Below are 86,058 nucleotides of genomic sequence, written 5' to 3' on the forward strand. Positions count from 1 at the left end.
ACGGATGAGACGGCCGATTGCAGAGATCGTTCGAGGGCCCAATCGAGTGACATGTTGGAGTATCAGCGAACCACCCGTCCGGCGAGGGAGAGGACGGGCGGTTCGCCAAACGTTGTCGTTTCACGAATCCGCCGGGCTCACGATGGGTGTTGTGTCGCCAACCCGGTCAAATTCGGTGACCGAGCTGCCGGTGTTCCCGTCGATCTCGATCCCGTACGACGCTTGCACCAGGAGTCCATCCTCGATGACGAGGGTCACCTCGATTGGATCCCCAACGAGGCCCAGTTCCGCGGCCGGGTAGGTTGCTGAAAGACGTACTGTGCTTGCGTCCGAGGATGACACTTCGAGTGAAGCGGGTGACGAGAGTGCGGCGAGAGGATTCTCGGACGGCGGTAGTCCGTCGAGCTCTTCCCATTCGCCGTCGGGCAGTCGCGCCCACTGACCGTTTGCAGTCGTTATGTACTCGACCTCTCCCGATCCTGAACGGATCGAGACTTGGGATGAGCCATCGAACCATCGGCCAGCGATCACGGTGGCTTGCTCGCTGTTGATCGTCACAGTTCCTGTGAATTCGTATCCCTCGGCGAAGCTGGCCAGCGCGTCAGCAAGAAGCCTTTGGGCATCGATTGCCGTGGTTGGTGCCTGCGATTCGGCGGGGTCAACCGCGGCCGTCGTAGCGGTAGCAGCGTTGGAGGTGGTGGTCGCTGTTGTGGAAGTGCTCGATAGTTCGCCAATCGTCGAACTGCAGCCCGCAAGTGCCAGCAACAAGATGGTGGCGGCCCCGAGGGGCCGCCACCATGGCTTCATTGAACGACTATTCGTCGTCATCTCGTCGTCGTCGTGGTCCTTCTTGTCGCGATCGTCGTCGTCGTCGTCGTGGTCCTTCTTGTCGCGATCGTCGTCGTCGTGGTCGCGGTCCTTCTTGTCGCGATCGTCGTCGTCGTGGTCGCACTTCTGCGTGGTCTGCGATTTAACCTTGAGGTCCCAGGTGCCGTCGTCGCTTTCCTTGAGTTCGACGCGAACTCGTGCATCGGAGTCGGCGAACCGCACCTCGAAACCGTGACCCTTGTCCTTGATGTCGTATGTGTCGGGATCGGCGTCAGCGCTGTCAACGGTGGTGCCAGTGAACGTGAGGTCGCCGGTATCGGAGATTGCATAGGTGATGCCGATTGGTGTGCCGTCGCAGTAGCGCCCGACCCAGTTGTGGTCGCCGACGAGGTCGGCTAGCTGCTGGTCCTTGAGCTTCTGTATGTCCTTGCCTTTGAGTTCGATCGAAAGCTTTACCGAAGTGTTGTCATCGTCATCATCGTCCTCGAACTCCATCTCAACCTTGATCTTCAAGGTCATGGTGTAGCCGTTCGAGGTGAATGTGATCTTCACCCACGACTCGGCCTCGTCATCGTCGAGTTCCATCCTGATGTCGCTGATTTCGGAGGCACCGTCCTCAGGGAACATTGCTGTGACAAACACGTTTGCCAGCTCTGGATAGCCGTCGGCGTTCTCAATAACGTCAAAAGCCACGGAAGTTTTGTCGTCGGCACCGAAGAGGACAGCCGACCAGGCGTGGCTGCCAACAATGGCGGATAGATCAGCTGCCTTTATGGTTGCGCGCAACCTGTCTTTCTTGGCCGACACATCGATGCGGGTCGAACCATCTTCGTCGGTGAATCGCACCTTGTTCTCACCGGTATGCGTCTCGGTGAACGCCGTGTCGCTAATCTCGACCTCGGTGATGTTGCCGATTTCGTCCACGGTAACCGCTACGTTCAGCGGGGAACCGAGGATCCCAAGCGTAAGAGTCATTCCTCCGGTGTCCGCAATCGCTTGCGTCGTACTGGCGGATGCTGCCGCTGGGGCGATCAGCGAACTCGCAGCGACGGACAACGTCAGCAGACTTATCCAGCGTTTCTTCATGTGGTTTCGATCCTCTCGGTTGCTTCGGCCGGTAAACCAGGGCCGTTTGCGTTGTACAGGTGTGTCATCACCTTCTCTAACTATCGGCGATCGATGGTTAAGCCAGGGTTAGGCGACCACTAACAGTGGCAGAGGAGAGTTTTTCTTTGCCGACATGAAAACCCGGATCTCAGGTGGTTACACCATCGGTTTGTCGGTGAGTCCCATGAATTTCACAATGCGTGCGGAGATTTCCTCAATCGATACAGCCGTGGTATCGGTCGGGCGTAACCCCATCGATCGATAGATGCGAGCTGCGCGGTTGACATCAGCAGTACACCGGTCTTGGGACGCGTACGGCGAGTTGGGCCGCCGGTGCTGCCGAATCTTGTGGAGGCGGACCGGGTCGATCGTCAGTGCGTAAAGCTTGTCAACGTGGTGGATCAACGCTTCCGGCAGTCCGGGAGAGTCAAGGTCCTCGTCAATGAGCGGATAGTTCGCTGCCGCGACGCCGTAGTGCATTGCCAGGTACAGACATGTTGGTGTCTTGCCGCATCTCGATACGCCGATGACGATGACGTCCGCTCGATCGTAGTGTTGGAGCCCAACGCCGTCGTCTGTGCTCAGCGTGAAATCGACGGCGTCGAGGCGCTTCTGGTACCCCTTGCTGTCCGAGATGTCGTGAAATGTTCCGATATCGCGGCTCGGCTGTGCGTGCAGTTCCTCAGATAGGGCAGGCACAAACGCACTGAACGTATTGAGAACAAGCGCATCGGCAGCGTCAACGTGCTGTTCAAGGCTCTTGTTGATAAGGGTTGTGAAAACGATGGGGCGTGATCCGATGCGTTCGCCGACTTTCACGATTTCAGCGGCGATCGCCTTTGCCTTGGCGTCCGTGTCCACGAAGGATCGTACGAGATACACCCACTCGATCGACTCGTAGCGCGCAAGGATCGACCGTGCCAACGCCTCAACGGTTACACCTGTGTGGTCCGACACGCAAAAAACTGCCCGGCGATGCATCGCTAGACCTCGACTCGTGCGAGGTGAAGCCAGGTCGCAACAACGCTATCGGGGTTCAAAGAGATACTTGAGATGCCCTGGTCTGCCAGCCACTCCGCGAAGTCGGGGTGGTCAGACGGCCCCTGACCGCAGATGCCGATGTATTTGTCGGCACGCTTGCAGGCATCGAGCGCCATCGTGATCAGGGCCTTCACCGCATCATTTCGCTCATCGAACAGATGCGCGATGAGCCCGGAGTCGCGGTCGAGCGCAAGGGCGAATTGGGTGAGGTCGTTCGAACCGATCGAGAACCCGTCGAACATCTCAAGAAATTGGTCAGCCAGCAGGGCGTTCGACGGAATTTCGCACATCATGATGAGGCGCAGACCGTTTTCACCGCGACGGATACCGTTGGTCGCGAGGACGTCCACGACGTTGCTGGCCTCTTCGACGGTGCGGACGAACGGCACCATGACCTCGACGTTCGTGAGCCCCATGTCGTCGCGGACCGATCGGATCGCCTCGCACTCAAGGGCGAACGCCTTCTTGAAAGAGGCCGCTGTGTATCGCGATGCTCCTCGAAAACCAATCATCGGGTTCTCTTCGACGGGTTCGTACAGGGGTCCACCGATGAGGTGCGCGTACTCGTTGGACTTGAAATCCGACAACCGCACGATCACCGGCTTTGGCGCAAACGCCGCCGCGATGGTCGCAACACCCTCGCGCAACTTCTCCACAAAGAACGTTGTGGCGTCGGTGTAACCGGCGATCCGTTCGTCCACCTGTGTGAGTACCTCTGGAGGGAGGTCGGGGTGGTCAACGAGCGCTTGAGGATGTACGCCGATGACGTTATTGATAATGAACTCAAGACGAGCAAGCCCGACACCGGAGTTCGGTAAGCGCGAGAATGAGAACGCCCGATCGGGGCTCGCCACATTCATCATGATCTTGGTTGCCAGCTCGGGCATCGAGTCGAGCTCGATTCGTAACACCTCGTGGTCAAGGATGCCTTCGTAGACGTACCCGGTGTCTCCCTCAGCACACGAAACGGTGGCCCCAAGACCGTCCGTGAGCAACGTCGTGGCTTCGCCGGTGCCAACCACCGCGGGAATTCCGAGTTCGCGCGCGATGATTGCGGCGTGGCAGGTGCGACCGCCACGGTTCGTCACGATCGCGCTTGCACGCTTCATCACAGGTTCCCAGTCTGGGTCCGTCATATCAGCAACGAGGATGTCACCTTCTTGCACTCGGTCCATCTCATGGGGTGAGGCGATGACGCGAATCGTGCCGGATCCGATTCGTTGCCCGACGGACCGGCCTTCGATGATGACCGGGCCGCGCTCGTTGAGCTGAAATCGCTCAAGCACGTTTGCCGACGTCTGCGACTGCACCGTCTCAGGACGAGCTTGGAGGATGTAAAGCTTGTTGTCGTTGCCGTCTTTGCCCCATTCAATGTCCATTGGGCGGTCGTAGTGTTTCTCGATGATCACTGCGAGTCGTGCGAGTTCCTCTACCTCGTCGTTCGACAAGGAAAACTGCGTTTGGCGTTCGGGTGGTACGTCCTGTTCTGTGACACCTGGTCCGGTGAGCACCATCTCACGATGTTTCGAACCCATGCGGCGCTGGATGACCGCTGGGCGCCCCTCCGCTAGCGCCTTCTTGTAGACGTAGAACTCGTCGGGTACCACGGCGCCCTGCACAACGAGTTCCCCAAGGCCGTACGCTGATGTTATGAGCACCACACCTTCATGACCAGACTCGGTGTCCATGGTGAACATGACTCCGCTCGAACCGCAGTCGGAGCGAACCATCTGTTGAATGCCGGCTGAGATCGCAACCTGGCTGTGCGCAAAACCTTTATGGACCCGGTACGCGATTGCTCGGTCGTTGTACAGGGACGCAAACACCTCACGGACCGCTGCGAGCACCGCGTCAATTCCGGTCACGTTGAGGAAAGTTTCCTGCTGACCGGCGAAGGATGCGTCTGGAAGGTCTTCGGCGGTAGCCGAAGAACGTACCGCGACAGCCATGTCACCATCCGATGAGAGGTCGCGGTAATGACTGCTGATCTGGCCGGTGAGTTCTGACCCGAGGGGTGCGTCGACTATCCACTGGCGGATCGTTTTACCCGCGAGGGCCAGCGCGTCGAGGTCGTTGATGTCCAGGGAATCCAAGAGCGTTCTGGCACGCGTATCGATGTCGTTGGTTCGAACGAAGTCGCGAAACGCGTCTGCGGTTGTGGCAAAACCGCCAGGCACGCGGACACCAGCGTCGGCGAGGTGTGAAATCATCTCCCCAAGGGAGGCGTTCTTGCCTCCGACGAGGTCGACGTCGGCCATCCCCACGTCGCTCAGTTGGCGAATCAAAGATCCCATGCAGTGCCCTTCCCGGTCTGTCTTGTGCGCATCTCCAAAGCTGCGCGTATCTCCAAGGGTAACGGCAAAACCGCTGCGTCAGAGATCCGCCTGCCATGGCGCGACTGCTTCAGTGTCAACCGAGTAGTGGCCGACAGCCTGTTGCACCAACTCTCGATCGATGGTGCCCTGTGATGCGAGTTCCCCGAGCACGGTGACCACGATGTGACCGGTATCCACCTCAAAGAACGACCTGAGTGACTCCCGAATATCCGAGCGACCAAAGCCGTCCGTTCCGAGAGACGTGTACGTGCCTGGCACCCAGCGCGAAATCTGATCAGGAACGGCTCGCATGTAGTCGGTCACTGCCACAACCGGTCCAGACGCCAACAGAAGCTGTTGCGTAACGAGCGGCACGTGGTTGTCCTGGAGCGGATGGAGCCTGTTCCACCGTTCCGCACCGAGAGCCTGTTCACGGAGCTTCTTGTACGACGTGACGCTCCATAGCTCAGTGCCAACGCCGTAGATGCTTGCTAGATCTTGTTGGGCTTCGCGTGCAGCACCCTGGGACGCCCCTGAAAACAGAATGGTCGCCTGCGATGTCGTGCCTTCGGGTGCCTGTGAGAATCGGTACATTCCTTCGATGATCCCGTCGTCGATACCCTCGGGTTTCTCAGGTTGCAAATAATTCTCGTTGTACAACGTGAGGTAGTAGTAGACGTCTTCATCTTCGACATACATGCGGTGCATACCGTGTTTGATTATGGCGGCCGTCTCGTACGCAAATGCGGGGTCATATACCTCGCATGTTGGAATGCTTGAGGCGAGCAGCGGCGAGTGCCCATCCTGGTGTTGCAGCCCTTCGCCAAGCAGCGTGGTGCGGCCAGCTGTTGCGCCGATGAGAAAACCGCGGGCCCGCATATCGGCCGCTAGCCAAGTGAGGTCACCGATACGCTGAAAACCGAACATGGAGTAGAACATGAAGAAAGGAACCATCGGAACGCCTCGCGTGGCGTACGACGTCGCTGCGGCGATCCAACTCGCCATCGAACCAGCCTCAGTAATTCCTTCTTCGAGAATCTGGCCATCGCTGCGTTCCTCATAGGAGAGCAGCATCGCATGATCGACAGGTTCGTAAAGCTGCCCTTTTGGCGCGTAGATTGCCAACTCCTTGAAGAGGGCATCCATGCCGAACGTGCGACCCTCGTCGGGGATTATCGGTACAACTCGACTGCCCATGTTTTCGTCTCGACATAAACTCCGCAGCAGTCGTATGTATGCCATCGTCGTGGAGACAGCGTTGTCCCCAGAGCCGGCGTCGAACTCTTCAAACACCTCGTCAGCCGGCATCTGCAGAGGTTTGCGTACGGCGGTCGTGCGTCGCGGCACGGACCCGCCGAGTTCGGCCCTGCGTTCCTTGTTGTAGCGAACCTCTGGTGAGTCAGGTGCCGGGCGGATATAGGGCGGATCCTGGTCGTCAGAGAGCGATTCGAGAGGAACGTCTTCCTCGAGTCCGAGTTTTATGCGGAGCCCCTTGAGTTGCTCTGTCGAGAGCTTCTTGAAGCTGTGGGTGCTCATTCCCCCCTGGACACCCTTGCCGAGCTCCCACCCCTTGATGGTTTTTGCAAGGATCACCGTCGGTGCACCCTTGAGCTCGGTCGCCGCTTTGTACGCGGTGTAGACCTTGCGGTAGTCGAGTCCGCCCCTGCGCAATGCCCACACCTCTTCGTCGGTCATGTGGGACACGAGTTCTGCGAGTTCCGGTTCTGGTCCGAAGAAATGCTCGCGTACATAAGCACCGTTCTCGGCCTTGTAGCGCTGATACTCACCGTCCACGGTTGTGTTCATTCTGTGAACGAGCGCACCAGTCGTGTCGCGAGCGATGAGATCGTCCCAGTTTGTTCCCCAGATGACCTTGAGGACGTTCCAGCCGGCACCCCGAAAGACCGCCTCGAGTTCCTGGATGATTTTCCCGTTTCCCCGGACAGGGCCGTCGAGACGCTGGAGGTTGCAGTTGATCACCCACGTCAGATTATCGAGGTGTTCTCTTCCGGCAAGGGTGATGGCCCCAAGGCTCTCTGGTTCGTCTGTCTCGCCGTCCCCGAGAAATCCCCACACCCGTGTGTCAGTGGTGTCGTCGTGGCCACGACTTTCAAGGTACTTGTTGAATCGGGCCTGATATATGGAGTTGATGGGACCGAGTCCCATTGACACGGTCGGGTATTCCCAGAAGTCGGGCATGAGGCGTGGGTGTGGGTATGAAGAGAGGCCGCCACCGGCAACTTCGCGTCTGAAATTGTCGAGCTGGTTTTCGTCGATGCGCCCTTCGAGGAATGCCCGGGCATAGATGCCAGGCGACGCGTGTCCCTGGAAATACACCGCATCGCCGGGACGGTCGGATGTGTGGCCTCTAAAGAAGTGGTTGAAACCAACTTCATGGAGAAGCGCTGAGCTTGCAAACGACGAGAGGTGGCCTCCGATACCGTCCGCTGTCTTATTCGCCTTTGTCACCATCACTGCGGCATTCCACCGGATGATGTGGCGGATGCGACGTTCGAGCTTCTCGTCGCCGGGGTACGGAGCTTCGTTTGCTGCCGGGATCGTGTTTATGTACGGGGTCGACACCGAAGCGGGGACGCCGATGTTGCGTTGTCGCGCACGCTCGATCAGACGGGCCATGAGGATCTGAGCCCGGCGGGTGCCGTCGCTCTCGATGACGCTGTCCAACGCCTCGAGCCATTCACGGGTCTCTTCGGGGTCCATGTCGGGTAACTGATGTGTGAACCCGTCAATGATCATGCCGTCTCCGTCGTTCCTGCTACGCGAGTCGGAAGGATAACGCGTGCCAGCGGTGTCTCCTGCGTGCCTACCCGGTGCGTTCACTTCGTAGCCGCTCAACAAATGGCAGCGAGTCTCCGAGTGCGACCTGGGGTCGTCGCCTCCCGTCACCCCCTCGCGATGTGTTCAGAACCGCCGCTGAAGACACATAGTGAACTTTGATGCCTGGTCTCCGACCTACCCGTGGACAACGTGCTTTGTTGTCCGGGTGCTGCTTTCGGGAACCCGTCTCGATCCGGTTATTATGCGCGCCAAGCGCCCGTTGGAGAGGACAAAGATGAGCGAAGGATTGCTGCTACTACACATTCTGGGGGTGGCGACATGGTTCGGCGCGAATGTCACGCAGTTTGCCGTCAACCGGTCGATGATGGAGGATCGCGGACCGGTCGCGGCGCGATGGTTACGAACCACGGCGGGGATGAGCAAGACGCTGTACATGCCCGCCGCCATTCTGATCCTGGTCACCGGCATCGCGCTCGTTGTGACGTCGGACGGCGTGTTCGAGTTCAGTGACGTCTTTGTTTCGATCGGAATCGTGGCCATCATCGTGGGCGTCGTCCTGGGTATCAAGGTGTTCGAGCCTGAAGCGATCAAGGCGGCGGATGCTTTTGACGCGGGCGATGGTGACATTGCAGACACCGCGCGGGCAAGAATCCGTCAGTTCGGCGTGATTGACACGTTGTTGATGGTGGTCACGGTGTGGGCGATGGTTTCCCGCCTCGGTGCGTAGCCTGTCGACCGTGGTTACCAACCTATCGTGAGGATTTCGCCGCCGAGGTCCGTGAGTAGCTCACCGTTGATATACACCCGTCCAAACGTCGTAAACACAACGTCGTCGCCGTTGGCTGAACCGATGATCCAACTGTCCGTCGTAATGTCGGTCGGTGTTTTGTCCCCGGTTATGACGTTTCTGCGGTACAGCCGTGAGATCCCCGGGCCCGTGAGATTTACATCAGAGAAGTAGACGTCGAAACCTACGATGGCGGTCGGAAATACGAAGTCTTCCGATTGGGCAATGGCCAGTCCGTCGGTGACGACGGTTTGGCTGTCTAGCTCGACCCGCAGCACGGTAGCGCTCGCTTGGAACACGAGAAGTGTGTCATTGTCAAGCCAGTGGACGTCGGCGATTGTCCGGCCAAGGTCGTTCGGGTCGATGGGTCCTTCGATTTCGAATGTCGTGACCGGGATGGCAACACCCTGGGACAGGTCGTAGATCTGCACTTGATCGGCCAGGGTGAGCACGAACTGCGACTCGGCAGGGTCGGGTATGCACTCGGAGGCATCTATGACCGCGATACGGGTGCCGTCTGGGGAGATCTGCGGGTACCGGCCGGGGTAAACCTGGTCTGTCTTACCCGTAATGAGATCCACTCGTTCCACAGTGCCGCGCGACGATTCACAATCAAACCAAAAGTCCTCTTCACCAAGTCCGTAGAACGCAGCGGAACCGTCATTTGTGACGGTGAATCGGTCGTACCGGCTTGCCTCAAGTGAAAATGGAAGCAAGTTGCCGACGAACTCTCCGGTAGTCGGATCAATCTGACGAATCCCTTCAGGGAGCTGCACCACAATGTTGCCTGCCGCGTTTGCAGTTTCTCCGATGAACCGCGGGTAGCAGGTAAACGCCGCCGGGAGATCGGCTGGGCACGCAGACACCGTTGGGTCCACATCGTATGGCCCCGCGTACACCACCCAGTAGCCCGCGTTGAGTGATGGGTAGTCGTCAGACAACAAGACGTTTGACCCTTCGATGTCCCGTGTCCGTGCAGCAGCATCTGCTTGATCGAACTCGTCGGTGGCGAGCGACGCGAGCACCAAAATCCACTGACCAAAGTCGAGCACGTCATCCACGGGCTCGACTGTCGTTGAAGTTGCCGGGACCGAGGTTGCTGTATCATCCGCGACCGGCTGTGTCGTTGGCGCAACCGTCGTTTCGGGTACTGAGGTCGTCGATGTTGTTGTTACGGTCGGCGTGGTGGTTGTGGTTCCTACAGTCGCTCCGCACGCTGCGGTGAACACTGTCAGCGCAATCAGAATGCCTATGAGTTGTCGGCTCACAGGCAGGAAGCCGCCTTTGACATGTCGGCTCACAATCTCTTCTCGTTTGATAGCTCAGTTGCCTGCGCGAGGCTACCGCCGGCGTCCGCTATCGCGTGGCATTGTCGCCAGGAACTGTTCCGACCCAGGGCTAGCCTCTGTGCAATGGCACGATCTTTACCGCATACTGGGCTGCCGATCGAGGATGTCCTCCCGCAGATCAAAGGGGCCCTCGTCGGTGCCGGGAGCGTCGTGGTTGTTGCCCCTCCGGGGTCGGGTAAAACAACGATCGTCCCGCTGCACCTACTTGATGAGGCCTGGGTCGGGGACCGCAAGATCGTCGTGCTTGAACCGCGGCGGCTTGCCACGAGGGCCGCAGCCCGAAGAATGGCCCAGCTTCTCGGCGAACGTGTTGGCGCAACGGTCGGTTACGTCACCCGAGGTGACCGGCAGGTGTCGCGTAATACCCGGATCGAGGTTGTCACGGAGGGTGTCCTCACCAGACGATTACAACACAACCCAGAGCTTGACGACACGGCGGCCGTCATCTTTGACGAAGTACACGAACGAAACCTTCAAACCGATCTCGGCTTGGCGCTGACACTCGACGTACGAGATACGATCCGTCCCGATCTGCGGATTGTCGTCATGTCCGCAACGGTGAGTGCAACCGACATTGCTGGGCACATCGGCATCGGTGGTCCGTCGCCAATAGTGGAATCGGACGCCCGCGCGTACCCTATCGACGTGTTTTGGGCGCCTTTGCGGCGCCAGACCCGCATCGAGTCGCACACCGCCCACATTGTCCAGCGGGCGCTTCGTTCGCACGACGGCGACGTGTTGGTGTTCCTCTCAGGAATGGCAGAGATCAGGCGTGTCGAACAGTTGTTACGAGAGGCCGAAATTGACGCGCACGTTCGACTGCTGCACGGGTCACTGTCCGTCGACCAGCAGGATCTTGCGCTGGCCGCTAGCTTTCCCGGCGAGCGCAAGGTTGTCTTGTCCACTGATGTCGCTGAGACCAGTCTCACGGTCGAGGGGGTGCGAATTGTGATCGACACCGGGCGGACCAAATCGCCCCGATTCGATCCCCGCACTGGTATGACTCGTCTCCTTACGCACGCAATCTCGAAGGCGTCGGCTGATCAGAGATCGGGTCGGGCTGGACGGACCGAACCCGGTGTTGCGTATCGCCTGTGGTCAAAAGTAGAGCACGGTTCTCGGCAGCCCTACATCGAACCAGAGATCGCATCTGTTGATCTCACCGGACTTGTGCTCGAGCTGGCGGCATGGGGTGTCAACGATGTCACAAAACTCCGCTGGCTCGATACTCCACCCGTACCGGCATGGAACGAGGCTGTTGAGCTACTCCGACTTCTCGGTGGAGTCGACGACGCCGGAATGATTACCGACAAGGGGCGCACAATGGTCGGTCTGCCGCTGCATCCACGCCTCGCTCGAATGGTGGCGGACGCTGGCAGCCAAGCCTGGTTGGCCTGCATCCTGGCTGCGTTGATCGACGAGCGTGACGTGCTCGGCGGGCGTCCCGACGAGGTCCCAGTCGATCTCGCTTTGCGGGTCCGCATTGTTGACGGTCTTCGTAAACATCCGCTAGAGCGCACTCGGACGATCGACACCGTTCGGCGTACCGCTAGCGACATAGCGAGGAGGGCAGGCATAACCGAGGCAGGCGCCGACCCGGAGAGGGCAGGGTTTGTTCTCGCCCATGCCTTCCCCGACCGCCTTGCGGTCCTGCGGGGTTCACCAGGGCGGTACCAGTTAAGGACAGGAAACCGGGCATGGATCAACGAGGCCGACGAGCTTGCCCCCGAGCGGTTCCTCATCCCTGCTGACCTTGATGGAAAACGCAACGAGACGCGTATCCGTCTTGCGGCTGCCATCGATGCTGAGGACGTGTCTAGCCTGTTTAGCGACGACGTCGTCGAGCAAAAACACCTTCGGTGGCTCGGGAATCGGTTGGTCGAGCGAAGGGAGCGCAAGCTCGGTGGTGTCGCCCTCAACGTGATCGACGTCAGACCGGAACCGAGCGAGGGAACAACGGCGGCCTTGATGAAGAGGGTGGGGGAGCGGGGCCTCAACACGCTCCCGTGGCACGATTCCACGACATCTTTGTGCGAGCGTGTGACGTTCTTGCACCGTCACGTTGGTGATCCATGGCCAGACTGGTCCCAAGATCAGCTGCTTACAACACTTGCCGAGTGGCTGGTCCCGTACATTGGTCACCCAAGCGGCCTAGACGATCTTGAGTCACTCGATCTCACCTCGATACTACGCGGGCGGCTCGGCCATCGGCTGTCTGGGGAACTCGCTCGCCTGACTCCGCTGCGGTTGGAGTTGCCAAGCGGCCGCAGAGTAAAGCTCGACTACTCAACGGACGTCCCGATCGTCAAAGTGAAGGTGCAGGAGCTGTACGGCACGACCACCACGCCGACCGTCGGAGGGGTACCGGTGGTGTTGCATCTTTTGTCCCCGGCCGACCGTCCGATCCAGATCACCAGCGACCTTGCCGGTTTCTGGGAAGGGAGTTGGAGGGAGGTTCGCAAAGAAATGGCTGCTCGCTACCCAAAGCACAACTGGCCTGCCAACCCCGCGAACGTTCCCGAGCGGCCGCCGCGGTAGTCGCGGGTGTGTGCCACGGAGCGCGCTCTGCTAGTAGGTTGGCGCCATGTCGCAGCTGCCTGATGATTCCGCGTTAAGGGGCGTGATTGCGCGCGTTCCGGTACTCGCCGGAGCGAGCGAACTGATGGTGTCGATGTTGCCGGGAGGTCTTTCGAATACCACGTACCTTGTGGTAGCTGACGGCGTCGAGTGTGTTGTGAGGATCACCGGTCATAACGGCGAGGTGCTCGGGATTGACCGAGAACGCGAAGCGGTGATCGCTCGCCGTGCCGCAGACGCCGGCATCGGGCCAGAGATTCTGGACTTTTTTCTCCCTGAAGGACATTCGGTTACTCGCTATCTGGCTGACGCGCACCCGTTGTCTGAGAGCGAGTTTGCTTCCGCCGACATGATTCCGCGTGTCGCGGCGCGACTGAAGCAGGTTCATCAACTCGACCCGGTTGACAGCGTGTTCAATCCATACGAGAACATTGCTCGGTGGCTCGTGGTGGCCGATGAAGTCGGTACACCCCGTCCGCAACGGCTCGGTGCGCTGTTGGGGCAGGTTGCGCAGATTGAGCGGTCGCACGTTGCGAACCGCGTCATTACCAACGTGCTGTGTCACAACGACACTTTCTACCGCAACTATCTCGACGACGGAACCCTCTGGCTGATCGACTGGGAGTTCGCCGCGATGGGCGACCCCCTCTATGACCTTGCCGGTGTTTCGTACCGTATCGATTCCGCAAGCCGGGACCTGCTGTTGCGAGAGTACTTCGGCCATGTCGACCCAACGGTTCGAAAGCACCTCGATGACCTCGTTGCCGTATACCTGTGCCGGTGCGTCGCGTGGTCGCTGGTCCAGATCGGCGAAACAGTCATAGACGTCAATTTCCAAGACCTCGCGCAAGAATACCTCGACATGGCAGAGCGCAGCACCTAACCCCAACGCTGGTCGACTTGGCAGTGGATCTTCAACCTGCTGCCCTGGAATGGTCGTGTTTCCGGTGAATGTGCGCTCAGAGGTCCAGGATATCGCCGAGCGTGGGTCACCGAAATCGTTGTCTCCTCACCAGGAATCAGCGTTCAGTTAGGTCTCGTGGTCGCCCCACACACCTGTCATGTGGTTCGCCGTTTGACGCAGCCGACCTGATATGCAATTATTTCATCCAATGAATGAAATAATTGTCGACCGCTTCCTAGGGAAGGCGGTTAACAGAAATCTCGTGTTGAACCTCGTTAAGAGTCAGGGTCCGATTTCTCGCGCGGCGATCGCCGAGCAGTCCGGTCTGAGCGCTGCAACGATCTCCAACCTCAGTTCTGAGCTCATTGAAAGCGGTCTGATTCACGAGACCGGAGTCGTCGAGACCTCTCGAGGGCGGCCGCCGGTGATGCTGAGTCTCAACAGCGCCGCTAGGTACGTTGTGGGAGTGAAGGTGATGCCCGGGTCGCTGGTGGCAGTGGTAACCGATCTCGACGCGCAGGTCGTTGCTCACAGAGATTTCCTGGATACCAGCGGCCAGGTTCCTTCTGCGCGGAATGGGCTTGGGGAAGGAGCGGACGTCGCTTCCGTGATTGGGCAGATTGCGATGCTTGTCGAGGGGGTAATTTCGGATTCTGGTATCAATCCTTCGGACGTTCTCGGTGTCGGTCTTGGTCTCGCCGGCATCGTCGACAGCACGACGGGTCTTCTTAGATACTCGCCCTTTTTTGGGTGGCGCGATGTCGATCTCGCCGGTCCGTTGGCGTCGGTGCTGGGTCTTGACGTGTATCTGGAGAACGACGTCAACTCCCTCACTATCGCCGAACAATGGTTCGGACACGGTCGCGGACTCGATCACTTTGTGGTCGTTACCGTCGGCCTCGGCGTCGGTGCAGGGTTCGTTCTTAATGGGGAGTTTTATGGGGGTGATGGCCGCGGCGTCGGCGAACTCGGGCACATCACCGTTCTTCCCAACGGTCCAGTGTGTAGATGTGGGAGGCGGGGATGTCTCGAGGTGATGGCGAGCGATGGGGCAGTGACGAGCGCCGCCGTCGCAGCAGTCGAAAGCGGGGCGGCCACGGCCCTTAGGAGTATTGACAACATCAGTTTCGACTCAGTCGTCGAGGCGGCAGAGGGGGGTGACAACGTAGCTCGGGAGCTGCTTGCTGAGTCAGGCCGGTGGTTGGGAATCGGTCTCGCCCTCATCGTCAACCTTCTCAATCCCGAACTGCTCATTGTTGCCGGCGAGGGTGTCGCGGCCGGCAGTTTCCGGCTCGGGCCCATGAGAACCGCGCTGGAGGAAAGTCGGTTCGATTCACTTGGATCCGGGACGCGACTCGTCGTCGAATCTGCAGGAGACGTTACGTGGGCCCGAGGAGCGGCGTGCGTCGTTCTCAGTGAATTTTTTAGGTCGCCGTTGCGCCGCGGAAGACCCGTCGCTTCCGCGCGCGCGGCGGGTTTTGATCCTCGCGGGCCGGGCGCGGAGTCCGACTCTCTCGGGGGGGTGAACGTTTCTCGATGATTTGGCTTGGATCAGCTCGCCGATGGTGGGTGGTATTCCTGGCGCCGAGTCTGGTGCTGCTGCTCACCTTTACGGTGGCGCCGATTCTTGCTGCCGGGCTGCTCAGCTTTTTTGACTGGGACCTGGTGACCGATCCAGAGTTTGTTGGTGTAGGAAACTTCGTCGAACTGGCTGGCGACGGACAGTTCCGGTCTGCGCTCGTTCACACCTTGATCTTCATTGCGGGGTATCTACCTGTTGTGATGTTCGTGGGACTCGGTCTAGCCCTTCTTATGAACCGTCGCAGCCAGCTCGCTAGCGTCTCTCGCGTTGTCTTCTTCATGCCGGTCGTTTCTGCGTGGGTTGCAGTTGCCCTGATGTGGAAGTGGATGCTCAATTCTCGCTTTGGTGTCATCAACTGGTTGCTCGGCCTCGTCGGTATTGACGGACCACAGTGGCTGTTCGAAAGAGGGTGGGCAATGGTGTCGGTCATTGCGGTCAGTGTTTGGAAGGACGCTGGTTTCGTGATGATTCTGTTCTTGGCGGGTTTGCAAGCAGTTCCGGCCGACTGCCGCGAGGCAGCCTTCGTAGACGGCGCTACGAGGTGGCAGACCTTCTGGCGCATCACGTTTCCTCTGCTCACGCCGACCGTCTTTTTGGTCTCGATTATCTTGCTCATCAACTCATTCCAGGTGTTCGAGCAAGTATGGATCCTTACCGGTGGTGGGCCTCTCGATTCGACGACGGTTGTGGTCCAACAGATCGTCAAGAACGCTTTCAGTTTTGGCCGTATGGGTTATGCCGCTGCGATGTCATGGATTCTATTTGTCTTTATCTTTGCGGTGACCATCTTGCAGACGCGCCTTCAACGACGGTGGGTGCACTATGACAGGTAACGTTGGAGGAGCGACAGAGACGCGTGTGCGGCGGATGGCCGGTAACCGAGACAGGCGGCGGGTCAAAGTCGGGCGGTTTGTCGGCTGGTCGATGCTCGCCTTGGTCGCTGCCACCATGCTCTTTCCGTTCGTTTGGAGCTTCTCGACCTCGCTGCAGACCAGGGATTCACTTCTCCAGATTCCTCCGCGGTTGATACCTGAGTCGCCGACACTCGATAGCTACCGGCGTGTCATGGAGGTCACCCCGTTCTTCCGCATGCTGATCAATTCCACAATTGTGACGTTGTCGGTCACCACGCTCCAAGTTCTGACGAGCGCGCTCGCGGGCTACGGCCTTGCGCGGTTCAGGTTCAGAGGTAGGCACATGCTATTTCTCTTGTATCTCGGAACACTGATGGTTCCGGCTCAGGTAACAATCGTCCCGCTGTTCATAGGGATGAGTCGCCTTGGGTGGCTGAACACACTCCAGGCGCTAATCGTGCCAATGATTGCAAGCGCGTTTGGTGTGTTCCTTTTTCGGCAGTATTTCTTACAAATGCCCAACGAACTCGAGGAGGCGGCTGCGATCGACGGCGCAGGTCCGTGGCGCACGTTCTGGAGAATCGCTTTTCCCTACGCCAGGCCGGTTGCCGCGACTCACGGAATCTTGGCCTTTATGGCGTCGTGGAACTCGTTCCTCTGGCCGCTGTTCGTGGCCCGCAACGAGCAGTCGATGACTCTCCCGGTCGGCCTCGCATCGCTCCATGGTCGTTACCAAACGGATTGGAACCTCGTCATGGCCGGTTCGATCATTGCGGTGGTACCCGTGATCATCGTTTTCGCGGTTATGCAGCGACACATCGCAGCGGGCCTTCTCCTGGGAGGCGTCAACCGATGATGCCTGTCGAGCACACTACCGCCAAGTTCACGTACTCGGGGTGTCGAACACTGTCGTGAGACACCCGTAGCTAACCAAACGGAAAGAAGGAAGAGAACATGAAAACACGAATATGGATTCTGTTTAGCGTCTTCGCTTTGATCGCCGCTGCATGCGGTGGCGGCTCAACGGCGACGACGGCGGGGGCAACCGAATCACCAACTACTACAGCAACCGAATCACCAACTCCTACAAAGGCGTCTGAAAGCTCTGGTACTGACACGACGTCAAGCGCGGCTCCGGCCGAACCGACGACCATCAGATACTTTACGTTTTCTGCGGCGCCCGACAATCTCACGGTTCTCGATGAGATGATCGCAGCCTTCGAAGCGCAAAACCCTGATGTCAAGGTCGAGGTGGAGACGGCACCCTTCGACGACTACTTCACTCTGTTGCAAACTCAGATCGCGGGAGGGGATGCTCCCGACACTTTTGAGCTCAACTTTGAGAACTTCGTGTCGTTTGCATCGAAGGGCACCCTTGCTGACCTCGGTCCTCTAACCGCAGCCGACTCGGGCTTCGATGGCGGAGCTTACTACCAACCGGCGTTTGACGCCTTTTCGGTGGGTGGCACGCAGTACGGGCTGCCGGCGAGCTACTCGACTGTCATGCTGTTCTACAACAAGGACCTATTCGACGCCGCAGGTGTCGCGTACCCGACCGACACTTGGACATGGTCTGACGAACGTGCGGCGGCGGAGGCCATTGGTGCCACCGACGAGAACGTTTGGGGATCCTTTGCGGGTGTCCAGTTCTGGGAGTTCTACAAGACCGCGGCTCAGAACGGTTGCTCGTTCTTCTCCGGTGATCAGGTAACGCTCAACGATGCCGGTTGTGTAGATGCGCTCCAGTTCATGATCGACAATGTCAACAGCGGTCTGCAGCCGACCTCGGCAGACATGGGCGGAGTTTCCGATGGTGACATGTTCATCAACGGAGAACTCGGCATGATCACGACCGGGATCTGGATGTTCTCAGCATTCGAAGACAACGACTTTGGTTGGGATGTCGTCGTTGAGCCTGGGAACACCCAAGGCGGAAGCCACTTCTTCGCTAATGGCGTTGCGGTTTCTGCAGCCTCCGACAAGCAGGAAGCTGCCTACCGGTGGTTGCGGTTCTTCACGTCGAGTGATGAATCAGCTCGGCTTCGGGTCGGTGCGTCCTGGGAACTCCCAACGTTGACCGATTCGTCGCTGTACGACGAGTACCTAGCAGCGGAGTCGCCGGCGAACCGCGCTGCGGTGCTTGCGTCGCTTGCGAACGTTGTCGTTCCTCCGGTAATCGAGCGTCAGGCAGAGATGCAGGACTCGCTGAACAGCCTCATCGAGAGGGCGTTGGCTGGCGAAATGACCGTGCAGGAGGCACTCGACCAGGCGAAAGCAGAGGTTGAGGCCCTTCTCAACTAACAACTCCGTGAGGGCGGAGCGTCTCTTGTGCGCTCCGCCCTCACGTCTACCGAAACTCGGAGACAACTTTGGTTGATGTGTTGGATCATGACCCCGCGGGCGATCGAAATCCGTACGAGTCGGTGCCTTGGTCGCGCAACCCTCTGCTACCTACATCGCTCGACGAGGTAGCGATTGGTGTGCGGACCCACGAGGATTTTGACTCTGTTGCCATCGAATGGCGATCAGAGCATCAGGCGACTCGCGTTGCTCTTGGCAAAACGGGCGATGTGTGGTCAGCAACGTTCGGTCCGTTCGATGTCAGTGGTGAGTATCGATTTGTCGCGTCTCGTTCTTCATCCGAGCCGAACACTGTGTCAGAGTGGTTTCTCTTGCCCGTTTCTCGTTGGGAGTCGGTGGCGCTTTCGTCCGTGGTCGGCGACTCAGACCGCCTTTACGTTGTAGGCGACGGTGCCGTTCTCACCCTCAGTTCGCTCGGAGCCGATGTCGTCGACTGGAATCTGACGGTACGCTCGGTTGATACCGATTCCGGCACGTCGGCTAAATGCGGGGAGTGGACCGCAACTGTTGACAATGGTCGACTCACGATGTCTCGCGAAGGCATGTCTCTCATAATTTCGGTAGAGATCCTTCGCGCTGACGGATTGCTGACCGGATGGCGGCTGTCCTGGGAACTTGACCCTTCGGAGCGAATCTTTGGCACGGGGGAGCGTTTCGACAGCTTTGACCAACGAGGCAGAACGCCCGATGTCAGGGTGTACGAGCAGTACAAGCAGCAAGGGGATCGAACCTATTTTCCTCTCCCTTGGCTGTGGTCAACCCGTGGGTACGGCCTTGCCATTCACGGCCAATCCCGAATTGCGTACGACCTGGGTTCGGCGAACCCGAATCTGGCGTCCGTAACCATTCCCGGTACCTCCGAAGCTTCGGGACGCTGGTACTTTGGCGAACCGAAATCCATGTTGCGGGCGTATGCGAAGGATGTCGGTGCGCCGACTCCGTTGCCGCTGTGGGCCTATGGGCCGTGGATGTCTGGGAACGAATGGGACAGTGATCGCAGCGTACGCGAAGTTGTAGACCGGACTAGGGCCGAGGGCATCCCGTCAACTGTGATTGTGATCGAGGCTTGGTCCGATGAGGTCACCTTTTACCTTTTCAACGGAACGGAGTACGACCCGGTTGATGGCGGTGACGCTGTCTCGACCGACAACATGAGACACGGAGAGCAATGGCCCGATCCAAAGGGTCTTGTTGACTGGTTGCACCAACAGGGGATTCGGGTTCTGTTGTGGCAGATTCCTCTTCTGAAGAACGTCCAAGGTCATGTACAACACGACGCCGACATGCGGCATGTGGACCAAGCTCAGCTATCCGTACGCACTACGGGAGGGGACCCCTACTTCAACCGAGGCTGGTGGTTCCCCGGTTCTCAGGTGATCGACTTCACGAATCCGGAGGCGCGCACGTGGTGGTTCAACAAACGATCGTATCTACTCGACGAGGTTGGGATTGATGGGTTCAAGACCGACGGCGGTGAGCACCTGTGGGGCGACGATGTAATCACGTATGCCGGTGAGGTTGGGGACGAAGCTGCAAATGCGTACCCGGCGCACTACATCGAGGCATATCACGCGTTCCTCCGCGGCCACGGCCATAGCCAACCGGTTACGTTTAGCCGCGCCGGATTCACTGGCGCCCAGACGTATCCAGCTCACTGGGCGGGGGATGAGGACTCCACATGGGACGCTTTTCGAGCATCTCTGACCGCCGGACTGTCGGCTGCCGCGTCGGGCATTGCTTTTTGGGGATGGGATCTTGCAGGCTTCTCCGGCGAGTTGCCCACGGCGGAGCTGTATATGAGGTCGACAGCGATGGCCGCTTTCTGCCCGATCATGCAGTACCACTCTGAGCACAACGAACATCGTCTGCCGTCTGCCGACCGCACTCCTTGGAACGTTGCGTCGGTCACCGAGGCCCCAGAGGTGGTTGAGGTGTACAGGTTCTACGCGAGGTTGCGGATGAACCTCGTTCCGTATCTATTCGGTCTTGGAATCGAGGCGGCCAGGGATTGCCTTCCCATCATTCGTCCGTTGGCCGTTGAATTTCCCGACGACGCGCAAGCCGGTGGCATCGACGACCAATTCCTCCTGGGTCCTAACGTCCTCGTTGCGCCGGTGGTGACGCCCGGAGCGACCGAGCGGCGCGTCTATTTGCCGGCTGGTACTTGGTTCAATTTTTGGAACGGTGAGCGGGTTGGCGATGGATGGGTCGACGTCTCGGTCGAAACACACCTTCTCCCAGTGTTCGTCAGGGCCGGATCGTGCATACCGCTCTGGATGCCCGAGTCGATCGAACTGGGGACCGATGTCGCCCTACCGGACAGGGATTCGGGTCGCCTTGTGCTGATGGCTTTTCCCGGTTCAGCTCGGACCACCGGTGTCGATCCTGTGACGTCATCCGAATGGACCGTTGAGCTCTTGGCGGAGGGGCAGACGCTCAAGGTGTCGGCCGAGGGCATGCCTTCGAACACCGTTCTGTGGATCCGAGAGCAGGGATCCTCGGAGGGTCGCCGGCGTGATTACGAATTGGGTCTCGCTGCTGGAACATCCAACATCACCATCGACTTGACCTTCGATGTCTCTTAGTTCTTCAAGACGCCCCCTCATCCAGTCGAGTATTGATCTGATCGGGCACTATCAAGCATCTACCGGTGCGTATCTGGCGGCTCCGGGGTACAGAACGTACGAGTACAGCTGGTTGCGCGATGGAGCCTTTATCGCCGCCGCCATGGATGCGCACGGCGAACCCGCTAGTGCTCGCGCGTTTCACACATGGGTAGCCGGCACCGTTGAACGCTACGCCTCGAAGGTTTTGGATCTGGAGGCGAATGTTGAGCTTGCCGTCAGCCGGACCCCGGATCCGTTGGTTCCGCTCGACGGGAGGTACGTACTGCACACGCGGTTCACCGTTGATGGTGACGAGGCTGTCGGAGCATGGGGAAATTTCCAGCTCGATGGTTACGGATTTTGGCTGACCAGCGTTGTTCGCCATCTCGAAAAGACTGGGGCCGATCCGGCGCCCTTCATCAATGCGATCGACCTTGTATGTCGGTATCTCTCGATCACGTGGAAGCTTTCGTGTTACGACTGCTGGGAAGAGTTTCCGACACGCCACCACACGACGACGCTCGCGGCGGTTGCCGGAGGTTTACAGCGGAGCGCAGGGTTGTTGCAAAACGATTCGGTGAACGCAGTAGCCGGTCTCATCACCGATCGACTGCGTGAGCGCGCCGGCGCAAGCGGTGTACTTCGGAAATTTGTCCATGATCGGGTTCCCGAGATTGCGAAAGTAGAAACGCCGGCGCCAGGTGCCGTTGCGGGGCACGAACGAGTCGGTAGGGTCCTTGGCGAAGGGGCGATCGATGGGAGCATCCTTCTCGTGCTCGGGGATTTTGGTCTAGACGGATCTGAGGTGGATATCAGGCGGCGCACTCTGGCGGCAGTCGAAGCGACGTTGGTAGTGGAAAGTGGTGTCCATAGGTACCTTGAGGATGAGTACTACGGGGGAGGTCTGTGGATTGTCCTGGCCGGTGCCCTTGCGTGTGTGCAAGCAGAGCACCGCGTTGAACGAGCCAACGACATTCTGGACTGGATCGAGCATCAAGCCGACGGCGATGGTCACCTCAGTGAGCAGACGGACTCTCATCTTCGCCACCCAGATCAGCTTCCACCGTGGGTCGACCGGTGGGGTCCTCCGGCAACACCCCTGCTGTGGTCGCACGCCATGTACCTCTTGGGAGTCGCCAGCACACAGTGACAATCCAGCTGCGTTCTCCAGATTGTACATTTGCACCGACCGAAAGCTACGCCAACAATCTGTGGCGTTGGCTCGTCCGTCGGACTTGGTGGGAGAGCGAACAATGATATACCCCTTCAGTTTCACATTCTTCTTGACCGGTAGCACTGGCCTCCGTATCGGTGCGAACCGCCTGGAGGAGGCTTCCACCCAATTGATGGACGCCATGCTTGTGCGCGAAACCGATGTCGTGTTCGACTCATCGGTGGGTGCGGTCCTCTCAACAGGCGAGGTCGATGTCGATGCGACGGTCAAGGCGCCGAACGAGGCTGTCGCCGCCACGATCGCCTGAGATTTCCTCATCGAGGCGATCAAGGCTGCCGGCGGTGTCGCTATGGGTATCTTCGTCTTCCCCGTAACTCACCCGCGCAAGACTCCAAGACAGGAGTGGCATGAGCGCCGGGCGGAGCTTACGACGGTCTAGAGCGAAGCGAGTCAGCCGGTTCTTGTGCGTCAGCGCCAGTTGTATGCGAATCGATCTCCGTGCCAGTGACCGCCGTTGTTAGTGTGAGCGGCGTGAGTGTTCACTACGACTGGCGCGGGGATTTCACTAACAAAGAGCTGAATGCGCTGCACGCCGAGGCGTTTGAAACTCGGGTGTTCGCAGATGATGAGTAGGACTGGCGGAGTCAAGTCGACCGGCACAGCCTTGGCTGGGTGGTCGCACGCGACGGGGACGCGCTGATCGGCTTTGTCAATGTTGTTTGGGACGGCCTCGTTCACGCCTGGATCCAGGACGTCATGGTTGCCGCCGATGTCCGCCACCGCGGCGTCGGAGTCCTGATGGTCCGTGGCGCTGTCGCAGGGGCGAAGGACGCAGGGTGTGAGTGGCTGCACGTCGACTTCGACGACGATCTCAAGACGTTCTACCTCGACGCGTGCGGGTTTACACCAACGAACGCTGGACTCATTGAGCTATAAGATTGCACGGAACGCTCTGGTTGGAAGATCCAAAAGAGATGCCGGGGAGTAAGCGCACTCCCCGGCACCGGATCACGACTGCTACTGGGCTGCTAGCTGCAACCCTTGGAGTCTCCACAGTTGAGACAGCGGTAACACGAGCCGTTGCGGATGGTGATGTGTCCGCAGGTGTCACACAACGGGGCATCGCCCATCTTGTCTGCGAGCATTGCCTGCACCGCGGCGGTTTGCACATCCGCCGCGGACAAGATCGGTTGGGCCTGCCTCAGGTCCACAGACTCGGTTATCACTGTTGATGTCGCCACCGAACCCGCTGGTGACATCGCTACTGCTGACGTCGCTACGGCGGGAGCCGGCCCTCGGGACGAAGGCGGCGGTGCGGCATCCACAAACCTTGCGGCGGATACTTGCACTGCGATGTCGGCTTCCATCGCTGCGTCGTTGAGATCGAGTTGTGTGCCGGCTTCTACTGCGAGTCCCTTTGGTAGTTCCGCCAGGTCTCTTTCTGGCGGGACCTGGGCGAGATCGTCACGGTGCAGGTAGTCGATGCCGAGTGACCGGAACACATAGTCGATAATCGAGTTCGACATCTTGATATGTGGATGCCCTTCGACCATGCCCCGGGGTTCAAACGTCTGGAACGTGAACGTGTCGACAAACTCTTCGAGTGGGACTCCGTACTGAAGTCCCTTGCTCACCGCAATCGCAAAACACGACAGAATGCCGCGTAGCGTGGCACCTTCCTTTGCGAGATCGATAAAGATTTCACCAAGAGTTCCGTCCTCGTACTCGCCGGTGCGGACGAACAACTTGTGGCCACCGACACGTGCCTCTTGAGTGAAGCCGACACGGCGTCCAGGCAACAGGAATCGAGGCCGTGGCATGTTGGCGTACGCTTCGGTGGGGGACATTCCGTACGGCAGCGAACCGGTGACGGCGAAGGTTGCCACAACATCGATCTCTGCTTCGAGGGCGTCGGTGAGTTCCTCGTCCTCCTCATCGGACATGCCCCCGTCGGATTTCGCCGAGAGTGGCTGCGACGCCTTTGACCCATCGCGGTACAACGCCATCGCCTTAAGACCAAGCTCCCACGACATCCGGTACGACTCCTGGATGTCTTCAAGTGTTGCTTCGTTTGGCAGGTTGATCGTCTTGGATATGGCACCTGAGATGAACGGTTGCGCGGCAGCCATCATCTTGATGTGACCCGAATGGTGGATAAACCGTTCGCCGTACTTGCCGTTTCGGTTAGCGCAGTCGAACACCGCGAGATGCTCAGCAAGCAGGTGCGGCGCCCCTTCAATGGTTTGGCGTCCGCAGATGTAGTCGTTTGCTTCGATGATCTCAGCCTGTGTAAAGCCGAGCGCTTTGAGCATGTCGAAGCCGGCGCCGTTGTATTCCTCGGGCGTGAAACCAAGACGCTGCATCGTCTCATCACCAAGTGACCACTGGTTAAACGCAAAACCGAGCTCAAACACACCGGGCAGCAACGCCTCGATCGTGTCGAGGTCCTTTGCAGTGAAACCTTTGGCTCGCAGAGTGGCAGTGTTGATATGCGGCGTGCCGTGCAGGCTCATCATGCCGATCACATAGTTGATGATCTCCTCATTGTGGCTTTCCGAATATCCGAGGGTCCGCAACGCTGGGGCAACGGACTGGTTCACGATCTTGAAGTAACCACCACCAGCCAGCTTCTTGAACTTCACAAGTGCAAAATCAGGTTCGATACCGGTTGTGTCGCAATCCATCAGCAACCCAATGGTGCCCGTCGGTGCGAGGACCGTTGCCTGGGCGTTGCGGTAGCCAAACTGTTCGCCAAGTTTTACCGCAATGTTCCACGCATTGTGGGCTTCGGCGAGGAGGTCATCCGGGCAGATGTCTTGGTCGATGGAAAGTACCTGATGGCTAATGCCTTCGTACTCTTCGATCGCTACACCGTACGCAGCGCGGCGATGATTGCGCATCACACGAAGCATCGCATCACGGTTCTCGTCATATTTCGGGAACGGCCCGACTACAGATGCCATCTCGGCGGATGTTGCGTAGGAATAACCGGTGAGGATTGCAGTGAGTGCGCCGGCAATGGAGCGGCCCTTTTCGGAATCGTACGGAATGCCCGAGCGCATCAGTATTGAACCGAGGTTTGCGTACCCGAGTCCGAGTGTGCGGTAATCGTACGATCCCTGGGCGATTTCCTTGGAAGGAAACTGCGCCATGGTGACCGAGATCTCGAGGACGATTGTCCAGATGCGGATCGCGTGCCGGTAACCCTCAAGGTCAAACGTTGCAGTGGCGGAGTCGTAGAAGCTGACAAGGTTGAGCGATGCGAGGTTGCATGCTGTGTTGTCGAGAAACATGTACTCGGCACACGGGTTCGACGCCCTAATCTCGCCGCCGGCGGGGGAGGTGTGCCACTCGTTGATGGTGGTGTGGAACTGCACACCGGGGTCGGCGCACGCCCACGCCGCTTCGGCGATCCTGTCCCAGAGTCCACGTGCGCTCACGGTCCGCATCACAGAACCATCGGTGCGTGCGGTGAGGTCCCAGTCGCTATCGCTGAGAACCGCCTCAACAAACTCATTTGAAAGGCGGACTGAGTTGTTGGAGTTCTGACCCGAGACGGTGAGATAAGCCTCGCCGTTGAAGTCTGCCGGGTAACCGGCAGCGATCAATGCACGGACCTTGTCTTCTTCTTTGGCTTTCCAATCAATGAAAGTCTCGATATCGGGGTGGTCGATGTCGAGGATCACCATTTTGGCTGCGCGACGGGTCGTTCCACCGGATTTGATAGCCCCGGCGGCGCGGTCGCCAACCTTGAGGAAAGACATCAGACCGGACGATTTTCCACCGCCGGAGAGCCGTTCGCCTTCGCCGCGAATACTTGAAAAGTTGGTACCGGTGCCTGATCCAAACTTGAAGAGTCGAGCTTCACGGACCCACAGGTCCATGATCCCGCCCTCGTTGATGAGGTCGTCTTTCACAGCTTGGATGAAACAGGCGTGTGGCGATGGACGGCTGTAGGAGTCTGGCGATTTTTCGAGTTGTTCGGTGACGGGGTCGACAAACCAGAAACCTTGTGCAGGTCCCGAGATGCCGTAGTTGTGGTGCAGCCCGGTGTTGAACCATTGCGGCGAGTTTGGTGCAGCCATCTGGTTGACAAGCATGTAGACGAGTTCGTCTTCAAAGGCCTGGGCGTCGTGTTCGGATGCGAAGTAGCCATGGTTCTCGCCCCACCAACGCCACGTCGAAGCGAGTCTCTCGATGACCTGGCGGGCGGAACGTTCGGGTCCGAGAATCGGATTGCCATCATCGTCGGTGATAGCCTCGCCGTTGTTGTCGAGCTGGGGAACTCCCGCCTTGCGGAAGTACTTAGAAACCATGATGTCGGCAGCTATTTGGGACCACTGTTTGGGAATCTCAGCATCGGTCATCTCGAACACTATCGAACCGTCGGGGTTGGTAATGCGCGAGTCTCGGCGGGACCATGCAACGGTTTCGTACGGGTTTTCGCCCTCATTGGTGAACCGTCGTTCGATGCTCAGACCTTGGGTCATCTGGACTCTCCCTCAGTGACGTGTTCCTCGCGGCCGCCACAAGCTTGTTGTTTGCATATCCACAAAATTATCCACATCCACAACATGTAGTAGAAGGTTTTGCGTTGGCCTACTAGATATTGCGCAAGGGGGTTTGCAGCATAGTTACAAGGATGTAACTACGTCAAGGGCATTCCCCAAATGGATGGTTCTTGCAGCATATGGCGAGGCAGTGACATTTGTACCGCGCCACGCCACAAAAGAGCAAGTCGAAACCGTAGTTTTGTTTCGCGATGTGGGGAGGTTTTTCGCGTACTTGACCGAATCCGGAGCCGTTGCTGTATTCTGGCTTGCGGAGACGGGCTGGTTCTGGAGGACCTATGAAAAAGATTGTTCTTGCGGTACTGGTAGGCGTCCTTGCCACCGTCCTAGTCGGTCCGGCGAGTGCTTCGGTCACTCAAGGGGACTGCGCCGGCAGCGCGACCATCCTTGGTGTCACCTACACACCAGACAACGACACCCCTGGCAACCCAATTTTGTTGCCGAATCGGGACGGTGTTGTCATTCCCTACGAAGGCGGAGTGGGGTTTGTAAACACCAACCACTCAGGTGAGATCGGTGTAACCGTTGCCGGTATCAACATCAAGGTCGACGATTGGGCGGGGACCAACGAGGACGACGATCGACAGACGATGTCCGAGTACCGACTCGACGAGTTCTACCAACTGCTCGACGACCGGGTTCCGGGTGGACGGGTTCCCGGATTATGGCGTCTCTGGGTGACTCACAATGCCGACGGTGGCAACTGTACAGCGTTTGCGCTCGTGAAAATCGAAGGCAACCCACTGGCAACACCGCTCGGTGCCGCAGTGCTGATCATGACCGTCATCGCTCTCGGTCTCATGTTTCGTAGTCTCTACGTCAAAGTGATCAGCAAAACGGTCAAACATCGGATCGCTCTTGGAGTCATTGCAGGGCTGTTCCTCGGACTCGGCATCGGGATTCTCACGTTTATGTATGGATTCCGAACGCTTGACACCACAGTTGTCTTCATCTTTCCGCTCATCGCGGCGATTGTCGGATTCCTGCTCGCAAAGTGGGGTCCCATGGGGCGACCGGTCAACTTGTAACGGACTCTGGCGCTGCTCACGACCGTATACGGTCGTGGCTAGCGCCAGAGTCCGAGAACCGGCCGGCTACTGGTACCAGCGGACGAAAGACTTCCGTTCCAAGGTATCAAGAGAGGACTGCAGTAGGCCGCCTTCAGAGATGGTGTACACCACCTCACCGATAACGACGCTACGCCGGACTTGTGACTCCCAATCCCACGGGTTGTGGTGATCGTTCGTGTTCGAGATGCGCTTCACTTCACGGATCCCATCCTTGGTGATCTCGAGCCCGATAGCGCCAACAAAACCTTGTTCAGTGCCGGTTTCGTCATTCCACGAGTATGTTGTGATGGGGAGGACAACAAGGCCAGTCGGTTCCCAGTACAAGAAGGCACGGTGGTCCCACTCAGCCTCAGAGTTGCCGTTCTCGATCGTGTACTTGTCGATACGCTTTGGATTGGCAGGGTCAGAGACATCGAACAACGACACCTGAGTCCCAAGCACTCTGCCGTTGTCCGTCGCTGCCTGGCCGACACCGATCAAGAGATCGTCCGAGATGGGGTGCAGATAGGCTGAGTAGCCGGGGATCTTTAGCTCCCCTACGACTTTCGGGTCGGTGGGGTCTGACAGGTCGAGTGTGTACAGCGGGTCGGTCTGGCGGAAGGTGACGACATAACCGACGTCACCGATGAATCGGACTGCGAAGATGCGCTCAGACTTGCCGATTCCGCCAACCTGGCCGATTGTCTCTAGGGTGCCGTCCTTCTCCGTGAGAACGGTGATGAAGCTCTCGGACTCTTGATCGCCACGCCAGTCGGGCTGTGAAGTCGAAGCGACTCGCAGATCGCCGTTGTACTCGGACATTGACCATTGCGACAACATGTAACCCTTGACAGATCCGCTGCCGCGGTACGTGACGCTGTCGGGGTCTGAGATGTCGAATTTGTGAATGTCGGTTGTGGCCTCGTTGACCACGGTGGCAATCGCGTTCGAATCTTCAATGGCCTGCCAGTCGACCCAACGGTTGGTGGCGATGTAGAGAGCATCGGTCGACGCGTACACCGTTTCACCGCTGGAAAGCACGCCCGTGGCGGCCTTCACGTCGAGTCCTTTGGATATGTCGATCGTGACTATCGAGATCATGTCGAGACCGGCGAAGTCTGCGGGTGCGTTGGCCTCGTTGCAGGACAGCAGAGCTCCTTGCTTTTTGACGGTGACCCGTCCGTTGTCTGAGACGGTTTCGAGCACGTAGTACGGGACCCAGTTTTCGATCGTCGAATCTTCAATGATCTGCTTGTTGGCTTCCGTTGCTTGACGTTCGGCGCGCAGACCAGAACCTTCCGGCTGGACAAACTGGAGGCCGACGGGGGACGAGTTGACGACAAGTCGGACCGTGTCACCGATCATGCGGGCGCTGACATAGCGGCCGTCCATCTCGAGCTGCCTTGTCACTCGCATGTTGTCTCCGTCTGAGATATCGACCTCGACGATCGAGAGGGTGCTTGAGAAGCCGCCCCCGTACCCCTGGCCCGACCGCGATGCGAAGTTGCTTGTGTAGACGTCTCCATAACCCTGTGCGATGAGCAACACCGTGTCGCCCGAAAGCAGCATGTCCTGGATGTACAGGTCGCCGAGCCTCAGCGTGCCCCGCAGTTGCGGGCTAGCACCGGTTACGTCGACGTATCGCAGCTCGCCGTTGGTGAGGACCAGCAACCGCCTGCCGTCGGTCTTTACGATGTCGGGTTCGTCGACACCCTTCTCCTGTACGTTGGTCGTCGAAAAGGCTGGTGTCGATTTCGCACCGCTCTCGTACGCTATCGACGCTGCCGCGGTGGTTGGCACGACGCGCTGAGCGGAAGAGTCCAATTCGGCGGCCAAGATTCCGTCTTCCAAGATGGCCGGGAAGCCCCACCCGTATCCGAAACCGTACGGACCCACGATGTCTTTGGCGTGAGATTTCACGTACGACAAGAAATCGTCGCATGCGTTGAAGCTTTGCAGCGAGAATTCATGGATTGCGGGGTCGATCCTGGGGAACTCGCGTTGGCCGACCGTTGGTTCGGATGAGGTCTGAGTGCAGGTAGCGGCGATCAAACTGAGTGCCGTGGCTGCAAGAAGGATTCTGGTTGTTTTCATGTGCGACTCCTAGCCTGTGTCGCCGCTATGACGCACGGAACCGTCACGCAGGTTCCCAAGATCTCGTCCGTCGGCGTGCCCTCGTACGGCGTACCGCGGTGGAATGGCCGTCAGACAGGGGAGGTAGGAGGCGGGGAGCTATGGTGACGCGCTACATTGGCTGGCCGACGTGGAGCAACGGTGACCGACTACCCGATCTGGCAACCCGACCCTGACGACTACGCCGCGACGAACGTTGCGGCCCTGGCAGCGCGGGTGAGGGTCGACTCGTACGAAGCGCTGCACACCTGGTCAGTCGACAACCGTGCCGAGTACTGGGCCGAAGCAATCAACGATCTCGGGATTGTTTTCGAGACGCCGCCATCGCAAGTCCTGGATCTGACCGACGGTGTCGAACAACCCGTGTGGCTTCCAGGAGCCCGGCTGAACATCGTCGCCTCATGTTTCACTACGGATCCGAAAGCCACCGCCGTCGTTCACCGTCGCAATGGCGTCCTCCATTCAGTGACGTACGCGGATCTGCTGTCCCAAGTGCAAGCTTTCGCCGCGGGTTTCGCCGCGGCTGGTTTGCGCCCCGGCGACGCGGTTGCGATTGCAATGCCGATGCTGCTCGAGGCGGTAGTTGCGTACCTTGGCATCATCTACGCCGGTGGTATTGCGGTGTCCATTGCTGACAGCTTTGCACCGGACGAGATTGCAACCCGATTACGAATTTCGGATACCAAGGCCATTGTCACGCAGGACGCAACGGTGCGGTCCGGCCGTACACTTCCGATGTTTGACAAGGTCGTTGCCGCGGGTGCGCCGATGGCGATCGTCGTGTCGACGGGCGCAGATGCGGCGCTACGGGGCGAGGACGTTTTCTGGGACGACTTCGTAGGCGAAGGGTCCGTAGAGCCTGTCATCGGAACGTCCAAGACCCACATCACGATCCTGTTCTCTTCCGGCACGACGGGTGATCCGAAGGCGATCCCGTGGACGCACATCAATCCGATCAAGGCCGCCGCGGACGCTTATTACCACCACGACATTCAGCCCAACGACGTGCTCGGGTGGCCAACAAACATGGGGTGGGTCATGGGACCGTGGCTGGTGTTCGCAGCTCTTGTGAACGGTGCCTCGATGGTGTTGTTTGACGATGCCCCGACCGGTGAAGATTTTGGACGGTTTGTGCAGGACACCGGCGTGACGATGTTGGGTGTAGTCCCATCGCTGGTAGCCGCGTGGGTGGAGTCTGGCTGCATGGAGGATCTCGATTGGTCGACTATTCGGCGGTTTTCGTCAACGGGAGAATCCTCGAACCCCGACCACATGGTGTACCTCATGGCGCTGGCGGGCAACGTCCCTGTCATTGAGTACTGCGGAGGGACCGAGATTGGCGGCGCATACATCACGTCCACGATGGTGCAGCCGTCCGCACCATCGATGTTTACGACGCCAACCCTAGGACTTGACGTTGTGATTCTTGATGACGAAGGGAGGGAGGCTGAGTTGGGAGACCTGTATCTGGTTCCGCCGTCGATTGGGTTGAGTCAAGAGTTGCTGATCCGCGATCACCACGAGGTGTATTACGCGGACTTGCCGAAGTTTGGTCGACCTCTGCGCAGGCATGGCGACTATTTCCGTTACGTCCGTGGTGTCGGGTACCGCGCAATGGGGCGAACCGACGACACCATGAACCTAGGTGGTATCAAGGTGTCGTCCGCCGAGATTGAGCGTGTTGTCGACGATGCCGGTGTCGTTGGTGAGGTCGCCGCAGTTGCGGTGTCTCCGCCTGGGGGAGGACCGTCAGACCTTGTGTTGTTCGTAACGGGCGCAACGGTGTCGGGCGCTGAGTTGCTCTCGGTTTTGCAGGAGGCGATCCGTTCGCATCTCAACCCGCTGTTCAAGATCTACGACGTGGTCGAGGTTGAAGAGCTACCGCGGACGGCGTCACAGAAGGTTATGCGTAGATCGTTGCGCGCCGACTACAAAGCATCTCACTAGCCCTCCCCTGCGCGCACACCACTTGAAACCACCGCACATTGATGCACAAATGGACGCCAGAACGCGGTCGGGTGCTCTGGGTGTCCATGCTGGGTGGCAGTTAGGACACCGTCGGAGCGTTTCTGTCCCAGCTCTCTGAACCCGCCCGAGGAACACCACTGTTTTGTTTGAGTCCGGCTGTGTCGCCGGGACTGTTGTCACGGTAGTAGTTGGCTTCGTGTTCGGCTGGCGAGATGTCTCCTATCGGCTGAAGGATGCGTTTGTGGTTGAACCAGTCGACCCATTCCAACGTGGTGCCCTCGACGCTGTCGCTCTCGCCCTCAACACCCGCCCCCGCAAGACCCTCGGCTGGAGAACACCCACCGAGGCCCTCAACGATCATCTACTCTCACTCCAACAAGGCGGTGTTGCAACGACCCCTTGAACCTGAGGTTGTATCGATATCAAACCCGGACCCACCCGATTTGGTAGCGGTGTTCGCGATAGTGTTTCCGACGGTTCCAGCGTCGACCGTTGCAACGATTGTGAGCGTCTCGGTGACCCCGTTCGCAAGCGTACCGACATCCCAGATGCCCGTGCCAGACGAATACGTGCCCTGCGTGGTCGATGCCGAGACGAATGTCAGGCCGCCAGGAAGTGCGTCAGTCACTTGGACGCTTGTCGATGTGTTGGCTCCGTTGTTTGAAGCCGTCACGGTGAACGTGACCGTGTCACCAGGGTCCGGCGTGGCGTTGTCGACGTCCTTGGTGATTCCAATGTCCGCTGACTGGATTGCGGAGGTGAGAACAAACGAGGACAAAAGTATAAAGTCGTTGCCGGACGACATGCGGAGCTGCGTCGACGTGGTGCCGGCGGAAAGGGCGCCGGACGGTACCGCCATGAGGTCCATGTCGACCGCCACTGCAGTCGATAAGTTCCATTGGTTGTCTCCCGAGCTGACGACCGTGCCGTTCACACGGAACCGCTCAAGAAATCCGTTGCGGGAACCGCTTAGGCCCGAGTCGCCCTCGAACAAGAGTACCTCTATGGCCCCGATTGCAGAGGCCGCCAATGGAGGGTGAGAGACGTTGACCGTAATCTCGCTGCCGTACACGATCTCAAGTCCCGAGTAGAAGTTGAGCTGCACAACGGGCAATGTTGCGTCCTCGTAGAACACGTAGATTGTTGCACTCTTCATCACGGTCGCGAAGGTGCACCACGGTGCTCCAGTGGACGAGGTGATATCCGCAATCGTGTATGAACCGCCTGCGGCTGACACTAACGAGGTGATGTCGGCGCGAGTCTGGTAGTAACCCTCGGTGGGGTCGAAAAAGTCCTGTACTGCGACACCGGTTACAGATGTTCCGTTCACCGTTGCTGTCGTGTCCGTGGTGTTACCGGACGCAGCCCACACCAGGTATGCGGTGTTGATCGTCGCCCCAGCCGGTGCTGCGGGGAGAACGATCGTCGAACTCGCCGACAGCGAGCAGGCGGCGGTCATGAATGATGCACTTGCGTTGTACGTCCCGAATCGTCCCTGGAATGTCTGGACCGACGTCGGAATTACGGCCTGAGCTACCGGAGCATTTGCTACCAAGCCAAGGCGACGATGAGGAATGCGAGACTCAGAACATGAGCCCTCCTCAGAAAAGAATGTACGACGTGGCCACCCACCATTGTCATCTCGCTTTCGCGGGTCGTTGTACGACCAAGAAGCGAGCCTGCCGATAAGGGTGCGAACGATTTCGGGGGGTGCTGTCTTGGCATCACCAGTTGTGTCGTAGAATCGGGCTAGTCACATATGACCTTGAGATATTTCGGCCAAGGCGACCGAACATCCCGGCCTAGTCGAACCGCCACCCCGATCCCGATCCGAACCGGAGTCCTCGATGACCGCCAATCGACATGACGCAGAGGAAGTCACAGCGCACCTGACGCTGTCGTCCGAGATCTACATAAAGTCCGATTCGGTGAGCCGCAAGTTCGCGAAGCGGCTTCGTAAGAACATCCGTGCAGCACTCAGGCCGATCGATGTGCAAATGCGATCTCTTGGCAAGGCGCGCATCGAGATCAAAACCACGGAGTACAAGACACTTGCGGATCGTCTTGCAACCGTGTTTGGCATACAGTCGATCGCTCGGGTTGAGACATTCGAGTTCTCCACGCTCGACGAACTCATCGAGCTACTCACGCCACGCACGCAGCCGCTCGTTGTAGGAAAACGTTTCGCGGTGCGGGTGAAGCGCAGAGGTGCACACGACTGGCGGGCTGCCGATCTCGAGGCTGCGCTTGGCGCTGCTCTCTATGACTCTTCGGCGGGTGTTGACCTCACAAATCCGGAGGCGACCGTTCGAGTGAGGATTGAGGGCCACCGCGCCCACGTCACGCTTGATCGCATCGAAGGTGCGGGCGGGATGCCGCTCGGCAGCCAGGGGCGCGCACTCGTGTTGCTATCCGGCGGATTCGATTCTCCAGTGGCTGCGTGGTCTCTGATGAGTCGTGGTGTTGCCGTGGAGTTCGTCCACTTCAGACTTGAATGCTCGCAAGCCGATCATGCCATTGCTGTTGCCCAGCAACTGTGGGAGAAGTGGGGGACCGGCAGTGGAGGCCGTGTGCACGTCATCGAGTTCCAGCCCATCAAGGACGCGTTGCGCGACCAGCTCGATGCGCGACTTCGCCAAATTGTCCTCAAACGTTTGATGATGGTCGCGGGTGACGGGGTCGCCGGGCGCCTGGGGATTCCTGTACTTGCGACTGGCGAAGCCATTGGTCAGGTTTCGTCGCAAACGTTCCCGCACCTTGTCGAGCTTGATCAAACGATCCAGCGACCGATCTTTCGACCGTTGCTGACCGCGGACAAAAACTCGATCATCGAGACCTCCCGACGTATCGGGACCTTCGACCTCTCGTCGAGGGCGATAGAAGTGTGCGACCTGTCCGACGGGAGGCCGGTAGCCACTCAGGCTAAACGTCGAGACATCGTCGCGGCTGAAGCAACGCTGGGGAGTGACATCGTTGCGGATGCTCTTGCTGACTGGGAGATAGTTGACCTGGCAACCTGGCTTCCCGGCGAACCGTTGCGGCGCTTCGACCCGGTAAAAGATGTGCCAGCCTTTCTCAGGCCGGACTCGTTGCCGGCATGACCGAGGTGGTTACCGGCACCCTGCTCAACCCGTCACTGCATATCGCGTTTAGCCTTTCGCTCGCCGTGGCCGGTGCGTTTCTCATTCTCGGCACAATGCTGTCGGCGGTACGCACTGTGATCTTGCCGCGTGGCACATCCTCACTCATGAACTGGATTGTGTTCCGACTCTCACATGCTTCGTTCTCAGGATTTTCGCGTCGACGGAAAACGTACGAGCAACGTGACCATGTGATGGCGCACTTTGCGCCTGTGAGTCTTGTCCTGCTGGGGATGTTCTGGCTGGCAGCGGTGGCGAGTGGGTACTCGCTGTTGTACTGGGCGACCGGCGCCGACTCACTGGCGTCGGGGCTGGTGCTGAGCGGCTCTTCGCTGACGACCCTGGGATTCATTGCGCCAGCGTTTGGGGTCCATCAGGCGCTGGGATACTCCGAGGCGATCCTGGGGCTATTCCTTGGCGCCCTCATGATCACCTACTTCCCGTCCCTGTACGGAGTGTTTGCTCGGCGGGAGGTGCAGGTTGCGTCGCTCGAGGTACGTGCCGGGACGCCCCCGTCCGCGGGCGCGTTCATCATACGATTTCATCAGATCGGCTGGCTCGATCGTTTGGACGAAACGTTCCTCGCGTGGGAACGCTGGTTTGCAGAGTTGGAGGAATCACACACGTCGTATCCGGCACTCATCTTTTTCAGATCTCCGGTTGCTGACCGTTCGTGGATCACCGCTGCTGGGACGGTTCTCGATGCGGCAGCTCTTTCGCACTCTTGCGTTGACGTGAAGTATCCCCGGGGTTCGGCGGCGGTGTGCATCCGTTCGGGTTTCCTGGCTCTGCGGCGTCTGGCCGATTTCTTCGGGCTTGCTTATAACAAAAACCCGGAGCCGAGCGACCCAATAACGATCATGCGTTCCGAATTCGATGCCGTGTGGGACGACATGGAGCGAGCTGGTGTTCCGCTTGTCGACGACAAAGATCAGGCCTGGTTGGACTACTCGGGCTGGCGGGTGAACTACGACTCGCTGGTCCTGGATTTCGCTGAGATCACAATGGCACCGTACGCACCCTGGACTTCGGATCGGTCCTCGCTCAGCCATCAGCGGCCCCGCATCGCTCGTTTCGGCAACGCAGCCGTAGATTCGTTCCCTGTCCAGTGACCTTAGAATCATCGATCATCGAGGAGCCGGTTATACAAGAGCAGAGATTCGCGTCGATCCGAGAGCGTATGGCTGGCGAGAGCGGTGTTGTGATGTTGATTGGACCTCGCGGCACCGGAAAGACGACCCTCGGTCGGCTGCTCATAGATGATGCTCTTGAGGCCGGTATGCGTTGTGCAATGGTGGACGCCGACATAGCCCGATCTTCCATCGGTCCGCCGGCGTGTGTCGGGATGAGAATCATCGACTCGCCCGGTGCCTTTGGCGGTCGCAACGGTGCCGACGCACTGCGGTTCGTCGGATCGACGTCGCCAAACGGTGTCGTGCTTCCCCACGTCGTTGGTGCGACCGCGCTCATCGACGAGGCCAGACCTGACGCCGACTTCATTGTTTTGGACACAACTAGCGTGGTCGCGGGGGTTGTAGGCCAGACTTTGAAATATCACCTGGCCGAGTTGGCGAAACCCACGATCGTTATCGCCCTGCAGCGAGGCAACGAGATGGATCCGATCATCGGGATGTTGCGTCGGTTTCTTTCGGCAAGGGTTGCCGTCCTTCAGCCCGAGTCTGACGCGCTGCCTGCGGGGCCGGTAGAAGCCGCACAGGAACTCGCCGCGGCGTTCCGCGCGGAGCTGGAAGCGCCGCTGCCAAGGTGGCGGGTCCAGTCAACAGTGTTTGCACCAACTCTTCCTGATGGTTTCGAACTCGGTCCGCTTGACGGCATGATCGTCGGCATCCAGGATGCGCGCGGAGCGTGTCTTGGGCTTGGTGTGCTCGATCACGACGGCGACACTTTGCGTGTCGCGACGCGGCACGGAGACGCGATGAGTGGTTTACGGCTCGGTTCGTTGAAGATTGATCTTGAGACCTTCGCAACCACCCGCATACGGCTGCGGGAGTTTTTCTTTGGTCTGAAGAAATAACAAGGAAAGGTTTCGGCGCGGTACCGACGGTACGACAATTGTTATGGGTCCGGATTGTTGTTTGTGTTCAACGGGCGCGGTCGGGCGACATCACTGCGAAACCCGCCTCGGTGTCCCGGACGGTAAAGATTCTTCTCCCGGGCTGGATTGCGTGACGGACCGAGGACACATTGAGACCGCGGGCTCGCCAACGCAACGCTATCGCTTCGAGGTGCTCGTCCGCGACAAGTGTCAATCCATACAGCGACGGTCCGCGCACCGGAGACTCGATCACTTCGATAATCGGGCCGGCGCGGAAGAAGGCAGCGGGTCGCCCCTTGACTTTGATTGCAAGTCGGGGAGCAAGATCGAGTTGGGCGAACGTCGTGACCGCCTCCGTGAGGTCGGGCACAAGCAGCACCACATGGTCGACAGCCCAACCCTCGACCCCGGTGGTGGCCGTTGAGGACTCTTCCACCAGCGGAATATCGAAAGCAGGCGGTTCGCCCGACCAGGTCCATGCAGGGTCGCCGGTGGTGAGTCGAACCGAGCGCCCGATCCATTGCGCCGGAAAACCAAACACCTCCCAGGGAAGCGGGAGCTGTAGCTGGACGAGGTGGGAGGCTTGCAAGGTCATCGACTTTGTGGCGGGACCGGGGGAGTGTACAGACGCAAGACCCGACGTGCCGCATCGGATTCCCCGCACTTCCCCGTTTAAGGTTTCTGACTGCCGCACGTCGGGTCTCTACATGGAACATATCGAACCCTCAAATCGAATTCAACCCCCTCTAACTGCGCTTATTCGCTGGAGTTCTCTGCACTGTGTGAATCCGAAGTTACTCACAGTGGTCGAATGCGGCTCGATTCAAGGGTTGTCCACATATCCACAGTCGGTTGTGCACAACCGCTAGGGACAAGTATCTCAGCGCGATGTTTCGCGCCCCGCTTTTATAGCGGCGATGCAATGGGGGAACAGTCTCTCGACCCCCGTGTGGATGCCGGCAACGATGATCCCGAGTGTTTCTTCGTCGATAACTTGTACTGGCAAGCGGCCGGAGAGGAAGATGTCCTCTCCGGAGTCGAATGCGACCAACACGGGCCAACTGCCCGTGTTGAACCGCAAGAACCGGCGCGCCAACTCGTGGTTCGACACCCGCCCGAAGAGATATGCCTCGAAGTGCAAGGTGATGGTCCCAGGGTCAAACCAGATCGTTGTCGCGTCGCGGCATTCTTGTTCTATTCGGATGCCGAGACGGTTTTCAAACTCACCCGCCCACACGACACCCGAATCGTTGTCTTGCACCCACTCGGATGTAATCACCGAGACCTGCTCCCAAAGGTTGCCCTTCACGACGCCGATATGCCGTCGTAAAGTTCCAACAGGCGCTCGACCGTCCTATCCCACGAGAACTGTTCAGCATGCGCAACGGCACCTTCCCTCATCGCGGCATGGTGTTCGGGCGACGACAGGAGTTTGTCGATCGCCGCGGCGAAAGAGCTCGGGTCGTGTCCATCGATGAGGACGCCAGATTCGCCGTCCTCCACTACGTACGAGAGGCCGCCGACCGCGGCTGCGACCACGGGTAGGGCACATGCCTGTGCCTCGGCTGCAACGAGACCGAACGACTCGCTGCGACTTGGCATTAAGAGAAGCTCAGCACCCCGGTAGAACATCGGCAGGGTCCGGTGAGGTTTGGCATCGATGAAATCGACGTTGTGCGCTATGCCGAGGTCGGCTGCCAGGGTCCTGAGCATGGTCAGCTCATCGTTGCCCGTCGGGCCACTCGGTCCTCCGACGATGACAAGCCGGAATGCCCCGAGTCCACGTCCAAGGAGGTCGGCTGTGGTTTTGACAGCGATGTCGAATCCTTTCAACGACTGGATTCGACCGACACACAGCAGCACATGCTCAGCGCCCCACCCGAGCTGTTCGCGAGCGGTTTCTTTGTCGCCGGGCCGAAACAACGAGTGGTCAATGCCGGGTGGGCTTATGCAAAGACGGCCCGGATCTGCGCAATAGTGGTCGAGGAGGTCGTCGAACTCATACGGGGTCGCAGCGATCACGCAGTTTGATTGGGCAATGGTGTCCAACTCGATCTCCATGCGGATCGAAGGAGACGCTGGTTCGTCGGCGCGGCGGTTGACATCCTTGACGCGGCCGAGTGTGTGGAAGGAGTTTGCCAGCGGGATCCCGAGAGCGTGTTTGAGCTTCACTCCGGCCCGACCGCTGAGCCAGTAGTGCGAGTGGATAATGTCAAACGTAAGCCCCGATTCCGTTATCCAGCGCAGCACTCCGTCTGCAAACTCGTCTGCGTAGTTCGCCATGTCGGTCATAGGGATTTCAGATGGGGGACCCGCGTCGATCCGGACAACGGTGTATCGCGGCGATACCGTGACGATCTGCTCGGTCCCCGTTTCGAAACGCCGCGTAAACACAACAACATGGATGCCACGTCGCGCCATCTCGACTGCGAGTTCATCGACATAGACGTTCATCCCGCCGGCGTTGCCGACTCCCGGTTGAAGGCGCGGAGACGTGTGCATGCTCAGCACGGCAATGCGTGAGATCACGTCGCTGCCTCCACTTCGTAGAGATCGCGCGCGGTGGCGCCCATGCGGAATTTGTACGGCTCGTCACCCTTGAGAAAATCGAACCGGTGCACTCCCATTTCGATGACGTGCTCGATCAGGAGATCCAGGAGGACCACTCCGGGCGCACCCTCAGCGAACGACGGCTCGAGCGCAGAGTTGTACAGGTAGTAGGCGTCGGATTCGAAGAAACCAAACGCCATCGCCGCGGGTCTTTCGTCTGCACCCAGCAATGTGGTGATCGTCGCCCCGGAGTCCGCGTGGAGACCGTGAAAGAACGCTGCCATCTGTTCCGTCATGAAGACTCCCTTCTCGCCGATGGTGTTTCTGTGCATCTTCGCAAATGTTGCCACAGCATCTGCTCCGGATACCGTCACAAGTCTCGGTTCACCAAACGCTTCCGCAAAGCGGCGTCGTTTGCGACGGACCTCGTGACGTTGTTTCTTGGACAGCGTGGCAAGCCACTCGTCCCGGCTGTCGCCCAGCGTCATCACCGCGGCGACTTCGTGGATTCTCTTGGTTGGTGTGAGCCCGGTCGCTTCGATCGCTTTCATCACAACCGCCGCAGCTTCGTCCGGCAGCGAATCGAAAACCAACGAGGTGCCTCTTGGCAGCGCACCGATCCAGTCGGCGAGGAGATCTACCGCGGTCGGACCGAGCGGCGAGTGATAGTCAGTGACATCGCGGTGGCCGGCAAATGACACCCTGCCGTCCTCAAACACAAGAGGGACGAGCGAATCGTTGTTTGCGAGCACGACAAGGTCACCGGCAGGAAAGTGTTCTCTCCACGCCCGTAAGAACGGTGCATGGGGGAACGGGCCGAGCAGTTGCGCCGCGGGCTGAGCCGCAAAAACTGGGTTGTCGAATGGTGATTTGCTCACGAACTCAATCCTCGAACGCCGGCTCGGTGGTGCCTTGGGAAACACCACCGCCGATCGTCGTCGGGTGGGCAATGTCATGGACCGCGGTGACCGCTGCATCAGATAGTAGGCCGTACCGGCGCGTCCCTTCGACGAGCAGCATCACAGCGATCCCGGCATCCCCGGACCAGCTTTTGGCGGCGATTCCGACACCGTGGCGGGCGGCGACCAGAAGACCTTCGGCGCCGACTTTCATCGGACCGTCCCACCATTGGCCAAGCTTTGTATCAGACCGTTCGCTACCGCCGATCAGTGCGGTGTATCGGCAATTCGCGGACACGGCTTCGGCGAAACGAGGGTCACATGAGATGCCCACAAAGGTTCGTGCGGCCGCACTGAGCGTTGTGCGCAGGACCGGCGCACCGCACCCGTCGACGCCGACCGGTTCCGGGTCAAACCCCGAGACCTTTCGGGTCAGGTCTATCACCCGTCTCTGGAGCGGGTGATCATCAGCCAGATAGGTGTCAAGAGGCCACCCTTGGGCGACACATGCGCGTAGCCACGCCGCGTGCTTGCCCGAGCAGTTGTGGAACAGACGTTTTGGAGTGCGGTGCCCGGTTGCGATGAGGAGTTGTCTGGCCCGAGAGGCCTGCGGCCAGTCCGGTGGGCAACGCAGCGCGTCCTCGTCGAGATCGACAGATGCGAGACTCTGTCGGATGATTGCAAGGTGTATAGGCCAACCGGAGTGCGAGGAACCGGCGATAGCCATGTGTTGCGGGTTGAGGTTTGCGCCAGCCTCCTGTGACACGGTCGCTTGGACGAGCTTGAGAGATGATCTCCAGTAAAACACCGGATCAGTGTCCCCCCATGACGCGAGAACTCTGCCGGTCGCATCAGCAATAACAACGCCTCCGTTATGCGTCGTTTCGGCGAGACCGTTGCGCACGGTGCGGGCCAGCACGAGCCGGTCTACGACTTCTGGAGGATGTTTTCCGCTTTTGTCAGGCCCTCGCGATATCGGCGGGCGAGTTCGTCGTTGATTTGCTCATGTGCGGCGTACACCGCACGTCTGTCGCGTGACACCAATCGTTCGACATCGGCAAGTGACGTGCGAATCTCTTCAAGTTCGGCGTCTTCGAGGACCGGTAGCCTCGTCAGAAAGTCATCGCCGAGGACGCGGTCAACAATTCGGCGCCCCTCTTCGGGTATGTCCGGCATGTCAACCGATAACGGGCGGGGCATGCCAGATCGACTGCCACCAGACATGTCGCTTGCGAGGATCTCAGGGAGTGCATCGATGAGGCTACGAGTCTCTTCGCCCGAGCGTCGCCGCACTTCGAAGCTGAGAAGGTCGAGTCTGCCATGGAGTAACCGGCGGTAGTACGACAGTTCGGTATCGAGGTCGTTGCAGATGGACCGCTTTTCTCGAAGCTCGTCCATGTCAGCATCGGCGAGTCCTTCGACGAACGCGGACTCTGTCACGATGTCGATACGGCGTTTATGCGTGTCTGTCATCATTGCTCTCCGAGTGGCGGTGTATGCAGGTTAACAATTTGCTCGCAGAGTCGGGTACGGGTTTTTCCACCGGCTTCCGACCGCCTGGATCTGGAAGTGAACGTGGGGTCGCCCGCCGGCGGCGTTGCCGGAAGCACCGTTGTAGGCGATCACTTGGCCAGCCGTCACCCGGTCGCCGGTCTTGAGCCCGGACACATATCCATCGAGGTGTGCGTAGTAGAACCGCATCCCGTAGTCGGTGGTCAAATACACGACGATGCCACCGAGTCCGCCGGTCTTGAGGCGCACGGTGCCGTTGCCCACCGCGACAACCGACTTGCCACGGCCCGCAAATATGTCGGTTCCCTGGTGCGTCCTCCCGCCCGAGCGCGGGAAGCCCCAGTCGTTGATGAATGTTCCACCCGGAAGCGGACAGCGCAACCCCGGCGTTGCGTCGGGGGGAAATCCACCGGAAGCGCCGCGTTTTTTGGCAGCCTCGATCGCTCTGAGTCGGGCCTGCTCACGGTTGTATGCGTTGACGGCGGCCCGCGTCGTTGCGCTTGCAGCGTGGAGCTGTTCGTCGCGTTCGCGCTCGATTTTATCGAGCACGGTGACGAGTTCTTCACTGCGCGCATTGATCTCAGCGACACGAACTCTGTCGGTGTCCAGAATCGTCTTCAGCTTGTTGGCTTCTACCGTGATGGACGTGTAGTTCTGAAGCTGTGCGATTTCTCGTTCGGCCGCCCGTTCGAGTAGAAGCTGGGTTGTCATGAGGTCTTGAATCGATCCGGCAGACAGGGCAAGTCCGATGATCGACGCGCTCGTGTTCGACGTGTACGATTCAAACAGCAGCGTTTCTGCCCGGTTCTTGAGGTCTGTGGCCTCACTTTCGTACGCCCTGATTTGGTCCACCAACCGGGTAGTTTTGTATGTGAGTTGTTCGAGTTCAGCGTTGATCAGCTGATACTCGGTGAGTGCCGCCTCAAGCTTGTCGTTGGCAATCTGGTATGCCGCAACGGCCCTTTCTTCTTCGGCCCGCGCGCGATTGATCTGCTCTTTCGTCTGGGCGAGTGCGCCCGTCGGGATGATGAGGAAAACCGCTAGCGCAGCCCCTACAAGCGCACGGGCGCGTGGTCGTGAGGTCATAACCACAAGCTTAGCGACGCTCGTGTCGAATACATCACTCGGGTGGTGCCGACTGCTGGTACGGTTCGGTGCTGTGTCGATCACGAATTCTCAGCGTGCACTTCAATTCGTGCGGTCGTAGTTGGGTGACACGGACGCGGCCAGCCAGCGGGGTCGGTTTTCCGATTGGGACGTTCGCCGTGAACGTCTTCGGTTCAGCGATGTTGGGACTTCTTGTCGGATACTTTGGGTCGTCTGCCAGCGCCGATCTCCGCCTCGGCCTATTTGTCGGTGTGCTTGGCGGGTTCACGACGTTCAGCACATTTGCGGTCGAGTCGGGGAACCTGGCGAGAGGTGGCTTTGCGAGCACCGCAGCGGTCTATGTTGCGGTATCGGTTCTCGCCGGGCTGGTTTTTGCTTTGGCAGGTCTCCACCTAGGCGAGCTGATCGCCGACTAGAGAAACCAGGTTGTCGCCACCCAGTAGCTAGCTACGCCGAGGGTCATCGAGTCGAGACCTGTGAGACGCCCGGGCGATGTTGTCGTGTGGAGCACCCGGTCTGTGCGGATCAGCGAGCCGACCGACCTGCCGGCGATCATGCCGAGGGCTGTCATGATCGCGATGAGAGCGGCGCTGGGGATCGAGATCCCTTCGGTTAGAAACGTCGACGCGATTCCACCGAGGAGGGCTGCACCAAGAGTTGCGGTGTTTGCGTCGAATGTGGACACGTGGCTTGAGGCGCTGGTTTGACGGGTTGCGATCCAAACGCCGACACCGGTGAGTCCGGCTATGAGAAGCAGCATCCGAGTCTGCTGAATCGACGCCAAGCGCACCAGGACGAGGCTCCCTGACGCCACCGTTCCCACGACCGAGAGAGTGACCGTGTGTGAGAGGTTGGCCACGTTGCGGTGTTCCGCGCCCAGTACGGTCCATGCCATCGGCACGATCGCCGCGATCGCGATCGCGCCCGCCAGCCCCGTGAATCCCCAAGCCCACACCGCGTTGGCGCCCGCAGCCGCGCCGACCATGGCTGCCGGAAAGTTTACGTGCGCACCGCGACCGCGCATTGTCTCGCCGACATCCCAGACCCACCCGAGCACCGCACCGACTGAGAGCACAACCCACACTTCGCTACTCAACGTGAGGCCGAGAGCGAAGACACCGAGGATCGTCGCCGACAATACACTGTCAATCGTTGGGGCATCGACGGTTTCGGCGAGCGCTCCGCCTGACACTGGCGGGATAAGCGCAATCTCGTCCGTTGCAGCAACAGTCGTGTCCCGATCGGTGGGGTCACCGTTTAGCCACACCTGAGCCGTTTCGAGACCTGCAGCAAAGCGGTCGCCAAAGCGGCCTGACGCCTCGTCAAGCACTGCACCAACAGTGGTCGCGTCGATGTCTACTGAAGATGTGCCCGCCGCTTCGCGGAGGGATGCAAAGAGTCGTAGAGTCGCCACACGTGTCCTTAGAGTTCAGAGCACCAGGCTAGCGGCTGAAACGCAAGGCCTCGCGCCAGGAGAACGTGTCGGTAGGGCAGCTGCGCTCAGGCAGGTTTCCATGTGGGTGTGACGAAGCTCGGGGCGCTTGCGTTTAGTCTCGGAGACCGCATCGTACTTGACCGCGTCTCACCGGTGATGAAACGACGTTTGTTCAAACCGGCTTTGGTTCTGGCAGTGATATCGGTGTCCTGTGCAACGGCCGCGCAACTCACTCCCTTGTCAACGCCGGTGTCGACGCGGATCGCTCCGGCGTCTACTTCGACGACATCCCAGACCGCGCCGGTTGCCGCGCAAAGTCCGAAGTCTCCCGATCTGATGCTTGTGTCGAGCGACTTCCCAGTTCGCCTCGGAGGCTTCGACTATTGCTGGCAGGCGGCCGGGGGCGAGTCCGCGGTGTGCGCCGATAGCTTCGGGACGGAGGTGCCGCTCGCCGCGACGGCCAACGACGGCTCCGTGGACCTCGAGTGGATGGTCGGTGGCACGCTCACAGCATGGTTCCGTCGCGATTCCGCCCAGTGTTCTGAGAAGCTTGCGCTCGCCGCACTCGGGTCCGGAAAGTGGCGGCTGTCCTTGCCTGAGGAGCCGGGAACATATCGCATCGATTTCAGCGGAGAGGCCCCGGCTGGAAACACACGGTTCGCCGTGCTCATGACATCCACCGTTGGGGGGCCGGCCAGCAGCATCACTCCGTCGGTCGATTTATCCGTAAGCGTGGCGAAACAATTGCTCACGGTTGAAGCAGAGTTTTCAGATCTCCGTATGGGGCCAGAGGCTGCGGTTGAGTTCCGCTCCGCTGACGCTGTGGTCTCGACGTGGACAATGTCGCTCTCCGAAAGCGGTCCTGGATGTGGTCGCTTTTTCGGCATCGTCGAGATCGAAGATATCACGGTCGTCGGCAAGCTTCCTTTGGACGGACTGCTGGTTGTGGACGACGGACTCTCGCGATTCGAGTTGGCCTTCCGCTGGCCGGACGATTTTGTCGACAGCTACGTCACCGGTGCAATGCAGCGAAGGTCGAGTGAGTAGGAGACCAGTGACGGGGCCCATCGATTAGGTCGCAGCAGAGGACTCCATCGCCGACGATATCAAGCACGCCGTCGGTCCGATCGTCGAACCGGGCGATGGCATCGGGTTTTCGGGTAGATGCACAGGCCCTCGGCCGGATTTTTCTGCGAGTCGGTTGTGCTGCCGCACCCCGCGATCGCGACAGTAATCGGCACTGTTGTTTGGAAAGCTAGGGGCGGATGGTGGTCCGGATCTCTCCGAAACCTATACGGGGGGTGGTGGTGCCGCCAGCGTGGCCGCGGATTATCACCTCGTCACCGTCGAGGAGGAACGTGCGTTGCGTGCCGTCGTCGAGGGTGATCGGTTCAGCGCCGTTGCGGGTGATCTCGAGCAAACAACCAAGCGAATCGGGCGTGGGCCCCGAGATCGTGCCGGAGCCGTAGAGGTCGCCAGGGTTGATCAGTGTGCGATTTGAGGTGAGGTGCGCGAGCTGCTGCGACACGGTCCAATACATGTGACGAAAGTTCGAGTTCGAGACACGGTTCCCGTTCAGATCGACGCTCAGAGCAATGTCGAAACCAGCGCTTTTCGTGGCTGACAGATGAGGGAGCGGTTCGGGTTTTTGTTCGGATGGCGGCACGCGGGTATTGGCGAGTGCTTCGAGTTGCACGATCCAGGGGGCCGTCGTTGTGGCAAACGACTTCGCGTTGAACGGACCGAGCGGGCGGTACTCCCACGCTTGGATATCACGAGCGGACCAGTCGTTGAGAAGCATCAACCCAAAAATGTGGCTCTCAGCCTCGGCGACTTCGATCGGGTCGCCACCGGGATTGGACGGGCCGGTCACAAAGGCCATCTCGAGTTCAAAGTCGAGTTTTTCCGTTGGTCCGAACACCGGGCCCCCTGGCCGCGGGAGTTGGCCGGACGGTCTGCGAAGCGGTGTGCCCGACACGGAGACTGTCGAAGCTCGGCCGTGGTACGCAACGGGCAGATGGCGCCAGTTCGGCAGAAGTGCTTCGTCGTCTGGGCGAAAGAGCCTCCCGACGTTGGTCGCGTGATACGCCGACGAGTAGAAGTCAACAAAGTCGCCAATCCTCACAGGCAGGTGCATCGTTGCGTGGGATTGGGGGATAAGCGCGGATCCAGCGATGGCCGCAAGACCGGCGCCCTCTTCGGCCAGAAGTTGCGACAGACGCCTCCTTACGTTGATCCACGTGTCTTTCCCGAGCGACAGGTAGTCGTTCAACGTCCCGGTCGCGAACACGTCATCGGGTAGGCCGAGCTCGTCGAGAAGGCCGCTGGACTGGAGGACCACCAAGTCAATGACGTCTTGACCAATCGCGACCGCGCACCGACGGTCGCCTCCTGTGCTGAAGACTCCGAACGGAAGGTTCTGGATAGGAAAGTCGCTCTCTTGAGTGACCGGTACCCATGACGTCAACGCCGGGTCGAGTGTTGGGTCTGACGTCACGGCCGCTCCTTCGGGAGTAGGACCAGCGGCCTCGGCAGCAACTCAAGGGATCGGAGGTCTTCGGTCGGTTCCTCGAAGCTGCAGCTTCCGTAGGACGGGAACAGCGCGGTCCTGATCCGCTGTAGTGCTGGGATGTCGAAGGTTGTGTCACCGACCGTCATACCGGCGACACCAATGTGGAACTGGTGGTCCTGCGATCTCGAGAGGGCCGCAACGATGGTCTCCCGCGTCGCCCCGTGGTCCGCGAGCGCAGCGGCGGCGAGCAGGTTGATGAAACCGTGACGTTCCACGCCCAGATCCGCCCACTTGTGTCGATATGGGTGGTGCAGACCGGCAGTTGCCTTGAACGGAACTCCGTGTGTGGCGCATGCGATCACGAAGTCGGCGACCTCGCCGAGGCTTGGGAACGCCGCGGCGGTCGCCCCGCCGGTGCGCAGCTTGGCGCCGAGCGTGCGGTGTCGGTCGGTCGTTTCGTTGGCGATTGCCGGAACCACAATATCTAGGGTGGTCTGCCAGGACTCCGTCCGCGGTATTTCGAAGAAAGGCACAACGGTCGGGGAGATCGAGCACGCTGCGTCGATGTATGGCACGATGTCGGGGCGCCCGGATGTAAGTGCGAACTCAGACGGTAGCGGCACTTCGGTGAATACGATCTGTACCGCCGACCCCATCTCTGCGGCGAATACCTGCGTCGTCGCTGCCGCGCTCGCAACGTCGCCGTCGAGGATCACGGCGAGCGGCCATGGCGCCTCACCGTTCTCCATTGTTGGTATCAGCGAGGCGGCAAGTTCGGCAAGACGGCTTGCCGGGCAGATGAACCTGCCGGCAATCCATGCCTCAGGCGAGCTGCGTGCGTTGCGGTACCCGGCTATCGCGTCGTCCATCGCCAGCGATGCCGGTGGGAACAGTCCGGCGTAGTCGACGAGTCCTTCGAACAGGACGCGCCGTGCGTCTAGGAACATGGCGCTGGGATCCAGGTGTGCAATATCATGTCTGCCAGCTCGAAAGGTATGCGGGATCCTCGCAGTCGAAGCCCGAAGTTCCAATGTCGAGCGGTCGGAAGGTGTCAATCATGACAGCGATTTCCTCAGTTCCCGCCTTACCGATTCCGGCCTCGACAGACCCAGGCTGTGGGCCGTGTGTGTGGCCGGCCGGGTGCAGTGAGAGGGAGCCTTGCGCGATCCCGGACCCTTTTCTCGACATGAAGTCACCGTCCATGTAGAACAGAACCTCGTCCGAATCGACGTTGGCGTGGTGGTACGGGACCGCAATCGCGAGCGGGTGGTAGTCGAACAGCCGCGGCACGAACGAACACACCACCAGGTTCGGCGCCTCGAACGTTTGGTGCACCGTTGGTGGTTGGTGGATGCGGCCGGTGATTGGCTCGAAATCGAATATCGAGAATGTGTGCGGGTAGAGACATCCGTCCCATCCCACGACATCGAACGGGTGGTTCTCAAACACGAACCGTGACGTCCCGCCGCGGTGTTTGACCAGCACGGGCACGTCCGTGCCTTCTTCGAGGAGGGGTTCGGTGGGTCCGTGGAGGTCCCGCTCGCAGTACGGGGCGTGTTCGAGGAACTGACCATGGCGTGACAAGTACCGCTTCGGTGGGGTGATGTGGCCGGTCGTTTCGAGGATCAGCGCCCGCACTGTGTCTGACGTGATTACCCATCGGTGGATCGTTGATGCCGGGATGATGACGTAGTCGCCCCGCTTGAAGGGGAGCCTACCGAACGTCGAGTCGAGGAAACCCTCGCCGTGCTCGATGAAAACCATTTCGTCCCCAATGGCGTTCTTGTACAAACCCGATGTAGTGGACACATGGGCGTACGAGATCCGGCAGTCGTTGTTCCCCATCAGCAGGTTGCGACCCTCGACGAGGTCGTGCGTCACTCCCAACTTATGTGACCGCATGTGGCGCGGCATCAACGGGCGGTTCGGTTCGAGTGTCTCGTGGCTCAGCGATAGCGATTCAATGCTCTTCATCGCGGTTGGGCGGGTCTTGTGATAGAGCAGCGCCGAGTCGAAGGAGAAACCCTCTTCGCCCATGAGTTCTTCGGTGTACAGGGAGCCGTCTTCTTGTCTGAATTGAGTGTGACGTTTTGGTGGAATCTCGCCGACGCTGCGGTAATACGGCATGACTATCTCCTTACGAGTTTCTGTCGGGGTGGTGTTGCTGTTGCTGCGGATGCGACAAGTGCGATCGCGGGGCCAAGTTCTGCAATGGGTGGTAGCCGGTTTGTCGGTGCGACGATGCCGATCGACGCGACGGCCGTTCCCGTGTGATCGAGGACCGGTGCCGCTATACCCGTGACGCCAGGCTCGATTTCGTCGTGGGAGACCGCAAAACCTGCAATGCGGACTTGTTCGACTTGTGCTTCGGTCTCGCTGTTGAGTCGTAGTGTGAGACGATTCGGATGAAACGCGAGAATTGCGCGCCCGTGCGCCCCAACTGTCATGTGGTGAGAGGACCCGACGCGGTAGTCGACCCTAACCATGCGACCAGACGCCACCACTTGGTCGGTGGCGATGGCGAAAGCGCCGTCGGGTATTGCAACGAGCGCGGTCTCGTTCCATATATCCGCCAACCTAACGATGGCAGGTCGGAGGGCGTCGGTTACGTTGCTCGTAGCCCTGCGAGCCAGGTCGAGGATCCCACTGCCGAGGACCCACCCGGTCTCGCTCTGGCGAACCAAGTCTCCGTATTCGAGCGACCGTAGACATCTGAGCACGGCCTGTCGGCTCGCACCGAGATCCTGCGAGATGCCGGTCGCCGTTGCAAGCGCGGCGTCGGGGATGTGGTGGAGCACACGCAACGCAAGATCCACGGTCTTGGATGTCTCTGCCATGTCATCACTCTAGAGACCGCGTCCGTATTATTCAATCGGGCGTCCGTATAACGGACGAATCTCCTCAGTTGGCGCACTAGCCACTTTGACCAACCAAAAACGGGTCTACCGCGGTAGCCCGTGGTGGCCTACGGTGCTAGTGGTGCGGTGAGGAAAAGGGAGTGCTGGTGTGGCAGCGCAAGTGAAGGCCCCGAACGTGGTGATCCCACTGCAGGCCTTGTTTGAGGTGATGAGCGACGGCGTGCTCATTACCGACGTTCATGGGCAGCGGTCGTACTCGAACCGTGCTCTCAACAATCTCGTTGGCGGGGACGCCCGTGACCCGATCGGCTCTAACGAACCACCCAGTTGGCTGCCAACCGACCAGCACGACCGCTACCGGTCCCTGGTCTCCTCGATCCGCAAGGGCGGCCTGTACGATGCGACCTTGTCGCTCGAGTGGACAGTGTTGTCCAAGAGCGGCCCGTCGCGTTCGGTCGCCATCCAGATCATCCCGATGAACGGGTCTGGCAGCGCAGTGAGTGCGTTGCTCTGGCTGATCATTGCGTCCGAGCCGGTACCTGTGGCAACGGGTCCGGCGCGGCTTGCCCAGTTGGAGGAGTCGCTGCGGCGTATCGCCGGGGAGGTAACGCGTGCCGGGCTTGATGTTGCGCGAGTCGTTAACACCCGGTCGCTAGATCACGACGAGCTTGCATCCCTTTCCCGACGCGAGCGCGAGGTGCTTGGGCAACTTCTCGAAGGCCACAGGGTTATCTCGATTGCGCGAGAACTCGGTGTATCGGAGCACACGGTTCGTAACCACATTAAGTCGATGTTCCGCAAGGTGGATGTGCACTCGCAGGCGGAATTGGTGTCCCTCGTCCGTAGGATTCAGAACGCCGGCTGAGGAGCGACCGTTCGGGTCTGGCATACTTGAACCATGGATGTGCAGCTTGTCGAGGTCGGACCGCGAGATGGTCTGCAAAACGAATCCGCGATTCTTGACACCAAAACGAAGGTGGCATTGGTCCGTCGGTTGATGGACGCTGGAGCGACGCGGATCGAGGTTGCATCGTTCGTGCACCCTCGGCTGGTACCGCAAATGGCCGACGCCGAGAATGTGTGTGCCGCTCTCCCTGAGAGCCAATACGTCTCCTACATCGGGGTTGTCCTCAACGGTCGCGGTTTGGACCGAGCGCTGTCCACCAACGTCAACGAAGTCAACTTTGTCGTCGCTGCAAGCGAGGAGTTCTCTGAGCGAAACCAGGGTGCAGCGTTAGAGGAAGCCGTTTCGGAAGTCGAGCGGATGATACCCGTTGCCCGAGGAGCCGACAGGTTTGTGACTGTCACGATAAGCGTTGCTTTCGGGTGCCCGTTCGAAGGCGAGGTCGACCCCGCAACGGTGATCCGCCTTGCTGAGCGGGCGGTGGCTGCCGGTGCACAAGAAGTCGCGCTTGGCGACACCATCGGGGTTGCGGTGCCAAGCGACGTGTCGAGAATCGTGCCGCAGCTCCAGGACGCCATTGGGGACTCGGTGTTGCGTGTGCATTTTCACGACACCCGCCGGACGGGTCTCGGCAACGTAGCGGAAGCGTTGCGTCTGGGTGTCCGCGTCGTCGATGCCTCTGTTGGTGGCGCTGGCGGTTGCCCGTTTGCGCCACAGGCGACAGGGAATGTTGCGACCGAGGACGTGCTCTATTTGTTTGAGCGGGCCGGCTACGAACATGGCATCGACGGAGGTGCCATTGTCGAAACTGGCCGTTGGCTCGGCGATCAACTCGGCGTCAAGCTGCCCGCAGCGATCGCTCGTTCTGGCGGGTTCCCCACTGGGCGTGCGTCGGATGAACAGGAGTAACGTTCACTCATGCCCATGCCCATTTGTTTTCTCTCCGATCTGGGTCACACGCCCGAGCACGTTGGTGTTGCGCACGGCGTCATCGGCCGCATAGATCCATCGCTCACGGTCATAGACATAACGCACGAGATCCCCTCCGGGAACGTGCGAGCAGGAGCGCTCGCCCTGCTGCGCACCGTCCAGTACTTGCCGGAGGGTGTGATTCTCGGTTGTGTGAATCCGCTGGGTTCCCGCCTCATTGCGGCGCGGACTCCCGCTGGCATCTTTGTCGGACCCGATAACGGCCTGCTGGCTCCAGCGGTCGCGATGGTCGGTGGGGCAGACAAAATCGTTTCGATCGAGTCTGACGAGTTTCGAATCCCCTCGTCGGGTGAGACCTTGGTCCTTCGCGACGTTCTTGCTCCGGCCGCTGCAGCGCTGGCATCCGGCCAAGCGGTCATCGATGATCTCGGACCGGTTCGTACACCCGAGTCGGTGACACCGCTCATCCTTCCTCTTGTTGACCACACCGAATCCGGCGTCGTTGGGGAAATACTCTGGGTAGATGGCGATGGCACGGCCCAATCCAACGTGTCACCTGCCGATCTCAACATGATCGACGTTGCTGAGGGTGACGAGGTGGTGGTGCGTGTCGGGGCAATCGAGCATCGGATCACGTGGGTCGACGATCGGCGTTCCGTTGGCGGCGGCGACGGGTATTTGTTTACGGACTCCTTCGGGCAGATCGCCATCGGCGTGACCGGCGGATCAGCGGCTGAGTACTACGCCCTTGAAGAGCGGATTGCAGTGACGTTTCGACGAGCCGAGCGAGGCATTCCGATCTCTGTTGCTCCGAGAAGGGCAGACGGATGAATCGAAGGTTGGCATGCGCTGCCTCCTGATCCCACGCCGTCGGGTTCTCAGACGATCCCGCGTAGGTAGATGTTGATCACGAATGCACCCATAATCAGAGCGAGTAGGACCATGAGGACGAGAGACGTTGCTGGACGCATAGTTGCAAGGTTAGTGGTGCGCTAGTGAACAGATCCGTCGTTATCTTCGTAACCAGAGATGGCTGCGCGTTGTGCGATGAGTTGTTCGAGCGAGTTGTCAACCAGGCCAAACATCTCGGTGTCGAGGTGACTACCGTTGATGTCGACGCCGACCCGGACCTTCTCGCCCGTTTCGGGCACGCGGTGCCTGTGTTGATGCGTGCCGGCGGAAAGGTGCTCGCCTCCGGCCGTGTATCTTCGGTGGATGTGTGGGTTGCACTCATAAGGGCGAAGTTCTCGCCAAAGTAGGCGCTTAGGATTTCAGTGGCGAGGACCAGGGCTATCCTCCGCTTGTGAAAAATATCACAATCCCGTCCGCAACGATTTCACGTCTCCCGGTGTACCTGAGGTCGTTGGGTGACATCGCAACCGCGCAGACCACGATCAGCTCGATCCAGCTTGCGGAGATAGCGGGTGTTAACGCGGCTCAGGTGCGCAAAGACCTCTCGAATCTAGGAGCTACTGGTGTTCGAGGCGTCGGGTACAGCGTCGCGGATCTACGCCTGGACCTTCGCGAGGCTCTCGGCCTCACCCACGGCTACCACGTGGCGATCGTCGGCGCAGGCAACCTTGGAGCTGCCCTTGCCAACTACGGCGGTTTCGCCTCCTGGGGATTCGAGGTCGGCGCGGTATTCGACACCGACCCGCACAAAATCGGCGAGACCATCGGCGACCTCACAATCGACGACCTTGTCCATCTGGGAACCATTGTGAAGCAGCGTGGCATTGAGATTGGCATCGTCGCGACACCCGCTAGTGGAGCGCAAGATGTTGTGAATCGTTTCGTGGACGCGGGTATCCGCTCCATACTCAACTTCGCGCCCGCGGTAGTGCACGTCCCCGCCGACGTCGCGTTGCGCAGAGTCGATCTCTCAACCGAGCTCCAGATCCTCACCTACCACCTACATCATCGCAAGGCCGCCGGGTAGACGCCGCGCAGGCGAACACATCTTCTGAGATCTACCAAAGTCAGAATCCCGGATCGATTTGGCGGCCTGCTGAGTTGCGCCGGACAGCCGCTCAGACCTCCGCTACTCGGGGACCCGACTACAGGTCGGACTCTTTTTCGTACTTGTCTAGTGCAACGATGAACATGACGAACAGGATCAGCGATGCAACGGTGAGTCCGATGGCGGGGATACGAACCTCAATGGCGTTGAGACCCTGGACGCTTGAGGGTCGAATGCCTCGCGGTGCGTAAACGACGAAAAGCGTAGACCCGATGGTCAACCAGCCAAACAATGCTGCGCCAGACACGAGAAGGGCCAGGCGTTTCCCAAGATTGGTGTAGATCAGCGCAACGCCGCTGCCGATGAAGGCGAGCAGTGCCGATCCGGCGATCAACAATCCGCGGGCGGCGACAGAGAATCTGGTGAGCTCCCCGGTTTCGTCGATCTGTTTGAAAATGTTGGTGTATGCGTCTCCGAGAACGCCCCGTGCCGCCGGGATGAAGGCAGTGAACGCGACGACAATCGCAAAGACTCCGAGTTTTTCCAGACCTGATAGTCCGGACTCGTCACGATGGATGCGATGGAGTAGCGTTTTCACATCGAGTCCTCGTAGATGGCGATGAGTTCGATGTCTCGTTGGCTGAGCATCTTTCCGAAGGCTGGCATACGCCCGGTGCCAATTCCGTTGATCCCGTAGGACTGGCCGAATGTGGTGCCTTTGATGATGAGTTTCAGATGATCTTCGAACCGAACAAACTGCGAATCGGCTCTGCCATCGAGCAACGACGGACCCCACGCTCCCGACCCCGCGGGTTGTTCGTATGCAACACCTGCGGAGTATCCACCGGTGTGGCAACGGGCGCAGTATGCGTTGTACAGGCCGACAGCCCGGGTTGCCTCGTCCAATGAAAGCCCGGTGTTCGCGCTGACCTCGCTGAAGTCCGTGAACCACTTTCGATCCTTGGCAGACTGGACGAGGAAGCCCATGGACGTGTTGGCAGTCAGCAGGAACGCTTCATTGCGTTCGGTCATGACCTGAAGGTTGAGGTGGCGTGCGCCGACCAAGGTGAGAAACTCGTCTACCTCGTCAAGGTCGCTCTCGAGCATCCCCGAGGCGTCAGCCATCGAGAATGGGTTGTCGGTTTCGAGGGCGAGCAAGAGGGCTTCGGTCTCGACAAACGAGACGACAAACTCTCCATCGACCTTCTTGACGAGTCGTGTTTGCATCTGCTCGAACGCCAATTCGGACATGTCGTTCAGCGTGGTCTCGGCTGCATCGGTAATGCCGTCGCGATCCGTGTCGACTCCAGACGTCCCACATACTCGGTCGACGAGAGCTGCGGATTTACTCGTGCACGTTCCGTCACCACCGAGCAGGGCGCTGAGCTGCTCCGGGAAGGTTTCGATCGGCTTAAACCGCGACGGAGCGTCGGCGATGTCGTCGATAACCGCTTGCTGGATGAGGATCAATTCGGCGACCTTTTCGTCACCCGTCTCGAGGCGCTTGATAGCGGAGTCAACTGCAGGCTCGATCTTGCGCAACACGTCGCCCTGGGTAACACCAAAGTCCTCAATGTAGGCCATGACTTGAAGAACCTCTTGAAACGTCATGGCGCCACCGCCGGGTATGCCGTTCGCAGGCATCGGTGTTCCCTGGCGCCCGTGGTTGATGATCCCCGAGATTTCTTCCTCGTCGAAAAGGAAAAAGAGGTCGTTTAGCGAGGGGGCGCTCCACGAGGTGCTGAGTCCCGATCGGACCTCGACGAAGCTTGCCCCGCCGCCGACACCATCCGCTCCGTGACAATCGATGCAGGAGAACTGGTTGAACCATCTCTCTCCCTCATCGATGTCTTTTTCGTGGATTGCTTCCGCAGCGCCGATCTGGCGGTCGGCTTCGTTGAGGTAGTAGATGGGTACGACCAGAGCTAACACGGCCGCGGCGACCATTGCCGAGCGCAACACAGTGTTGAGCTGGACGTTCTCGAGATCGCCGTCAGACAGATATGGCTGGAGGTTCTTTGCGGGCTCTTCGCCGCCTGACTGGGGCCGGGCGGCAATCCACAGCCACGCAATCCACATCACGAACACCGCGGTGGCGACGATCAGAACTATCGAACCAATGCCGACGTTTGGTGGTCCCGTGCCGGTTGGACGCGCTTCGACGAAGAAATACAACGTTTGTAAGTCAATCAATTGCAGGCCGGTCCTTGCGGGTAGGCGACGCTCTTGACTTTGGCACGCGAAGTCTCGAACACTGTGCCAGTATGGATGATGAGGTTGTTTTCCTCGTCGACCGTGACCATGAACCGGTCCATGTTGCGAGGCGCCGGACCTTCAATGTATTCGCCGTGCAAGTTGTACTTCGACCCGTGACATGGGCACTCGAATCCCTGCGACGGCAGACACTCAGGTACTCGGCACCCTAGGTGAGGACACCGGTGCCAGATCGCCATGATGCCCGGTTCGGCACCGGCACCAACGATCACGCTGTCCGCGATGTCGGCGAGAATCGACGCGGATACATCTCCACGGAATGGCACAATCCACGCTTGCGCGGCAGGGATAGGCTTCGGCTTGATCGTGCCATCGGCCTGAATGACCTCCGTCCGGAGATCGTCGATGTTGCCGGCTGAGATCGGTGAGCCAAATCCGCCTTTGACTTTTGGCCAAAGAAACGCAAGGTACGCAAGGCCCTGTGTAGCGAGAAATGTGCCGAAGAAACCGAGGATGGCGCGGTTGAAAAACATCCGCCGGGTCGCACCGTAGTCCTCTTCGGATACCACCTCGCGCTCCGTAAGCGGATCGGCGATCGGCCCTGCATCCTCAACAGCTTCGGGGACGAGGACCTCGATCGAATCAGACTCAGCGCTAGGCGCGGAGAGCTTTCGCGCCTCGGCCTTACGAGCCCTGCGGTCCGCTTTTGCAGCGCGCCTGTCGAACGATCCTGTTATCGGTCCTGCGTCGGGGCCGCGTCCGACAGCGATGCTCGCAACAGCAGCGACAACGAGGACAGTTACGAGTCCAATACCGATAATGAAGGCGGTTTGAGCGTCCATCAGAAATCGAAGAATATCCCGTCTACCCAGGGGAATGTGAAGTTAAACCCTGGGCCTCGGAAAAACGAGCCGTACGTCGTGAGCACCGCGGCTCCCATGAAGAAGAATGAAAAGATCATGATTGCTAGCTTGCGGTCAGACGGCCGAACTGATGGATTGCGGTCAATGTAGGGAATGAATGCCAGCGCGGCCAAACCGTATCCAGGCAGGATAATGCCGGCAACCATTGGATCGAAGTAAGACAGCAATTCCTGCAAGCCGAGGAAGTACCACGGCGCCTTGGACGGGTTCGGTTGCTGGTTGAAGTTCGCAAACTCGAGCAGCGGCGCATCGACGTAGATCGAGAAAACGAACAGTCCTGCGGTGACGACCAGCAGTGCTACAAACTCGATGGCGACCAGGTGCGGCCAAGTGTTCACTTTGTCCGTTGGCTCCCGCTTTGTCTGCTGGATTGCGCCAGCCCGGACGACTGTCAGAAGCCGTTGTGTGCGGACACCTTCTGGAATGGTCGGCATGGGTGCAGGAGTGCCGGCAGCGACCGGCGCCGACGCGGTCTGCGCTGCTTGGGGGGCGCCGCTCGTCGTTGCCGCCACTGGGACGCCGGAGATTTTCGCTCTTGCCGTCATTGAGCGTTGGAGGAGATCCTCAGGGACACCGAGTTCCGCTGATTCTGTGGAGATATCGCGTGCCGCGCCCACGGCTTCCGCCGTACTAGCGGAGGACGATGGGGGCGCCTCGCCTTTCATTTCAGCGAGAATCTCATCGACCGGACGGCCTGTTGCTTTGGCTTTTGCCTCGGCCGAGCGACGAAGAAGGTGTTCTGGAAGTCCTGCCATCGTATTCCCTAGAGCGGCCCTGAGATGCCGCCGTCCTTGCGGACTCGCCAGAAGTGCACGGACATGAAGATGACGATGATAAATGGTAAGAACAGGACATGCAGTACATACCACCGCAGCAGTGTGTCTGGTGTGATTTGTGTGCCACCGATCAGCGCAAAGCTCACTTGCTCGCCGATGACGGGAGCATAGCTGCCCATGTTTGAACCGACGGTCACCGCCCACACTGCAAGCTGATCCCACGGCAGCAAGTAGCCCGTGAAGGAGAGCAGCAGTGTAAGAAGCAACAGCACGATACCGACAACCCAGTTGAACTCGCGTGGTGGTTTGTAGGCGCCGTGATAAAACACACGGGCCATGTGGAGGAACACGGTCAGCACCATTGCATGCGCGCCCCACCGGTGCATATTCCTCACAACCTGACCAAACGTAACGTCGGTCGCCAACGCCTGGATGTCGAGATACGCCTGCGGCGACGTTGGTCGGTAATAGAACATCAAGAAGATGCCCGTAATGGTGAGCAGGATAAAGAGGAAGAAACTCAGCCCGCCAAGACACAACGTATACGACAATCGGACGCCGTGGCGCTTCACCTTCACCGGATGCAGGTGATACAAAACGTTGTTCATGATCACGTATGACCGGTTGCGAGGGGTGTCGGCGTAACCATCGCGGAACGGCGAGCCGGGACGAAAAATACTCGACCACGCTGCAGAAGACCTGACGTGTTGTCCGGTCTCGGCAAGTTTCGACATCAACCCGTTTTTGCTTTTGTCGCTCACCTACGCTCCTCGTCTACATTCTTGGTGCGGTGCCGTGGGCTGCCGCCGAGTGCCTTGCGCACTCGCGCACTCGCGTACTTACCAACGGATGCCATACATGTACCCGTTCTTGAAATCGCGCTGCCCAGTGTCGTGCTCCCACGGCGTTGCTTCAAATCCGTCGGTTTTGTCGGCTACGGAACCGCTGAATTTTCCGAGGCTGATAACCCCCGTGGGGCAGCGATCGATGCACAGAGCGCACCGTGTGCAGACATCTTCGTCGACGATAAAGAATCCGCCGTTTTCCTTGTTCTCGTCCGGATGATCCACGTTGACACCTTCTGAAATGGCGTCAAGCGAAAGGAAGTGGATGCACTTCCACGGGCAAATGTCAACGCATCCCTCGCAGATAATGCATTCCGACTCGTCGATGTGGAGAAACGTTTTCGGTTTGACGGCCGCCACCAGGTATGCGCCGTCGACCAACGCGAGCTGGTAGTCGTCTCGGATCGGTGGGAGGTCTTGCCACACGTCATTCGCCACGGGCTACCGCTCCTGCTTGACAGTTGGCCTGCCGAACGCCGAAATCGGCGTTACGGGGTCTGATTCGATGCGGTTCTTTTCGTAGGTTTGCCACTTCACCATGGCGACTGGGATGCCGATCAGAAGGTTTCCCGTCATGCCGGCTACGAGGATCTCTTTGAGGACCTCGTACGAGATCGAAATATCGTTGTTGAGTGCCAGCACGCGTGGAATCGTGAACAAGGTTCTTTGCGATGACCAATCGAGATCGGTTTGGGCAATGGTCAATAGTTGGTTCGGGATTACGCCAAAGAGCAGCATCACCATGGATGTGAATACGAATGCCCCGATGGCTGCTCGCGCCCAAGTCAACTGTCGGCGGTACAAGAATGCCAGTGTTATTCCCCCAAGCAGCATGAATATCCCGGTTAGGGAGATGGTTTGTGCCAGTGTGCGAATGGGCAAACCGCGCGGGATCGAGGGGTACAGCTCGCGACCGACGGAGTCCGTTGCAGGGAGGCCTACGAAATGCGCAAGCACCGCACCGCCGATAGCAGTGAAAACCCCAAGGACCGCGACAGCGATACCGATTCGGTAGAACGTGCGCAGTTGCTTTTCGTCCAGGGCCTTCACCTCGTTGTCCGTCTCGTGCGAGACGCCTCATCCTGTCAGTACCGTCTAGGTCGGTACGCGCATTCTACGCATGTGAAGTCGTCTGTGAAATCCATGCCCTTTTGACCATCGTCTCGAAGGATATGACAATGCACTGGGTGCGAGGTCTACTCAGAGGTCACGCGACTCAGATGCCGCACTCGCAAAGACTAGGCTGGCGTGGCGAAGACCTACCCAGGTTGAGTATGTGCTTTGGCCGAGCATTGAAAGCGATACGAGGCTTTGGCCGAGCATTGAAAGCGATACGAGGAAACGAAAACGGTGACCGCCGATACCAGTCTTACCGATGACGCTTCTGCGTCCTCATCAGACGTACCCGACGCTTTCATAGATCACGCCAACGTGCGCGTGTTTGCAAAGCTTGCGGTGCTGTTTCTCGTCGTCTCCACAGTTCTCGGTTCCATCGCGGCTGTTTCTCTCGTGAATCCCACCGTTGCCGATATCTCTAGGTTTCTCTCGTATGGCCGGTTGTACCCGGTGGCGACAAACTTGTTCATTAACGGTTGGTTGACTCTCGGGTTCCTCGCGGTCGTTATGTATCTCGTGCCCAGACTGCTCAACAGATCTCTTGCAGCCGCTGGTTCCGCGGTAGTCGGCGCCGGACTGTATGCCGCTGGTGTCATCGCTGCGGCTGGGTTCGTCACGGTGCAAGGCGTTGACGGGAACGTCGGTTTTGAGGCGCCCTGGTATATCGACTTTGTCACCTTGATCGGCGTAATCCTGATTTCACGAGCCGTCGCGTTAACCGTCCGCAAGCGTCCGAAATCGGGCGACGGTGGCGCTGCACCTATTCCGCCGGTGGTGCTGTTTCTTACGGCAGGGGTCATTTGGTTGACCCTTGCGTTGGCAGTCGCACTGCCGTTTGGTGGTGGTCCGACGACTGGTCTTGGTGGGGTTCTCCAGAACATATTTGCCCGGGGCGCCATCGTGGGCCTGTGGTTAACGTCGGCGGGTTTTGGTGCCGTCTACTACATATCTCACCGCATCACCGGCGCCCCGAGCCGTGCCACTGACCGAAGCGTCTTGGCTGCCTTCTGGTCTGTCGCTGTCGTCATGCCGTTTTACGGGGCGACGCAATTGGCACACTCGGTCATGCCTGACTGGTTGGAGACGGTGGGGGCCATGTTTGCAATTGGTGCGCTATTGCCCGCGCTCATTCTAGCGAACGACCTCGCCAGGACAGTGCGATCGCGCATCGACAACGTGACCGATGCTGTCACGCTGAAGTGGCTTTCTTTCGGCACCGCTAGCTTCGTTGCTTTCATTGCACTCACGGTTCTCGGAACAATTCGTTCGGTTGCGGCAGTCGCGCAGTTGACGACGTGGACGTCGGGTATCGAGTTCCTCGCACTCGGCGGTGCCTTCACCGCTTGGTTGGTCGCCTTTTACCGGCACGCCGGTGTTGAGTTTTCGGGTAGACATGTCGACCGTGCAACTTCTGAGTGGCATCTCCGCCTTACCGTGCTCGGCGTGGTTGGTTTCGTTCTGGCTTCCATGTCCGCCGGCGTCGTTTCGGGATATGCCTGGATCGGCGCAGCGAATTCGCCCAACGTCGGAGTGACCGGCGTTGACTTTGCGCTGGCTTCGCAGCCGACGTTATTTGCGCTGGCCACCCGTGGCGCCTCCCTGGGCGTTTTCGCGTTAGGCGCTATCGTGTTCGCAGCGTCGCTGCTGGGTTCTGCGTCGCCGACCACTGACACGCCCGAGGTCGACTCCCTCGATGACGGTCGCTCCGTGCTCTCCGGCTCTCCGGTGGGATTCCCCAAGCTTGTCGGCGCCAGTGTCGGTCTGTTCATCGTGGCGATGTCGGTGGTGTGGCTCATTCCGTCGACCGAAGTGAACCCGACCGAAGGGACCATCCTTGGCGACACCACCAGAATGGAATCAGACGATGTGTTTGCGGCGGGTAAGGCCATCTATCTGCAAGAAGGATGTGTCTACTGTCACACGCAGCAGGTCCGTCCAATTGTTACCGACGTCGATCTTGGCGCGGTGAGCGCGTACGGCGATTACGTGAACGAAGATGTTGTGCCCCTCGGTGTCGCCCGCCTCGGTCCCGATTTGATGCACGCCGGCACTGGCGAGGACACCGGGTCCGTTGTTTTCCTGCGTAGTTTTCTTGAAGATCCTCGGGCGGAGCGTTCTTGGTCCACAATGCCGAGCTATGCGCACCTCTCAGACGCTGAGATCGAAGCGCTTGCGATTTATCTGACCGGGCTTAAGTGAGTTAAGAATGGACCAATCGCTCAACAAGATTTCGGACGAGTACGGCTACCCCGCTGACCTGGTTTCAAGAGCCGCCGCCGCGCGAGCCCAGGTGGAGGGAATCAGCCGCGAAGCCGTCGCCGCCCGCTGGGCGGGGGAAGAAGTGCCCGAAGGGGGAGCGGCACCTGCGGCCGCACCCGCAGCCGTCGCAACCACACAGGACGATGCCGCAACTCCGGCCGGTCTTGATGTCGAAGTGCTCGAAGCCGTTGGGCACGATGAACCTGACCTGCCCGACTCGCCGTCTGTAGTAGATGAGCCAAGTCCGGTAGGCGGGTTCGTGAGATGGCTCGCCATTGTTGCGTTCATCATTCCTGTCATTGCTCTCACGTACGCCTTTGTCGCGCCCGATGGTCCGGCCTGCGGAGCAGCCGGTCAACTCGACGTCGATCCTGCGACTGGGAACGCGGTCGGGTGCGACGGCAAGGCCTACGGTGCCGGTGCCGTCAATTTCTTTGCGCTCGGCCAGGACGTGTACACCGCACAGTGCGTTGCGTGTCACGCTGCCGACGGCAGCGGCGGGGTTGGACCTGCATTCTTCGGTGGGTCAATCGTCGAGACGTTCCCGGCGAATATTTGTGCGGACCATCTTGAGTGGATCACGCTCGGGTCCTCTGGGTGGCAGAACGAGCGTGGTAATACGTACGGTGCCTCCGCCAAACCAGTGCTCGGATTTTCCGGTGTGCCGATGCCAGGCTTTAGTAAGCTGACAGCCGACGAGCTTTCCGCGGTAGCTATATATCAACGTGTCGCATTTGGTGGCGAGGAAATCGCTATCGCAGAAGCTTCCTGCCTCGTCTCCGCAGCCAGTTAGCGATCCCAATTCGTACCGAGGTAAGTTCCGGCGTCCGTAACCCGTAGGATCATCGTCATGCCTTCTCTAGATGTTCTCGTAGTCGGTGGTGGACCCGGTGGCTGTGCGGCCGGATACTGGTTAGCCCGCCAGGGTGTTTCCGTAAGCGTCATCGAGAAGAAGACGTATCCGCGAGCAAAGACGTGCGGGGACGGTCTCACCCCGCGGGCGATCAAGCAGCTTATCGACATGGGGTTCGACTTCGACATCCCTGAGATTCATAAGATCAAAGGACTCCGTGCATACGCCGGCGACCTGGTTCTTGAGATGCCGTGGCCTGAACGAACGACGTACCCGAACTGGGGTGCGTCGATACGCCGAGCCGACTTGGACGGTGCGGTTGCCGAGCTTGCTCGTAGTCAGGGCGCCGAGGTCCGAGAAGGCACGGAGGCAGTTGCAGTTATCGAGGACTGGAGACTGATCGCCGTCGACCTCAAAACAGCCGACGGTTCTGTCGAACGAGTTTTTCCCAAGATTGTCATCATTGCTGATGGATCGTTGAGTCGTTTCGGCCGGGCGCTTGCGGTCCAGCGTCGCCGAGACTACCCGTACGCCCTCGCGGTCCGCACGTATTACCGATCGCCGTATTCGACGAATGAGTTCATCGAAAGCCAACTCGATATCCGCGACAAGGATGGTCGCTCTCTGCCCGGTTACGGGTGGGTGTTCCCGCTCGGTGACGGCACGATCAACGTCGGTGTCGGTGTGCTCTCGACGTTCAAGGGATGGAAAGAGGTCAACACTTCGCACATGCTCGAGTCGTATGTTGCTCGCCTGCCCGAGCATTGGCAGGTTTCGGAGAATGATGTCCTCCAGCCGCCGACTGGCGGCAAGCTGCCGATGGCGATGTCGGTCGGTCCGAAGGTTGGTGCCAACTGGCTCGTCATTGGCGATGCTGCCGGCGCGGTCAATCCGTTCAACGGCGAAGGCATCGACTACGCATACGAGACAGGTCGCATGGCTGCTGATGTGATTGTCGAGGCGCTAGCTGCGAACGATCTTGCGTTGTTGCACCGATACTCGCAAGTACTCGACGACGAGTACGCCGCCTACTACAAGGTCGCGCGGATATTTGTCAACGTCATCGGTAATCCATCGGTGATGAAGGCGCTGACCCAGGTCGGGTTGCGGTCGCGCCCGCTCATGGAGTGGACGTTGAAGGTCATGGCGAACCTGCTCGAGCCCGAGGAGTACGGCATGTCAGAGCGCGTGTACAAAGCGATCGAAAAGGTCGTCCGTTTCGTCCCCAAGTAGCCGCCGTTTTCGGATTCTGGCGCTCTTTACGCCCGTATACGGGCGTGGTTAGCGCCAGAATCCATTTGTCGCGCTGGGGCGCCGATAAGCGCTCGGATACCCGGGCCGAGGCCGTCGAACACGGTGATGTCGTTGCGAATCTCAGCGACGAGAAGCATGCCTTCGGTCAGGGCGAGCACGGCGTCTGCTGCTGCTGCTGACGAGTCTTGCTCGGGGATTTCGCCGGCCGCAATAGCGTCGTCGATTGCTCCCTTGAACAGCTCGCTCATGCGAGCGAGCATTTCCGCAGCAGCGTCCTGAAGACCTGGGTGGAGGCCGGTGGCCTCGCTCCCCACGCTGCCGAATGGGCATCCGTACGCCCGGTCCCATCCCTCTTGCATCGTCTTTACCGACTCGGCATATCGGTCGAATCGTTCGAGCGGCGGGAGATCGCTAGAGAAAGCCGACCCATAGATCCGTTTTGAAGACTCTTCCCAGTCATGGTCCAGAACTGCAAGTCCGAGCTCTTCCTTCGTCTTGAACCAGTAGTAGAAGCTGCCCTTGGGTATCCCGACTGCCTCACAAATGTCGCGGATGCTCACGGCCTCGTACGAACGGGCGCGGATTAGACGTGCGGCCGCTGAAACGATCTCTGGTTTTGTGGTCATACCCAGATACTAGTCGGTCGGTCGACTTGCGTCATAGCAAAGTTCCCTGTATTGTCGTCGACCGGTCGACTACCAGGAGATACCGCGTGCAGATTAAGTATGAGACAACGATTGAGGCTCCCCGGGACCACGTGTGGAAGATCCTCAACGACTTTGGAAATATTGAGAATTTCCACCCCTTCGTGCTCGAGTCGCATTCGCTCTCAGACGCCGCCGGTGGGCTCGGCGCGACGAGGAGGTGCGACTTCGGCAAAGGTGTCGCGGTGAGCGAGCGAATCGTTGGTTGGTCGGATGGAGAGTCGATGGACATCGACATTTACAAACGCGAAGGGATGCCGTCCGTCGTAAAGTCGATGACGGCCCGGTTTGAGTTGTCCGACGCTGGCGACGCAACCCGCGTCGTCGGCTCGCTCTCGATCGAAATCGCGCCAAAGGTCGTTGCGGTGCTCATGGGTCCCATCATGAACCGACAAATGACTAAAGCGTTGCGAGGGCTTTTGGCAGGTATGAAACGGCACGCTGAGACGCAAGACCTCGTCAATGTGGAGTCCGACGTTGACATTGATGCTGTTGTCGCCGTCGCTTAGCGCTAGTCCGGTATGCCGTTAGTCACCCAAGTTCGCGATCGGTCGGTCCGTTAAGATTTATGGTCGCGGAGTTGTGAGCGCCGCCAGCGCCGCCCTGCTGCATGTCGGAACGCAACTCTGGAGCAACGAACCATGATCTCTGGTGAATTTCCAGACGAGTCCAAGTACGTCGATGCACTCGGATCGTCGATGCACTACGTCGAAGAGGGCGAAGGGACCCCGATTCTCTTTCTGCACGGCAACCCGACGTCGAGTTATCTGTGGCGCAATGTCATCCCGTATGCGGCACCGCACGGGCGGGCGATCGCTGTTGATCTGATCGGCATGGGAAAGTCCGCAAAACCTGATGTCGCATATCGGTTTGCAGACCACATCCGATACATAGATGGGTTCATCGAAGCGCTCGGACTCACCAACATCACCTTCGTCATTCACGACTGGGGCGCAGCGATCGGCTTCCACTAAGCAGCCCGCCACCCCGACAACGTGCGCGGCATCGCCTTTATGGAGGCGATCATCCGCCCGGCAAAATGGGCCAACGCCACTTTCGCTCAGCGTCTGCTGTTTAAGCGCATGCGCCACCCGGTCAAAGGGGAGCGGATGATTATCAAGAAGAATTTTTTCATCAAGAGGCTTCTCCCGATGATGGTCGTGCGCAAGCTGACTGCTCAAGAGAAAGCAGCCTACAACGCACCGTTTCTGGACCCTGCGACGCGGGCTCCCATCGCTCAGTGGTCACGAGAGATTCCGTTTGACGGCGATCCTGCGGATAACCATGAGATGATCAACGCGTACTGGGCGTGGCTGCAAAGGACTGAGATCCCAAAGCTGCTGCTGTGGGCAAAACCCGGCGCTCTCATGCCGCCTTCGGCCGCAGCCGGGTTAGGCGAGGCGCTGCCAAATCTCGAGAGTGTGTTTATCGGAAGGGCGAGGCACTATGTGCAGGAGGACCAGCCCGATGCGATCGGTGAGGCCCTTTCGAACTGGCTTGCGCGGTTGCCAACTCTCCGTTGACCGTCGCTTCGCTGAGACGCAGCTCGTCATAGTTTTGGTGGAATGCGATCTCGTTTCTAGGCTGCGGACGTGGAAAGAGGAGTGTCACCGTGACTCTTGTTGCGTATTTACCAATCGGCCTCATGATGCTGCTGGGAATCGGCTTTGCCACGACCGCGATGTGGGTGTCGTGGAAGATTGCACCCAACAATCCCTCCCCCGAAAAGCTCGCTCCGTACGAGTGCGGCATCGTTCCCCTCCAAGAACCCGCCGAGCGTTTCCCCATTAAGTTCTACCTCGTTGCCATGTTGTTCGTGATCTTTGACGTCGAACTTGTGTTTCTGTTCGCATGGGCCGTGCGCTTCGAATCATTCGGGTGGACAGGCATCGCCGCGATGGCAGTGTTCGTCGCGCTGCTCGCAGAGACGCTCGTCTATGTGTGGAAGCGTGGCGCTCTCGACTGGAACGTGGCTCACCGGGCCCGATACCGCAGAGTCGTTGCTGAGTACGCCGACGAAGAGGCGGCGTAGTGGCCGGTGAGACGACCCCACCGGGATTCTTGCTCACCACTCTCGACAAGGGTGTCAACTGGGCGCGAACCCGCTCGATGTGGCCGGCGTCTTTTGGTCTCGCGTGTTGCGCCATCGAGATGATGGCGACCGGCGCATCTCACAACGACATTGCGCGTTTCGGCATGGAAGTGTTCCGCGCTTCTCCGCGTCAGGCTGACCTGATGATCGTTGCCGGGCGCGTTTCGCAGAAAATGGCCCCGGTACTGCGCCAGGTGTATGACCAAATGGCCGATCCGAAATGGGTGATCTCGATGGGTGCGTGCGCATCCACCGGGGGAATGTTCAACAACTACGCGCTGGTGCAAGGCGTCGACCAGATCGTTCCGGTCGACATGTACGTCCCGGGTTGCCCGCCAGGTCCGCAGTCGTTGCTGCACGGTATTTTGAGCCTGCAAGAAGAAATCATGGCTGGCACCATCCGCCGGTAATCGAGGAGTAGCAGAACCAGTGTCTGAGGAGAGCAAAACAAAGCCTAAGAGCGCGACGGCTCAGAGTGTGACGCACGGAGGTGACGCTGGCGCGGCGCGCGTCATGCCCGCAGACGCCGTCTTGGCCGCCCTCGCCGAGGAGTTTGCGAGCGCCGAATTCGAGGTGTTTGAAGCTGCCGGCGCATCGTGGGACATCGTTACGGTGTCGGTAGACGACTATCACGGGTTTGTCGCTGCGGCCCATGCCAGCGGGTACACCATGTTTGTTGACCTGTGCGCCGTTGATTATCTGAGAAGAGACCCCCGTTTCGAAGTCGTGGTGCACATTGAGTCGCCCAGTCCCTACACGAGGTTGCGTATCAAGGTCGGGGTTACGATGCCCGACGTTCTCGTTTCGTCGATCTCCGACATCTACGCGGGTGCCAACTTTTTTGAACGCGAGGCGTTCGACCTCATGGGTGTCAACTTCTCGGGTCACCCCGACCTGACGCGTCTGCTGCTTCCTGACGACTGGGAAGGTCATCCGCTGCGCAAGGACGCAGCGACAGGCACGGTGCCCGTCCAGTTCAAGGCGTCGTACAAAGCCACATGAGCGACACGCCAAACATCCTTGCCGACGAGGACGAAACCAACGGTGGCGACCTGTCACCTATGGCCAGTGACGCGGATTCTCGTCGCGAAATTCACGACCTGTGGGTTGCCGGCACCGAAGAGCCCGATTGGCTGAAGTCGGCGACCGACGAAGGTGCCCAGGAGATCCTCCCAGAGTCCCAAGACCCCGCCGCAGCCATTCAGCTCGGCATCACTGTGGACAACGACTACGTCGATAGCAGCGACGTTGTGCAGGAGCAGCGTCAGATTCTCAACATGGGACCGCAACACCCGTCGACACATGGAGTGTTGCGCCTTCACCTCGAGCTCGAGGGCGAGACCATTCGCCGCGTGAAACCGATCATCGGATACCTCCACACAGGGATGGAAAAAACCGCCGAAACCCTCTCGTACATGCAGGGTTCGACCAACGTCACACGCATGGATTACCTCTCACCGTTTCACAACGAGCTAGCTTTTTCGCTCGCCGTTGAACAGCTCCTCGTCGTTGACATCCCTGCGCGTGCACAGGCCATCCGCGTTCTGATGACCGAATTGAATCGCATTTCGAGCCATCTTCTCTGGGTCGCCACCCAGGGTATGGACATCGGCGCTGTGTCGCTGATGTTGTTCGGGTGGCAAGAGCGCGAATACTGTCTGGAGTTTTTCGAAAAAGTCACCGGTCTTCGTATGAACCACAACTTCATCCGTCCCGGTGGAGTCGCGGCCGACATGCACGACGGCTGGGAAGACGACGTCGAGGATCTTCTCGTCAAGATTCCGCTGGGCATCGAACGGTACGAGAACATGCTCAGTGAGAGTCCCATCTTCCTCGACCGCACCCAGGGCGTTGGTGTAATCACTCCCGAAGAATGCCGTCAGTACGGCGTAACCGGCCCTATCGCACGAGCCTCGGGGATCGACCATGACCTCCGCAAGGTGTTCCCGTACAGCGGAATCGAGCAGTACGACTTCGATATCCCGATTGGGAAACACGGCGACGTGTACGACCGCTACGTTGTGCGCATGGAGGAGATGCGTCAGTCTCTACGCATAGTCAGCCAGGTGCTCAACACCATGCCAGCCGGCGACTATCGGACCGAGGACCGCAAAGTGACGCCGCCGCCGCGCAAGCGCATCGATGAGTCGATGGAGGCGCTCATCCACCACTTCAAACTGTTTACCGAGGGGTTCCGTGTTCCTGCCGGCGAGGCGTACCAAAGTGTGGAGTCCCCTCGCGGTCACCTGGGTGTCTACCTCGTCTCCCAGGGCGGTGCGCGTCCGTGGCGACTCCATGTGCGTGCGCCCTCGTTTGCGGCGGTCCAAGCCATGCCCGTGATGATGACCGACACGTTGATCGCTGACCTTGTCGCAACCCTTGCCTCCACCGACCCGGTACTCGGAGATGTCGATCGATGACTGACCTAATGGCTGACCGTGTGATCAATCAATGGAGTCCCGAGCGTCAGGAGCGTGCTCGGGCGGTGTTGGCCGCCTACCCAGAGCGCCGCTCAGCCGTGATGCCACTGCTCTATCTGGCGTCCCGCGAACACGGGCACTGTACGACCCAAGCAATGGTCGAGGTCGGCAAGATCACCGGACTCACGTCTGTTCAGGTCGAATCGGTCGCTTCCTTTTACTCGATGTACAGGCGCGAAAATGTTGGGAAGTACGTCATCTCGGTCTGTACCTCTATCTCTTGTTTTCTCCTCGGTGCCGATGACGTTCTGGCAGCGATTGAAGATGAGACCGATACGCCAGACGGCGAAACCTCGTCTGACAAGCTTTTCTCGGTCGAACATGTTGAGTGCTCAGGGGCGTGCGGCGGTGCTCCCGCCGTGTCAGTGAACTGGGAACTCATCGAAGGAGTACTTCCTGAAAGGGGGCGCGCATTATGCCGGTGGCTCAGGGACGCACGGCCCGTCACGGTGCTTGCGGACGAAATGCAGACACTCTTCGGCGGTCAGCAGTCCTTTGACTGGGGGATTGTGGAACTTCAGGGCGCGACGAGTCACATACCGGCCTTTGAACCCTACGAGTCGGCCGGGGAATCAGCATGACCGTCGACGCTTCTCCGCCTCCGGTGATCCTTACCAAGCACATGGCCGACGATCGGACTGGGTCAAACACACTGGAAAGCTACGAACGTTCTGGCGGTTATGTGGCGCTACGCAAAGCTTTGACGTCGATGACGAAGGAGCAGATCCGCGACGAAGTCAAAGCTTCGAACATTCGCGGCCGAGGCGGGGCTGGCTTCCCTACGGGCGTGAAGTGGGGATTTCTTGCACCCGCGGAACCTCGATATCTCGTCATCAACGCAGACGAGTCAGAGCCCGGGACGTTCAAAGACCGCCAGCTCCTCGAACGCGACCCGCATCAGCTCATCGAGGGCATCATTGTTTCGGCGTACGCCCTTAACTGCGTGCAGGCCTTTGTCTATGTTCGTGGCGAGTATTCGAAGGCGGCGCGTCGGGTGCAGCGAGCGATCGATGAAGCACGCGCTGCCGGTTACGTCGGCAACGACATACTCGGTTCGGGCTTTTCGCTCGACATCACACTCCACCTTGGCGCTGGCGCCTACATCTGCGGCGAAGAGACGGCGCTGCTCAACTCGTTGGAAGGTCGTCGCGGCGAGCCCCGTGTCAAACCGCCGTTCCCCGCGGTGGAGGGCCTCTACGCCAAACCAACCATTGTGAACAACGTCGAAACGATTTCTAACGTGCCGTGGATTGTCAACAACGGTGGCGCAGCCTATGCAGCGATTGGCCCCGAGCGTTCGGCAGGAACCCGTATGTTCTCGCTTTCAGGACACGTCAACAACCCTGGCAACTACGAGATCGTGATGGGTCTGACATGGCGCGAATTCATTTACGGTCTCGGAGGTGGCATCCTCGGCGGCAAGGAAATCAAATGCTGGATCCCGGGCGGCGCATCAGCGCCCTGGTTCACGCCTGAACTTCTTGACACACCGTTGACGATCGACGACGTTGCCCAGCATGGTTCCATGCTTGGATCAGGCGCTGTTGTCGTGATGGACGAAGACACCAATGTTGTCCATGCAGCGCATCGGCTCGTTCGGTTCTTTGCTCATGAATCCTGCGGCCTATGCACCCCTTGTCGTGAGGGCACCTCGTGGCTTGAGCGTGTGTTGTGGCGCGTCGGCAACGGTATGGGCCGACCGCAAGATATCGACCTGTTACTCGACGTGTGCGACAACATCAGTCCCGGGCTGAGGTGGCCGCCGGCAATGACCACGATTTGTCCGCTGGGTCCGTCGGCGACAGCGCCGGTGACCTCGATCATGAAACATTTCCGTGCAGAGGTTGAGGCGATGATCGCCCAGGTCGCACCGGTGGGGGAGGAGACGTTCGTTGGCTGATCACGAAACACAAGAGATGGTGACGATCACACTCGACGGCGTCGACACGCCAGTTCCCAAAGGGAAACTGCTGATCGACGCTGCTGAAGCGGTCGGGACCTACATACCGCGGTTCTGTCACCAGGCTCGGCTCAAGCCTGTCGCCATTTGCCGGATGTGTCTCGTCGAGGTCGAAGGGCCTCGTGGAAAGGCGCTGGTTCCCTCCTGCACGCAACCTTGTAACGAAGGCATGGTTGTTGAGACCACGAGTGCTGTTGTCCAAAAGGTACAGGAGGGCGTACTTGAGTTCTTGCTACTCAACCATCCTCTCGACTGTTCGGTGTGCGACAAGGGTGGCGAATGTCCGCTCCAGGACCACACCATTGCGTACGGCCCGGGGGAGTCTCGGTTTGTCGAGGAGAAGCGCCACTATGAGAAACCCATCGAGATTTCTGAACTCGTCTTGCTTGACCGCGAGCGCTGCATCCTGTGTGCCCGCTGCACGCGTTTTAGCGATGAGATATCCGGTGACCCGCTGATCGAATTCATCGATCGAGGCAACGGAACCCAAATACTCACGTTTTCCGACGAACCGTTTGCGTCTTACTTCTCCGGCAACACCGTGCAGATCTGTCCGGTCGGCGCTCTGACCGCCAAGCCGTTTCGATTCCGTGCTCGGCCGTGGGATCTTGAAGCGATCGAATCCGTTTCGATGGTCGATTCGGTAGGGTCGAAGGTTTCTGTGCAGACGAGCCAGAACAGCGTGCTTCGCATCGACGGCGTGGATTCGGACACCACCAACCACGGTTGGCTGTCCGACAAGGACCGGTTTATCTACCAGGCGATTCAATCCGAGGACCGGCTCACGATGCCGCTCGTCCGCAAAGACGGGAAGCTTGTCGAGGCTGAATGGGGTGAGGCCTTTGATATCGTCGCTGAACGGCTTGGCGCCCTCCTTGGTGGGGAGATCGCCGGTCTTGGTGGCACCCGCTCAACTAACGAAGAGGCATTCGCGTTCGGAAAGTTCTTGCGGTCCGTTGTTGTCACACCGCACATGGATGCCCAGCTCGACGACGCAATTGCTGACGATTTCCTCGCCGCAGTCGTCGACCGCGCCGAAATCAACGACCTCGAAACCGCAAAGACGATTCTGCTGTGGGCGGGTGACCTGAAGGAGGAGCTGCCGGTCCTCTACCTTCGTGTGCGCCGCGCGGCCACCATCCTTGGAGCCGATCTCATCGTGGTCCACCCTCGGTGGACGGGCCTCAGCGACGTTGCAAAGCATGTCATTACCTACCGCCCCGGTGAGGGGGCAGACACACTTCGCCGTCTCAAGGCTGGGACCGATTCGCTTGCAGACGCCCGCGAGACTCTCAACTTCGGTCCGGTTGTTGCACTTATCGGTCGCACCGGGGGCGCAGAAGATCCGCGTCTCGCCGAGTCTGTCGCCGCCTTCGTCCGCGAACTCCCTGACGCAACCATCTTGCCGCTGGCACGCAGACCTAACGTGTACGGGGCCCTTGACATGGGTGTTTCAGCCGAGCTGCTTCCCGGGCGGGTCAGTGTTCACGATGCCGACGGGAGGGCTGCGCTCGAGGACCACTGGGGACCTCTGCCGGAGGGCCGCGGAAAACACGCGACGGAGATACTTGAGAGCCTGCGCGATGGGTCGATAAGGGCACTTATCACGCTCGGCGCCGACCCGATCGGGAACCATCCACAACCCGGTCTCGCCGCCGAGGCAATCGAAGCTGCGGAATTCGTCGTGTCCCTCGACATATTCTTGAACCAGACTTCAAGCAGAGCCGACGTCGTGTTCCCGGTGGCAGGCTATGGCGAATCCGAGGGGACGGTCACAAACCTTGAAGGACGCGTCCAAAAGCTCAACCGCATCGTCGCCGCCCCAGGCCAAGTACGAACCACATGGTCAGTGCTCGATGAACTTGCCCAGCGCATGGGCGGAAACCTGTCCGCGCACAGCGCGGAAGCGTTAATGAAAGAGATATCCACCGTTGCACCCGCATACCGTGGTATCGACTGGACCCTGCTTGACTGGGGCGACGGACGAGACGGTGTCGTAGTACCGATGCCAGAGGCCACCCAGCCGCTTCAGTACATCCCCGTCGAGTCGTCCACAACAGCCACAACCGGTCGGTTCACGCTTCACCTCGGTCGTGTTCTCTTCGACGACTCGACCATGCTGCAAAACAGCCCCTCGCTAGCGGTTCTTGTGCCGCAGGCCGCCGCCGCGTTTCATCCTCGCGACCTCGCCGTCCTTGCTGTGAAACCAGGCGACGTTGTGAAGGTCTCTGGTGAGTACGGCTCGATCGGACTGCCGGTCAAGGCCGACGAGTCGCTTGTTGAGGGCACGGTGTACGTGCAAGCAAACCTGTCCGGATCGCGGGCATTGGGTGCGTCCCTGATCGTTCAGGTCGACGCGTTGAGAGGGGGCGGTTCCTAGGTGGACATCTTCGTCGAGGCCGCCGTCAAGGTCCTTGTCGCGTTTGCGCTGTTACTCAACGTTGTCGTGGTCATCGTGTGGATGGAACGCAAAGTTGTCGCCGCCATGCAAACCCGTATCGGACCGGATAGGGCAGGTCCGTGGGGCATGTTCCAGACCATTGCGGACGGTATCAAGCTGATGATGAAGGAGTCCTTGACGCCACGCAAGGTGCAGTTCGGCCTCTATATTGCAGCACCAGTTATGGCCTTGGTGCCCGCGCTGCTGCTCTTCCTTGTCATTCCAATCGGAGCACCGTTCCAGTTCGGGGACAGGACCATCACTCTTGCCGTTACCGACCTCAACATCGGCATCCTCTATGTGCTTGCGATTTCTTCGATCGGCGTGTACGCGGTGGTCCTGGCGGGCTGGTCGTCGGGTTCGAAATACCCTCTGTTTGGTTCGGTGCGTGCCTCTGCGCAGATGATCTCCTACGAGGCGGCAATGGGACTCTCGCTTATCCCGGTCATTATCTTTGCAAGGTCAGCGTCGCTCACGGGCATTGTCACCGCACAGGGCGGTGACACTTTCGGGTTCCTCGGCACATGGAACATCGTGCTACTCCCCTCGTTCATCATCTTCTTCATATCCGGGGTCGCGGAGACGAACCGCCCTCCCTTCGATATGGTCGAGGCAGAATCCGAGATCGTCGGCGGTTACCACACTGAATACTCTGGATTCCGGTTTGCGCTCTTCTTCCTTGCAGAGTTCATGAACATGTTCACCATGTCAGCACTGACGATCACCCTGTTCTTCGGCGGGTGGATGGGACCGACCTTTGGGCTTCCCGAGCGAATCCATTGGGTCATCTACATTGCATGGTTCTTTGCAAAGACGTTCACCTTTGTATTCATCTTCATCTGGCTGCGCGCGGCACTGCCTCGAATGAGATACGACCAGCTCATGGGCTTCGGGTGGAAGCGGCTGATCCCGGCCGCGCTGATGTGGTTGGCCACGTTCACCGTCGCCATTGGATACCGGACGTTTGGGCTCCCATGGTCTTGAAAGGTGCAACATGAGTCTGTTAGACACACTCGGCCTGGGCGGGTTCAAAGGCTTCCCAGTCACGTTCAAGCAGATGTTCACGAAGAAAGTTACGCGCAAATACCCGCAAGAAAAGCGCGAGAAGCCACCGCGCTTCCACGGGCGGCATGTGCTCAACAGGTACGAAGACGGCATGGAAAAATGCATCGGATGTGAGTTGTGCGCCGGGGTCTGCCCTGCCCGATGCATATACGTGCGTGGTGCTGACAACCCACCGGAGGCACCGATTAGCCCCGGCGAACGGTACGGATTCGTCTACGAGATCAACATGCTCCGCTGTATCTTCTGTGGCCTGTGTGTCGAGGCGTGCCCGACGACCGCGATCACCATGACCCAGCTCTTCGAAATGTCTGTGACCGACCGTGACGATGCGATCTACACAAAGGACATACTCCTCGTCGAGCCGGACGGCACACCAAATCACACCCAACCAGCCGGCCCGCTCATCGATCTGAACGAACTCAAACTTGCTGACGGGTGGATGCGTGCAACGTCGCCATCGGGCCGGGCCGCGTACGAGGGAATCCCGCAGTGGCCGGGCTCTGCCGGCGTCGGCGTACGTGCGCCTGAGCAGGGCCAACACCCACAGGACGGTGATGCGTAGATGGACGTACGCGTCCTGGTCTTTGCAGTGTTCGCTGTCGCCGCGCTCAGCGGTGCAATCAGCATGGTGCTCGCCAAGAACCCCGTGTATTCGGCGTTCGGCCTGTTGTTGACAATGTTCTCGATTGCGGTGTTCTACATCATGAATGACGCACACTTCGTGGCTGCGTTGCAGATTCTGATCTATGCGGGCGCAGTGATGACTCTGTTCCTCTTCGTCATCATGCTTGTCGGGGTCGACACCTCCGACGAAGCCGAGGAACACATCCGTTTCCAGCGGCCCCTCGCAATGATTCTCGGATCAGGACTGGTGATACTCATCGTGTCCTCCGGTGTCCAGACCTGGGTAAATGCGGGCGCCCAAACGGGTCGCGGGTCGCTTGGGACAATCGAAAACGTCTCGGATGAGTTGTTTGGCACATGGTTGCTACCGTTCGAAGCAACCATTTTCTTACTGACGATCGCCGCTGTTGGGACGATCGGACTTGCGCAGTTTGCCTCCAGACTGCGAGGCGTCGACGGAGAAGACAATGAGTGATCTAGCCGTCACTGCGGGTTGGTACATGACGCTTGCCGCGCTCCTGTTTTCCATCGGCGCCGTCGGGTTGCTGACTCGCCGTAACGCCCTGGTGATGTTTATGTCGATAGAACTCATGTTGAACAGCGTGAACCTCACGTTTGTGGCTGTAGGCAAGGAGTTACGAACTCTCGAAGGCCAGATCGCAAGTCTGTTCGTGGTCGTTGTGGCCGCCGCGGAGGTCACCATAGGGCTTGCGATCATCGTTGCGGTGTTTCGTCACCGATCAACGGCGAGCGTCGACGAACTCTCAGAGATGAAGGGCTAGGGAGTGGTCGACTTCCTGTGGCTCGTTATCGCCCTGCCGCTGTTCGGCGCCGTCGTGCTGCTGCTTTTCGGGAAGCGGCTCGGCGAGCCAACCGCCGGCCGCATCGGGACGCTCATGGTCGCGACAAGTTTTCTCATCGCCGTTATCGCCGCACTGCCGGCGTTCGGCGGCGACATGCAAGCAGAGACCGTGTATCTGTTCGAGTGGATCCCGTCCCTCGGCGTGAACTTCTCGTTGTTATGGGACCCGCTCAGCGCAATGATGACTCTCGTGATCACCGGCGTCGGTACCCTGATTCACATCTACGGTGCCGGATACATGCATGGTGACAAGCGGTTCGGACGCTTCTTCACCTACCTGAATCTATTCATTGTATCGATGCTGATCCTGGTGCTCGGGGACTCGTTCGCGACAATGTTTGTTGGGTGGGAACTGGTCGGGCTGAGTTCGTATCTGCTGATCTCCTTCTGGTTCGAGAAGCCGTCGGCGGCAGCTGCCGGCAAGAAAGCGTTCATTGTCAACCGCATTGGTGACTTCGGGTTTCTGATTGCACTCATGATCATCTTTGCGACGTTCGGGTCACTGTCTTACGAGACCGTTTTCGCCAACGCCAATAGCCTTCAAATCGGGGGCGGGACCGTTACCGCAATCACTCTGCTGCTCCTCGTCGGTGCCGCCGGGAAGTCGGCGCAGTTGCCGCTGTATGTATGGCTCCCGGACGCCATGGAGGGTCCGACGCCAGTATCGGCGCTCATCCACGCGGCAACGATGGTCACCGCGGGTGTGTACATGATCGCCAGGTCGGCGTCGTTGTTTTCCATTGCCCCCGTGTCGTCTGGTGTGGTTGCCACCGTTGGGGCCCTTACGGCGTTGTTTGCGGCAACGATCGCGGTTGGCCAACGTGACATCAAACGGGTTTTGGCGTACTCGACGATCAGTCAGCTCGGTTACATGTTCATGGCGGTCGGTGCCGGAGCATACGTTGCCGGAGCATTTCACTTGCTCACACATGCATTCTTCAAGGCGCTTCTGTTCCTCGGTGCCGGCGCTGTGATCCACGGGATGGGAGACGAACAAGACATGCGCAAGATGGGTGGGCTGCGCAAGGCAATGCCGGTGACGTTTGTCACAATGGCTGTCGGTTGGCTGGCCATCTCCGGCATCCCGCCGTTTGCGGGCTTCTGGTCAAAGGACGAAATCCTCGCAATCACCTACGGCAAGGGTGGTGCGTGGATTGCACTGTGGGCGATCGGCATTGTGACTGCGGCCCTCACCGCGTTTTACATGTCGCGTCTCATGTTTCTCACATTTTGGGGCGAACCGCGCTGGGAGGCCGGTGTAGAGCCGCATGAATCCCCTCGGTCGATGACCCTGCCGCTCGTCGTTCTGGCGGCGTTCTCCGCAGGTATTGGTCTGCTCAACACGCCGTTCAAGCCGTCGCTCGAACACTTTCTTGAGCCAGCGTTCGAAACTGTGCGCGCAGCCCATCTGCCCGAAGGCACGACACCGTGGCTGCTCGCCGGCGTATCGGTGTTCGTCGCGATTGTTGGGATCGCGTTCGCCTACCGGCGATACGTCGTGCGTGAGGTGCCGGCCGAGGACGGGCCACGATGGGATTTGCTCGAAGATGGCTATCGCGTCGACGAACTCTACGGTCGAACGATCGTGCTTCCAGGTAAGGCCGTTGCGAACGTCGCAGCGTTTACCGCCGATGTGAAGGGTGTCGACGGGTTTGTCAACGGTGTCGGTGCTGCCGCGAAGAAGGTTGCGGCAGCGGCGACGCGGCTTCAGACAGGACAGGTGCGATCTTACGGATCCGGAATGTTCATCGGCACCATTGCGCTCATCGTATGGTTCTTGGTGCGGGGAGGGGCGTTCTAGATGTTCCCCGTCCTTGCCTTCCTCGTCGGCCTCCCAGTTCTGGCAGCGGTTGCGGTTGCGCTCATACCAAAGTCGCGCAGCGAACTGCTGCTGCCTGTCGCGTTCGGTCTCAGTCTGCTCCCACTCGCAGTCGCCGGGTACATGGTTTGGACGTTTGACCCGGTCGGTGGCTTCCAATGGACCGAATCGATCATTTGGATAGACCGTCTACGGATCGGGTGGACAGTCGGGGTCGATGGCATCTCGCTATTTCTCGTCGCGTTGACGGCGCTCCTCTTTCCGCTGTCGGTCCTCGCATCGGCGAACATCACGGATCGTCTCAAGGGTTACCTAATCTCGCTGTTTGTTCTCGAAACTGGTGTGCTCGGGGTGTTCATCGTCCTCGACCTCGCGCTTTTCTTCGTCTTTTTCGAGATCGTGCTGATTCCGATGTTCTTTATGATTGGAATCTGGGGCAGCTCGAACCGCCGTTACGCGGCGGTGAAGTTTTTCATCTACACCGCTTTCGGCTCCGCATTTCTACTGGCGGCGATCATCGCCCTCGCCAACAATGCCGGACCCACCCTCCAGACGGTCACGTATCAATGGAGCGAGCTGCTCACCGTCCCCATGTCGACCACGATGGAGACGTGGTTGTTCTTCGGCTTTGCGATTGCGTTTGCAATCAAGGTTCCGCTCTTCCCGCTGCACACGTGGCTACCCGATGCGCACACCGAGGCACCGACCGCGGGGTCGGTGCTGCTGGCAGGCGTGATGCTGAAAATGGGGACGTACGGGTTTATCCGGTTCAACCTGACGTTGTTCCCCAACGCAACCGTGAAATACGGGAAGTGGGTGGCGTTGGTTGCGGTGATCGGCATTGTGTACGCAGCGCTCGTTGCCGTCGTCCAACCCGATGTGAAGCGCCTCGTTGCGTACTCGTCGGTCAGCCACCTCGGGTTCATTGTGCTCGGCACATTTGCACTGACACTTTCCAGCGTGCAGGGCGGACTCATCCAAATGGTGAACCACGGGCTGTCTACCGGTGCACTTTTCCTCCTCATCGGGATGATCTACCAGCGCACCCACACACGAAAAATTGCTGACTACGGTGGGCTTGCGAGCACGATGCCGGTGTTCTCCGGCTTCTTCCTGTTCGCCGTTTTCGCCTCGATCGGTCTACCCGGGCTCAACGGTTTCGTCGGCGAATTCAAGATTCTGGTCGGTTCCTGGCAGACCTTCCCGCTGCTGACGGTTGTTGCGACATCAGGTGTTGTGCTTGCAGCTATCTACCTTTTGTGGGCATACGAGCGGATGTTCACAGGCGCGCCCGGCAAGGCCAACAAAGATCTTGAGGACCTCAACGGGCGTGAGATCGCCATCCTTGTTCCGATCGTTGCGCTGATTCTTTTCCTTGGCATCTATCCAAAACCCGTCCTTGATCGGATGGAGAACGATGTGAACGCGGTGATTACCCGGATCGAGCAAGTCACCGGGTACGAACGTCCAACGTTCGACCTCGAGGGTCGCATATTGAGTGGTGTCTCTGAGGATCCAGACAACCCAACCTCGGACGATTCTGAAGAGGTGGGTGAGTAGTGGGAAACATTGCATTCCTCCCCATTGGTCTTGAAGTCGGTCTGCTGGTTGGTGCGGTCACGGTCCTCATGGTGGCTGTGACGATGGATCTTGGCGCCCGCGTATGGGCGTACGTTGCCGCAACTTCAATCGGATTCGGTTTCGCCATTTCCGTCCGCCAGTGGATCGTTGTAGGGGAGAGGGGTCCGTCGCTTGCGTTCGGCACCCAGGGTCCAGACGGGTCGGCCGTCGCGAACCAGATGGTCGCCCTTGATCGGTTCAGCGCACTCGGCGGGATGATCTTGATGGTTGTGGTTGCGCTCGCCCTCGCCGGTGGGTGGGAACTTGTGAAGGAACTCGGCGATAGAGGGGCAGAGTTCGTCGTGCTCGTCCTGTTGTCAGCCGCGGGTATGCACATGATGATCTCCGCGGCCAACCTCGTCATGCTGTTCGTCGGGCTTGAGACGGCCTCGATCGCTCTCTACGTAATCGCCGGCTTCCTCCGTGACCGGCGCGGCTCGGACGAGGCCGCAATGAAGTACTTCTTGATGGGGTCGTTTGCGTCGGCTTTGTTCATCTACGGCGTGGCCCTGGTCTTTGCGGGTACCGGGTCGACATCGCTCTACGGTGCCACGTCCATCGGGATATTCCTCAATGAAAACGTGGTACCTGACCCCGGGATTCTGCTGATAGGCATAGCGCTGATCATTGTTGGGCTTGGGTTCAAGATCTCCGCAGCGCCATTCCACCAGTGGGCGCCGGACGTCTACCAAGGGGCCAGCACGAGCGCGGTTGCGTTCATGTCGACAGGTGTGAAGGTGGCGGCTGTCGCCGCTCTGGTCCGCATCATGTACGTCGGCTTTTTCAGCTTCTACGACACCTGGTCCGGTGCCGTCGCAATCATCGCGGCACTGTCGATAGTCGTCGGCACCTTCACCGCGATCGCCCAGACCGACATCAAACGCATGCTCGCGTACTCGGGCATTGCCCACGCAGGCTTTTTGCTGATTGGGGTGCTGAGCGCCCGCGTCGATCTCGGAGCCATGTGGTTCTACGTCGCAACCTATACAGTGAGCCTGGTGGGTGCTCTAACGATCGTGTCGCTGGTCGCCGGTCCGAGTTCGGGTCCGGTGCCTATCGACACGTTCCGCGGCCTCGGTAAACGGTCGCCGTTTCTTGCAATGTCTCTTGCGGCGTTTATGTTTTCAATGGCCGGTATACCTGCAACCGCGGGCTTCGTCGGGAAGTTCACCATATTCACTGGAGCAGATCTCTTGGGATTCCGTTGGCTTGTAGTGCTTGCGCTAGTGGCTTCGGTGGCGGGTATGTTCTTCTACCTGCGTATCATCGTGGTCGCTTTCTTTGATGATGCCGAAGACGAGGAGATGCTATCAGCACCGAGAGTCCCGAAACTTGCCATCGGATTCTCCGTCTTTGCAACGGTGCTACTTGGTCTTTGGCCTGCTCTGCTGCTGGACTTCGCACGTGAGGCCCTTCCGCATCTCTAGGTCGTCTCGGCACCTCCGCTCCGGAGGCCTTCGTTGGAAGCAGTGGCTCGGGCGCGGTGCCGCGATTGTCGCTGTCGGTGCCATTGTTCTGCCTACGCCGCTCCTCGTCGCCGACCTCATCTCGACGGGTATCTACATCCTCGCCGAGGGCGAAACGCAGGATGAGGATGTCTCGATCGTTGCCGAGACGGTGCTTGTGAACGGCACCGTCGATGGCGATCTCAATGTCGTTGCATCGAACGTGACGATTACCGGCACGGTACGGGGTGATGTGCTCGTTGCATCCAATGGGACGGTGAGTGTCACGGGGACGATTGAGGGGTCCATCCGCGGTTTTGCGTCGAGATTCGTTCTTGATGGTGTTGTGGAGGGCGATGTCACTGTTGCGGCCATGAGCTTCCTGTCTCGGGGTACGATCGAGCGGGATCTCTTGGTGTTCGGCAATAGCATCGAGCTAGCCGGGGAAGTCGGCCGCAACGTCCGTGGTCGCGTGCTGTCTGCAACCGTGAGCGGATCAGTTGGCCGCGACATCGACATTTCAACCGACACGATGGTTGTCGAATCAACCGCAAAAATCGCCGGGGATCTGACCTACCGGTCGCCGCGGGACGCACGGATAAGCGGCGCTGCGACCATTGATGGTCTGGTGACACCGATCCAGGTGGGGCTGAGTTTCCCGCTGTCGATGTACGTCGCCATCGCAACCATGGTGTCCTGGCTCGGGTTCATCGTTGGTGGAATCGTCACTATCTACCTTTTCCGTTCCACGACTGTGCGGGCGACAGTCGCGGCGGAGACGCACCCGTTTCGCTCCCTAGGTTTCGGACTCATCACCGTCCTCGGCGGCGTCTCGGTTGGCGGTGCACTGGCGATCACGCTCGTCGGCATCCCGGTTTCGATAGCGATCTTTGCACTTGGGGTCATTGCCCTCGCCTTTGCTCCGGTGCCCGTGCTTGCCTCAGTGGGGTCCCGTGCGCTGCAGCGTCGTGGGGGAGTCGTTGGCGGCTTCTTGTTCGGTGCCATGGCGTTGCGCCTCGTGCTGGCGTTCGTACCCACGTTGGGTGTTGGCCTGTACATCGCCACGGTGCTCATGGGCATCGGCGCGTGGGTACAAGGCGCCTGGATCCAGCGCTCCTGGGGCTTACCCCGCCCCGGCGGCGAGATCGTAATCCCCCGTAAGACGTCGGGACGAAGTGATGCGTCGCCACCTGATTCCTCCGGTGACAGCAACGATTCAGACCTCCTAGCGGATGACGATGGCGACTCCGCCTTCGACTCTGAAGATGCTCCATCGGATGATGTTGCTTCCGAGGCTCCGGATTCCTGACCTGCACCTCGGCACCCCGCCGCAGGTGTCTATTCCGAGAGCGGGTAGAGGTGCTGGTTCTTCTTCGCCGTGGTTAGATCGACGGCGTCGGTGCATCGTTCGATGGTGACGTCTGGTTGGTTGAGGAATACACGGATTTTGTCTATTTGCGCTTCGACGGAGTCCCACATCGATGTCTTCCAGGTGGTGAGCGGGGCGACGCGAATGTGCAGGGGTTCGTCCTTCTTCCCAAGGTCCCAGATGCCGATGACACGGCCGTTGCGGGTCACTACCGAGGCTGCGTTGCCCTTGGCGTCGTAGGCGAAGCGGACGTGGCGGTCGTCGATGATGTGGGAACGATCTTTGTGTGCCACCATATGGACGTCCCATGTGGGGAGAAGCCGAACGCCGCCGAGCAGATTCGCGGCGTCTCCTGAGACGCTGAGACCGATGCCGTCGGCAGCAGCATTGGCGTCTGCAGTTGTCCACCCCGTCCACCACGCAAGGTCCGGGATCGTCACCGGGCCGTAGGCATTGACGTATCGCGTCACCAGCGCACGGCGCGCATCTGTCTCGCTGAGCGCAAACGGATCGGTGGTTGGCAACCAATTGTGCCACAGTGCGTAGCGCAGCCGGTTGGAACGCACCCGCCGGTCGCCGGGACCCGGACGATTTTGTGTTCGGCTGCAAGCGTCGCAAGGACGAGGGCAAACAGAGGTCCCGTTACATCACCCGGGTCGGCGAAAGCTTGATTTCATTGGCTGTCAGAGGTCCGTCGGCCAACGCGTCGAGCACCCGCGGCGATATCGTCTCAAGTCGATCACCCAGCTTCTTCGCCCGGTTCGCAACTGCGGCATGGTTGTTCTTGCGAGTGGCCGCAGCCATCACCGGGAGCAGTTCGAGCGGGAAAATGTGTACGGAGTACCGCATTGCGCGGATGGAGGCAACGGTGCGCTCCTCATCGAGTGCGCGGTCGAGGCCGCTGGTCGTCGCAATCGCGTCGCGGGCGAGCAGGGATAGGTACGACATCGGGGCGGTCCCATACACGCCAAGCGACGTTGTGAGTACATCGATCGTGTCAAGGCCCATGATCGCATACTGCCACGTTTTGTGTTCGCAACGCACGGGTTCAATGCGTAGCTCCAGTCGGCGTTGGTAGTGTGTTCATCAATTGTTGAGTCGAGGTTGGGCATGCCCGGTCGGCGGGACGGGTTGGCTGGGTAGCCAAGTCTCTGACTGGGGCGGGTGGTGTTCGTCCTCTTGGAGGATTGGATACCCGATGAAGAACATTTTTCGACAGATTGTGGTGTTAACGGCTGCACTCGTTTTAGTAATTCCGGTTGCGGTGTTTGCAGCCGGTGGCGCGTTCACTGATGATGACGAATCCATTTTTGAGGCTGATATTGAGTGGTTGGCTGCCGCGGGTGTGACGTTGGGTTGTAACCCACCGGCAAATGACAACTTTTGTCCTGAGGGTGGTGTGACTCGTGGCCAGATGGCAGCGTTTATGCGCCGCTTCGCCCAGTACATTGATGCTGAGGATGGGACCGTGGCGAACGCTGACAACGCCGCCAACGCTGACAACGCCGCCAACGCTGCCCTGCTTGGTGGTAAGAGCAAGTCCCAGTTCCAACCCGCCCTGTTCGCCTTTGCATCGAACCTGTCGTTCAGTGTGAATAGCTTTGGCATTTTTACGGTTGTGAGTGCGTCGGTGACTCCCACCGACATAGTGTGTGCCGTAGGCTCGCCACAGGCTGACATCCTCATCCGCGCCTCCGGTCTTGTGACGTCACTCAGTACCGGCGAGAGCGCGCTCTTTGACCTCTATGAAAACGGAAATCTGATCGACGGTACTCACCGTTGGGTCACCGACTCGAATGGGTCGTTTGCAATGGAGTGGTTGTTCGCCTCAAGCGGGGGCACCGAAACGTTCTCGTTGCGGGCCACCGAGGGTGGCAGTGACGTCTACTCCGTTGAGGATGCGCAGATCACCTTGGAAGTAGTCCAGGACACCCGCTGCGAGACCTGAGTCGCACCAACCCCTTCGGCGTCAACAGCGCTGATGGATTCTGAGGCGGGTCCGGAGTACGACGGACTATCCATCACACCGTTGATCATGAAGCGGGTCCCGACCGGATGTGTGTCGGGACCCGCTAGGAGCGCCGGTGCTCGCACCACTTGACCTTGGTGCCGGCGCTAACCGCTACAGAGGCTCGAAGCGTGCCGTGAAGTGTCGAAGTTGGGGTGCTTGCTCGACGATGCGATACCCTTGAATCGAATCTGCCCGTTGGGCGACGTCAATGATCACTTCGGCGACGTAGTCAATGTGACTCTGGGTGTATGTCCGGCGGGGGATGGCGAGGCGGACCAGTTCCATCGCGGCCGGCGTTTCGCTACCGTCCGCATGGACCACGCCAAACATCACCGATCCGATCTCCACTCCCCGGACGCCGCCGGTGCGGTAGAGCTCGACCGCAAGCGCCTGTGCCGGATACTCGGAAGCCGGGATATGTGGCAACATCGCGCCAGCATCGATGTAGATCGCATGACCACCCGCTGGACGCACGATCGGTACGCCGGCGTCGTGGGCCTTGTCTGCGAGATACTGGGTTGACCGAATCCGGTAACGGAGGTAGTCCTCGTCCAACACCTCCTCAAGCCCGGTTGCGATCGCTTCGAGATCGTATCCAGCAAGCCCTCCGTAGGTGGGAAACCCCTCGGTCAGGATGAGGAGGTTGCGACATCGCAGGGCAAGGTCGGTGTCGTTCATTGCGAGGAACCCACCGATGTTGGCGAGTCCGTCCTTCTTCGCAGAGAACGTAGCTCCGTCGACCAGCGAGAACATTTCCTGGGCAATTTCTGCCGGTGTACGGTCGGCGTACCCGTCCTCTCGTATCTTGATGAAGTAGGCGTTCTCCGCAAACCGGCAGGCGTCGAGAAAGAAGGGAATGCCAAACCGGTCACACACGGCCCGCACCGCACGCAGGTTCGCCATAGACACGGGCTGCCCCCCGCCGGAGTTGTTGGTGACTGTCACCATCACGAGAGGGACGCGGTCGGCGCCCACGTCATCGATCAGCGCTTCCAACGCGGCGACATCCATGTTGCCTTTGAACGGGTCGAGGGTTCCCGGCTCAAGGCCGACTGGTACTACGAGGTCGCGTGCTTGCGCCTTCTGGTACTCAATGTTGGCCCGGGTAGTGTCGAAGTGCGTGTTGTTTGGTACGACATCCCCCTCGGTGAGAATCTCGGAGAACAGGATGCGCTCGGCAGCCCGTCCTTGGTGAGTTGGCAATACTTCGGCGAGACCGGTGATACGCGTGACGGCCTCATGGAACCGGTAGAACGACCTGCTCCCGGCGTAGGTCTCGTCGCCGTCCATCATCCCGGCCCACTGACGCGACGACATCGTGCCCGTCCCCGAGTCTGTGAGTAGATCGATCGTGACCTCGTCCCCGCGGAGCCCAAACAGGTTGTAACCCGATCGGATCAGTGCCTTTTCCCGCTCCTCTGCGGTCGGGAAGCTGATCGCCTGAACAGCGTGAATCCGG

75 protein-coding genes and 2 pseudogenes are annotated in these 86,058 nt (G+C 59.4%); 45 read left to right on the forward strand and 32 right to left on the reverse strand.

Annotation, left to right across the window (positions count from 1 at the left end; genetic code table 11):
• Nucleotides 1-120 precede the first annotated feature (120 nt).
• The 4 genes from IIC71_04270 to aceE form a co-directional block, all read right to left on the reverse strand.
• Nucleotides 121-1,914, reverse strand: coding sequence for a hypothetical protein (locus IIC71_04270; GenBank protein ID MCH7668408.1), 1,794 nt, complete (start codon nt 1,912-1,914; stop codon nt 121-123).
• Nucleotides 1,915-2,091: 177 nt separating this feature from the next.
• Nucleotides 2,092-2,916, reverse strand: a complete 825-nt coding sequence (gene ppsR / locus IIC71_04275) for a pyruvate, phosphate dikinase/phosphoenolpyruvate synthase regulator (GenBank protein ID MCH7668409.1) — start codon at nt 2,914-2,916, stop codon at nt 2,092-2,094.
• 2 nt (nt 2,917-2,918) lie between these two features.
• Complete coding sequence (gene ppsA / locus IIC71_04280) at nt 2,919-5,270, reverse strand: phosphoenolpyruvate synthase (GenBank protein ID MCH7668410.1); 2,352 nt, start codon at nt 5,268-5,270, stop codon at nt 2,919-2,921.
• A gap of 78 nt (nt 5,271-5,348) precedes the next feature.
• Nucleotides 5,349-8,048 carry a pyruvate dehydrogenase (acetyl-transferring), homodimeric type gene (aceE, locus tag IIC71_04285; protein MCH7668411.1) on the reverse strand — a complete coding sequence of 900 codons (2,700 nt, stop codon included), beginning with the start codon at nt 8,046-8,048 and terminating at the stop codon, nt 5,349-5,351.
• 316 nt (nt 8,049-8,364) lie between these two features.
• Here aceE and IIC71_04290 point away from each other — a divergent pair, with 316 nt between their 5' ends.
• Complete coding sequence (locus tag IIC71_04290; GenBank protein MCH7668412.1) at nt 8,365-8,817, forward strand: DUF2269 family protein; 453 nt, start codon at nt 8,365-8,367, stop codon at nt 8,815-8,817.
• 14 nt (nt 8,818-8,831) lie between these two features.
• On the opposite strand, the gene IIC71_04295 is transcribed toward IIC71_04290, so the two are convergent.
• On the reverse strand, nt 8,832-10,178 hold the full coding sequence (locus IIC71_04295; GenBank protein MCH7668413.1) for a hypothetical protein: 1,347 nt from the start codon (nt 10,176-10,178) through the stop codon (nt 8,832-8,834).
• A gap of 111 nt (nt 10,179-10,289) precedes the next feature.
• Between IIC71_04295 and hrpB the strand changes: the two genes are divergently transcribed.
• The 10 genes and pseudogenes from hrpB (at nt 10,290) to IIC71_04345 (ending at nt 23,220) form a co-directional block, all read left to right on the forward strand.
• Complete coding sequence (hrpB, locus tag IIC71_04300; GenBank protein ID MCH7668414.1) at nt 10,290-12,764, forward strand: ATP-dependent helicase HrpB; 2,475 nt, start codon at nt 10,290-10,292, stop codon at nt 12,762-12,764.
• Nucleotides 12,765-12,810: 46 nt separating this feature from the next.
• Nucleotides 12,811-13,686: a phosphotransferase gene (locus IIC71_04305; GenBank protein MCH7668415.1), complete on the forward strand. Its 876-nt coding sequence runs from the start codon at nt 12,811-12,813 to the stop codon at nt 13,684-13,686.
• A gap of 229 nt (nt 13,687-13,915) precedes the next feature.
• Nucleotides 13,916-15,247: an ROK family transcriptional regulator gene (locus IIC71_04310; protein MCH7668416.1), complete on the forward strand. Its 1,332-nt coding sequence runs from the start codon at nt 13,916-13,918 to the stop codon at nt 15,245-15,247.
• On the forward strand, nt 15,244-16,122 hold the full coding sequence (locus tag IIC71_04315) for a sugar ABC transporter permease (GenBank protein ID MCH7668417.1): 879 nt from the start codon (nt 15,244-15,246) through the stop codon (nt 16,120-16,122). Before IIC71_04310 ends, IIC71_04315 begins: the two co-directional genes overlap by 4 nt.
• A 34-nt stretch (nt 16,123-16,156) precedes the next feature.
• Nucleotides 16,157-16,999: a carbohydrate ABC transporter permease gene (locus IIC71_04320; protein ID MCH7668418.1), complete on the forward strand. Its 843-nt coding sequence runs from the start codon at nt 16,157-16,159 to the stop codon at nt 16,997-16,999.
• Between the two features lie 98 nt (nt 17,000-17,097).
• Nucleotides 17,098-18,444, forward strand: a complete 1,347-nt coding sequence (locus tag IIC71_04325) for a sugar ABC transporter substrate-binding protein (protein MCH7668419.1) — start codon at nt 17,098-17,100, stop codon at nt 18,442-18,444.
• 68 nt (nt 18,445-18,512) lie between these two features.
• Nucleotides 18,513-21,089 carry a glycoside hydrolase family 31 gene (locus tag IIC71_04330; GenBank protein ID MCH7668420.1) on the forward strand — a complete coding sequence of 859 codons (2,577 nt, stop codon included), beginning with the start codon at nt 18,513-18,515 and terminating at the stop codon, nt 21,087-21,089.
• Nucleotides 21,079-22,260, forward strand: a complete 1,182-nt coding sequence (locus IIC71_04335) for a hypothetical protein (protein ID MCH7668421.1) — start codon at nt 21,079-21,081, stop codon at nt 22,258-22,260. Before IIC71_04330 ends, IIC71_04335 begins: the two co-directional genes overlap by 11 nt.
• A gap of 103 nt (nt 22,261-22,363) precedes the next feature.
• Entirely contained in the window at nt 22,364-22,591 is a 228-nt protein-coding gene (locus IIC71_04340; protein ID MCH7668422.1) for a hypothetical protein, read from the forward strand.
• Between the two features lie 224 nt (nt 22,592-22,815).
• Nucleotides 22,816-23,220, forward strand: a pseudogene (locus tag IIC71_04345) (GNAT family N-acetyltransferase).
• A 92-nt stretch (nt 23,221-23,312) separates the two neighbouring features.
• On the opposite strand, the gene IIC71_04350 reads toward IIC71_04345, so the two are convergent.
• Nucleotides 23,313-26,774 (reverse strand): vitamin B12-dependent ribonucleotide reductase, encoded by a 3,462-nt coding sequence (locus tag IIC71_04350; protein ID MCH7668423.1) that lies wholly within the window; start codon nt 26,772-26,774, stop codon nt 23,313-23,315.
• A 359-nt stretch (nt 26,775-27,133) separates the two neighbouring features.
• Here IIC71_04350 and IIC71_04355 point away from each other — a divergent pair, with 359 nt between their 5' ends.
• Nucleotides 27,134-27,883, forward strand: coding sequence for a hypothetical protein (locus tag IIC71_04355; GenBank protein ID MCH7668424.1), 750 nt, complete (start codon nt 27,134-27,136; stop codon nt 27,881-27,883).
• A 66-nt stretch (nt 27,884-27,949) separates the two neighbouring features.
• Here the strand turns inward: IIC71_04355 and IIC71_04360 are convergent, their stop codons facing one another.
• Nucleotides 27,950-29,998 carry a beta-propeller domain-containing protein gene (locus tag IIC71_04360; protein ID MCH7668425.1) on the reverse strand — a complete coding sequence of 683 codons (2,049 nt, stop codon included), beginning with the start codon at nt 29,996-29,998 and terminating at the stop codon, nt 27,950-27,952.
• Between the two features lie 180 nt (nt 29,999-30,178).
• On the opposite strand from IIC71_04360, the gene IIC71_04365 reads away from it, so the two are divergent.
• Nucleotides 30,179-31,984: an AMP-binding protein gene (locus IIC71_04365; protein MCH7668426.1), complete on the forward strand. Its 1,806-nt coding sequence runs from the start codon at nt 30,179-30,181 to the stop codon at nt 31,982-31,984.
• A gap of 100 nt (nt 31,985-32,084) precedes the next feature.
• Here IIC71_04365 and IIC71_04370 read toward each other — a convergent pair whose 3' ends face one another.
• Nucleotides 32,085-32,366: a hypothetical protein gene (locus IIC71_04370; protein ID MCH7668427.1), complete on the reverse strand. Its 282-nt coding sequence runs from the start codon at nt 32,364-32,366 to the stop codon at nt 32,085-32,087.
• Between the two features lie 6 nt (nt 32,367-32,372).
• A complete protein-coding gene (locus IIC71_04375; protein ID MCH7668428.1) occupies nt 32,373-33,335 on the reverse strand; it encodes a DUF11 domain-containing protein in 963 nt (320 codons plus the stop codon).
• 10 nt (nt 33,336-33,345) lie between these two features.
• Here IIC71_04375 and IIC71_04380 point away from each other — a divergent pair, with 10 nt between their 5' ends.
• The 4 genes from IIC71_04380 to IIC71_04395 all read left to right on the forward strand — a co-directional run bounded on the left by IIC71_04380 (nt 33,346) and on the right by IIC71_04395 (nt 37,180).
• A complete protein-coding gene (locus tag IIC71_04380; GenBank protein ID MCH7668429.1) occupies nt 33,346-33,537 on the forward strand; it encodes a hypothetical protein in 192 nt (63 codons plus the stop codon).
• A gap of 315 nt (nt 33,538-33,852) precedes the next feature.
• The gene (locus IIC71_04385; protein ID MCH7668430.1) at nt 33,853-35,106 is read left to right on the forward strand and encodes a tRNA 4-thiouridine(8) synthase ThiI; all 1,254 of its coding nucleotides are present in this window, start codon (nt 33,853-33,855) and stop codon (nt 35,104-35,106) included.
• Complete coding sequence (locus tag IIC71_04390; protein ID MCH7668431.1) at nt 35,103-36,257, forward strand: hypothetical protein; 1,155 nt, start codon at nt 35,103-35,105, stop codon at nt 36,255-36,257. The genes IIC71_04385 and IIC71_04390 overlap by 4 nt, the downstream gene beginning before the upstream one ends.
• Before the next feature lie 68 nt (nt 36,258-36,325).
• Nucleotides 36,326-37,180 (forward strand): hypothetical protein, encoded by an 855-nt coding sequence (locus IIC71_04395; GenBank protein MCH7668432.1) that lies wholly within the window; start codon nt 36,326-36,328, stop codon nt 37,178-37,180.
• A gap of 67 nt (nt 37,181-37,247) precedes the next feature.
• Here IIC71_04395 and IIC71_04400 read toward each other — a convergent pair whose 3' ends face one another.
• The 7 genes from IIC71_04400 to IIC71_04430 all read right to left on the reverse strand — a co-directional run bounded on the left by IIC71_04400 (nt 37,248) and on the right by IIC71_04430 (nt 43,248).
• Nucleotides 37,248-37,796, reverse strand: a complete 549-nt coding sequence (locus tag IIC71_04400; protein ID MCH7668433.1) for a hypothetical protein — start codon at nt 37,794-37,796, stop codon at nt 37,248-37,250.
• 285 nt (nt 37,797-38,081) lie between these two features.
• On the reverse strand, nt 38,082-38,510 hold the full coding sequence (locus IIC71_04405; GenBank protein ID MCH7668434.1) for a hypothetical protein: 429 nt from the start codon (nt 38,508-38,510) through the stop codon (nt 38,082-38,084).
• Nucleotides 38,507-39,730: a glycosyltransferase gene (locus IIC71_04410; protein MCH7668435.1), complete on the reverse strand. Its 1,224-nt coding sequence runs from the start codon at nt 39,728-39,730 to the stop codon at nt 38,507-38,509. The genes IIC71_04405 and IIC71_04410 overlap by 4 nt, the downstream gene beginning before the upstream one ends.
• Nucleotides 39,727-40,629, reverse strand: a complete 903-nt coding sequence (locus tag IIC71_04415; GenBank protein ID MCH7668436.1) for a GNAT family N-acetyltransferase — start codon at nt 40,627-40,629, stop codon at nt 39,727-39,729. The genes IIC71_04410 and IIC71_04415 overlap by 4 nt, the downstream gene beginning before the upstream one ends.
• A gap of 4 nt (nt 40,630-40,633) precedes the next feature.
• Nucleotides 40,634-41,569 carry an asparaginase gene (locus IIC71_04420; protein MCH7668437.1) on the reverse strand — a complete coding sequence of 312 codons (936 nt, stop codon included), beginning with the start codon at nt 41,567-41,569 and terminating at the stop codon, nt 40,634-40,636.
• 8 nt (nt 41,570-41,577) lie between these two features.
• On the reverse strand, nt 41,578-42,123 hold the full coding sequence (locus IIC71_04425) for a hypothetical protein (GenBank protein MCH7668438.1): 546 nt from the start codon (nt 42,121-42,123) through the stop codon (nt 41,578-41,580).
• Nucleotides 42,124-42,153: 30 nt separating this feature from the next.
• Nucleotides 42,154-43,248: a peptidoglycan DD-metalloendopeptidase family protein gene (locus IIC71_04430; protein MCH7668439.1), complete on the reverse strand. Its 1,095-nt coding sequence runs from the start codon at nt 43,246-43,248 to the stop codon at nt 42,154-42,156.
• A gap of 125 nt (nt 43,249-43,373) precedes the next feature.
• On the opposite strand from IIC71_04430, the gene IIC71_04435 reads away from it, so the two are divergent.
• Nucleotides 43,374-43,685, forward strand: coding sequence for a CrcB family protein (locus tag IIC71_04435; protein MCH7668440.1), 312 nt, complete (start codon nt 43,374-43,376; stop codon nt 43,683-43,685).
• Here the strand turns inward: IIC71_04435 and IIC71_04440 are convergent.
• Nucleotides 43,682-44,683, reverse strand: a complete 1,002-nt coding sequence (locus IIC71_04440; GenBank protein ID MCH7668441.1) for a MoaD/ThiS family protein — start codon at nt 44,681-44,683, stop codon at nt 43,682-43,684. The two genes, IIC71_04435 and IIC71_04440, sit on opposite strands and share 4 nt — an antisense overlap.
• Nucleotides 44,684-44,791: 108 nt before the next feature.
• Between IIC71_04440 and IIC71_04445 the strand changes: the two genes are divergently transcribed.
• Entirely contained in the window at nt 44,792-45,751 is a 960-nt protein-coding gene (locus IIC71_04445; protein ID MCH7668442.1) for a hypothetical protein, read from the forward strand.
• A gap of 208 nt (nt 45,752-45,959) precedes the next feature.
• Here the strand turns inward: IIC71_04445 and fahA are convergent, their stop codons facing one another.
• Genes fahA through IIC71_04465 form a run of 4 tightly spaced genes read right to left on the reverse strand, consistent with a single transcriptional unit; the run spans nt 45,960 to nt 50,053 of the window.
• Nucleotides 45,960-47,171: a fumarylacetoacetase gene (gene fahA, locus IIC71_04450; GenBank protein ID MCH7668443.1), complete on the reverse strand. Its 1,212-nt coding sequence runs from the start codon at nt 47,169-47,171 to the stop codon at nt 45,960-45,962.
• A gap of 26 nt (nt 47,172-47,197) precedes the next feature.
• Nucleotides 47,198-48,163 (reverse strand): hypothetical protein, encoded by a 966-nt coding sequence (locus IIC71_04455; GenBank protein MCH7668444.1) that lies wholly within the window; start codon nt 48,161-48,163, stop codon nt 47,198-47,200.
• A 25-nt stretch (nt 48,164-48,188) separates the two neighbouring features.
• Nucleotides 48,189-49,343: a homogentisate 1,2-dioxygenase gene (locus IIC71_04460; protein ID MCH7668445.1), complete on the reverse strand. Its 1,155-nt coding sequence runs from the start codon at nt 49,341-49,343 to the stop codon at nt 48,189-48,191.
• A 2-nt stretch (nt 49,344-49,345) separates the two neighbouring features.
• The gene (locus IIC71_04465; protein MCH7668446.1) at nt 49,346-50,053 is read right to left on the reverse strand and encodes a hypothetical protein; all 708 of its coding nucleotides are present in this window, start codon (nt 50,051-50,053) and stop codon (nt 49,346-49,348) included.
• A gap of 169 nt (nt 50,054-50,222) precedes the next feature.
• On the opposite strand from IIC71_04465, the gene IIC71_04470 reads away from it, so the two are divergent.
• From IIC71_04470 to IIC71_04490, 5 genes are all read left to right on the forward strand, one after another.
• A complete protein-coding gene (locus IIC71_04470) occupies nt 50,223-50,939 on the forward strand; it encodes a helix-turn-helix transcriptional regulator (protein ID MCH7668447.1) in 717 nt (238 codons plus the stop codon).
• A 33-nt stretch (nt 50,940-50,972) separates the two neighbouring features.
• Nucleotides 50,973-51,887: a hydroxymethylglutaryl-CoA lyase gene (locus IIC71_04475; protein MCH7668448.1), complete on the forward strand. Its 915-nt coding sequence runs from the start codon at nt 50,973-50,975 to the stop codon at nt 51,885-51,887.
• 9 nt (nt 51,888-51,896) lie between these two features.
• Complete coding sequence (locus tag IIC71_04480; GenBank protein ID MCH7668449.1) at nt 51,897-52,739, forward strand: SAM-dependent chlorinase/fluorinase; 843 nt, start codon at nt 51,897-51,899, stop codon at nt 52,737-52,739.
• Between the two features lie 164 nt (nt 52,740-52,903).
• On the forward strand, nt 52,904-53,167 hold the full coding sequence (locus tag IIC71_04485; GenBank protein ID MCH7668450.1) for a glutaredoxin family protein: 264 nt from the start codon (nt 52,904-52,906) through the stop codon (nt 53,165-53,167).
• 44 nt (nt 53,168-53,211) lie between these two features.
• Entirely contained in the window at nt 53,212-53,847 is a 636-nt protein-coding gene (locus tag IIC71_04490) for a redox-sensing transcriptional repressor Rex (protein MCH7668451.1), read from the forward strand.
• A gap of 118 nt (nt 53,848-53,965) precedes the next feature.
• Here IIC71_04490 and IIC71_04495 read toward each other — a convergent pair whose 3' ends face one another.
• From IIC71_04495 to IIC71_04525, 7 genes are all read right to left on the reverse strand, one after another.
• Entirely contained in the window at nt 53,966-54,313 is a 348-nt protein-coding gene (locus tag IIC71_04495) for a sugar transferase (protein MCH7668452.1), read from the reverse strand.
• Between the two features lie 149 nt (nt 54,314-54,462).
• Nucleotides 54,463-56,061, reverse strand: a complete 1,599-nt coding sequence (locus IIC71_04500) for a c-type cytochrome (protein MCH7668453.1) — start codon at nt 56,059-56,061, stop codon at nt 54,463-54,465.
• Nucleotides 56,058-56,924 (reverse strand): Rieske 2Fe-2S domain-containing protein, encoded by an 867-nt coding sequence (locus IIC71_04505; GenBank protein ID MCH7668454.1) that lies wholly within the window; start codon nt 56,922-56,924, stop codon nt 56,058-56,060. Before IIC71_04505 ends, IIC71_04500 begins: the two co-directional genes overlap by 4 nt.
• Complete coding sequence (locus tag IIC71_04510; protein MCH7668455.1) at nt 56,924-57,760, reverse strand: menaquinol-cytochrome c reductase cytochrome b subunit; 837 nt, start codon at nt 57,758-57,760, stop codon at nt 56,924-56,926. The genes IIC71_04505 and IIC71_04510 overlap by 1 nt, the downstream gene beginning before the upstream one ends.
• Nucleotides 57,761-57,768: 8 nt before the next feature.
• Nucleotides 57,769-58,515, reverse strand: a complete 747-nt coding sequence (locus tag IIC71_04515; GenBank protein ID MCH7668456.1) for a cytochrome b N-terminal domain-containing protein — start codon at nt 58,513-58,515, stop codon at nt 57,769-57,771.
• Nucleotides 58,516-58,620: 105 nt separating this feature from the next.
• Nucleotides 58,621-59,064 (reverse strand): 4Fe-4S binding protein, encoded by a 444-nt coding sequence (locus IIC71_04520; protein ID MCH7668457.1) that lies wholly within the window; start codon nt 59,062-59,064, stop codon nt 58,621-58,623.
• Nucleotides 59,065-59,067: 3 nt separating this feature from the next.
• Nucleotides 59,068-59,676: a hypothetical protein gene (locus tag IIC71_04525; protein MCH7668458.1), complete on the reverse strand. Its 609-nt coding sequence runs from the start codon at nt 59,674-59,676 to the stop codon at nt 59,068-59,070.
• Between the two features lie 300 nt (nt 59,677-59,976).
• Here IIC71_04525 and IIC71_04530 point away from each other — a divergent pair, with 300 nt between their 5' ends.
• The 3 genes from IIC71_04530 to IIC71_04540 are packed head-to-tail and all read left to right on the forward strand — an operon-like array spanning nt 59,977 to nt 64,087.
• A complete protein-coding gene (locus tag IIC71_04530; protein MCH7668459.1) occupies nt 59,977-61,941 on the forward strand; it encodes a cbb3-type cytochrome c oxidase subunit I in 1,965 nt (654 codons plus the stop codon).
• 7 nt (nt 61,942-61,948) lie between these two features.
• The gene (locus tag IIC71_04535) at nt 61,949-62,794 is read left to right on the forward strand and encodes a cytochrome c (GenBank protein ID MCH7668460.1); all 846 of its coding nucleotides are present in this window, start codon (nt 61,949-61,951) and stop codon (nt 62,792-62,794) included.
• 57 nt (nt 62,795-62,851) lie between these two features.
• Nucleotides 62,852-64,087 (forward strand): geranylgeranyl reductase family protein, encoded by a 1,236-nt coding sequence (locus IIC71_04540; protein MCH7668461.1) that lies wholly within the window; start codon nt 62,852-62,854, stop codon nt 64,085-64,087.
• Between the two features lie 26 nt (nt 64,088-64,113).
• On the opposite strand, the gene IIC71_04545 is transcribed toward IIC71_04540, so the two are convergent.
• Nucleotides 64,114-64,734 (reverse strand): TetR/AcrR family transcriptional regulator, encoded by a 621-nt coding sequence (locus tag IIC71_04545; protein ID MCH7668462.1) that lies wholly within the window; start codon nt 64,732-64,734, stop codon nt 64,114-64,116.
• Between the two features lie 86 nt (nt 64,735-64,820).
• Here IIC71_04545 and IIC71_04550 point away from each other — a divergent pair, with 86 nt between their 5' ends.
• From IIC71_04550 to IIC71_04630, 17 genes and pseudogenes are all read left to right on the forward strand, one after another.
• Complete coding sequence (locus tag IIC71_04550; protein ID MCH7668463.1) at nt 64,821-65,321, forward strand: SRPBCC family protein; 501 nt, start codon at nt 64,821-64,823, stop codon at nt 65,319-65,321.
• Nucleotides 65,322-65,453: 132 nt separating this feature from the next.
• Nucleotides 65,454-66,335 (forward strand): annotated as a pseudogene (locus IIC71_04555) (haloalkane dehalogenase).
• An 89-nt stretch (nt 66,336-66,424) separates the two neighbouring features.
• Complete coding sequence (locus IIC71_04560; protein ID MCH7668464.1) at nt 66,425-66,844, forward strand: NADH-quinone oxidoreductase subunit A; 420 nt, start codon at nt 66,425-66,427, stop codon at nt 66,842-66,844.
• Complete coding sequence (locus IIC71_04565; GenBank protein MCH7668465.1) at nt 66,844-67,314, forward strand: NADH-quinone oxidoreductase subunit B; 471 nt, start codon at nt 66,844-66,846, stop codon at nt 67,312-67,314. The genes IIC71_04560 and IIC71_04565 overlap by 1 nt, the downstream gene beginning before the upstream one ends.
• Nucleotides 67,315-67,333: 19 nt before the next feature.
• On the forward strand, nt 67,334-67,906 hold the full coding sequence (locus tag IIC71_04570; protein ID MCH7668466.1) for an NADH-quinone oxidoreductase subunit C: 573 nt from the start codon (nt 67,334-67,336) through the stop codon (nt 67,904-67,906).
• A 59-nt stretch (nt 67,907-67,965) separates the two neighbouring features.
• Nucleotides 67,966-69,324, forward strand: a complete 1,359-nt coding sequence (locus IIC71_04575; GenBank protein MCH7668467.1) for an NADH-quinone oxidoreductase subunit D — start codon at nt 67,966-67,968, stop codon at nt 69,322-69,324.
• Complete coding sequence (locus tag IIC71_04580; GenBank protein ID MCH7668468.1) at nt 69,321-69,965, forward strand: NAD(P)H-dependent oxidoreductase subunit E; 645 nt, start codon at nt 69,321-69,323, stop codon at nt 69,963-69,965. The genes IIC71_04575 and IIC71_04580 overlap by 4 nt, the downstream gene beginning before the upstream one ends.
• A gap of 41 nt (nt 69,966-70,006) precedes the next feature.
• The gene (gene nuoF / locus IIC71_04585) at nt 70,007-71,284 is read left to right on the forward strand and encodes an NADH-quinone oxidoreductase subunit NuoF (GenBank protein MCH7668469.1); all 1,278 of its coding nucleotides are present in this window, start codon (nt 70,007-70,009) and stop codon (nt 71,282-71,284) included.
• Nucleotides 71,277-73,724, forward strand: a complete 2,448-nt coding sequence (nuoG, locus tag IIC71_04590; GenBank protein ID MCH7668470.1) for an NADH-quinone oxidoreductase subunit NuoG — start codon at nt 71,277-71,279, stop codon at nt 73,722-73,724. Before nuoF ends, nuoG begins: the two co-directional genes overlap by 8 nt.
• Nucleotides 73,725-74,768: an NADH-quinone oxidoreductase subunit NuoH gene (gene nuoH, locus IIC71_04595; protein MCH7668471.1), complete on the forward strand. Its 1,044-nt coding sequence runs from the start codon at nt 73,725-73,727 to the stop codon at nt 74,766-74,768.
• Between the two features lie 10 nt (nt 74,769-74,778).
• Nucleotides 74,779-75,411, forward strand: coding sequence for an NADH-quinone oxidoreductase subunit NuoI (nuoI, locus tag IIC71_04600; GenBank protein ID MCH7668472.1), 633 nt, complete (start codon nt 74,779-74,781; stop codon nt 75,409-75,411).
• Entirely contained in the window at nt 75,412-75,948 is a 537-nt protein-coding gene (locus IIC71_04605) for an NADH-quinone oxidoreductase subunit J (GenBank protein ID MCH7668473.1), read from the forward strand.
• Nucleotides 75,941-76,255 (forward strand): NADH-quinone oxidoreductase subunit NuoK, encoded by a 315-nt coding sequence (gene nuoK, locus IIC71_04610; GenBank protein MCH7668474.1) that lies wholly within the window; start codon nt 75,941-75,943, stop codon nt 76,253-76,255. Before IIC71_04605 ends, nuoK begins: the two co-directional genes overlap by 8 nt.
• 3 nt (nt 76,256-76,258) lie before the next feature.
• The gene (gene nuoL / locus IIC71_04615) at nt 76,259-78,136 is read left to right on the forward strand and encodes an NADH-quinone oxidoreductase subunit L (GenBank protein MCH7668475.1); all 1,878 of its coding nucleotides are present in this window, start codon (nt 76,259-76,261) and stop codon (nt 78,134-78,136) included.
• Nucleotides 78,137-79,714: an NADH-quinone oxidoreductase subunit M gene (locus tag IIC71_04620; protein ID MCH7668476.1), complete on the forward strand. Its 1,578-nt coding sequence runs from the start codon at nt 78,137-78,139 to the stop codon at nt 79,712-79,714.
• The gene (locus IIC71_04625) at nt 79,714-81,201 is read left to right on the forward strand and encodes an NADH-quinone oxidoreductase subunit N (protein MCH7668477.1); all 1,488 of its coding nucleotides are present in this window, start codon (nt 79,714-79,716) and stop codon (nt 81,199-81,201) included. The genes IIC71_04620 and IIC71_04625 overlap by 1 nt, the downstream gene beginning before the upstream one ends.
• Nucleotides 81,179-82,528, forward strand: coding sequence for a hypothetical protein (locus tag IIC71_04630; GenBank protein ID MCH7668478.1), 1,350 nt, complete (start codon nt 81,179-81,181; stop codon nt 82,526-82,528). Before IIC71_04625 ends, IIC71_04630 begins: the two co-directional genes overlap by 23 nt.
• A gap of 29 nt (nt 82,529-82,557) precedes the next feature.
• On the opposite strand, the gene IIC71_04635 is transcribed toward IIC71_04630, so the two are convergent.
• Nucleotides 82,558-83,154 (reverse strand): winged helix DNA-binding domain-containing protein, encoded by a 597-nt coding sequence (locus IIC71_04635; GenBank protein ID MCH7668479.1) that lies wholly within the window; start codon nt 83,152-83,154, stop codon nt 82,558-82,560.
• 76 nt (nt 83,155-83,230) lie between these two features.
• Complete coding sequence (locus tag IIC71_04640; GenBank protein MCH7668480.1) at nt 83,231-83,596, reverse strand: winged helix DNA-binding domain-containing protein; 366 nt, start codon at nt 83,594-83,596, stop codon at nt 83,231-83,233.
• 190 nt (nt 83,597-83,786) lie between these two features.
• Between IIC71_04640 and IIC71_04645 the strand changes: the two genes are divergently transcribed.
• The gene (locus IIC71_04645; protein ID MCH7668481.1) at nt 83,787-84,536 is read left to right on the forward strand and encodes an S-layer homology domain-containing protein; all 750 of its coding nucleotides are present in this window, start codon (nt 83,787-83,789) and stop codon (nt 84,534-84,536) included.
• Between the two features lie 174 nt (nt 84,537-84,710).
• Here the strand turns inward: IIC71_04645 and IIC71_04650 are convergent.
• The coding region (locus IIC71_04650) for a tryptophanase (protein ID MCH7668482.1) at nt 84,711-86,058 on the reverse strand (1,348 nt) is incomplete at its 5' end.

The organism is Acidobacteriota bacterium (assembly GCA_022562055.1).
In the GTDB taxonomy this organism is placed as follows: domain Bacteria; phylum Actinomycetota; class Acidimicrobiia; order Spongiisociales; family UBA5794; genus BMS3BBIN02.

Bases quoted from the DNA above. Each gene is read 5' to 3' on its own strand.
- IIC71_04270 (MCH7668408.1), bottom strand. From the start codon at position 1,914: ATGAAGAAACGCTGGATAAGTCTGCTGACGTTGTCCGTCGCTGCGAGT.
- ppsR (MCH7668409.1), bottom strand. From the start codon at position 2,916: ATGCATCGCCGGGCAGTTTTTTGCGTGTCGGACCACACAGGTGTAACC.
- ppsA (MCH7668410.1), bottom strand. From the start codon at position 5,270: ATGGGATCTTTGATTCGCCAACTGAGCGACGTGGGGATGGCCGACGTC.
- aceE (MCH7668411.1), bottom strand. From the start codon at position 8,048: ATGATCATTGACGGGTTCACACATCAGTTACCCGACATGGACCCCGAA.
- IIC71_04290 (MCH7668412.1), top strand. From the start codon at position 8,365: ATGAGCGAAGGATTGCTGCTACTACACATTCTGGGGGTGGCGACATGG.
- hrpB (MCH7668414.1), top strand. From the start codon at position 10,290: ATGGCACGATCTTTACCGCATACTGGGCTGCCGATCGAGGATGTCCTC.
- IIC71_04305 (MCH7668415.1), top strand. From the start codon at position 12,811: ATGTCGCAGCTGCCTGATGATTCCGCGTTAAGGGGCGTGATTGCGCGC.
- IIC71_04310 (MCH7668416.1), top strand. From the start codon at position 13,916: ATGAATGAAATAATTGTCGACCGCTTCCTAGGGAAGGCGGTTAACAGA.
- IIC71_04315 (MCH7668417.1), top strand. From the start codon at position 15,244: ATGATTTGGCTTGGATCAGCTCGCCGATGGTGGGTGGTATTCCTGGCG.
- IIC71_04320 (MCH7668418.1), top strand. From the start codon at position 16,157: ATGGCCGGTAACCGAGACAGGCGGCGGGTCAAAGTCGGGCGGTTTGTC.
- IIC71_04325 (MCH7668419.1), top strand. From the start codon at position 17,098: ATGAAAACACGAATATGGATTCTGTTTAGCGTCTTCGCTTTGATCGCC.
- IIC71_04335 (MCH7668421.1), top strand. From the start codon at position 21,079: ATGTCTCTTAGTTCTTCAAGACGCCCCCTCATCCAGTCGAGTATTGAT.
- IIC71_04340 (MCH7668422.1), top strand. From the start codon at position 22,364: ATGATATACCCCTTCAGTTTCACATTCTTCTTGACCGGTAGCACTGGC.
- IIC71_04350 (MCH7668423.1), bottom strand. From the start codon at position 26,774: ATGACCCAAGGTCTGAGCATCGAACGACGGTTCACCAATGAGGGCGAA.
- IIC71_04355 (MCH7668424.1), top strand. From the start codon at position 27,134: ATGAAAAAGATTGTTCTTGCGGTACTGGTAGGCGTCCTTGCCACCGTC.
- IIC71_04360 (MCH7668425.1), bottom strand. From the start codon at position 29,998: ATGAAAACAACCAGAATCCTTCTTGCAGCCACGGCACTCAGTTTGATC.
- IIC71_04370 (MCH7668427.1), bottom strand. From the start codon at position 32,366: ATGATCGTTGAGGGCCTCGGTGGGTGTTCTCCAGCCGAGGGTCTTGCG.
- IIC71_04385 (MCH7668430.1), top strand. From the start codon at position 33,853: ATGACCGCCAATCGACATGACGCAGAGGAAGTCACAGCGCACCTGACG.
- IIC71_04390 (MCH7668431.1), top strand. From the start codon at position 35,103: ATGACCGAGGTGGTTACCGGCACCCTGCTCAACCCGTCACTGCATATC.
- IIC71_04395 (MCH7668432.1), top strand. From the start codon at position 36,326: ATGGCTGGCGAGAGCGGTGTTGTGATGTTGATTGGACCTCGCGGCACC.
- IIC71_04400 (MCH7668433.1), bottom strand. From the start codon at position 37,796: ATGACCTTGCAAGCCTCCCACCTCGTCCAGCTACAGCTCCCGCTTCCC.
- IIC71_04425 (MCH7668438.1), bottom strand. From the start codon at position 42,123: ATGACAGACACGCATAAACGCCGTATCGACATCGTGACAGAGTCCGCG.
- IIC71_04430 (MCH7668439.1), bottom strand. From the start codon at position 43,248: ATGACCTCACGACCACGCGCCCGTGCGCTTGTAGGGGCTGCGCTAGCG.
- IIC71_04455 (MCH7668444.1), bottom strand. From the start codon at position 48,163: ATGTTCCTAGACGCACGGCGCGTCCTGTTCGAAGGACTCGTCGACTAC.
- IIC71_04460 (MCH7668445.1), bottom strand. From the start codon at position 49,343: ATGCCGTATTACCGCAGCGTCGGCGAGATTCCACCAAAACGTCACACT.
- IIC71_04465 (MCH7668446.1), bottom strand. From the start codon at position 50,053: ATGGCAGAGACATCCAAGACCGTGGATCTTGCGTTGCGTGTGCTCCAC.
- IIC71_04475 (MCH7668448.1), top strand. From the start codon at position 50,973: ATGGATGTGCAGCTTGTCGAGGTCGGACCGCGAGATGGTCTGCAAAAC.
- IIC71_04480 (MCH7668449.1), top strand. From the start codon at position 51,897: ATGCCCATGCCCATTTGTTTTCTCTCCGATCTGGGTCACACGCCCGAG.
- IIC71_04505 (MCH7668454.1), bottom strand. From the start codon at position 56,924: ATGGACGCTCAAACCGCCTTCATTATCGGTATTGGACTCGTAACTGTC.
- IIC71_04510 (MCH7668455.1), bottom strand. From the start codon at position 57,760: ATGGCAGGACTTCCAGAACACCTTCTTCGTCGCTCGGCCGAGGCAAAA.
- IIC71_04515 (MCH7668456.1), bottom strand. From the start codon at position 58,515: ATGTCGAAACTTGCCGAGACCGGACAACACGTCAGGTCTTCTGCAGCG.
- IIC71_04535 (MCH7668460.1), top strand. From the start codon at position 61,949: ATGGACCAATCGCTCAACAAGATTTCGGACGAGTACGGCTACCCCGCT.
- IIC71_04540 (MCH7668461.1), top strand. From the start codon at position 62,852: ATGCCTTCTCTAGATGTTCTCGTAGTCGGTGGTGGACCCGGTGGCTGT.
- IIC71_04545 (MCH7668462.1), bottom strand. From the start codon at position 64,734: ATGACCACAAAACCAGAGATCGTTTCAGCGGCCGCACGTCTAATCCGC.
- IIC71_04575 (MCH7668467.1), top strand. From the start codon at position 67,966: ATGGCCAGTGACGCGGATTCTCGTCGCGAAATTCACGACCTGTGGGTT.
- IIC71_04580 (MCH7668468.1), top strand. From the start codon at position 69,321: ATGACTGACCTAATGGCTGACCGTGTGATCAATCAATGGAGTCCCGAG.
- nuoF (MCH7668469.1), top strand. From the start codon at position 70,007: ATGGCCGACGATCGGACTGGGTCAAACACACTGGAAAGCTACGAACGT.
- nuoI (MCH7668472.1), top strand. From the start codon at position 74,779: ATGAGTCTGTTAGACACACTCGGCCTGGGCGGGTTCAAAGGCTTCCCA.
- IIC71_04605 (MCH7668473.1), top strand. From the start codon at position 75,412: ATGGACGTACGCGTCCTGGTCTTTGCAGTGTTCGCTGTCGCCGCGCTC.
- nuoK (MCH7668474.1), top strand. From the start codon at position 75,941: ATGAGTGATCTAGCCGTCACTGCGGGTTGGTACATGACGCTTGCCGCG.
- IIC71_04620 (MCH7668476.1), top strand. From the start codon at position 78,137: ATGTTCCCCGTCCTTGCCTTCCTCGTCGGCCTCCCAGTTCTGGCAGCG.
- IIC71_04640 (MCH7668480.1), bottom strand. From the start codon at position 83,596: ATGGGCCTTGACACGATCGATGTACTCACAACGTCGCTTGGCGTGTAT.
- IIC71_04645 (MCH7668481.1), top strand. From the start codon at position 83,787: ATGAAGAACATTTTTCGACAGATTGTGGTGTTAACGGCTGCACTCGTT.